Origin of the sequence: Chromobacterium sinusclupearum (genome assembly GCF_002902845.1) — a bacterium.
In the GTDB taxonomy this organism is placed as follows: Bacteria; Pseudomonadota; Gammaproteobacteria; order Burkholderiales; family Chromobacteriaceae; genus Chromobacterium; species Chromobacterium sinusclupearum.
The window spans coordinates 56454-139353 of the sequence record NZ_PPTF01000014.1 but is presented as its reverse complement, the minus strand read 5'-3'; the positions used below and the strand labels follow the sequence as shown (position 1 = coordinate 139353).

Below are 82900 nucleotides of genomic sequence, written 5' to 3'. Positions count from 1 at the left end.
GCTGTTTCGTTCGCTGCGTCAGCTGAGGAGGCGAACTATACGCCCGGGCCTCACCCTCGTCAACACCTTTTGCGAGAAAAATTGAAAGATTTTCGACAAAAGACAGCAAGTGACTGATATGTAACAAAACTATAATCTTGAGATGGGGATGAAAGGCTTGCACTGGCTGTTATTCCGCTACGCGTGGATAATCTGCATCCCCTCCAACTTTCTGCATGCAGTCCAAACGTGAGCCACAAAACCTGGATTTTCGACCTAGACGACACCCTGCATCACGCCAGCGGCGGCATCTTCGACCACATCAACAAGCTGATGACTGAATACATGATGCGTCACCTCGGCGTGGGCGAAGAGGAAGCGTGCGCGCTGCGCTCGCGTTATTGGGCGCAGTACGGCGCCACCATGCACGGCCTGACCACGCATCACGGCATTGACCCACAGCAATTCTTGATAGATACCCACCCGGTGGAGGTGCTGGCGCAGTGGCTGCAGTTTGAAGACCGCCTGGCGGAAAACCTGACCGCCCTGCCCGGCCGCAAGATCATTCTGTCGAATGGGCCGCAACACTATGTGGAAGGCATCCTGCAGCGGATGAAGATTCAGCATCACTTTGCATCCATCTATGGCGTGGATCAGCTGAACTATGTGCCCAAACCGCACCTCGGCGCGTTTCAGACGGTACTGGCGCGCGAGGGGCTGAACCCGGCGCATTGCATCATGGTGGAAGATTCGCTACCGAATCTGCTGACGGCCAAGGAGCTGGGCATGACGACGATCTGGGTCAGCCATGAACCGCGCAAGCCGGCCCATGTCGACCACCGCATCGAGAAGATCAGCCAGCTGCTGCGGCTGCATTTGAATTGAAGACATCTATATAAAGAAAAAGCCAGCTCCGATGAGCTGGCTTTTTTATATCCGCTTCCGCTTACTTCAGCTTGATCTCGGACCACACCTTGTTCAGCTCGCGGCGATCCTTGGAATTCAGATCGTGCAGCTGCTGCAGGCGCGGCAGGTCTGTCGCGGTCGGGAAGATCGCCGGGATCTTGGTCAGCTCGGTCTTGACGAACTTGCCGGCGGCGGCGTTCGGGTTGCCGTTGCCCATTTCATTGGTCAGACCGGCGGCGCTCTTGCCGTCCAGCATGAAGTTGATGAACTTGTAGGCCAGGTCCTTGCGCGGGGCATCTTTCAGCACCACGAAATTATCCAGCGACAAGGTATTGCCTTCCTTCTGCAGGCTGAAGTTCAGCGCGAAGTTGCGCTTGGCCTTCTTGGCATCCTGCTGAGCCTGGAACATATCGTTGGAGTAGCCGAAGGCGACATAGATATTGCCGACGGTCAGCTCCTTGATATAGGACTGGTTGTTGAAGGCGGCCCAGTACGGCTTGGCTTTCAGGATCACGTCGCGGGCGGCTTTCCAGTCGGCCGGATTGGTGGAATTGGCCGGCTTGCCCAAGTACATCAACGCGGCGGCGATCAGTTCGCGCTGCGAATCCAGCACGGTGATCTTGCCCTTGATCTTGGAAAGCAGCGCCGGATCGAAGATCAGCGCCCAAGTATTGACCTTATCCTGCAAGCCGAGCTGCTTCAGCTTGGTCTCGTTGTAGCCAATCAGCGTGGTGGTGAAGGCGTACGGCGCGGAGTACTTGTTGCCCTGATCGAAGAAGCTGTTCAGGTAACCCGGGTTCAGGTTCTTGAAGTTGGGCAGCTGCGCCTTGTCCAGCGGCTGCGCCTTGCCCTGCTTGATCAGCGCGTCAACGGCGAATCCGGTCGGCACCACGATGTCGTAGCCCTTGGCGCCGGCGGCCAGCTTGGCCAGCAGCTCCTCGTTGTCGCCGTAGTAGTCCTGCACCAGCTTGCACTTGCAGTAGGCCTCGAAGTTCTTGGCCGCGGTTTCGGACAGATAGTTGTTCCAGTTGTACAGATGCAGCTCATCGGCGGCGAATGCTTGGGTCGACGCTGCCAGCGCCAGCATTGCGAGAATCTTCTTCATATTGTTTCCTTTGTATGGCACAACATTGGTACTGCGAACATCAGGCGGCGCCTGCTCGGCGCCGCCCAGATCCGACAGGAACGAAGCGCGGACAGCGCCCCGCCCGATTCTTCAGCTATTGGCGCGCAGGGCGCTGGGCGACACTCTGGTCGCGATGACGATCAAAGCCAATGTCAGCAGCATCAGCAAGCTGGATACCGCGTTGACTTCCGGCGTGACCGCGATCTTGATCATCGAGTAGATCTCCAGCGGCAGCATGCTGGCGCCGGCGCCGGCGGTGAAGAAGGTGATCACGAAATCGTCGATGGACAAGGTAAACGCCATCAGCGCGCCGGCGATGATGCCCGGCTTGATCACCGGCAGCGTGATCAAACGGAAAGCCTGAAACGGCGTGGCGCCCAAATCGCGCGCCGCCTCCACCAGGCTGTCGTCCATGCCTTGCATCCGCGCCCGCACCACGATGGCGACGAAGCCGATGCAGAACGCGATGTGCGACAGCAGGATGGTGATGAAGCCCAGCTCCAGGATGCCGATCAGCTGGTTGACGATGACGAAGAAGATCACCAGCGACACGCCCATCAGCAATTCGGGGATCGCGATCGGCGTCAGCACCAGAAAGGGCAGCAGCTTCAGCTTGTAGCGATGCAGCGCGATGCCGGCCAGCGTGCCCAGAATGGTGGCGAAAAAGCTGGCGAGAATGCCGATGACCAGCGAGTTGGCGGCGGCGGTCAGCATCTTCTCGTTATGGAACAGCTTGTCGTACCACTTGAACGTGAAGCCTACCCATTCTGCATTCAGACGCGAATCGTTGAACGAGTACAGCACCACGATGATCAGCGGCAGGTACAGGAACAGATAGGTCAGGATGGCCGAAGCCCACAGCCACTTCGATTGTTTCTTAGCCACGCGCCTTCCCCTTTCTGGCCACCACGGCCCCCAGCACGGCGATCAGCAATACGCCGCCGGTCAGCATGATCGACAGCACCGAGCCAAACGGCCAGTCGCGGGTGTCGAGAATCTGCTGCTTGATCAGGTTGCCTATCATGATGGACTCGGTGCCGCCCAGGATGTCCGGAATCGCGAACATGCCCAGCGCCGGAATGAACACCAGCGCCGAACCGGCGAATACGCCGGGCAGGCTCAACGGCCAGGTCACGCGCCAGAAGCGCTGCCAGGCGTTGGCGCCCAGATCCTGCGCCGCGTCCAGCAGCGCCATGTCGTGTTTTTCCAGATTGGCGTACAGCGGCAGCACCATGAAGGGCAGATGCACGTACACCAGGCCGACGATCACGGCGAAGGAAGTGAACAGCAAGCGCACCGGCTCAAAGCCCAGCGCCACCAATACCGTGTTCAGCGCCTTGGTGAAAGCCGACTGCGGCCCCAGGATGATCATCCAGGCGTAGATGCGGATCAGGAAGTTGGACCAGAACGGCAGGATCACCAAGAGCAGCAGCAGGTCGCGGTACTTCTTGCCGGAGCGGGCGATCAGCCAGGCCAGCGGATAAGCCATCACCAGGCACACCACCGTGGTGATGGCGGCATAACCGGCCGACTTGATGAACAGCTCGACGTACAGCGGCTCTTCCACCAGACGGTGGAAGTTGTCCAGCGTCAGCTGCCACACGCGGTGGCCATCTTCGATCAGGTACAGCGGCGCCAGGCCGCCGTAATCGCCGGGCTGGCGAAACGCCGCCACCAGCATGATCAGCGACGGAATCAGGAAGAACAATACCAAGTACAGCAAGGGGGGCCAGGACAGCGCCCACTTGCCGAATCGATCGCGGATAGCCATGGCTTACTCCGTCAGGAAGCTGCCGGCGTCGAAGCGCCAGGCGATTTCGACGACATCGCCGTCATCGAAGAACTTGGCGACGCCAGGGATGTTGTTGGCCTGCATCGCCTCCACCCGCACACCGTCGGCCACCTCCACCACATAGAGGGTGACGTCGCCCAGGTACAGGCAATCGTGAACGCGGCCCTTGAAATGGACCTCATCCGGCGACGCGGCCAGTTCCTTGTCCAGCCTCACTTTTTCCGGCCGCAGCGCCAGCCAGCCCATCTGGCCTTCCTTCACGCCCGGCACCGCCTGGCATTTCACATCGCCGCAACCCTTGATGGCGACGGTCATCGCGTCGCCATGCAGCGCCTTGACCGTGCCGTCCAGCACATTGCACTGGCCGAGGAAGTCGGCGACGAAACGGTTCTTCGGATAGCTGTACAGCTTCTCCGGCACGTCCAGCTGCTCCACCTTGCCGTGGCTCATCACCGCGATGCGGTGGCTCAAGGCCAGCGCCTCGCCCTGATCGTGGGTGACGTAGACGAAAGTAATGCCGACTTCCTTCTGCAGATTGATCAGCTCGATCTGCATTTCCTCGCGCAGCTTGGCGTCCAGCGCCGACAGCGGCTCATCCAGCAGCAACAGACGCGGCCGGTCCACCAGGGCGCGGGCGATGGCCACGCGCTGGCGCTGGCCGCCGGACATTTCGTGCGGGTAGCGGTTGCCGAACTGGCTCAGGCGCACATCGGCCAACAACTTGTCCACCTGCGATTCGATCTTGGCCTTGTCCCATTTGGCCATTTTCAACGGAAAGGCGATGTTCTCGCGCACCGTCATATGGGGGAACAGCGCATAGCTCTGGAACACCGTGTGCACCGGACGCTTCTCCGGCACGACCTGCGACATGTCCTGGCCATCCAGCAGGATCTGGCCGGCGTCCGGCTGTTCGAAACCGGCCAGCATGCGCAGCAAGGTGGTCTTGCCGCAGCCGGAGGGTCCGAGCAGGGTGAAGAATTCGCCCGCCTCTACCGACAGGCTGACGTCGTTGACTGCCGTGTAGTCGCCGAAGCGCTTGACCACGTTTTTGATTTCAAGGAGAGCCATGAATCTTCCCCACCACGAAAAAGGGCGCCATTTTAACAAAAATCTCCCCGCCGGGGCGGGAGAAATCCCCAGTAAATTCAAGACCTCAGCGCATTTCCCCACCCTGGCAAACCAACATGACAAGCCAATGGGATAAGTTGCTCTTTTCAATGAAAAAAACTGGTAAAGATTATCCGTAACCGCGATGAATCCGTTGAAAAATCATCGCGCTGGATTGATGTTTTTTGACAACAATTTTGTCCAAAGCCGCCCTCGAAGCGACCGCATCCGGATGAAGTCTAACCAGTGTCGAGCCAAATGTCGCAAGGATCTCCAGCTTTTCGCCAGATATCGCCTCCAGCCCCTCATAGCGAGGGACAGCGTGCGAATCAGAAAATTCACCAGGGGAACGAATGACAGCGGGTGGCGCCTTGCAGCTAAGCGCCAGATGGCAAAAGAATGAAAAATGGCGAGGATCGCCGCTTGCAAAACAAAAAGGACGCCTCCCGGCGTCCTTCATCGTCCCGACTACTATCTATCAGAACTTGGTGCCGATACCGATACCGAACACCCACGGATCAACATGCAGGGTACCCAACTTGGCGCCGCCCAGTTGATCAGCGCTTACGTCCGTTTTCACCCACAGCTTCTTCACGTCCACGTTGAAGAACCAGTTCTTGTTGATGGCGATATCCGCGCCCGCTTGCAACGCCGGGCCGAAGCTATTCTTATCCACACTCAGATTGGTCACACCTGCGACGCTGAGACCGGAGTTGTAGAAGTTGGTGTAGTTCAAGCCTGCGCCTACATACGGACGGAAGGTGGCCTCCGGCGCGAAGTGGTATTGCAGGGTCAGCGTCGGCGGCAATACAGATACTTTACCAACATCACCAAACTTATTAGTTGTGATCTTGTGGCGCGAGGTGCCCAGGATCAGCTCCGCACCGATGTTGTTGGTGATCATGTAAGTGAAGTCCAGCTCGGGAACCGTAGCATTCTTGGCATCGACACTCAACCCGGGCACTGCACCCGAATTGTCCCAACTAGTAGCCGGATCAACATTGATCACGCGGAAGCGGGCCAGGATGTCGCCCTGAGCGGCAAATGCGCTGGCGGAAAGCATGCCGATCATGGCGGCAAGTGCGAGCTTCTTCATTTTATCTTCTCCAATGGTCAAGAAAATCAGGCCTGACGCTGGCCGCCTTTGCCAGTAAAATAGCCGGTCAACCGAGCGCGACGTCCGAAGCTAGATTATCCAAGCGCCCCTCCTCCAACTTTGCGCCAGATCATGAAACAGTCATGAAATATGCCGATCTGCGGGAATTCACCGCACAACTCCAGCAACAACAACAGCTCAAGCGCATTCATAAGCCGGTGTCCACCTATCTGGAAATGACCGAAATCGGCGACCGCGTGCTGAAGGCAGGCGGCCCGGCGCTGCTGTTCGAACAGCCGGTCAAGGACGGCCGCCGCTACGACTTCCCGGTGCTGGCCAATCTGTTCGGCACGCCCGAGCGCGTGGCCATGGGGATGGGCGCATCCGACACCATGCAGCTGCGGGAAATCGGCAAAACGCTGGCCTACCTGAAGGAGCCGGAGCCGCCCAAGGGCCTGAAAGACGCCTGGGACAAGCTGCCGCTATTGAAGCAGGTGCTGTCCATGGCCCCGAAGGAAGTGAAAAAAGCGCCGTGCCAGGAAATCGTCTGGGAGGGTGAAGCCGTCGATCTGGAAAAATTGCCGATCCAGCATTGCTGGCCCGGCGACGTGGCGCCGCTGATCACCTGGGGCCTCACCGTCACCCGCGGGCCGAACAAGAAGCGGCAGAATCTCGGCATCTACCGCCAGCAGGTGATAGGCAAGAACCGCGTCATCATGCGCTGGCTGGCGCACCGCGGCGGCGCGCTCGATTATCGCGAGTTCCGCCAGCAAAACCCGGATGCGCCCTATCCGGTGGCGGTGGTGCTGGGCTGCGATCCGGCGACGATACTCGGCGCGGTGACGCCGGTGCCGGATACGCTGTCCGAATACCAGTTTGCCGGTTTGCTGCGCGGCAGCCGCACAGAGCTGGTGAAATGCCTGGGATCAGACCTGCAAGTGCCGGCTCGGGCGGAAATCGTGCTGGAAGGCCATATTCATCCGGACGACATGGCGCTGGAAGGCCCGTATGGCGACCACACCGGCTACTACAACGAGCAGGACAGCTTCCCGGTGCTGACCATAGACCGCATCACGATGCGCGAAAATGCGATCTACCACAGCACCTACACCGGCAAGCCGCCGGACGAGCCCGCCATCCTGGGCGTGGCGCTGAACGAGGTGTTCGTGCCGATTCTGCAGAAGCAGTTTCCGGAAATCGTGGATTTCTATCTGCCGCCGGAAGGCTGCAGCTACCGCATGGCGGTGATCAGCATCAAGAAGCAATACCCCGGCCACGCCAAGCGGGTGATGATGGGTTGCTGGAGCTTCCTGCGCCAGTTCATGTACACCAAGTTCATCGTGGTGGTGGACGACGACGTGAATACCCGCGACTGGAAGGAAGTGATCTGGGCCATCACCACGCGCATGGACCCGGTGCGCGACACCACCCTGATCGAGAGCACGCCCATCGACTATCTGGACTTCGCCAGCCCGATCTCCGGCCTGGGCGGCAAGATGGGGCTGGACGCCACCAACAAGCTGCCGGGCGAGACCCACCGCGAATGGGGCACGCCCATCGTGATGGACCAGGCTGTCAAGCAGCGCGTAGACGCGATATGGAGCGAGCTGGGGCTGTAACGCCGCGCAGATGAAATCAAAGCCAGGCATCCGCCTGGCTTTTTTCATGGCTTGCTCTCAAGTCGGCAGCCGTGTCACCCTGGCCAGCCAGGCCACTGCCGGACCATCGACTCGCAGCGTGATGGCGTCCCGCTCCAACAACAGCAGGCAGCCGCCCGGCAGCGTCTGTCCTTCCGCTTGCCAGCGGCCTTGCTGCAGATACAGCAGGGCCAGGTCATCGGCACTCAGCGTCCAGGTCTCGTCCATTTCCCATGCCATGCGCTTCAGATCGCCCTGCCCCCAATCGCGCGCCAGCATCAAATTGCAGTCGCGCAGCGGCCCGCCAAGCAAACGGCACGCCACCCCAACCTCGCCTTCGAACGCCGCCACCTGGCCCAGTTGGTCCAATGTCAGCGAGCGGCCATCGGCCAAATTCAGCGCCATGCCCTCGCCCTCCAGCAAACCCAGCTGCCGGTCTACGCCAGGGAAATGCGAAAACGGCCCGCCCTGCGCCACCTCGGCGATGGAAAACCGCAAGGCGAACGCCTCGGGCCGCTGCGGATGCGGCAGGCGGAACAGCTGCAGCGTGCGGCCGCCGCCATTGGCCCACGGCATGGCTTGAAAATCGTCTATGGTGTAAATCTGCAATCTGGCCCCCTGCTGGTTGGGTCGCTACTATGGCATGATCTGTCCGAACCATCTTAACCGGAAGGTTCGTCAAAACCTGTTATGATCGCCCGATTTGAAGAATAAGGATTTACCATGGCTTCTATCCGCAACGCCAACTCCGCCCAACGCCTGAAACGTCTGAACGCCCGCCAACGCAAGAAAATGCGCGTGGGCGAATTCCGCGAGCTGGGTTTCCATCTGGTGGCCGAACTGCAAGAAGGCGTGGATGCCGACGCGCTGCTGGATGGCTGGCTGACCCGCGTGGATGAGGCCGGCATCAGCTTCGGCGGCCATTTCGACGGCAAGGGCAAGCTGGAAGGCGTAGCCTTCCCGGTGAGCGAGCGCAAGATCGACGATGCGCTGCGCGGCGAACTGATCGGCTGGCTGCAGGCTCGCGCCGAAGTGAAAACGCTGGAAGCCAGCGAACTGATCGACCTGTGGCACACCGCTTGAGCGGCATCCGCTACCCATGAACAAGCCGGCACATGCCGGCTTTTTTCTTGCCTCAGGGCTGCCATTCCGACTTATCCACATAAGCTAGCCGGAATCCAAACTTATCCACAACCGTCAGGATAACTGGCGAAATACCCGATAACCCACATATAGCCAAGTCTCGCGCGCCAGGAAGCGCGACCAGCTGGACACCGTGCGGAAACGGCTGGATTGCGTCGGCGCCGGATAGGCTCTCAGCCCCAAGTCGCTAGCCATCAGCACCGCGCGGCGCATATGCAGCGGGTCGCTGACCAGCAGATAGGAGCGGATGCCAAACTGGTGGCCCAGGTCTTTGGCATTGGACAGGTTCTGCCAGGTAGTGCGCGATTGATTCTCCACCAGCATGGCCGTCATCGGCACGCCCTGGCGCGCGGCAAACTCGCGGCCCACGTCCGCCTCGGCGGGATAACCCGGCTCCGGCGTGCCGCCGGTGAACACGATCCAGCGCACCTTGCCGCTCTGATACAACTTCACCGCGTGGTTGATCCGCTCGCGAAACACAGGGGACGGCTTATTGCCCCAGGCGGCGGCGCCGAGCACCAGCGCGGCGTCGGCGCCGGACGACTCTTCATCGTTGCCGTAATCGACGATGCTCCAGGCCACCCAGGCGAAGCCGAGCACCACCATCAGCACCGCCAGCAGGAAGCCTTTCATCATCAAGCGCAAATAAAGCATCGGCAATACAGGGGCAGGGGAAATATGATCGATTGTAACCCCAATTGAACGGCATGGTCAGCGCGAACAGGCGCTTACTGCTCAAGTTCCCAAATGGCGGCCTGCAAACTTTCCATACGGGTGGCCAAAGCCGCCTGCGCGTCCTGCAGCGCCTTGTTGTAGATCTCGCGCCCCAATTCCGCCGCCAGAAAGTCGAGCAGGAAGCGCGCCTCGAAGCCGCCGACCTCCACGCCAAGCTGCTCAGCCATATAGCGCTGCAAGCGCGGCGCCAACTGCTGCAATTGCGATTCGCCCAATTGGTAGGGATTGGCCAAGGCATTCTCCGGTCAAATCGGCGATTATCCGACAGCAAGGCCCATCTGACGAGGCGGCTCTCAACAGCGCGATAGTTCCCGCCCCATATCCACCACTCCGTCCTGGCACGCCTGCTGGCAGCGCGACAGACAACGCTGCCAGGCTAGATTGGCGTCTTCAGGCGACAGTAAATGCCCGCAGGCCTGGCGCCATAATTCAAAACGCGCCGGGCAGCTATCGTAATACAGCGAAATGCCATCGGCGCAACCGCGCCGCGAAATGCGCGCCAATTTGTCCGGCAGCGGCGCCGGACTCAAACAAACCCGTGTCCCGTGAAACAAGCTGGAACGCCAATATCGCTGCTGGCACTTGCCCTGCTCCAGCAGGCAGAACCAGAGCTTGAGCGGGAATTCCAGGCTCCACCACAGCAGATTGCGCATCTCCGACCTCCGCATTGTGCACTGCACAATAACCGTTATAACGCCCCCTGACACAGGACGCAAATTCGAGGGGGGTGTGACGCAAAAAAAAACCGGCGCACGAGGCGCCGGGAATCACGAGTCAAACAAAGGAGGAAAGCGTAAAACGGTTTACAGCGTCACCCAGCGCGGCTGGGTCAGGGTGTCAGGTTGCAGGATGTCGTCCAGCTGTTCGCGGGTCAGCAGGCCGTGCGCCAGCACCACGTCGGCCACGCTGCTGCCGTTGGCATGGGCCTCCGCGGCGACGCGGGTGGCGGCTTCGTAGCCGATCACCGGGTTCAGCGCCGTCACCAGGCCGATGGAGTTTTCCACGCTCTGGCGCAGACGCTCGCGGTTGGCGGTGATGCCCTTGACGCAGTGTTCGGTCAGCGTGTCGCAGGCGTTGGCCAGGTGGCCGGCGCTGCGGAACAGGCTATAGGCGATCACGGGCTCGAAGGCGTTCAGCTGCAGCTGGCCAGCCTCGGCCGCCATGGTGATGGTCATGTCGTTGCCGATGACTTCATACGCCACCTGGCTCACCACTTCCGGGATCACCGGATTCACCTTGCCCGGCATGATGGACGAACCAGCCTGGCGCGCCGGCAGATTGATCTCGCCGAAGCCGGCGCGCGGGCCGGACGACAGCAAGCGCAGGTCGTTGCAAGTCTTGGACAGCTTGACCGCCACGCGCTTGAGCACGCCGGACAGCTGCACGAAGGCGCCGCAGTCCTGGGTGGCTTCGATCAGGTTCGGCGCGGTGATCAGCTTGCAGCCCACCAGCTCGGACAAGTGCAGGCACACCAGCTTGGCGTAATCCGGGTGAGCGGTGATGCCGGTGCCGATGGCGGTGGCGCCGAGGTTGATCTCCAGCATCAGGGCGCTGGCTTCCTTCAGGCGCTGTTCGTCTTCGCCCAGCATCACGGCGTAGGTCTGGAATTCCTGGCCCAGGGTCATCGGCACCGCGTCCTGCAGCTGGGTGCGGCCCATCTTCAGGATGTCCTTGAACTCCTCGGCTTTGCCTTCGAACGCCTTGCGCAGCACTTCCATCCGCGACACCAGCTTCAGCACGCCCCAGAAGGCGGCCAGACGCAAGGCTGTCGGATACACGTCATTAGTGCTCTGGCACAGGTTGACGTGCTCGTTCGGGTGCAGGTGCTGGTACTCGCCCTTGGCGTGGCCCAGCAGCTCCAGCGCGCGGTTGGCGATGACCTCGTTGGCGTTCATATTGGTGGAGGTGCCCGCTCCGCCCTGGATCACATCGACCACGAACTGGTCATGCAGCTTGCCGGCGCGGATTTCCTCGCAAGCATCGATGATGGCCTGGGCCAGCTTGGGCTGCAGGATGCCGAGGTCGCGGTTGGCCTGGGCCGCGGCTTGCTTGATGCAGGCCAGCGCGCGGATTAGATCGCCGTAGCTGCCGATGGTCTGGCCGGTGATCGGGAAATTCTCGATGGCGCGCAGGGTGTGCACGCCCCAATAGGCGGCGGCCGGCACATCGCGGTTGCCAAGCAGGTCGTGTTCAAGGCGGGTGGTCATCTGCGTTCTCCTCAGGGCGGCCGTCATGCGCGGCCTGGAATGCCTCGCACTGTATGCCCGCCCGGCATACTTGGCCAATTCCGAATGCAGATGGGGTCATGCAGGAAATGCATAACCTTGCCCAAGCCTGATCCAGCCAGGCCTAGCGCAAGTAGAGGCTCACACTGTCGGATAGCGCGCGCTGAGATAATCCCACAACGCCTCCTGTTCCGGCTTGGGGCGGCGGTGGTCGCAATACAGCTGGACCTCCATTTCCACGCTCCATTCATCGCCGCCGGCCACCGTCAGCAGGCCGGCCGCGCACTCGGCCGCCACCGAGCTTTCCGGCAAGAAGGCCAGCCCGTGGCCGGCCAAGGCCATCTGCTTCAAGCCCTCGGCCATATCGGTCTCGTAGCGCAGGGACAGATGCGCCGGCTGCGGCCCGCTGACCAGCAGCAAATCGCTCATCAAGCGGAAATAGGCGTTGCTGGCGTAGCCCAAAAACGGCAGCGGCGCCTCCTGCCTCCCCGGCAGGGCATACACGGGCGCGCCGTCCGCCATGATGGAATACGGCCTCAAGCGCTCCACGCCGAGCCTGAGGCCGCCATAACGGGCGTCATGCAGCTCCACCGGCTGCTTGGGATGGTGGTAGCACATCAGGAAGTCGCTGCCGCCTTCGACAAAGGCCAGCACCGCGTCGTGCACATTGCTGGCCTGCAGGCGGCAAGACAGCTGGCCGAAACCGTCCTCGACCACGGTCAGCCACTTGGGAAAATACGAAAAGGACAAGGTGTGCGGCACCGCGAACTCCAGCGTGCCCTGCGGCAAGGGCTGCAGGCCGCGCAGCATGGTGCGGGTGGTGTTGAGCTGGGCCAACAGCGGCACCGCCTGCTGCTGCAGCAGCTTGCCGGCCGCGGTGAGCTTGGTCGGATAGGTGGTGCGGTCTATCAGGTCCGCGCCCAGCCAGCTCTCCAAGGCGCGGATGCGCCGGGAGAAAGCCGGCTGCGTCAGGTGGCGCAGTTCGGCGGAACGGGTGAAGCTGCCGGTATCGGCCAGCACCAGAAAGTCTTCCAGCCAGCGGGTTTCCATCGCTCAAGGTCCAGATTGCGGATGCCAGATGGTACACCGCCGGGGCACTTTGCGGCGCGCGCGCACTCTACCATGAGTCCCGCCGCCGCAATGTCACAAGCCATGCACCAAACGCAAACAACAATGCCATCAACATGGCAAAGGTCCGCATTTATTTTACAGATATGAGCGCGCTTACCGTTCCCCGCCCTTCGCCGCTGCCACGACGGCCGCTGGCCATCGCCGCAAGCCTGCTGTTGCATGCGCTGGCGCTGTTCGCCTTGAAAGCCGCGCAACAGCAGCCTGCTGCCGCGCCGCAGCCGCTGCGGGTCAATATGGTGCCCATCACCCTGCCCCCGCCTGACCCGCCATCGCGGACCGTTTCGGCCAAGCCGGCGCCCGCCGGGAGATCGCCACGTCCGGCCCATGCCGCAGCCGTTGAAATGGCCGCCCGGCCGGCGCGGCAGGGAAAAGCCACGGCCAGCGCCGCACGCGCGGAGCCACGCCTCACCATGGAGGGGCTGCGCCAGCAGATGCGGCAGCTGGAACCGGAAAACGCCAACGCCAAACCTCTGCGCGAAGATCCGGAAAAAGCCCGGCTGGCGCGCAATATCAATCGCGCCGAGCGCGCCGACTGCGCCAAGGCCTATGCCAACCTGGGTTTGCTCGCCGCGCCCATGCTGCTGAAAGACGCTTTCGATAAAGACAACGGCTGCAAGTGGTAGCTTGCAGCCGTTGATTTAGGGAGAGGGTGCGATCAGCCCTGCAGCGTCACCCAGTCCTGCGTCGCCTCCGCGGCCTGGAACTCATGCACCGCCTCCTGCATCAGGGCGAAGGCTTGCGGCGCGTCCAGCCACTGGCAAGCGTCCTGCAGACGCGCCAGCAAGGACGCCATTTCGGCTTCGGACAGATGGTATTCCTGAGCGCGCATGATGCGGGCGTGGTCGGTCGGCTGCACGTTGTCGCCAATGAGCAGTTCTTCGTACAGTTTCTCGCCCGGACGCAGGCCGGTGACGCGGATGGCGATATCGCCGTCCGGCTGGTTTTCGTCCTTCACCTCTAGGCCGGACAAGTGGATCATGCGCCGCGCCAGGTCGATGATCTTCACCGGCTCGCCCATGTCCAGCACAAACACGTCGCCGCCGTCGCCCATGGCGCCGGCCTGGATCACCAGCTGCGCCGCCTCGGGGATGGTCATGAAGTAGCGCGTGATGTCGGCGTGCGTCAGCGTGATCGGGCCGCCGGCCTTGATCTGGCGGCGGAACAGCGGCACCACGGAGCCGGAGCTGCCCAGCACGTTGCCGAAGCGCACCATCACGAAACGCGTGCGGCTGCCGCGGGCATGACGCGTTTGCAGCGTCAGCTCGGCCAGGCGCTTGGTGGCGCCCATCACATTGGTGGGACGCACAGCCTTGTCGGTGGAGATCAGCACGAAGGTATCGACGCCGCAGTCCTCCGCCGCGCGCGCCGTGGTGTCGGTGCCGAAGGCGTTGTTGACGATGCCGGCGATGGGATTGTGTTCCACCATCGGCACGTGCTTGTAGGCCGCGGCATGGTAGACCGTCTCCACCTTGAAGGCGCGCATCACCTGGGTCAAGCGCTGGTAATCCGTCACCGAGCCCAACAGCGGCGTGCGCGGAATCCGCGGCGCGATCTGCGCCAGCTCCTGATCGATGCTATACAAGGCGAACTCGGACAGCTCGAACAACACGATGCGCGACGGGCGGTTCTTGACGATCTGCCGCGCCAGCTCCGACCCGATGGAGCCGCCTGCGCCGGTCACCATCACCACCTTGTCGCGGATGTTGCGCGCCAGCAGCTCGGCCTTGGGCGGCACCGGATCGCGGCCCAGCAAGTCCTCGATCTCGACCTCCTTCAACTCCTCCACCCGCGCCTCGCCGGACACCAGATCGGCCATGCCGGGCAGTCGTTTGATCGGCACGCGCAGTTTTTCCAGCGATTCCAGTATCTCGCGCTGGCGGCCGCGGCCAACCGAGGGCATGGCCAACAGAATGCACTTGGCCTGGGTGTCCTTGACCAGGGCCGGCAGCTCGTCCGGCGCGTGCACCGCCACGCCGCGGTAGGTGCGGCGATGCAAATCCGGGTTGTCGTCGACGAAAGCCATAGGCCGGTATTCTCGTCCGGCCTGCAAGGCCAGCATCAGTTGCAGGCCTGCCTGGCCCGCGCCGTAGATGATCACCGGATCGCGCGGGGCCTCGGTGGCGTCGATGCGCCGCACCAGGCCGCGCAGCAGGAAGCGGCTGCCGCCGATATAAGCCATGGCGAACACCCAGAAGATGATCACCGAGGTGCGCGGCATGGCCCAGATGTGGAACATCTGGATCACGCCCTGCAGCACCAGTACGGACAAAGTCACGCCGCTGAACACGGTGTAGATGATCTTGTCGTCCAGATAGCGCAGCACGGCGCGGTACAGTCCGAGCTTGATGAAGATGGGAATCGCCCACAAGGGCGGCACGATGAAGACCCACAAATGCGCGTTGAGCTTAGGGTCCCAATAGCCGCCCAGGCGCAGGAACACAGCGCTCCACAAGGCGAGCGGCAAAAGCAGCGCGTCCATCAGCGCCAGCATCGCCATCTTGTTATGGCGGGAGAAGGCTAGCAGTTTTTCAAACATGGTCATTCTTTCGTATCCGGCAACCATTGGTACAGCACATCCGGACAACGCTCCTCGTTATCTTGGCCATCGCTCAGGCGCAACAGTGTAAAACCATGCGCCTCATAAAAACGACGCGCCCCGGCATTGGCCTGAAACACGAACAAGCGGCAGGCCTGTTTCGACGGCGACAATACCTGCCCCAGCAGGGCGCGGCCTATGCCGTTTCCCTGATGGCCAGGCGCGACATACAGCTGGTCAAGCCAGCGCATGCCATCTTGCATGGAGCAGGCGGCAAAGCCTGCGATCTGGCCATCACGCTCAGCCAGCCAGACCTGGCTGGTTTGCAACAACGCATCGGCAAACCAGCTGCGCACCGACGCCTCATCGTGCGCCAGCGGCGCATAAGGCATTTCCCGGCGACAGGCCAAATAGATGGCGGCCAGCGCATCCGCGTCGGCAAGCCGGCCCTCGCGGATAGACAGCGTCATCGAGTCACAATCTTCATCAGGGTGGCGACGATGATGCGGATATCCTCGAACAAGCTGTGCGTCTCGGCGTAGCGCACGTAATAGCTGAGCTTTTCCGGCAACACCTGTTCGATATAGGCGCGTTCCGGGTCGTCGGCGCGGCCCAGGATTTCGTTTTCATCGATCATGCGGATCGACGCCCAATCGGTGATGCCGGGGCGCACCGACAGCACGATGTCCTTCACATCCTCCGGATAGTGCGCCACGTATTTGGGCACCTCCGGACGCGGGCCGACCAGGCTCATGTCGCCGAACAGCACGTCGATCAATTGCGGCAGCTCGTCGAGCTTGGTCTTGCGCAGGATGCGGCCGGCGCCGGTGACGCGGCTGTCCGCGCCCACGGTCAGTTGGCCCTGCCTCTCGGTATCCACCTGCATGGTGCGGAATTTGTGGATTCGGAACAGCGTGCCGCCGCGCCCCACCCGCACTTGGCGGAAGAACACCGGCCCCGGCGAATCCAGCTTCACCCACAAGGCGACAGCCAGCAGCGGCAGCGCCAGCACCGCCAAGCCCAGGCTGGACGCCGCAATGTCGAACAGCCGCTTGATCAGCCGCGAGCCGTGGCGGCGCGGCCGGCAGCAAGGCGGCAACAGCTCGCCGCCCTCTTTTTCCAACCGCTGGCTCATGCGCCCAGAATCTCGCGCACGGCGGCGATGACGCGGGTTTGGTCATCGTCCGTCATCTTGGTGTACAGCGGCAGCGTCACTTCGGCCTCGAACGCCGCGTCGGCCACCGGGAACTGCTCGCGCGTCAGCTGGTAGCCGTCGCGCCATACCGGCTGGCGGTGCAGCGGGATGAAATGCACCGAGCAGCCGATGCCCTTCTCGGCCATCTTGGCAATGAAGTCGTCGCGCGAAATGCCGGCCTCCGGCTTGAGGCGCACCGGGTACAGGTGCCAGGCGTGGTTGCTGCCCTCGTCCTTGGCGCGCGCCGGCAGGATCAGCGGCAGGCCAGCCAGCTCGCGGTCGAAGCGCTGGGCCATGACTTCGCGCTTTTCGTAGAAGCCGCGGATTTTCTTCAGCTGATGGATGCCCATCGCCGCGGCGGTGTCCGGCATATTGTACTTGTAGCCCGGCGCGACCACTTCGTAGAACCAGGCCGGCGTCTTGGACACGTAGCGGTCGAAGGCGTCGCGGCTGATGCCGTGCAGGCGCATCACCTTGCAGCGGGCGATGATGTCCTTGTGCTTGGACACCACCATGCCGCCTTCGCCGGTGGTCATGGTCTTGTTGGCGTAGAAGCTGAACACGGTGACGTCTGAATCCAGCGTGCCCACCAGCTTGCCCTTGTAGTAAGTGGGCATGGCGTGGGCGGCGTCTTCCACCACTTTCAAGCCATGCTCGCGGGCGATGGCGATGATTTCGTCCATGTCGCAGGCCAGGCCGGCGAAGTGCACCGGCATGATGGCCTTAGTCTTGGGCGTGATCGCGGCGCGGATCGCATCCGGACGGATATTGAAGGTGGCGGCGTCCACGTCCACGCACACCGGGTGCGCGCCCAGGTAGCGCACCACTTCGGCGGTGGCGGTGAAGGTGTAGGACGGCACGATCACCTCGTCGCCTTCCTTGATGCCGATCGCCTCCAGCGCCAAATGCAAGCCGGCGGTGGCGGAATTCACCGCGATGGCCTCGACGCCGTCGCCCAGGAAGGCGGCGAAATCGGCTTCGAACTGCTTGGTCTTGGGCCCAGTCGTCACCCAGCCGGAACGCAGCGCGTCGACGACTTCGTTGATCTCTTCCTCGCCGATGTCCGGCAAGGCAAACGGCAAAAATTTCTGTTCGCTCATTTCCCAGTCTTTCGTCTTTGCGCGGCCTAGCATGGCCGCCGTCCATGTCCATCGCCGCGCGCCTCGCGCGCGGCCTGCAAAATCTTGCGTAGGGCGGAAGCCCCAAAGGGGTGTTCCGCCATTACCATTTATCTCTTGCAACGGCATCGGCGGAACGCCCGCTATGCGGGCTTCCGCCCTACGCCAAAATCACAGCTTCACCGCCGCCAGAAAGCGTCGCGCCAGCACCGCGTAATCGTGGTTGGCCAGCACATAGGTCTTGCCCGCCGCACCCATCGCCTCGCGCTCGGCCAGCGGCAGCACCGCCATGCGCTTGACCGCGTCTGCGATCACGGCCGGATCTTCCACGCCGATGCTGATGCCGGCGCCGGCATCGCGCACCATGTCATTGCCGGCTTCCACCGAGTGGATCACCGGCTTGCCCGCCATCATGTAGTCGAACAGCTTGTTCGGATTGATGCCGAAACGGTAGATAGGCAGCTTGCGCCAGCCTATGTACAGCGCGTCGCACTCGGCCAGGAAGGCCGGCACGCTGCGCTTGCCGATGGACGGCAGGAACAGCACATTGTTCAGCTTCAGCTCGGCGGCTCGGGCCACCAGGGCTGGTTTGTCCGGGCCGTCGCCGACCAAGACGAATGTCACCGGCGCGTCCTGCATCCGCGCCGCCGCTTCCAGCAGATAATCCAGCGCATTGGCCAGGCCGTGGCCGCCGGCGTAGCCGACGACGAAACGGCCATGGGCTTTCAGTTCGGCCAGCCTCATGCGGTGCTCCGCCGGCAAGGCTTGCGCCTCGCCCTGCCACTCCGTCACGTCCACGCCGTTGGGAATCACCGCGTATTTTTCCGGCGCCATGCCGCGCGCCATCATGTAGTCCTTGGCGCAGGGCAGCATGGACACTACTGTGTCCGCGCGCTTGTAGCCGAAGTCCTCGGCCCATTGCAGCAGGCGGATGAAGGGGTGCTTCGGCGACATGCCGCCCACTTCCACCGGCGTCAGCGGCCACAAGTCATGCACCTCGTACACCAGCCGCGCGCCGGTCTTGCCGGCAATCCACGCCGCCGGGATGGTGTCCAGCGGATAGGTGGACGAGGCGATCACCACGTCCGGCTTCCATTGCTTCAGATAGCGGCCGGACAGGCCCATCACCTTGCCGAGGAAGCTGAAAATGTTCAGCACCCGGCCCACGCCGTTGCCCTCGTAAGGACGCGTCTTGCACCAGGTGTAGCGGATGCCGTCGATGTCTTCGTCCAGATATTTTCCCGGCACTTGCGGGTGGGTCTGCCGCAGGTGGGACACATCGGCCGCCAGCATGTTCACTTCGTGCCCGGCCTTCACCCATTCCCGCGCCAGATAGTAGGGGCGGAATTCCATGCCGTGGCGCGGGCTGCCGGCGTAGTGGTTGATGTAGAGTATTTTCATTATTCGATATCGCCACGAAACCCACGAAAGACACGAAATACATTCGCAAGCTCGTTTAAAAATGACTTCCTTGTTTCGTGTTCTTTCGTGGATTTTGTGGCTAAAAATCAGGATGATAAGGACGCATACAGCGCCACCAGCTTGTCGGCTTCCGCCGCCCAGCTGTATTTGCTCAGCACCGCCCGCTTGCCGGATTCGCCCAGCTGGCGCATGCGGTCCTCATCGCCCAGCAGTTCGTTGATGGCGGTGGCGATGGCCGCGGCATCCTGCGGGTCGACCAGCACGCCGCAGCCGGCGTCGGCTACGATCTCGCGCCAAACCGGGAAGTCGCTGGCGATCACTGGCATGCCGGCGGCCATGTATTCGAATAACTTGATCGGCAGCGCGTCCACGTAATTGGGCGTGGGGAACAAGGTCACCAGGCCGATTTTGCTCTTGGCCAATACCTCGGCCACGCCCTGGCGGTCCAGCATGCCCAGATCGTTGACGCGCGCCCAGCCCGGCTGGGCCGTTAGCTTGGCCTTCAGATCGCTCTCGCTCCATGGGCCGGCCAGATTGAGCCGGGTGGAGGTGTCAGGCAAGGCGGCGACAATCGGCTCGATGCCGCGGATGCGGCTGATGCCGCCGATATAGCACACCTCGTTGCGGCGGCTTTCCCACGGCGTGTCGCGCACCAGCTCTTCCAGAATCGGGAAGTTGCAGACATCGAGCGCGTTGGCGCCCAGTTTCTCGAAGCGTTTGCGGATGTGCGGGGTGGAGGTGACGATGGCGTCGAAGCGGCGCGCCGCCCAGTCTTCCAGCGTCTCGAAGCCGCCGGACACCAGCGGGCGCACCGCGCCGGGTATCCAGTGCTTGGCCAGGATCTGCCGCGGCACGTCCTCATGCACGTCATACACCACCTTGATGCCGGCCTGTTTCAGCCGCACGCCGGCGGGAATCAGCTCGGGATCGTGGAAATGCACCACGTCAGGCCGCAGCTTCAGCGCGGCCTGGTAGACGCGCTTGACGGTGCCGGTCATGCGAGCGAAACGGCCGCCGGTCTTGGGGCCGACGTCGTGGATGCGCACGCCGTTGCGGATTTCCTCGCCCAGGCCATCGGCGACGATCAGCGTCACCTCATGGCCGGCCGCCGCCAGCGAGCTGCATTCTTTGACGAAGATGCGGATGTCGTGACGCGGGTGGGCGGAGGTCAGGTGGGCGATTTTCATTACAGTTTCAAACCTTTATTTGTTGCTTGGCCACCCCAAACAGACCAAACCCTTTGAGCCACGAACCACACGAACGCGTGCCAAACATTTTATTGAACCTGCGCCAATTCGGGTTCTGGATGCTGGCTAATGGTTTCGTGTCCTTTCGTGTCATTCGTGGCAAAAAATTAAATTAACTCTCGATACAACGCGGCAAAGCCGGCCATATTGGCCTGATGCAGCGCCTTGGCCGCCACCAGGCCGCGATTCATCTCGGCGATAGCCTGCAAGGCCGCGTCATCCTCGGCGCGGGCCATGGCGCGGCACAGCTCGGGGCCCAGACGGGCGACATCCTCAGCGATCGCGCCGTTGAGGCCGTCTATCGTCCATTCGCCATTGGCCGGCAGATTGGACAGCAGCGGGAAGCAGCCATGGCCCATCGCTTCCAGCAGGCTGATGCTGGTGGCGTCGGACCGCGGCACGCTGACGAAAACGCGCGATTCGGCATACAGCTTGCCCAGCGTCGCGCTATCGACAAAGCCGGTGAATTCCACGCGCTTGAGGCCCAGCGCCGCCGCCAGTTGTTTCAGGCCATCCGTTTCACTGCCGCTGGCGGCGACGACCAGATTCCAGTCGTGGAAGCGGCCGCTGCTTTCCACCTCGGCCCAGCCCTTGAGGATGGCGTCGATGCGGTATAGCGGCTTGTGCAGCCGGCAGGACAGTACTTGCTTCTGCTTGGCCGCGATGATCGGCGCCGGCGGCAAGGCGTCGATGCCGTAATTGAGCAGCGACATCCGGCAATCGCCGGCCAGTTCGCGGATTTTCGCCGCCATGTACAGCGAGTCCGAAGTGATGGCCGCCGCGGCTTGCAGATTGCCGCGCACCATGGCCCGCATCAGCCGGTTCTGGTCCGGCAGCAGCAGCACATCGGACCCCCAGGCAGTCAGCAGCATCGGGATGCTCGAGCCGCGCAGCGCGCGGCGCGCGTGCCAGGCCACGCTGTTGGCCTGGTGGACGTGGGCCACGTCTGGCTTCACCTTGGCGATCCAGGCCTTGAGCCGGCCGGCGGAAGACCAGGCCTTCAGGCTGAAGTCCACGCGCAGCACAGCTTTCAGATTGGCCGGCCGCTTATCCGCCGGCACCTCGCCGTTGCAGGCCAGATACAACTCGTCCACATGCGGCGCGATGCCGGACAGGAAGCGCCAGGTATGAATCGAGGCCGAACCCACCACCAGCAGGCGGGCGATGCGATCAGTCATTGGCCCAGGCCTCATACAGCGGATGCAAGTCTGGATGCTGCGCCAACCATTCTGCGTCGGTATCGCGGGTATCGCCGACCACCCGCGCCGGATTGCCGGCCAGGATGGCGAAATCGGGATAGTCGCCCGCCTGCACGAAGCTATAGGCCGACACGATGCTGCCCTTGCCCAAGACGACGCCAGGCATCAACACCGAATGCGGGCCGATGAAGCTGTATTTGCCGAGCTTGGTCGGCTTCTTCAGATAACCCGCATGATTGCCGCGGTCCAGGTATTCGCGGCCGTACAGCCGGATCGCCACATGGCTGGAGTGCGTCAGCAGGGACACATAGTTGGTGATCTGACAGCCCTCGCCTATGTACAGGCCGCCGGAGGAGTCGATCAGGTTGAAATGGCCGATATAGACATTGTCTTCGACCATCAGCTTGTCGATGTGCTCGATCCGCGTCATGTTGGAGACGCGGGTGCGCTTCAGGTACGCGCCGTCGCCGCGACGGAAGCCATACACCATGCGCGGCCGGATCCAGGCTGACAGCCGGAAACGGATGCGGCTGAATAATCCATGCCAATTCATCGTGCCGCCTTATAAAGCCAGGTGAAATAAGCAATGAAATAGCCGGCCATCACCACCGAGACCAGCTGGAAAGTCGCCACCGCATCCTGCCAGATATGGAAGCCCAACCATAGCGACCCCAGGAACAGCACGGCCTGCACCAGGGACAGGAAAAACGCGAAACGTTGCCGATTGATCACCGGCGGCACCATGCCCAGCGGCGAGGCGACGAAATGGAACAGGATGAACAGCGACATCGCCTCGGCGTAACGCCCGGCCTCGCTCCAGTTGGCGCCGAACACCAGCGAGAACAAGGGCTCGCCGAAAATCTGGATCACCAGGAAGGGAAACATCGCCATGCCGAACAAAGTCAGCATCATCTTGCGCAAAATGGGCCGCAGCGGCAGCCCTTGATTCCGCGCCTCCGCCAGTTCCTTGTAGGCCACTTGCGCCACCGCCTGGCCGATGAAGGCCGCCGGCAGCTTGAGCACCCGCATCATCAGGCCATACATGCCGACGGCGGAGGTGCCAGCCAGCACCGTCAACACCACCAGCGTGGCCGAATCCAACAAAGCCGTGCTCAGGGCATGCGGCGCGTTGATCTTGGGAAACTCGATATAGGCAAGCGCGGCGCTGCGCATGTCCTGGCGGTTGACGTCGCGGCGCCAGGCGAGCTTGGCCTTGAGATCGGCCCAAGCCTGCGCCAGCAGCGAACCCAGCTGGCCGGCCAACTGGCCCAGAATCAGCCCTCCGGCGCCGGCGCCCAGCCAACCGGCCAGCACCTGGGTGCCGGCCATGCCGAACGACTGCGCCATCCGGCCATTGGCATTGGCCTGATAGCGGCGATGGCGGTTGTTCCAGTTGGTCCAGGCCTGCATCAACCCGGCCAGCAGCACCGACAGCGGCAACAAGGCCAGCCACGACTGCAGCGCCGGCGCGCCCAGGTGGGCGGCGATATGCGAATGTCCGCCCAGCAGCACCACCAGCGCGATCAGCAGCGACAAAGCGCCGGCGCACAGGATGGACAAGCCCATCAGATTGCTGGCCCGCTTGTCGTCGGCCGGCAGCACGATGGCCATCTCATAGCGCGCGGTGGCCAGCACGGCCAGGGTCGACATCCAGGACACGTACACGGTCTGGATGCCGACCTCATGCGGGTTGTACAGGCGCGTGATCAGCGGCGACACCAATAGCGGCACCACCTGGGCCACGGCTGCGCCGGTGACCAGGGTGATGACGTGGCGGACAAAGCCGCTTTTCGGCACGCGCAGCGACGACAAGGTCAGCATGCTCCTCAGCCCAGCGCCTTCTTGACAGCGGCCACAATGGCGTCTTGCGCGTCTTCCGTCAGGAAGGGGTGCATCGGCAGGCTCATCACGCGCTTGCCTGCGGCTTCTGCATGCGGGAAGCTGCCTTCGGCCAGGCCCAGGTGGGCGAAGGCCGGTTGCAGGTGCAGCGGAATCGGGTAGTGCACAGCGGTCGGCACGCCCAGTTCCTTCAACTTGGCCTGAACATCGTCGCGATGATCGACCTCGATGGTGTACTGGGCGTAAACGTGGGTATTGCCCGGCTGGATCACCGGCACGCGGGCCACATCCTGCAGCAGCGCGCTGTAGCGGGCGCCGATGCGCTCGCGGGCGGCCACTTCATCCGGGAAGCTCGGCAGCTTGGCCAGCAGCACGGCGGCCTGAATGGTATCCAGGCGACCATTCAGGCCGATCACCGGATGATGGTAGCGGCGATCCTGGCCATGCACGCGGATTTCGCGGATCTTCTTGGCCAGCGCGTCGTCGCTGGTGAACACCGCGCCGCCGTCGCCATAGCAACCCAGCGGCTTGCTGGGGAAGAAGCTGGTGCAGCCTATGGTGGACAGATTGCCGGACTTCTTGCCGTGCTGGCTGGCGCCGAAGCTCTGCGCGCCGTCCTCGATCACCGGGATGCCATGCTTGGCGGCGATGGCGTTGATGGCGTCAAAGTCCGCGGCCTGGCCATACAGGCTGACCGGCATGATTGCGCGGGTAGCCGGCGTGATCGCCGCTTCCAGCAGCGCCGGGTCCAGGTTGTAGCTGACCGGGTCGATATCGACGAATACCGGCTTGGCGCCCAATAGCGCGATCATCTCGCCGGTGGCGATGAAGGTGAACGGGGTGGTGATCACTTCGTCGCCGGCGCCGATGCCCAATGCCATCATCGCGATCAGCAGCGCCTTGGTGCCGTCGCATACCCCAATGACGTGCTTGGCGCCGCAGTAGGCGGCCAGTTGCTCCTCCAGCTCTTTGACTTCAGGCCCCATGATGTACTGGCCATGGTCCAGCACCGTGTGGATGCGGGCGTCGATGTCGGCTTTCAGATGCTGGTATTGCGCTTTCAGATCAATGAACTGGATGGACATGCTTTAAACCTTCTTTTGCCACGAAATCCACGAAAATAAGCGCGGAACTTCCAAATTGCGCACCTGCGCGTCCGATCTACTATTTTTCGTGTCGTTTCGTGGGGTTCGTGGCTAAAAACTATCAAACCGGCGTGCAATGATTGCCGCCGACCTCGTAATGAATGCCGCAAGTCGGACACGGGTGGGTGCCGATATCGTTGGACAGCCGCTCGCCGCAGGCGCACATCCAGCCGATGCGCTTGGCGGGCGCGCCCACCATCAGCGCGTAGGCCGGCACATCCCGCGTCACCACCGCGCCCGCGCCGATGAAGGCGTACTCGCCGACGGTATGGCCGCAGACGATGGTGGCGTTGGCGCCAATCGACGCGCCTTTTTTCACCACGGTGCGGCGGTACTCGTTCTTGCGGTTGACGTGGCTGCGCGGATTGTTGACGTTGGTGAACACCATGGAAGGGCCGCAGAACACATCGTCCTCCAGCGTCACCGCGTCGTAGATCGACACGTTGTTCTGCACCTTGACGTTGTCGCCGATACGCACATCGTTGCCGACGAACACGTTCTGCCCAAACGAGCAGCCCTTGCCGATCTGCGCGCCACTGCAGATATGGACCCAGTGCCAGACACGGGTGCCTTCGCCTATGGTCGCGCCTTCGTCGACGATGGCGCTGGGGTGGATGGTGTAGTTCATTTCTAAAAACCCTTCATTGGCCACGAAAACCACAAAAAACACGAACGAAACTACAAAACTACACGAATGATTTCCGCTTTCGGGTATGCAAAATTCACCAGCAATCCAACCCGGATTCCGGTCGCCTTCAGGTAATTAAGCACCTGCGCCCGGTGAGCATCGCCAACTTTGGATTGCGCTTTCAACTCCAACAAAACGCGGTCCTCCACAATCAGATCGGCACAATACTCGCCAACCTCTTCGCCTTTGTAGCAGATCGTCAGAGGACATTGCGCCTGGACGGCCAAACCTTGCTTTTTCAACTCGGAGAACAAGGCCCGCTCGTATACCTTTTCCAGAAATCCATGCCCCAACTCACGGTAAACCTCAAACACACAACCTTGTATCCGATAACAAAGTTCCTGTTCGAGCATGCTTTCGTGTTCTTTCGTGGTTTTCGTGGCCAAACGATAATCAGTAATCCAGCGGCAGGCTGACGCGGCGGCCGTCGCGGGCGGACAGGTACATCGCGATCAGCAGCTCCAGCGACTTCAAGCCCTCGCGGCCGTCGGTTTCCGGCGTGGCTTCGCCGCGCATGGTCTTGATCACGTTGTCGTAGTACAGCGGGTGGCCGAAGCCATACACGCTGGTCGTCGCGTAGCTGGCATTCTTGATCTCGTCGTCCATGGCATGCGGCTCGGCGAATTCCCAGTGCTGGATTTCGTTGACGGCCACGCCGCCGACGCGCACCGAACCCTTTTCGCCCAGGATGGTGATGCTGCCTTCCAGATTCTTCGGGTAGGTCAGCATGGTGACGTTCATGCTGCCTAGCGCGCCGGAGCGCCACTTGACGCTGACGGTGCCGGTGTCTTCCACCTCGATGTTGCGCGCCAAGGTGGCGGTGTAGGCCTGCACGCTCTCCACCGGGCCGATCAGCCAATCCAACAGGTCGACATAGTGGCTGGCCTGGTTCATGAAGGCGCCGCCGTCGAACTCCCAGGTGCCGCGCCAGCCGGCCGCGTCGTAATACTCTTGCGGACGGGTCCAGAACACATTGACGTTGACCATGTAGATGCGGCCGAAGCGCTTTTCCGTCATCGCGCGCTTCAATAGCTGCAGCGTGTCGTTGCGGCGGTTCTGCTTGACCACGAACAGGTATTTCTTTGCCTTGTCCGCCGCCTTGACCATTTCCAGGCCATCTTCCCAGCGGGTGGCCATCGGCTTCTCGGTCATCACATGGAAGCCCGCCTCGGAACACTCGATGCTCTGCGTCGGATGCAGGCCGGACGGCGTGGTCAGGATGACGATGTCGGCGTTGGTTTGCGCCAGCATATCAGTCAGGCTGGCATGGCCGCGGGCGCCGGTGCGCTCGACGGCGGCTTTCAGCGCGGCCGGATCGATATCGCAAACATCCACCAGCTCGGCGCGGTCGGCGTGCTTTTCCAGCGCGCCGAAATGGTTGTTGGCGATGCGGCCGCAGCCCACCAGGGCGAAGCGGATCTTGCGGTCGGTGATCGGGGGAAGGTGCAGGGTTTGCATATTACGCGATACCTTTATGAGCCACGAAACCCACTGCAAAACACGAAAACCGCCCCGCTTCCGGGTTTGGCTTTCGTGGATTTCGTGGGTTTCGTGGCAAAAAAATCAAGCCTTGACGATATTGTCGGCCGGCTGCAGGTACTTGCCGCGGCTGTCCACCAGCAGCTGGGCCTTGGCCTTCAGCAGCTCGTAGTCGAACTTGTCGTGGTCGGTGGCCAGCAGCACGCAATCATAGCTGGCGATGGACTCGGCGGTCAGCGGCACGCTGGACAGCTCGAAGTGGTGCTCGCGCATCTTCGGGAACACCGGCACGTGCGGGTCGCTGTAGGACACTTCCGCGCCCAGATCGCGCAGTTTTTCCATCAGGAACACCGACGGGCTTTCGCGCATGTCGTCGACGTTCTTCTTGTAGGCGATGCCGAGCACCAGCACCTTGCTGCCGTTGATGGCCTTCTTGCGCAGGTTCAGCGCGGCCGCCACCTTGGACACCACATAGTCCGGCATATTGGAGTTCACTTCGCCGGCCAGCTCGATGAAGCGGGTGTTGACGCCGTATTCGCGCGCCTTCCAGGTCAGGTAGAACGGGTCGATCGGGATGCAGTGGCCGCCCAGGCCCGGGCCCGGATAGTAGGGCACGAAGCCGAACGGTTTGGTGGCCGCGGCGCGGATCACTTCGTGGATGTCGATGCCCATCTTGTCGGCGACGATCTTCATCTCGTTGACCAGGCCGATGTTGACCGCGCGGTGGATGTTCTCCAAGAGCTTGGTCATTTCCGCGGCGCGGGTGGACGACACCGGCACCACTTTGTCGATCACCGCGCCGTACAGCGCCACGCCGATTTCCTGGCAGGCTTCGGTCACGCCGCCGCATACCTTGGGAATGGTGCGGGTGGTGAAGTCCGGATTGCCCGGATCTTCGCGCTCCGGCGAGAACACCAGGAAGGCGTTTTCGCCGATCTTCAGGCCGCGCGACTCGATGCGCGGCAGCAGTTCTTCGTCGGTGGTGCCCGGATAGGTGGTGGACTCCAGCGAGACCAGATGGCCTTCGCGCAGGAAGGGCACCAGGCTGTCGATGGTATTCAGCACGAAGGACAGGTCCGGCTCGCGGTATTTGTTCAGCGGGGTCGGCACGCACAGGATCAGGGTGTCGGCTTCGCCGGCGCGGGAAAAGTCGGTGGTGGCTTCGAAACCGCGGGTCAGGGCGGTGGCGATGCTGTCGGCGGAAATGTGCTCGATATAGCTCTTGCCGGCCATCAAGGCATCGACCTTGCTCTGGTCGATGTCGAAGCCCAGCACCTTGTAGCCGACTTCGGCGAAACGCAGCATCAGCGGCAGGCCGACATAGCCCAGCCCCACGATGCCGATCACAGCGGATTTGTCCGCGATACGATTGAGCAGTTGCTGCTTGATCACGATGAATGTCCCAACAGGATGTAAAAGCTTGAGCGGCGGACGCCCGTCCACCGCCCGGTCATTCGGTACTGACTGTATTGTCCCGCCACGTCTGACCCGGGCCCGCAGCCCGAAACCGGCGCGCAACGCGCATGCAGCTTGGCATTATACGCCGCGCCGCGCCGGCTTTTGGGTAAGCAAACGTAACCGATCCGCCGATTTTGCGGCGGATTTGTCCTGGCTCAGATCAGCAGGTGGCCGGCGGTCTGCTGGTTGGTTTGCTTCAGCCGGTTGACGAATTCGCCAAACTCCAAGCCAAAGCGTCCTTCCAGCTCGTCAGCGCGTTTCTTCAGCGCCTCCCACTGCGTCAGCGTCGGGCTCTGGCGGAAAGCCATGACCGCGACGTTGCCGTGAGTGGCCGCAGGCAATTCGATCACCCGACCTTCAAAAACGTTCAACAGACGCTCGATGAAGCTGTGGTAGCGCTTGTCGCCGCTCCACCAATTGGTGACGAATACGCCCTTCGGGCTCAGCGCGCGCTTGCAGTCCTCGAAAAAGTCCTCCGTGGTCAGCGCGTCGACGATCTGCAGGCCGTCGAAGCCGTCCACCAGGATGGCGTCGGTGGAGCCGCGGAAGATCTTCACGTAGTCCGCGCCGTCGGCCTCGACGATCTCGAAGAAATCGCCCTCCTCCGGCAGCTGGAAAAACGCGCGCGCCACCGCGATCACCTGCGGATTGATGTCCACCGCCACGCTGACCGCGTCCGGCAGATATTCGTCGATGAAGCGGGCGAACGAGCCGCCGCCCAGGCCGATCTGCAGGATGTGCTGCGGGTTGTCGTTCCACAGTAGGAAACCCATCATCGCCCGGCTGTAGCTGAGCACCAGATCGGCCGGATCGTCCAGGTCCATCGAACTCTGGATGGTTTCCGAACCCAGGTGCAGCGAGCGGATATTGCCCTCTTCCGAGATTTCCACTTCCGGCATTTCCTCCACCGCGGCGCGCACGCGGCGGCGGAACGGATGCAAAGCCCTACGCGCCACAGCTGTCTTCCTTGGGACGGGAGTCCAGAATGCTGATGGTGCGCTTCTTCGGTGCCTCATCAACGTCATCCGCATCCGGCGCCGGATCGCGGAACTCTTCCTTGTCGAAGGCGGTGTCGCCATCGGCGAACGGCGCGTCGCCGGTCTTCAAACCGACAAAGTCGAACAGCGTCGGATCGGCCAGATGCGACGGGACGACGTTTTGCAGCGCGCGGAACATGCTCTCCACGCGGCCTGGGAAACGCTTGTCCCAGTCGTTGACCATTTCCTTCACCACCTGGCGCTGCAGATTGGGTTGCGAGCCGCACAGATTGCACGGAATGATCGGGAACGCTTTCCAATCGGCGTAGCGGATGATGTCCTTTTCGCGGCAATAGGCCAGCGGGCGGATCACCATGTGGCGGCCGTCGTCGGACACCAGCTTGGGCGGCATCGACTTCATCTTGCCGCCGTAGAACATGTTCAGGAACAGCGTATGCAGGATGTCGTCTCGATGGTGGCCCAGCGCGATCTTGGTGGCGCCCAACTCGTCGGCCACGCGGTACAGGATGCCGCGGCGCAGGCGCGAGCACAGGCTGCAGGTGGTCTTGCCTTCCGGCACTAGCCGCTTGACGATGGAGTAGGTGTCTTCCTCGACGATGCGGTACTCCACGCCGATGGACTCCAGATACTGCGGCAGCACATGCTCCGGGAAGCCCGGCTGCTTCTGGTCCAGATTGACCGCGACGATGGAGAAGTGGATAGGCGCGGACTTCTGCAAGCCCAGCAGGATGTCCAGCAAGGTATAGCTGTCCTTGCCGCCGGACAGGCAGACCATCACCCGGTCGCCTTCTTCGATCATATTGAAATCATTGATGGCGTCACCGACATGGTGACGCAGGCGCTTGGCCAGCTTGTTGCCTTCAAACGCGGCCTTCTTGGCTTTGTCGTCGAGCACGGCGTTCTGTTCGGACATCGGGATGCGGCTAAGAAATTGAAAAACAGGCGATTTTACCGTTTTCCGCCGCCAAAATCCATGGCGGCGAAAAACCGTTACAGCACGATGCTGCGTCCGCCATCCACCGCCAGGATCTGCCCGGTGACATAGCCGGCGTCCAGCAGCAGGAAAGCCACCGCGCGGGCGATGTCTTCCGGCACGCCGGTGCGTTGCAGCGGAATGGTGGCTTCTATCCTGGCGCGCGCCTCCGGGCTGAACGATGCCTCATCCTCCGGCCACAGATTGACGCCGGGCGCCACGCCGTTGACGCGCACCGCCGGCGCCAGCTCGATCGCCAGGCTGCGGATCAGCTGGGCATGGCCGGCCTTGGCCAGGTTGTACACCACATGGCGCGCCATCGGCCGGTCGACGTGGATGTCGGCGATGCCGACGATGGCGCCGCCGCGGCGCGTCAGTTCCGGCGCCAGTGCCTGGCTCAGGAACAAGGGCGCTTTCAGATTGCTGCCCATCAGGTCGTGCCAGGCCGCCTCGTCGATCTGGCCCACTTCGGTCGGAAAAAAACTGGACGCGTTGTTCACCAGCCCGTCCAAGCGGCCAAACGCCGCCACCGCCGCCTCGGCCAAAGCCGGCAGCGCCGCCGTGTCCAGCAAATCGGCCTGGACCAGCTTCGCGCTATCCGGACGGCTGGCGTTCAACTCCGCCACCAGCGCCTCGGCCGCGGCGCGAGAGCCGCGGTAATGCAGCACCAGCCGCAGGCCGCGGCCATGCAGCAAACGGGCGATGCCCGCCCCCACCCGCCGCGCGCCGCCGGTAATCAGGACCACACGCTCATCTTGTTGTTGCTCTGTTAGCATTGCTTCCTCATTTCGAATTGCCCCTTCACGGGGACGGCGCTTTGCACCACAATCGCGCCACATTGTAGCAGGACGAAAACCATGACCACCCTACCCGCCGCCAGCCCCGAGGCGCTGGCCGTCAGCCAGGCCCTGTGCGGCCGCATCCGCGAAGCGATAGCGCAAGCGGGCGGCTGGATACCGTTTTCGCATTATATGGAATTGGCGCTGTACGCGCCCGGCATGGGTTACTACGCCGCCGGCAGCCGCAAGCTCGGCGAAGCCGGCGACTTCATCACCGCGCCGGAACTGACGCCGCTGTTTGGCCAATGCCTCGCGCGCCAGCTGGCTGAACTGCTGCCGCAAACGGCCGGCGCGATCTACGAATTCGGCGCCGGCACCGGCAGGCTGGCGATAGACCTGCTGGCCGCGCTGGAAACGCTGGGCTGTTTGCCGCAGAAATACGTCATCCTGGACTTGTCGCCGGACTTGATAGACCGCCAGCGAGACAATATCCGCGCCGCGCTGCCGCACTTGGCGGATCGCGTCGAATGGGCCAGCCGGCTGCCGGACGCCATCGACGGCATCGTCATCGGCAACGAATTGCTGGACGCCATGCCCTGCGAAATGGTGTTCCGCGACGAAAACCGCCAGCTGCGCCAGCGCGGGGTGACGATACGCGACGGCGCCCTCTGCTACGAAGACCGCGACTTCGCCGATGCCCGCCTGGCTGAGCTGGCCGCGCAGCTGCTGCCGGACATCCCGCGCTACGAAACCGAAATCAGCCTGGCCAACCGCGGCTTCATCGCCACCGTGGCCGGCGCGCTGAAGCGCGGCGCCATGGTGATGATCGACTACGGCCATGCGGCGTCCGAGTACTATCACCCGGAACGCAGCATGGGCACGCTCTTGGGCCACTACCGCCACCACACGGTACAGGACCCGTTCTACCTGCCCGGCCTGATGGACCTGACCTGCCACGTCGACTTCACCGCCGTCGCGCAGAGCGGCATAGACGCGGGTCTGGACCTGATTGGCTACACCAGCCAGGCCCAGTTCCTGCTCAACTGCGGCCTGACCGATCTGCTGCAGCAATGGGACGCCAACGACGTCAAAACCTATCTGCCGGTGGCCAAGGCCGCGCAGCGGCTGCTGTCGCCGCAGGAAATGGGCGAAACCTTCAAGGCGATAGGCTTCGGCAAAGGCGTATCGATAGACTGGCTGGGCTTCACCCGCGGCGACCGCTGCTACACGCTGTGATTTTTTCGGAAGCGGACTTGACAGCCCATTAGTCGCTGCGTATAGTTCGCGTCTCGGTGCAAGCGCATCGAAAACGTGGCGAATTAGCTCAGTCGGTTAGAGCGACGGAATCATAATCCGCAGGTCCGGGGTTCGAGTCCCTGATTCGCCACCACAGTTTAGAGAAAACGCGCAAGCGGGTTCTCACGGCGAATTAGCTCAGTCGGTTAGAGCGACGGAATCATAATCCGCAGGTCCGGGGTTCGAGTCCCTGATTCGCCACCAATAACATCAAGGGGTTGCAAGATTTTTCTTGCAACCCCTTGATGCATTTGACGCCTTGCCCGCAAAAATCCATCCCGACGCCACTCTCGCCGTCCCTCGGATCATTCACTCCCCCATGCCGCTCCGCCAGCGCCGGCGAACGCCGGTTAATCAGAGCCCCCGGCATTTCCCAGACCGTTCGCTTTCTGGCGCACAGCCATCGGCTTCCGGAACAGCGCCGCGCCCCACAGCGCAAGCGGGTCGAAGTCATGCTCAGCATAATCGTTGTCTGCATAGGGGATCATCCCAAACCGGCCAAGTCTGAATGCCGCGGACCGGCATCCCGCTCAAGGCTGCGAAAAGCGAGCCTCGGCTTCGCTGTTCATTGCGCTAACAGGCTGTTTTGAAAAGGCTTAGCCGTGAGCGGGCTTGGCAGGAAGCTGCTCCCTACATCTGTAGCTCATCGGAAGATGCCCTAGGGAAACCGCCATGCCTCAGGCATGGCGAATGCGATGAATATTAAATTTTCTTAAAGAATTGAATATGGCGACGCGCATCGATCAATCGCGCGCGCGTCGTTAGCATCGTATTTCTAAATTTACATGGAAAGCGATGCGATGAATAAAATGAAAACGCTGTGCCTGGCGCTGATATCGGTGAATCTGGCAGGTGCCGCCATGGCTGACGTGATACCCAAGCCGGCAACCGAATTCACCCGGGAGGCCAACCGGAAAGTTCTGGCCGAGCTGCCGTTTGACGATACCCGCGACTTTGTCGACGCCAGCCGGGGATTCATCGCCCGCCCGGATTTCATGCAAATCAAAGACGACAAGGGCAATGTGGTGTGGGACATGGAGAGCTACAAGCGCTTCATCTCTAGCAACAAATCCGCGCCGGACACCGTCAACCCGAGCCTGTGGCGCAATGCCCAGTTGAACATGGAATACGGCCTGTACAAGGTCGCGGACCATATCTACCAGATACGCGGCTTCGACCTCTCCAACGCGACGTTCATCGAAGGCAAAACCGGCTGGATCGTATTCGACACGCTGCTGTCGCAGGAAACCGGCAAAGCCGCCCTGGACTTCATCAACAAGACGCTGGGCGAGCGCCCGGTCGTCGCCGTGGTGTACAGCCACCCGCACGCCGACCACTACGGCGGGGTGCGCGGCATGGTGAGCGAAGCTGACGTGCTGTCCGGCAAGGTGCCTATCATCGCCCCCGAACATTTTTCGGAGCACGCGATCAAGGAAAACGTCATCGCCGGCAATGCGATGAGCCGTCGCGCCGTCTATATGTACGGCGCGATGCTGGAACGCGGCGAGCGCGGCAGCATCAACGCGGGCCTGGGCCAGACCATCTCGTCCGGACAGGTGAGCCTGTTGCTGCCGACGCATGAGATCAAGCAGAGCATCGAGGAAATGGAGATCGACGGCGTGAAAATGGTATTCCAGTTGACGCCAGGAACCGAGGCCCCGGCAGAGATGAATACTTGGTTCCCCCAGTTCAAGGCCTTGTGGATGGCGGAAAATGTCACCAACACCATGCACAATCTGCTGACCTTGCGCGGGGCGGAAGTGCGCGACCCGATCAAATGGTCGGACGGGCTGAACACCACCATCGAGACCTGGGGAGACCAAGTGCAAGTCCGTTTCCAGAGCCACCACTGGCCGAGCTGGGGCAACGCCAATATCGTGGACGGTCTGAAGAAGCAGCGCGATTTGTACAAATACATTCACGACCAATCGGTGCGGATGCTGAACCAGGGGATGACGGGCGAGGAAATTTCGGAAACCATCCAGCTGCCGCCTTCCTTGAGCCACTACTGGCCCAATCGCGGTTACTACGGCACGCTGCGCCATAACAGCCGCGCTGTTTATCAGCGCTATATGGGCTGGTACGACGGCAACCCCTCCAGCCTGAACAACGAACCGCCGGAAATGGTCGCGCCCAAATACGTTCAATTCATGGGCGGCGAGGACGCGGTGCTGAAAAAAGCCGCCGAGTCCTATCAGAAAGGCGATTACCGCTGGGTGGCTGAGGTGCTGAAGCATGTCGTGTTCGCCAATCCGAAAAACCAGCCGGCCAAGGAGCTGCTGGCCGACGCCTACGAACAGCTGGGCTACCAGGCCGAATCCGGCCCGTGGCGCTCCATCTATCTGCAGGGCGCCAGCGAACTGCGCAAAGGCCTGCCTACCGGCTCGGCGACCAAATCCAGCTCGCCGGACACCATACGCGAAATGACACCGGACATGCTGTTCGACTATCTGGCGGTTCGCCTGTTGCCGCAAAAGGCCGAAGGCCGGACGCTATCGCTGAACGTTCACTTCCCCGACATTGGCATTCACCGCGGGCTGAATCTGGAAAACAGCGTGCTCAATCACAGCCGGAAGCTGAACCGCAAGGCGGATGCAGACATCACGCTGAGCAAAACGACGCTGAATGCGATTCTGCTGCGGGAGATGACGCTGGAAGAGGCCATTTCCCAACGCAAGATCCGCATCACGGGTAACCAGCAGGCCCTGCCGCAACTGATGTCCATGATGGATACATTCCAGTTCTGGTTCCCCATCGTCACGCCGTAAAACCCTGCTCGCCAGCGCCGTCCGTCAACCGGGCGGCGCATCTGTTCCTCGAATCCACTCTCAAAGCATCACGCTGACTTCAAGATGAAACGACTGCTATTTCTCGCCTTCTTGGGAGGCGCGCTGCCTGTTTGCAAGTGCGCGGCCGCGGGTTTGTACCTGTACGAGCTGGGCTCCGAAGACGTCGGGCTGGCCAATGCCGGCGCGGCGGCCCGCGCCCAGGACCCCAGCACCATCGCGAGCAATCCGGCAGGAATGACCGAACTGAGCGGCAGCCAGCTCAGCATCAATGGACAAGCGCTCTACGGCGATATCCCCTATGCGCTGGACAAAGACAGGCCGCGCGCGGAGGGCAGCCCCGGCAATGTGCTGGGCTGGTATCCCAGCGGCAGCATTTTCTATAGCCGGCAAATGGACGACAGGCTGGCGCTGGGCATAGGTTTGTACGGCAATTTCGGCATAGGTCTGGATTTCGGCGATTGGGCAGCCAGCGGCGCTATCCGGGAAAGCACCTTATTGGGTGTCACGCTGCAGCCCAGCGCGGCCTACAGACTCAATGAGCAGTGGTCGATAGGGGGCGGGATAGGCGTCAATTACGGCGTGTTTTCCTTCGAACGCGATGCCTGGCGCGGACAGGGCCGCCAGGCAGACCACGACTGGGCGCTGAGCGGCAAGCTGGGGGTGCTCTACAAGCCGGACGAACGGACGCGGGTCGGTTTGAACTACTCAAGCGAAACCCGCTTCCATTACCAGGCCGACGCGGCATTCGGAAACCTGTCTTTGCCGATAAACGCGCAGGTCAACGCGCCGAGTCAAGTGATGTTGAGCGGTTTCCGGCAGCTCTCGCCGCAACTGGCCATTCTCGGCAGCGCCGGTTGGCAGAATTGGAGCCGCTTCGGCGACAGCGAACTGGACATCGCCTCGGCCTCGGTTCCCAACGAGAGTAGGCTGCGCAATAGCTGGCATGCTTCGCTGGGCGCGCAATATCAATGGAAGCCCAAGCTGCGCCTGAATGCCGGCGTAGCTTTCGACAGCAGTTTCTATCGCGATCAAAGCAATACCGCGCTGACGATGCCGTCGGGGAAATCCTGGCGTTTCGGCCTGGGCGGGCAGTACCAAGCGACGTCATCGTCCAGCATCGGCCTATCGCTTGAGTATCTGACATCGGACAATGCCCAGGTATCAAACCCATTGTACAAAGGAAGCTATCCTCACCCTCAGCTATATTTCCTGAGCCTGCAGTACGTGCAGAGGCTATGACCTAGTCCGCTCGTGCCCTTGTCAAGCCGGTGGCCAAACCGCTTTCCCCTGTCAATGCCCACCTGAAACAGAAGGACATTGAAGCCTCATAAGGTAGATCGATGGCAACGCGAGCCCATGACCTGAACCTGCTGACTGTTTTCGACGCCGTGATGCAGCAAGGCAGCGTCGCCAAGGCGGCGGAAAAGCTGGAGCTGACCCCGGCTTCCGTTAGCCTCGCGCTGTCGCGGCTGCGCGACTCGCTGGGCAAACCGTTGTTTGTCAGGAAGGGCCGGGGCATTGCGCCCACGCTTTATGCGCACCAGCTGCACGCGTCCGTATGCGAGGAGCTGTACCGCATCGCCAACGCCTTGGGCATGGACGATGATTTCGACCCGGCTCGCAGCAAACGCCAGTTCGTTTTGGCCGGGCAAAGTTACTTCGATCAGATTTTTCTGGCCCACTGTTCCGCGTGGAGCCGGGAGGCGCCTGGCTTGCGCATCACCTTCCGGGCGGAAGAAGATAATTTCCACAAACCGATCGAGATGTTGTCCGAGCGGCAGGCCGACATTTATCTGGGCTCGCTGCCCATCAACCACCCTTCGATCCTGCAGCAATGCGTGGGAGAGGAAGAACTGGTCGTTGCCTGCTCGCGCAGCCACCCGAGAATTGGCGGCGGCCTGAGCCTGGATCAGTTCTTCATCGAGAATCACGCCACGCTGACCGAAGGGCGCTGCGGCAGTCTGTACCTGTATCAACTGTGCGATGCGCCGCTGCCCACGCGCAATGTGCGCTACCGCAGCGACTCCCTGCTGCATGTGATGGCGGCGGCGGCGCGAAGCGAGCTGTTATGCGTCACCACCGCCCGCCTGGCCAGATTATGGGAAGACACCCTGGCGCTACGCATTCTGCCGCTGCCATTCCCTCTGCGGCGCGTGCCCATTTATCTCAGCATCCACGGCAGCCAGGGAAATGATCAGGGCATTCAGTGGCTGACGGCGCAGTTGCGAAATATTTTCCTGGATAGCCCTCCGGCGATGGTGATGCGCTGACCGCCTGGCGCTTTGGCCGGAATGCAAACAGACGGATCCGAACACTTTTTGATTATGGAGAGACCGATGAGAGTCGCTGGCAGATATATGTTCCTGCTCGCAGCTGGCAGCTGCGCGCTGATGTCCCAGCCCGTCTGGGCCATGCCCCCCGGGATGGAGGAAAAAATAGCCGACGTGATGGTATGGGTTGTCGTGGTGGCCGTACCACTTGCCGCCCTGTATCTATTTTGGAAGGTACACGTACTGCCTGAAGTCTTCGCGGAAAAACACCACCACCCGCAAAAACGCGCCATCCAGGTACTGTGCCTGTTGTCGCTCGCTTTCGGTGGCTTGCTGTGGCCGCTCGCCTGGCTGTGGGCGTTCACCAAACCCACCTCCTACAAAGCGGCTTACGGCACGGACAAGCATGACGACTTTTTCCTCAAGCCTGATGGAGCCCATGGCGGACAACCACTGGACTTGGCGATTGTCGATGATGAAATCGTGCTGCTGCAGGAAAAGCTGCAGCAGCTGTCGAAAAAGCGCGCTCTGATTATGGCGTCGCAGGAGAAAATAGCAGGCGAGGCCAGTCGCGCCGAAGGAGGCGATCATGCTTGAAATGATCATCGGCGGATACTGCGCGCTGGTTTGGCTGGTATTCATCAAGCTCAAGTGGTTCCCATGGAACATCAAAACCCAGGTCGGCGCCGCCACCGGCGCGCTGGCGCTTGCGGCCACCATTATTTTCACGATCAACGTAGTCACCCCCTCCTCCAACGACGTGCGCGTCATCAACTACGTTTCGGAAATCGTCCCGCGCGTCGCCGGCACGGTTACGCGGGTGGCGGTGGAGGGCAATACGCTGGTTAAAAAGGGCGACGTGCTGCTGGAGATCGACGATACGCCCTACCGCTTGCGTGTCAGGGAGCTGGAAGCGAAGCTGGCGGATACCATCGCCTCCGCCAAAACCCTGAAACAGGATCTGGATAGCGCGAAAAGCAGCACCTTGGCGGCTCAGGCGCATCTGGACCTGATGAGCAAGCGTCTGCAGGAGGCCAAAACGCTGGCCAAGGCGGGCGCAGGCAATGAATACGATGTGGAGAACTTTCAAACCGAAACGAAGAAGGCCGAGTCCGCGCTGGCCTCGGCGAAAAGCGGCGAAGCAAAAGCGCAAATCCGGCTGGATGCCACGGTCGGTCCCGACTTGGCCAGCGTGGCGCAGATCAAAGCCCAATTGGATTCGGCCCGCTACGACTTGCGCTCCACCGTGATCCGGGCCCCCGCTGATGGCTACCCGATCAACGTCTCCGTGCGGCCCGGCAACTATCTGGTTCCCATGCCGTTCAAGCCTGCCTTGAGCTTTGTGGAACGCGAGCAACGCATTCTGGCGTTCTTCGCACAGAACGAACTGCGCTACATCCAGCCCGGCGACAAAGCCGAAATAGCCTTCCAGACGCTACCAGGCCAACTGGTGAAGGCCAAGGTGGACAGCATCGTCTGGGCCAATGGCCAGGGCCAGCTGCTGCAGTCCGGCCAGGTGCCCAATGCGCCGGTAGAAATGGCGCCCGCGCCTCTGGCGCAAAAGTACGCAGTCAAACTGACGCCCATTCAGCAAGAAGGGGAAGAACAAGCGGTCATCCCCATGGGCGCCAGGGGCGGAGCGGCCGTCTACACCGAAAAACTCGCGCCGCTGCACCTGCTGCGCATGGTGATGATCCGCGCGCAATCCCTGTTCAACTATCTTGTGCTGAAGCTGCACTGAGGAGATCGGGATGCCCAAGGCAACAATGCTACTACCCGGCCTCGTCGGCCTGGCGCTGATGGGGTGCGCCGTCTCTCCTCCGGAGCGTCAATCATTGACGCTAGAACACGCGCAGCTGCCCTCGCGCTGGAGCTCGCCGGCATCCGGGGAGTTCGACGCCGCCGTGCTCGGTTTTGCCATCGACGCCAAGCTGCGCGCGCTGATAGAAGAAGCCATTCGCTACAACGCGGACTTGAAGCAGGCTGCGGCCAGAACCGAGCAGGCGCAGGCCGCGCTCAAAGCGGCTGCCGGGGCCAAACTGCCGACCGTGGCGCTTGGCGGGCAAGTCGGCAACTCCACGCTGCCGACTTCCAGCATGAGCACTTCCGGCATCGGGTTGGTCACCACATGGGAGGCGGATCTTTGGGGACGGCTGTCCGCAGAGCAAAACGCGGCCCATTCCCGCTTCCAGGCATCGGCGCAGGATCTGCTCTATGCCCGGCAATCACTCGCGGCCAATGTGGTCCGCGGCTGGATCGCGCTCAAGGAAAATGCGCAGCAGCTGGAAATCGCCCGGCAGATGCTGGACATGTCGCAGCAGCAGCTGGCTTTGATCGAGGTAGGCCAGAAAGTGGGGCGCAACACGCGTCAGGATGTGGCATTGCATCAGGCCGCAATGGAGGCGCAACGCCAGCAGTTGCTGACCCTCGAACAAGCGCAATATCAGGCTCGCCGCGCGCTGGAGGTGCTGCTGGGCCGGTATCCGTCAGGAGAGCTGGCCACGCTCGGCCCCTTGCCTGCTGCGTCGGACGCCCTCCCGGCCGGCATCCCATCTGAAATGCTGAGCCGCCGTCCGGACGTTTTGGCTTCCGAACAGCGTTTTGCCGCAGCTTTCTATGGCGTGGAGGCAGCCAAGCGCGCGCGGCTGCCTTCGCTCAAACTGACGGGAGGGGTGGCTTACATAGAGGACTCGGCAGTTCTGCTCAAGTCCGGCATAGACAACCCGCTTTGGGCGGTTACCGGCCAGTTGTTGGCTCCGATATTCACCGGGGGACAGCTGGCGGCCCAGGTAGAGGCGCAGAACGGAAAGCAACGCGAGGCGCTGGCCGCCTACAACCGGGCCGCGCTGAACGCGCTGGCCGAAGTGGAAAACAGCTTGACTGGCGAACGAATGCTGAAGCAACGCGAGCGCGCGCTGCAAACTCAAGCCGACTCGCTGGCGCGCTCGGTACAGTACGCGTCGCTGCAAAAACAGGTAGGCAGGATAGACAATTACCAGTTGTTGCAGCAGAAGCTGAGCCTTGCGGCGGTCCAAGCCAGCCTGCTTCGCTTGCAGAGCACCCGCTTGGACAACCGCGTATCGCTGCACTTGGCGTTAGGGGGACAATTCCTAATCTGAGTCTCCTGCGGACATTGGCGGGCAAGGGGAGCGATGCCAAAGCGCTTGGCGCTTCACTCTGGAAACGCCCGCCGCAACAAGGCGGCCACATCCATCCGTCGGGCGTCCAGCGCCCCCAGCACCGGTCCCCAGCAGGCATCGGCGATGCGGCTGACGATGAAGCCGTCGGCCACCTGCTGCGGCGCATAGGCGCGCAACAGGCAGCCTTGAACCGTCAGAACCAGGGACTGGGCCAAGCGCCGTCCCTGGATTTCCAGCTCCTCCGCCGGCCAGGCCGACAAATCGCGCAAATCCGCCAGCGCCGTGCGCAAGTCCGCATCGTCCCCCGCCAGCATCCGCAACTCGCTGAGCAAACGCTGCCACCCCTCCGGCTCGCGATGGATGGACTTCAACATGTCCAGGCACATCACATTGCCGGAACCTTCCCAGATCGAGTTGACCGGCGCTTCGCGGTACAGCCGCGCCATCGGCCCGGCATCGACATAGCCGTTGCCGCCGAAGACCTCCATCGCCTCGCCGCAAACCTCGACCGCGCGCTTGCATACCCAGAACTTGGCGGCCGGCAACACAATCCGCTTCCACGCCGCCTCATCGCGCTCGAAGGCCTGGGCCAGCCGCGCCGCCAGCCACAAGGCCGCCTCGCTTTCCAGCGCCAGCTCCGTCAGCACCGCGCGCATCAAGGGCTGCTCCGCCAGCCGCCTGCCGAAAGCCATTCGCTGGCGGGCATAGGCCAGCGCCTGCACCACGCCCTGCCGCATCAAGGCGGCGCTGCCGATGACGCAATTGAGCCGGGTATAAGTGGCCATCTCGATGATGGTGGGAATGCCGCGGCCTGCCTCGCCGATCAGCACGCCCCAGGCGTCTTGGAACTCGACTTCGCTGCTGGAATTGCTGCGGTTGCCCACTTTGTCCTTCAGCCGCTGCACCGCCACCGCGTTGCGGCTGCCGTCCGGCCGCCAGCGCGGCACGTAGAAGCAGGACGGCGCGCCATCCGGCGTCTTGGCCACCACCAGATGGGCGTCGCTCATCGGCGCGGAAAAAAACCACTTGTGTCCGCGCAGCAGATATTCGCCGCCGCGCCCGCCCAGCCCGACCGGCGAGGCCTGGGTGGCATTGGCGCGCACATCGGAACCGCCCTGCTTTTCGGTCATGCCCATGCCTATCCAGGCGGAAGCCTTGTCCTCCAGCGGCACGTCGCGGCTGTCGTGGCCATAGCTGAACAGCTTGCTGCCGAGCTGCGACCACAACACCGGCTCCCGCTGCAGCAGCGGTATGGCGGCCTCGGTCATGGTGGCAGGGCACAACGATCCGGCCTCGACTTGGCCATGCAGATAAAAACCCGCCAGGAAGGCCGCCCAGCGGCCGTTCCGCTCGCTATCGAATGGCAGGGACACCAGCCCCTGGCTGCGATACAACGCCAGCAGCTCATGCCAGGCCGGGTGAAAGTCGACCCGGTCGATGCGCCGTCCTCGGCTGTCGAACGCGGCGAGCTGCGGCGGAAAATGGTTGGCCAGTTCTGCCTGCTCAAACGTCTCCGCCCGGCCCAGCTGGTCGCCATACCCCACCAGCCACGGCTCGGCCCAGCCGCCGCCTGTGCGCGCCAGCACCTCGCGCAGGGCGTTGTCGGTGACAAAAAGGTTGTAGTCGCGTAACTCGTCGTATTGATTGCTTACCTGATGGGTCTGCCAACTCATGCGCCGCTCCAAAGGAAAGCGCCGCCGGCGGCGGCGCCCAAATGAACGTGTTGCCTGATGGTTTCAGCATAGTGGATGCGGCTGAGCGGCACAGCCGGCCCAAAGCCCATCAGCGCAGCGGCAGGTACACGTCGGTCAACAGCAAATGCTCAGGCGTGTCGCTGGCCAGGTTCAGATAATGGAAATACACAGGAAAATCGCGCGGCGTCTCGCCGCTGGCCGGCAGCCACGAACGGTACAGATACCACACGCTTTCGCCCAACTGATGGTGCGATCCCTGGTGGCGCACCACCGCGCAGCGGCCGCCGGGAATCTGCTTGGTGACCACGCCCTGCGGGTTGCTTGGCACCGGCGCCGCGACGCTGCCGCAAATGTCAAAACGGAATCGCTCCGGTTCGACGGTTTCCGGGTTGTCGTAGGCGATGCCGTAGGTCTGGCTGCTGGCAATCGGCGACAGGCCGCTCGCCTTGCGCCACTCGATGAAGCGCAGCGCGCTGTCGTTGACCCGCTCCGGCGGTCCCTGGTGCTCCAGCGCGGCGACCATGACAGGCGCGACGGTAACGATTTTGACTTCCATTTCTTCCATCCTCTCACTGACGGGGGGCGTCATCCGCGCATGCCAGCCGGCCCAATCGGGACGGCGACGGAATTCGCTGGGCGATTGCCCCAGCGCCTGCCTGAAGGCGCGCGAAAATGACTCGGGATTGTCGAAACCGCAGTCCAGGGCGATCGCCGTGATGGCGCGCTGCGGCTGAAACGCCAGCCAGTACGATGCCCGGCGCAAGCGTTGCAAGGAGATATAGCGCGCCACGCTCACGCCCAGATACGCCGAGAACTGACGGTGAAAATGGAAGGGCGAAAAATGGGCCACCCGGCTCAACTGTTCCACGCTGAGCGGCTGGTCGAGGTGTCGTTCGATGTAGTTCAACACCGTGCCGAAGCGCCGCGCGTAGCGGTCCGTCTTGTCCATGTCCGTCCTCCATGGCCGCCACTATGCCGCAGCGCGCAGCGGGCTTCTTGACCTGGCTTGCTGTGTTGGCCTTGCCGGCGCAGGCGGGATGTCACACGCCCAACCGCCCCTCGCGCTGCAAACGCGCCGCCAGCTGCAGGAAGGCCCGCGCCGCCGGCGTGGCTTCGCTCTCGCTCAACACCGCCAGCCCGACGCGGCGCTTCACCGGCGGCGACAAAGGCCGGCTGACATAACCGGCCGGATACGGTACCTTGGGCAGCGCCATTTCGGCCACCAGCGTCACCGCCTCGCCGCTGGCGACGATTTCCAGCGTGCTCAGCAGTTGGGCGCAACGGTAACGGATATTCGGCCGCAGACGGGCCGCCTGGAACAGATGGCTGACCAGCTCGGCGGAGCCGGCCTCAGTCAGCACGAAGGGATCGCCGCATAGCTCGGCCAGCGTCACTGCGGGCCTTTCCGCCAAAGCATGATGGGCCGGCAGCACCGCCACCATCTGGTCCTCCAGCAGCACGCAAGTATCGAACCGTGGCTCGGGCAGCACCACGAAGCCGACGTCGATCCGCCGGTCCTGCAGCCATTGCAGCACCAGACGGTCCGGCCCCTCGTCGATATGAATTTCTATGCCGGGATACTGCGCGCGGTAGTGGGCCAGAATGGCCGGCAGCAGCCGCATCGACGAGGTGGGGCCAAACGAGCCGATGCGCAGCGTGCCCTGGCGCATGCCGCGCGCGTCGGCGGCTTCCTGCCGCACCGTCTCCGCCAGACCCAGCATGCCGCGCATCCGCGGTAACAGCTGGCGGCCGATGTCGCTCAACTCCACCCGGCCCTGCCGGCGCTGCAACAACTCGACATCGAGCTCGCGCTCCAGCTGGCGGATGGCGTGCGACACCGCCGATTGCGAGATGCGCAGCCGCGCCGCAGCGGCGGTGAAACCCTGCAGCTCGGCCACTAGCGAGAAAATCTGCAGCTGGGTCAGCGTCATGGTTGCGCCCCAGGTCATGAGTAAAAGCTCATTTTACCATGACTCGCATTCGGCATAAAAATATGCAATTACAAGCAGAACAATCACCACTACCAGCATGCCGGCGGCCCCGCCCGCCCGGACACGGCCATGCCGTCATGCCCGTCACGGAGCCGGACACCATGAATGCATCCTCTTTCGCCGCCACCGACGGCGTTTCGACGCTGTGGCCCGAGATCAACGGCCACTTCCTGTCGCTGCGGGGCATCCCGGACAGCCTGCAGCCGCAAGAGCGCGGCCAGGCCGTCTACCGCCAGATTCTGGTCGGTTTCGACGCCATCACCTCCTGCGAACTGAAGGATCTGTACAAGTTCACCCTCTGTCTGCAGCAGCTGGACAAAGACGAAATCCAGCGCCCGGAGCTGCGGCAACTGGTGGCGGCTTTCCAGGCGTGGGTCTGCTTTGATTACACCGCGGCGCGCCGGCAGTTCCGCCAGCATCTGCGGCAATACCCCACCGACGTGGTCGCGCTGTTCTGCGCCCACATGTTCGACTTCTGCACCAGCCAGACGCCGGAACTGATGCCAGACCTGGCGCTGTTCGATGAACATATCGACGCCAGCCATCCGCTGTATTCGTACTATCTGGGCATCAAAGCCTTCGTCCATGTCGAGGCCGGGCAGCCGCAGCCGGCGCTGAAGCTGGGACTGGAATCGCTGCGCCACTGTCCTGACAACATCTACGGCATCCACGCGGTGGCACACGCGCTGCATGAGCGCGAATGCTGGCAGGAACTGTGCATTTTCCTGGAACAATGCCGCGCGCAGTGGATAGACAATGCCGGCATGCGCATGCACGTCTACTGGCATCTGGCCATCGCCTACGAAAAGAGCGAGCAGGCCGAACGCTCGGTCGAAACCTTTCATGAGATGTACGCGCTGAAGGACAGCCTGTTCGCCAAGCAGGACCTGGACGCCGTCGCCTTCCTGTGGCGATACCGGCTGCGCCACCCGGAGGACCGCCGTTTCGACAGCGAATGGCGCAAGCTGGCAGGCCTGTGGAGCGGCAGCATCGGCTCGTCGATGTCCTACTTCCACCGTCTGCACGCCGCGCTGGCCTTCGCCGCCAGCGAGCAGCCGTTTCTGATCGAAAAACTGATCGCAGAGAGCGACGGTTTCGGCCTGGACGCGGCCACCCATCAGACTGGCATCGCCGTGCTGCAGGCCATCCTGGACTTCGCTCATGGCCGCTACGACGACTGTCAGCGGCGGCTGCGCGATCAGCAATCCCGCTGGGACGTGCTGGGCGGCAGCCGCGCCCAGCGCGAGCTGCTGCCGCTGACGCTGCAGGCCTGCGAACAACGCCGCGCCGCCGCCCGCGCCACGGATGCCGCCCTCCATGCCTGACCGCCACGCCTCGCCCCGCCTCTATCTGCAACTGGCCCTGGTCTCGGTGATCTGGGGCGGCACCTTCATCGCCGGCCGTCTGCTGGCCGGCAGCATGCCGCCGCTGTTGGCCGCCAGCCTGCGCTTCGGCATCGCCAGCCTGACGCTGCTGGCCTTCCTGGCCGCCACGCGCACGCCGCTGGTCCGACCGGACAGCCGACAGGCGCTGCGGCTGCTGCTGTTGGGCTTCTTCGGCATCTTCGGCTACAACCTGTGCTTCTTCTACGGCCTGCAACACGTCAGCGCCGCCCGCGCCTCGCTGATCGTCGCGCTGAATCCGGCGATGATCGCGCTGGCGTCGTTCATCCTGCTGAAAGAAGCGCTGCCGCCGGTCAAACTCTCTGGCGTGGCGCTATGCCTGGCCGGCGCCGGGCTGGTCATCATCGGCAAGAACGGCAACGCGCTGGCCGGCGGCTGGGCCGGCGATCTGCTGATCCTGGGCTGCGTGGCCAGCTGGGTGGTGTACAGCGTCGGCTCGCGCGGCCTATCGCGCAGCCTTGGGCCCTTGCAGACCGTCACCTGGTCCATCCTGCTCGGCACCGCCATGCTGTGGGCGGCCACCTGGGCGCAGGGCGCCGCCGATGTGGCCGCCATCGCCCGGCTGACGCCGGCGCAGTGGGCCGGGCTGCTGTATCTAGGCGCGCTCGGTTCCGCGCTGGCCTATATCTGGTACTACGACGGCATCAAGCAGATAGGCCCCACCCGCTCCGGCGCCTTCATCGCCCTCAATCCGCTGACGGCGGTGCTGCTGGGCGCGGCGCTGCTGGGCGAGCGGTTGACGCCCGCCATGGCGGCCGGCGGCGCGCTGGCCATCGCCGGCATCGTGCTGTGCAATCTCGCCATCGGCCCAGCCTGGCGCAAACCGGCTCAGCCGCTGCCCTCGCGCTCAAGCTAAGTCGTTTGTCAGCCCGCCGCCGCGGGCGGATAATCGCCGTCCGTTTGACGAGGATGCAAACCATGGACGAAATGAAGGTGCGCCTGTCCAAGCGCATGGTGGAACTGGGACTATGCTCGCGGCGCGAGGCCGACGCCTGCATCGAGCAAGGGTTGGTCAAGGTGGACGGTGCCGTCGTCACCACGCTGGGCGCGCGCGTGCTGCCGGAACAGCAGATCACGCTGGCCGGCCAGCCGCAAGCGCTGGCGACGTTGCCGGTCACCCTGCTGCTGAACCGCCCAGCCGGCGACATCGAGCCGCCGGCGCAGCGAGTGGGGCCGGACAGCCGCTCGCCGCAAGATGTCTCCGAGCAAGTCTGGCTGTCGCGCCACCGCCAGCACCTGATAAGCATCGGCGCCGTCGATGAGCTGTGCCACGGCTTGGTTGTCCTGACCCAGGACAAGAAGCTGCCGCGCCGCCTGGCCGAATGCGAAATGGAATTCCTGCTGCAAGTGGAACGCGCACCCGCCGCGGAGGAGTTGAAAGCGCGCGTCGCGGCCATCCGCCTGGACGGCAAGCCCTTGCGCCAGTGCAAGATCAGCCGCCAAAGCGACCATCAACTGCGCTGCGTCGTCTACTCTCCGGGCGCCGGCTTCTTCGATGAAATCAGCCGCCAGCTTGGCGTCCGCCTGCAAGGCGCGCGCTGCATCCGCATCGGCCGCCTCGCCTTGTCCGGCCTGCAGCCGGGAGAATGGCGCTACCTGCAGCCCTTCGAGCGCTTTTAGTTCGCAAGCCGCTCCGATGCGGTCGCGACGGCCTGCATGACGCCGGATTAATATAAGCAAATTTATCGGAACTAGCCTTCTGATATACCGTCTTTATATTATTCAGTCTTTCACGCGGAACTTTGCCCATGCATCACGACACCCCCCTGATCACCACCATCGTCGGCGGCCTGGTGTTTGCCTTCGCGCTTGGCGCCTTGGCCTTACGCCTGCGTCTGCCGCCGCTGGTGGGATATCTCACGGCCGGCATTCTGGTCGGCCCGTTCACGCCCGGCTTCCAGGCCGATACCGTGCTGGCCCCGGAACTGGCGGAACTGGGGGTCATTCTGCTGATGTTCGGCGTGGGCCAGCACTTCTCGATCAAGGATCTGCTGGCGGTCAAGGCCATCGCCGTGCCCGGCGCGCTGGCGCAGATTGCCTTCGCTACGCTGCTGGGCATGGGACTGTCGCACTTCCTGGGCTGGTCGCCGGGCGAAGGCCTGGTATTCGGCCTGGCGCTGTCCGTGGCCAGCACCGTGGTCTTGCTGCGCTCGCTGGAGGAAAACGGCTGGCTGGAGAGCGAGGATGGCAAGATCGCCGTCGGCTGGCTGGTGGTGGAAGACCTGGTGATGGTGATCACCCTGGTGCTGCTACCCGCCTTCGCCGGCATGCTGAACGGCGGCCAGATCGCGCTGTCCTGGTCGCAGCTGGGCTGGACGCTGGCCATCACCATGGCCAAGGTGGCGGCTTTCGTCGCGCTGATGCTGCTGGTGGGACGCCGCTTCATTCCGTGGATGCTGGAGCAGATCGTCCATACCGGCAACCGCGAGCTGTTCCGTCTCGGCGTGCTGGCCACCGCTCTGGGCGTGGCCTATGGCGCCACCCAGCTGTTCCAGATTTCCTTCGCGCTGGGCGCCTTCTTCGCCGGCATGGTGATGGCCGAATCGCCGTTCAGCCATCGCGCCGCCGAGGAGTCGCTGCCGCTGCGCGAGGCTTTCGCCGTGCTGTTCTTCGTCTCGGTCGGCATGCTGCTGGACCCGGAGGTGTTGCTGAAAGATACCGCCGTGCTGCTGGCCACGGTCTTCATCATCGTCATCGGCAAGTCGGCGATGGCCTACGGCATCGTGCGCCTGTTCCGCCGCAGCCACCACACCAGCCTGCGCATCGCCGCCAGCCTGTCGCAGATCGGCGAATTCTCGTTCATTCTGGCCGGCCTGGGCATCTCGCTCGGCTTGCTCAGCGCGCGGGGCCAGGCGCTGATTCTGGCCGGCGCCATTGTTTCCATCCTGCTCAACCCGATGATGTTCGCGCTGGCGGAGCGCTATGCCGCCAGATCGACGGCCAAAGCCTGAACACTCAAAAAAACAATTGAACGGCGCAGCCGCCAGCTATGGTAGAATCGCGCGCAACATGTTCAATTTGCTATGAAAAAACTCATCGCCGCCTTCTGCCTGCTGTGCCTGGTCCTGCCGGTTTCGGCAGGCCGCCTGCTGCCCGACAACCTGGTGGTCGGCACGCTGGGCACCATGGACGAAACCGGCATTGATTTCGTCCGCGGCGACCGCACGCTGCTGCAGCGGCTGGGCGCGCTGATCGCGGCGGAATCCAGCCATTTTGCGCTGGCGCCGGGCGTGCGCATCCTCGATGACCACAACCGCTTCCTGCTGAGCGGGCAATTGAACCACCTGAACGGCCGCACCGTCGGTGTGACCTTCGATCAGCAAGGCAACATCAACCGCATCTGGGTGCTGGGCGATGAGGAAATCGAGGCGCAGAAACAGCGCCAGGCCCAGACCTCTCCCTGAAACCGAATACAGCTGGAAACCCGAGTAGCAATGAAGAAGGTATACATCAAGACCTTCGGCTGCCAGATGAACGAGTACGATTCCGACAAGATGGCGGACGTGCTGGGCAGCGCCGAAGGCATGGTCAAGACGGACAATCCGGAAGAAGCCGACGTCATCCTGTTCAACACCTGTAGCGTGCGCGAAAAGGCGCAGGAAAAGGTGTTTTCCGACCTGGGCCGCATCCGCCCGCTGAAGGAGGCCAACCCCAACCTGATCATCGGCGTGGGCGGCTGCGTGGCCAGCCAGGAAGGCGAAGCCATCGTCAAGCGCGCGCCGTACGTGGACGTGGTGTTCGGCCCGCAGACGCTGCACCGGCTGCCGGACCTGATCCAAAGCCGCCAGCAAAGCGGCCGCTCCCAGGTGGACATCTCCTTCCCGGAAATCGAGAAGTTCGACCACATCCCGCCGGCCAAGGTGGATGGCGGCGCGGCTTTCGTCTCCATCATGGAAGGTTGTTCCAAATACTGCTCGTTCTGCGTGGTGCCGTACACCCGCGGCGAGGAAGTGTCGCGCCCGTTCGAGGACGTGCTGACCGAAATCGCCGGCCTGGCCGCCCAGGGCGTCAAGGAAATCACCCTCCTGGGCCAGAACGTCAACGCCTATCGCGGCATGATGAGCGACGGCGAGATCGCCGACTTCGCCCTGCTCTTGGAATACGTGCATGAAGTGCCGGGCGTGGAGCGCATCCGCTTCACCACTAGCCACCCGCGCGAGTTCTCCCAGCGCATCATCGATTGCTACGCCAAGCTGCCCAAGCTGGTCTCCCACCTGCACCTGCCGGTGCAGAGCGGCTCCGACCGCGTGCTGATGGCGATGAAGCGCGGCTACACCGGCCTGGAATACAAGTCCATCATCCGCAAGCTGCGCGCCATCCGGCCGGACCTGTGCCTGAGCTCCGACTTCATCGTCGGCTTCCCTGGCGAAACCGAGGCGGACTTCGAACAGACGCTGAAACTGGTGCGCGATTGCGAGTTCGACTTCAGCTTCGTCTTCATCTACAGCCCGCGCCCCGGCACGCCGGCGGCCAACCTGCCGGACGACACGCCACATGCAGAGAAGGTGCGCCGTCTGGAAGCGCTGAACGAGGTCATCGAGGCCAAGGGCTTCGCCATCAACCAGTCCATGGTCGGCACCGTGCAGCGCGTGCTGGTGGAAAATGTATCGAAGCGGGATGCCTCCATGCTGGCGGCGCGCACCGCGAACAACCGCGTGGTCAACTTCGCCGGCCACCCGCGCCTGCTGGGCCAGATGATAGACGTCAAGATCACCGCCGCCTTCCCGCATTCGCTGGCCGGCGAGGTGGTGACCAGCGAAAGCGCCTGACCGTGCGCCGGCTCGGCTTGCTAGGCAACGCAGATTGCGTGGCGTATGCTGGGCCGGTTTCCCGCACGGAGGATGAAGCATGTTCATCGTTTCGCTGACCTATACCGCCCCCTTGTCCGACGTGGACGCCCTGCTTCCGGCCCATGCGGCTTGGCTGCAGCAAGCTTACGCCGACGGCCTGTTCCTGGCCTCCGGCCGCAAAGTGCCGCGCGACGGCGGCGTGATCCTGGCGCGCGGCGAACGCGCCGCGCTGGAAGCCCGCTTGGCGCAGGACCCGTTCGCCAAGGGCGGCGTGGCGCGTTACGACATCATCGAGTTTGCGCCGAGCATGGTCGCCCCCGGCCTGGAAAGCCTGCAGCAAGCATGAAGGCGAGCGGCATCAAGGCCCTGTTGCTGGACCTGGACGACACCCTGTTCGACGACAGCCATGCCACCACGCAGGCCTTTGCCTCCTTCATCGCGCCGCACGCCGCCCGCTTCGCCGAATCCGAAACCGAGCTGCTGCGCCGCTGGCGCGCCTGCGTCGATCGCCACTGGCGGCGTTTCGAAAGCGGCGAGCTGACGATAAAACAGCAGCGCCATGAACGGCTGCGCGATTTTCTCGGCCTGCCGCAGCTGGCGGAAGACGAAGCCGCGCGGCTGTTTCAGCCTTACATGGACGCCTATCGCCGCCATCGTCGGCTCACGCCCGGCGCCGCGGCCTTTCTCGACGCCACCCGCCACCTGACGCGCATCATCGTCAGCAACGGCAGCGCGGAACAGCAGCGAGCCAAACTGCGGCACCTGGGCATCGCTCATCACTTCCGTCATGTCGTCACGGTGGACGAGGCCGGCGCGGCCAAGCCCGACCCGCGTTTTTTCCGGTATGCGCTGGCGCTGGAAAACCTGGCGCCGGCCGCTTGCCTGATGGTGGGCGACGATCCGGTACGCGACATCGCCCCGGCGCGACAGCTGGGCATGGCGGCCCGCCATGTCTCACACGGCCGCCACGCCATCGTTTTTGAACAGTTAAGCCAACAATTGCACAACGCATGAGCACGAGCGAATCCCTGAGCTTCAACCCGGTGGACAACGACAGGCTGGCCCGCCTTTCCGGCCCGCTGGACGAAAACCTGAAACAGATCGAAACCGGACTGGATGTGATCATCCAGCGCCGCGGCGAAGCCTTCCGCGTGCAGGGCCCGGCCGCCAAGCAGGCGGTGGAAGCGCTAACCCGCCTCTATCTGCAGGCCGCGGAGCAGGACATCTCCATCCACGATGTCCAGCTGTCATTGGTGGAGCTGCGCCAGCAGCCCTCCAGCGCCGAGCAGGAGGAATCGCCGGTGCTGGCGACGCGCCGCGGCGACCTGCGCGGCCGCACGCCAAACCAGGCGCGCTACATCAAGGCCATCCAGCAGCACGATGTCACCTTCGGCATCGGCCCGGCCGGCACCGGCAAGACCTATCTGGCCGTCGCCTGCGCGGTGGACGCGATGGAGCGCGACGCGGTCAAGCGCATCGTGCTGGTGCGCCCGGCGGTGGAAGCCGGCGAAAAGCTGGGCTTCCTGCCCGGCGATCTGGCGCAGAAGGTGGACCCGTATCTGCGGCCGCTATACGACGCGCTGTACGACCTGATGGGTTTCGACCGCGTCACCCGGCTGTTCGAGAAAAACCTGATCGAGATCGCGCCGCTGGCCTATATGCGCGGCCGCACGCTGAATCACGCCTTCATCATCCTGGACGAGGCGCAGAACACCACGCCTGAGCAGATGAAGATGTTCCTGACCCGCATCGGCTTCGGCTCCAAGGCGGTGATCACCGGCGACGTGACCCAGATCGACCTGGCGCGCCATCAAAAGAGCGGCCTGGTCGAAGTGGAGCGCATCCTCGGCCAGGTGCGCGGCATCCATTTCCATCATTTCACCAGCCACGACGTGGTGCGCCATCCCCTGGTGCAGAAAATCGTCGATGCCTACGATCAATACCAAAGCAAGCAAGATGAAAAAAGCTAAACGCAACCCGCTGCTGGCCCGTCTGGCGGCGCGGCTGGAGCTGACTCTGGACGTGCGCAGCGACGCCGTCCAGCTGCCGGAGCCGGCGCTGATCCGCCGCGCCTGCCAGGCCGCCCTGCAGCGCGACGTCAAACACGCCCAGGTCAGCATCGTCATCGTCGACGCCGCTGAAGGCCGTCAGCTCAACAAGGACTACCGCGGCAAGGATTATGCGACCAACGTCCTGTCCTTCGCGCTGAACGAGGGCGAAACGGTGGCAGGCCTGCCCTTGTTCGGCGACTTGGTGCTGTGCGCGCCGGTCGTCGAAAAAGAAGCCGCCGAGCAAAACAAGGACCTGATGGCGCATTATGCCCACCTCTTGGTGCACGGCATGTTGCACCTGCAAGGCTTCGATCACGAGGCGGACGACGAGGCCGAAGTGATGGAAGCGCTTGAAACCGTCATCGTTAAACAGCTAGGATATCCCGATCCCTACCACGAGGAGCACCTCTAAGAAATGGAAGACCCCAGTAAACCGCGACCCAGTTGGCTTGAACGCCTGTCCACCATGCTCATGCGCGAGCCGGAGGACCGCGAGGATCTGATCGAGCTGCTGCACAACGCTTTCGAACGCAACCTCCTGGATGCCGAAGCCCTCGGCATGATCGAGGGGGTGCTCGAAGTCAGCGAACTGACTGTCCGGGACGTGATGATCCCGCGCAGCCAGATGCACGTGCTCAACATCGACGATCCGATCTCGCGTTTTTTGCCGACTGTGATCGACAGCGGCCACTCGCGCTTCCCGGTGATAGGCGAAAGCAAGGATGATGTGCAAGGCATCCTGCTGGCCAAGGAATTGCTGCGTTACTTCCATGCGCCCGCCACCTTCAATCTGAAGAATGTGCTGCGCCCGGCCGTGTTTGTGCCGGAATCCAAGCCGCTGAACGTGCTGCTGCGCGACTTCCGCGCCACCCACAACCACATGGCGGTGGTGGTGGACGAATACGGCGGCGTCTGCGGCCTGGTCACCATCGAGGACGTGATCGAACAGATCGTCGGCGACATCGAAGACGAATACGATATCGACGACGAGGAAGACGACATCGTCCCGGTGCGCGGCAACGAGCGCTACCGCGTCAAGGCGCTGACCGAGATCGAAGACTTCAACCATTACTTCGGCACCGAATATTCCGATGACGACGTCGACACCGTCGGCGGCCTAGTCATCTCGCTGACCGGCCACCTGCCCAAGCGCGGCGAGAAGATCGAGGCCGCCGGCCTGCGCTTCACCGTGCTGCGCGCCGACAGCCGCCGCCTGGACACGCTGCTGGTGGAGCGCATCCAGGCCTCTGTCGGCATGTCGGAATAAGGCCTATGCTGAAAGCGGCTGGCTTCGGCCAGCCGCCTCCCCACTACTGCACACGATACGCTAGCCGATGAGAATCCTGTTCCTGCTGCTGGCCGCCGCGCTAGCCGGCGCCCTGACCCTGTTCGCCTTCGCCCCCTATCGGATGTTCTGGCTGATGCCGTTGTGCCTGGCCGCGCTGATCGAGCTGCTGCAGCGCGAACCGCGCCGCGCCTTCTGGATAGGCTATGTCTGGAGCTTCTCCGCCTATGCCAGCAATTTCAAATGGATCTACGACAGCCTGCATGACGTGGCCGGCCTGCCGGCCTGGATTGCCGCGCCGCTGGTGCTGCTGTTGCCGGCCTATCTGGGACTGTACCCCGGCTTGGCATCGTGGATTGCCTGCCGCATCGACTCGCGCCCCTCGGTACGCTGGCTGATCGCCTTTCCCGCAGCCTGGGAACTGGGCGAGTGGCTGCGCAGCTGGGTGATGACCGGTTTCCCCTGGGCCGCCGCCGGCTACTCCCAGATCACGGAAAGCCCGCTGTCCGGCTACGCGCCTATCGGCGGCATCCATCTGGTCAATTATCTGGTGGCGCTGTCGGCCGGCGGGTTGGTCATGCTGGCGCGAGGCGGCATGCGCCAGCGGCTGGCCATACTGCTGGCCGCCGCGCTGGTATGGAGCAGCGGCTTCTGGCTGCGCGACCGGGAGTGGACCACCCCGGACGGCAAGCCCATCACCGTGGCGTTGGCCCAAGGCAATATCGCGCAAGAGATGAAGTGGTCGCCGGAGAATCTGGAGCAATCGCTGCTGACCTACTACCGCCAAGTGGCGAAAACCCGCGCCGACCTGATGATCCTGCCGGAAACCGCGCTGCCCTTGTTTCTGGACGATCTGCCGTCCGGCTATCTGACCATGATGCGCGGCGAGGCCAAGCGTTCCGGCATGGCGCTGGCCAGCGGCGTGCCGCGCCGCACCAATGACGGCCGCGGCTACCTGAATGCCGTGGTGGCGCTGAGCGACCCGAAGATGCCCTACTACGCCAAGGACCATCTGGTGCCGTTCGGCGAGTTCGTGCCGCTGCCGGGCTTGATCGGCTGGATCTACCAGCATATGGACATGCCGCTTTCCGGCTTCAGCCGCGGCGGCGCCAACCAGCCGCCGCTGGAGCTGGCCGGGCACAAGGTGGCGTTCAACGTCTGCTATGAGGACAGTTTCGGCGAAGAGCTGATCGGCCCCGCCTCCAAGGCCGGCATGTTGGCCAACGTCAGCAACCTGGCCTGGTTCGGCAAGAGCGAGGCCATGAGCCAGCACCTGCAGCTGTCGCAGGCGCGTTCGCTGGAAACCGGCCGTTACATGCTGCGCGCCACCAATAACGGCATGACGGCCATCATCCGGCCGGACGGCGAGATTTCCGCCATCGCCGCGCCGTTCACCACCCAGGTGCTGACCGGCTTCGCCGAGAGCCGCCAGGGGCTGACGCCGTATATGCAAGTTGGCAATCTGCCGGTGGTGGCCGGCTGCGGCGCCTTGCTGCTGCTGGCGCTCGCCCTGGGCTGGCGCCGGCGCGGCCGCTATTGAGCCAGGGCATGAAAACATAAAGCGGCGGCGCGTCCCTCAACGCGCCGCCGCTTTTTCCATGACACGCTCCCCATCCGGGGAAGCGGCTGCCTTACTTATCGACGCTGAAGCGCGATACCAGCTGACGCAGATTGGCCGCCAATTGGTGCATATTGTGGATGGCCTGCGAAGCCGCATTCGACGCCGCGGCATTGCTGGTGGCGCTCTGCGCGATTTTTTCCACATGCTCGGCGATATGCTGGCTGGCCACGCTCTGCTCCTGCAGCGCGAAGGCGATGTCTCCCACCACATCGATCACCCCATTGGCGCTGTCCTGAATCCGCGCGATCTCCGCCCCGGCCTGTTCGGCCAGACCCAAACCGGACTTCACCCGCGCCACCGCCTCCTCCATGCTGTGGCGGGAATGCTCGGCACCCTGCTGCACATCCTGGATCATGGCGGCGATCTCCTGCGTCGCCTGCGCCGTACGCTCGGACAACTTGCGCACCTCGTCCGCCACCACGGCGAAGCCGCGCCCCATTTCTCCGGCGCGCGCCGCCTCGATCGCCGCGTTCAGCGCCAGCAGATTGGTCTGATCGGCGATGTCGCGAATCACCTGCATGATGCTGGAAATGGTCTGCGTCTTGCCGGCCAGGCTGGTGATGATGCCGGAAGTCTGATCGACCGCGTCGTTGATACGGCGCATCTCATCCACCGCCTCCGCGATCACCGCGCCGCCGCTCTTGGACAATGTGCCGGACTCTTTGGCCAGATCGCGCGCGTCCTGCGAGCGGTCGGAAATATGATTGACGCTGACCGTCAGTTGCTCAATCGACGCCGCCATCGCCGTGGCGGCCGAGCTTTGCTGCTCTGAACCGCGCCCGACGGCCTCCGCCTCGCTGGTCACTTCCTTGCTGACCAGGGACAGCTGATGGGCGCCATCCACGATGTCGCGCACCAGCCGTTGCAACTCCTGCTGCATGGTGCTGACCGCGGCCATCAGGCTGCTGCTGTCGCCGGCGCGGACCACAACCGGCTCTGACAAGCGGCCGGCCGCGATGCGCTTGACCACCGCCACCGTATCTTGCGGATCGCCGCCCAGCTGCCCCAGGACATTGCGCAGAATCATGCCGCCCAAACTCAGCAACAGCAGCAGCGCCAGCAGCATCAAGCCGCCCAGCCACAACAGCTCATGCCGGAACGCGGCCTCGACGTCATCCAGATAGATGCCGGAGCCGACGATCCAATGCCAACGCGGCGTGGTCGTCACATAGGACAGCTTGGGCTGCGGCGTAGAAAAGCCCGGCTTGCTCCACACATACTCGCCGAATCCGCCGCCGCCGGGCGACGAGATCGCGTTTTGAAACAGCGTCTTCAGCTCGACGCCATTCGGGTCTTTCACCCCCGCCAGATTCTTTCCGATCAATTCCGGCTTGGCGCCATGCGCGACATAGGTCCAGTCGGCATCATAGGCAAAGAAATAGTCTGACTTGTCGTAATGCATCGAACTGAGCACTTTGGACACCGTGCGCTTGGCATCGGCCTCGCTGATCTTGCCGCTGTCCACCAGCTGCTCGTAGGCGCTCACCAGGGAAACCGCGCTTTCCACCAAGTTGCGCACCTTATCCTGCCGGTCCTGCATCATGCTATGCCGCTGGTTGAACACGCTGATCACACCCAGCACACAGACCACCAACACCGCAATCAGCATCAACCCCTGCAGACGGACCTTCAGGCTCAATCCCGTCGCTTTTTCCATCGCCCGCTCCTTCCCACCCACCTGCCGCTTATTGTTCTATCCACAGCCAGGCTACGCGCAGCCTGGACACCGCGCCCCCGCGCGGCACCGTCCCCTGGTGTAAAAAAGCCCGGATAATCCGGGCTTTCCGCCGTCAGTCGCGGCGCTGGCTCATACGTGGAAACTCGAGAACAGCTGCCGCATATTGTTGGCCGACTGCGTCAGGCTGGACAGCGTGTCGCGCACCGTCTGCAAAGCGTCGTCGCTGTCCACGATGCGGCCGTTGATCTGCTCGGTGCTCTGCGCGATCAGGGTGGTGGCCTTGTGCTGCTCGCTGGTGGACAAGGTGATTTCGTTCATCTTGGCCATGACTTCCTGCATCGCCTGCTGGATCTGCTCGATGCGCTCCACCGCGCTCTGCGTCAGCTCCACGCCGCCATCCACCGAGTTGACGGTGCGCTGCATATTGTTCACCGCTTGGCTGGTTTCCTCGCGTATGGTGCCGACCATGCCGGAGATTTCCACCGTCGCCTGGCCGGTGCGCTCGGCCAGCTTGCGCACCTCGTCGGCCACCACGGCGAAGCCGCGGCCCATCTCGCCGGCGCGGGCGGCCTCGATCGCCGCGTTCAGCGCCAGCAGATTGGTCTGGTCGGCAATGTCCTTGATCACATTGGTGATGCCGCTGATTTGCTGAGAGCGCTGGTCCAGAGAAACCAGCATGCTGGACAGGCCCTTGACCGCATCCACCGTGCTGTTCATCTCATTGGAGATGCGCAGCATACCGCTGGCGCTCTCGCTGGAGACATCGCCGGTGTGATTGACCAGCGTGTCCGCTTCGCGCGCCGCATCAGCGATATGCGAGATGCTGACGGTGATCTCCTCCAGCGTGGCGGCGTTGGAGCTTGACACGTCGGCGATCTGGCGCGAGTCGTGCGCCACCTTGTCCACCGTGTGGGTGACGCTTTCGACGCCGTTGGTCACGCGCTCGGCCTCTTCCTTCACCGCCAGGAACATCTTCTGCAGCTGATCGATGAAGCGGTTGAAGGCGGTGGCGGTTTCGGCGATTTCGTCCTGACCGCTAACCTGGATGCGGCGAGTCAGGTCGCCCTCGCCCTGGGAAATTTCCAGCATCGCGCCGCGCAGTCGGCCCAAGCCGGACAGCATCTTGCTCAGTATCACGCTGGCCACGACCGCCAGGATGGCGACGCACACCGCGCCCAGGCCGATGATGGTCAACAGCAGAGTGCGCAAAGGATTGGTCACGACCGACTCATCAGTCACCACGCCCAGCAGCCAGTTGGTGCCTTCCACCGGCTGGACTTCCACCAACTTGTTCTCGCCGCCGATCTGCACCGGCACCATGCCGTTGCTCGCCGCCAACTGCGTCAAGCGCTCGCCGGTCAGCTCAGGTACTTTTTCGGTCAGCGGTTTCAGCGTCAGGCTGCCGTCCGGGTGGGCGATCACTTTGCCGGTCTTGTCGACCAGGAAGGCATAGCCGTTGCCGCGCAATTTCACCGACAACACGGTCTTCACCAGGTCGTCGATGAAGATGTCGCCGCCCACCACCGCCTTCAAGCCGCTGCCGTCTTTGACCGGGGAGACGAAGGTGACCACCAGTTTTTTGGTGTCGAAGTCCACATAGGGATCGGATACGCCGGGATTGCCGCTGGCCGCCGCCTGCTGATACCACGGCCGCGCCACCGGGTCATAACCCTGCGGCTGCGGCTTCATGTCCGAACGTATCATCACGTGCTGCGCGGTGCCGATATAGGTCATGTCGAAGCCGCCAGCCTGGCTCAGCCGCGCCAGCGTTTGCCGAGGATCCTGATCAGCCACCAGCGGGTTGGCCGCGATCACCACGCCCACCTTGCTCTTGTACCAGCTGGCCACCAAGCCGGCATAGCCCTTCGAGGTGCCATCCAGCTCATTCTCCACGCCTTGGATGATTTCATTGCGCATCTGGCCGTAAACCAGGATCGTGATCACAACGCCCAGCACCACCAGCAGCAGGGCAATAAAAGCAATCAGCTTGACTCGCAAAGAGCGCATACCACTTCCTCCAGATCCCCAATCGCTTGCGAAGCCATCACAGCTTGGAACTTCGCCGTGTCTGGCACCATCTATCATGTCTTTACCTACTCAGGTTTAGCCCGTAATCGCGCAAAGCTCAACGGATAAACCGTAACACAACCATCTTTCCTCGCAGCTTGGCGCCATTTAGTGTCCGTACCGGCCTGCCAAGCACTTCCGCAGAAATCGTCCGACAATCTGCCGCGCCCCCAATGTAAATTGCCGGTGAAATATATGCAATGGTTCTCTTACAAACCTACCGCAACAAACCATGTGTTTTAGTTAAAGATTTTGTCATAGCCATTTTCTGCCACTTGCAGTCCCCGCAACTACCCATCCGCCTGATGAGCTGATAGCATCGCAGCAAATCGATGGAGCCACGCCATGCAACTGACATCCCTGTTTGTCCACCCGCTTAAATCGACACGCGGCATCGCCACCACCCGCGCCTACGCCGGCAAACTGGGCCTGCTGCATGACCGTGAATGGCTGATCGTCAGCCCCGATGGGAAACAGATCACCGCCCGCACCCATCCGCACCTGCTCAGGTTGAAAGTCGAGCTACTGCCGGGCGGCATCCTGCTGCACTATCCGGACAAGCCGCCGATTTTCGCCATGGCCACCGTCTACACCCACCCCCATCCCGCGCAGGTATGGAAGGACAGCTTCGCTGCCTGCCACGGCGATGCCCGCGTCGATGCTTGGCTGTCCGACATTGTCGGCGCCGACTGCCGCTTGCTCTGGCTGGGCGCCGAATCCCAGCGCCCCTACCTGGATGACTCGGACAAAATGAGCTTTGCCGACGGCCACCCGTATCTGTTGGTCAACCAAGCCTCGCTCGATGCGCTCAACCGCGAGCTGCAGCACCCCGTCAGCCTGCGTCATTTTCGGCCCAATCTGGTCGTCGATGGCGACTACCCGTGGATCGAGGACGAATGGCAACGCATCCGCATCGGCGAAGTCGAATTTGAAATCACCGGGCCGTGCACGCGCTGCGTGTTGACCACGGTCGATCCGCAAAGCGGTGAAAAGGATCCCGGCGGCGAACCGCTGCAGACGCTGGTGCGCACGCGCCGGCGGGAAGAGGGCGTCTGCTTTGGCGTCAATCTGCGCGCCTGCAATGAGGGCATCCTGACCTTAGGCGATTCCGTCGAAATCCTCAGCGAGCGTTACAGCTTCTAGACTGCCGGCCCACGCCATGATTAAAATCTGTCGATGAATCTGCAAGCGCTTATTGAAGATATCCGGCAGCAAGTGCTGCCTTTCTACGATCAAGGCCAGGTAGCCGACTACATCCCTGCCCTGGCCTCGGTCGCTCCGCACCAGTTCGGCTTCGCCATCCATACGCTGGATGGCCAGCAATTCGCCTGCGGCGACGCCGACACGCCGTTTTCCATGCAAAGCATCAGCAAGGCCTTCATGCTGGCGCTGACGCTGCAAGTCGACGGGGAGACGCTGTGGCGCCATGTCGGCAAGGAACCGTCCGGCAATCCCTTCAACTCGCTGGTGCAGCTGGAATACGAGCACGGCATCCCGCGCAATCCCTTCATCAATGCCGGCGCCCTGGTCGTGACCGATCGCGCCATGGGCCACTTCGGCGATGCCCATCGCCATCTGCTGCATTGGCTGCGCCAGGAAACCGGCAACCCCAAGCTGGATGCCGATCCTGTCATTGCCGCATCGGAGCGCGAGCACGGCGACCGCAATGCGGCATTGGCCCACTTCATGAAAAGTTACGGCAATATCGATCACGCGGTGCAGACCGTGTTGGCGCAATACTTCGATAGCTGCAGCATCGCGCTGACTTGCCGCGAGCTGGCACGCGCCGGGCTATTTCTCGCCAACCATGGCGTGTCGCCACTGACCGGTGAACGATACCTGAGCCGCAGCCAGGCCAAACAGGTGAATGCCGTCATGTTGACCTGCGGCACCTACGATGCCGCTGGCGAATTTGCTTATCGCGTTGGCTTGCCGGTCAAGAGCGGCGTAGGAGGGGGCTTGCTGGCGGTGATCCCAGGCAAGATGAGCATTGCGGTATGGAGCCCGCAACTGGACAGCCGCGGCAATTCGGTGCTGGGTTTGGAAGCGCTGGACCGCTTCACGACGCGAACGGGCTTATCGATTTTCTAGATTGGCGCGGCGCATACAGGCATGAAAAAAGCCAGCTCAAGCGAGCTGGCTTTTTTCTGCAACTTCGTCGATTACTCAGCGGAGTTGTCTTCAACGGCAACGGCATCTTCCGGACGGTCCACCAGCTCTACCAGAGCCATCGGGGCGTTGTCGCCCTTGCGGAAACCGTACTTCAGGATACGCACGTAACCACCGTTGCGGGTAGCGTAGCGCGCGCCGAGCACGTCAAAGAGTTTAACCACGATTTCGCGGTCACGGGTGCGGTCAAACGCCAGACGACGGTTGGCGAGAGACGGCTTCTTGCCGAGCGTGATGAGCGGCTCGGCCACACGACGCAGTTCCTTGGCCTTCGGCAGCGTGGTCACGATAACTTCGTGCTTCAGCAGCGAGTTGGCCATGTTGCGCAGCATCGCCAGACGATGGCTGGTCGTGCGGTTCAGTTTACGATTACTGTAACGATGACGCATTGTTAATGTCCTTTAGTCTCAAACTTACGGCTTTTCCAGACCAGCCGGAGGCCAGTTCTCGAGCTTCATGCCGAGAGTCAGGCCCTTGGAAGCGAGAACTTCTTTGATCTCGTTCAGCGACTTGCGGCCGAGGTTCGGTGTCTTCAGAAGCTCGGTTTCGGTACGCTGGATCAGATCGCCGATGTAATAAATGTTCTCTGCTTTCAGGCAGTTGGCCGAACGGACCGTCAGTTCAAGATCGTCTACCGGACGCAGCAGGATCGGATCGATCGGCGGCGCCTTTTCAACGACTTCTTCAACCGCTGTGCCTTGGAGATCAGCAAAGATCGACAGCTGATCCATCAGGATGCGGGCTGCGTTGCGCACAGCCTGCTCCGGCTCGATGACGCCGTTGGTCTCGATGTCGAGAACCAGGCGGTCGAGGTCGGTACGCTGTTCCACACGGGCGCTTTCCACAGCAAAGCTCACGCGGCGAACCGGCGAGAAGGAAGCGTCCAGTTGGATGGTACCGATGGAACGGTTGTCGTCATGGCTGGTGCGGACGGACACCGGCTGATAGCCGCGGCCCTTCTCCACCTTGACCTCCATGTCGATCTTGCCGCCAGCGGAGATGTGACAAATCACGTGTTCCGGATTGATCACTTCCACGTCGTGCGGCAGCTCGATATCGCTAGCCAAGACAGCGCCCTCGCCTTCCTTTTTCAAGGTCAGCACGACACTGTCGCGACCATGCAGCTTAAGCACTACGCCCTTGAGGTTGAGGAGGATGTCAACGACATCCTCCCGCACGCCATCAAGTGCGGAATACTCATGCAAAACGCCAGCGATAGTCACTTCGGTCGGAGCATAGCCCGGCATCGACGACAGCAGAATACGGCGCAGCGAATTGCCCAGGGTATGGGCGTAGCCGCGCTCGAACGGCTCCATCGACACGCGAGCGTGGGTGGCGGAAACCGGCTGTACGTCAATCAGACGAGGTTTCAGAAATTCCGAAGCGCTGTTTTGCATAGTCATTCCCTAAGAGCTAGCGATTACTTGGAGTAGAATTCCACAACGAGTTGTTCGTTGATATCGCTAGACAGTTCGGAACGTTCCGGAGCGGATTTGAAGACGCCTTCCATTTTCTTGGAGTCAACGGACACCCAAGTCGGGAAGCCGCCTTGCTCAGCCAGAGCCAGGCCTTCGACGATACGAGCCTGCTTCTTGGCCTTTTCGCGGACGGACACTACGTCACCGGCTTTAACCTGGTAGGACGGAATGTTCACAACCTGGCCGTTCACAACGATAGCCTTGTGGCTGACCAGCTGGCGCGCTTCGGCGCGAGTGGAGCCAAAGCCCATGCGATATACAACATTGTCCAGGCGGGACTCAAGCAGCTTCAGCAGGTTTTCACCCGTGGAGCCCTTGCGGCGAACAGCTTCCGCAAAGTAGTTGCGGAACTGACGCTCGAGTACGCCGTAGATGCGGCGGATTTTCTGCTTTTCACGCAGCTGAACGCCGTAGTCGGACAGGCGGCCGCGACGGGCGCCATGCTGACCAGGAGCGGTGTCCAGTTTGCATTTGGAATCCAGTGCACGACGCGCGCTCTTCAGGAAAAGGTCGGTGCCTTCACGACGAGCGAGCTTACACTTCGGGCCAATATAACGTGCCATGTTCTCACACTCTCCGAATTAAATACGACGTTTTTTGGGCGGACGGCAACCGTTGTGCGGTACCGGCGTCACGTCGGAGATGCTGGTGATCTTGAAGCCCAGCGAGTTGAGTGCGCGAACAGCGGATTCACGACCCGGGCCCGGGCCTTTAATACGAACTTCGAGGTTCTTCACACCGTATTCTTGGGCAACTTTACCAGCGTGCTCTGCAGCTACCTGAGCGGCAAAGGGTGTACTCTTGCGCGAGCCCTTAAAACCAGCGCCGCCAGAGGTAGCCCAAGACAGTGCATTGCCTTGACGGTCGGTGATAGTGATGATGGTGTTGTTGAACGAAGCGTGCACGTGCACGATACCTTCGCTAACAGACTTGCGCACTTTTTTACGTACACGGACAGCTGTGTTTGCTTTAGCCATTCTCTGTGTTCCTTAAAATTACTTCTTGCCGGCGATCGCCTTACGCGGTCCCTTACGGGTACGCGCGTTAGTGCGAGTGCGCTGACCGCGGCACGGCAAGCCGCGACGATGGCGGAAGCCGCGATAGCAGCCCATGTCCATCAGACGCTTGATGCTCATGGTGATTTCGCGACGCAGGTCACCTTCAACGGTGAACTTAGCCACTTGATCACGCAGAGTTTCCATTTCAGCTTCAGTCAGATCCTTCACCTTGGTGGAGGGATTCACGCCAGCAGCAGCACAAATTTGCTGCGCGCGAGTCTGACCGATGCCGAAAATTGCCTGCAGGCCGATAACGGCATGCGCATGATTGGGGATATTTACCCCTGCAATACGGGCCATACTCTTTCCTTAAGCCTTAAGACCTTGAAAAGTTTGCGATTGTATCACGCAAATCCAGGTCTAACAAATGTTAGCCTTGCTTTTGCTTGTGACGCGGGTCCGTGCAGATCACGCGAACCACGCGATTGCGACGAATAATTTTGCAATTACGGCAAATCTTCTTTACAGAAGGCTGTACTCGCATGTTCAGATCCTTTCAAATCCTAAAAGAGCGAATGCGTTACTTCGCGCGGAACACAATTCGGGCGCGGGACAGATCGTATGGAGTCAACTCCACAGTCACCTTGTCACCTGGCAGGATGCGGATGTAGTGCATCCGCATCTTCCCAGAGATATGCCCGAGTACCACGTGTCCATTTTCGAGCTTGATCTTGAAAGTTGCGCTAGGCAAATTTTCCAAGATCTCGCCTTGCATCTGGATAGTGTCTTCCTTAGCCATATAACCCAGTGTGAACTCGTGTGTCAGCGGGTAAGGGCATTGCCTTTGAAGTTAGCCTTCTTCAGCAAGCTCTCGTATTGATGCGACAACACATAGGACTGCACCTGCGCCATGAAGTCCATCGTCACCACCACCATGATCAGCAGCGATGTACCGCCGAAGTAGAACGGTACGTTCCACTTCAGGATCAGGAATTCCGGCATCAGGCAGACCAGCGTGATGTAGATCGCACCGATCAGTGTCAGCCGCAGGATGATCTTCTCAATGTAACGAGAAGTCTGCTCACCTGGACGGATGCCCGGGATGAACGCCCCGCTCTTCTTCAGGTTGTCAGCCGTTTCCTTCGGGCTGAAAACCAGCGCCGTGTAGAAATAGCAGAAGAAGATGATCGCCGCCGCGTACAGCAGCACATAGATCGGCTGACCCGGATGCAGCTTGTCAGCCACGCCCTTCAACCAAGACATGTGCTCGCCCTGGCCAAACCAGCCGATAACGGTGGCAGGGAACAGGATGATGCTGGAGGCGAAGATCGGAGGAATCACCCCCGCCATGTTGAGCTTGAGCGGCAAATGCGTGCTCTGGCCCTGCATGACGCGGTTGCCCACCTGACGCTTGGCATAGTTCACCAGAACTTTGCGCTGGCCACGCTCGGCGTAGACCACCACGAAAGTCACCAGGATCACTGCGACAAACAGCAAGATGGCAAACGGAATGGGCAAAGAGCCCTGACTGGTCAGAGTCAGGGTTTTACCAATGGCAGCCGGAACACCTGAAGCGATACCCGCGCAGATGATCAACGAGATACCGTTGCCGATACCCCGCTCGGTGATCTGTTCACCCAACCACATCAAGAACATGGTACCGGTAACCAGACACACTACGGATGTCAGATAAAACTCCCACTGAGCAGTCATCACCAGGTTTGGCTGCTTGTACAACATCACCGCGATGCCGAAACTTTGGAAAGTCGCCAGCGCCACAGTGGCATAACGCGTGTACTGGGTTATCTTGCGACGTCCCGCATCGCCTTCCTTCTTCAGCTGTTTCAGCGTCGGAATCACTTCCGCCGCCAACTGCAGAATGATGGAAGCCGAGATATACGGCGTGATGCCCAAGGCAAACACGGTAAACCTCGAGAGGGCACCGCCCGAGAACATGTTGAACATGTCGAGCAGGCCCGTCTGCGATGTGTGGAACAACTTCGCTAGCTCGGCAGGATTGACGCCCGGAACCGGAATGTGGGCACCGATACGGAAAACGATCAGCGCGCCAATCAGGAACCAGATGCGACGTTTCAGATCACCAAACTTATTGGCATTTGCCACTAGAGAAGTATTCGCCACAGATAAATGCCTTATTCAATACTGCCGCCGGCAGCTTCGATGGCAGCGCGGGCACCGGCGGTAGCGCCGATACCACGCAGTTTCACTGCGCGCTCAATCTTGCCGGACAGAACCACTTTGGCCACCAGGGCTTGAGCGGATACCAGACCAGCTTGCTTGAGAGACAGCAGATCGATTTCGTTAACCGGCAGCAGGTTCAGTTCGGACAGGCGAACCTCAGCAACCTTGCGAGCGGTCAGCGACTTGAAGCCACGCTTCGGCAGGCGACGTTGCAGCGGCATTTGACCGCCTTCGAAGCCTACCTTGTGGAAACCACCGGCACGGCTCTTCTGACCCTTGTGGCCGCGGCCGCAAGTTTTGCCCAGGCCGCTGCCAATGCCACGGCCGACACGGCGCTTGGCATGCTTGGCGCCGACGCCCGGTTGTACGGTGTTCAGCAGCATCTCTTAGCCCTCGAATTTGAGCAGGTAGCTGATCTTGTTGATCATGCCACGGTTTTCAGGGGTATCGAGCACTTCAACGGTCTGGCGGATCTTGCGCAGACCCAGACCACGGGCGCAGGCCTTGTGAGACTCCAGGCGACCGATCAGGCTCTTTACCAGAGTGACCTTTACAGTCTTGGCGTTACTCATGACCCACCCCCAGGATGTCCTCGACGCTCAGGCCACGCTTGGCAGCGATTTGCGCCGGGGTGTTGATGTTGCTCAGGCCATTCAGGGTTGCACGCACCACGTTGTACGGGTTGGTGGAACCATGAATCTTGGCCGAAACATTGTGAACACCCATTGCATCAAAGATCGCGCGCATCGGGCCGCCAGCCTTCACGCCGGTACCTTCTTTGGCCGGCTGGATGAAGACGGTGGTGGCACCGTGCTTGCCGATAACGGTGTGTTGCAGCGTACCGTTCTTCAGCGGGATCTTAACCATGTTGTGGCGGGCTTGTTCCATTGCCTTTTGTACGGCAACCGGAACTTCCTTGGAACGGCCCTTACCCATGCCGATACCGCCGTCGCCATCACCAACCACGGTCAGGGCGGAGAAAGCCATGATACGGCCGCCCTTAACCACTTTGGTGACGCGGTTGACGCTGATCATTTTCTCGACCAGACCGTCGCCGCGATCTTCCATTTCGTGCTTAGCCATTCTTCACTCCGAATTAGAATACGAGGCCGTGTTCGCGAGCGGCGTCAGCCAGGGCCTTCATGCGACCGTGGTATTTGAAACCGGAGCGGTCGAAGGCCACGTTCACGATGCCAGCGGCTTTTGCCTTTTCGGCAATGCGCTTGCCGATCACGGCCGCAGCTGCCACGTTGCCGCCATTGGCGAGCTCAGCGCGGACTTCTGCTTCCAGCGAAGAAGCGCTGGCCAGTACCTTGCTGCCGGTCTCGTCAATGATCTGGGCATAAATGTGGCTATTGGTGCGATGCACAGAGAGGCGCACCATCTTGAGCTCCGCAATCCGTGCACGGGTTTTACGTGCGCGGCGGAGTCGAGCTTGTTTCTTGTCCATGTCAGTGCCTCAGTTACTTCTTCTTGGTTTCTTTCAGAACCACAACCTCGTCGGCATAACGAACGCCCTTGCCCTTGTAGGGCTCCGGCGAGCGGTAAGCGCGGATCTCGGCTGCGACCTGACCAACGAGCTGCTTGTTAGCGCCCTTGACCAGAATCTCGGTCTGAGTCGGAGTCTCAACCTTGATGCCTTCGGGCATCTTGTGAGCCACCGGGTGCGAGAAACCCAGAGACAGGTTCAGGGTATCGCCTTGGGCTTGGGCACGATAGCCCACGCCGACCAGCTGCAGCTTCTTCTCGAAGCCCTTCGATACGCCGTTCACCATGTTGTTCAGCAGGGCACGCAGGGTGCCGGACATGGCACGTGCGAACTTGCTGTCGTTCTTGGCAGCGAAAGTCAGCTGGTTGTTGTCCAGCTTCACTTCCACGTCGTTGCACAGAGCGGTGCTCAGGGAGCCCAAGGCGCCCTTAACAGTCACTTCTGCAGCGCCGAACTTCACTTCGACGCCGGCCGGGATGGCTACCGGATTCTTAGCTACGCGAGACATTTGACCCCCTTACGCCACGACGCAGAGCAGTTCGCCGCCGATACCGGCTGCGCGTGCCTTGCGATCGGTCATCACGCCCTTGGAGGTGGACAGAATCGCCACGCCCAGACCATTCATGACCTTCGGGATTTCGGTGGAGCCCTTGTACACGCGCAGGCCAGGACGGGATACGCGCTCGATGCGCTCGATCACCGGACGGCCAGCGTAGTACTTGAGCTGGATATCAAGAACAGGCTTCTTCTCTTCGCCGGCAACGGCGAAGTCTTCGATGTAGCCTTCTTCCTTCAGCACCTGCGCCAGCGCAACCTTCAGCTTCGAGCAAGGCATGGAAACCTTGACCTTGGAAGCGGTTTGGCCGTTGCGGATGCGGGTCAACATATCGGAAATAGGATCGTGCATGCTCATTCTATGTGTCTCCTATTACCAGCTGGCCTTCACAACACCCGGAATCTCGCCCTTCATGGCGATCTCACGCAGTTTGTTGCGACCCAGGCCGAATTTACGGAACACACCACGCGGACGACCGGTCACGGCGCAGCGACGACGCTGGCGAACCGGAGAAGCGTTGCGCGGCAGTTGCTGCAGTTGCAGGCGGGCGGCGAAACGCTCTTCTTCCGAGAGGTTCTGGTTGTTGATGGTGGCGATCAGGGCTTCACGCTTGGCAGCAAACTTATTGGCCAGCTTGACGCGCTTTTCTTCACGGTTAATCAGTGCAAGTCGTGCCATGTGCTTAACCCTTGAACGGGAACTTGAACGCGGCCAGCAGAGCGCGGGCCTCTTCGTCAGTCTTCGCCGTGGTGGTGATAGTGATGTTCATACCACGCAGAGCATCGATCTTGTCGTACTCGATTTCCGGGAAGATGATCTGTTCTTTAACGCCCATGTTGTAGTTGCCACGGCCATCAAAGGACTTGGCAGATACACCACGGAAGTCGCGAACGCGCGGCAAAGCGATGGTTACCAGGCGGTCCAAGAACTCGTACATGCGTTCGCGACGCAGAGTTACCTTGCAACCTACCGGGTAGTTGTCGCGAATCTTGAAGCCTGCGATGGACTTGCGAGCGGTGGTGACAACCGGCTTCTGGCCGGCGATCTTTTCCAGGTCGCCCACGGCGAATTCCATTACCTTCTTATCGGCAACGGCTTCGCCCACGCCCATGTTCACGGTGATCTTCTCGATACGCGGAACTTGCATGATCGACTTGTAGCCGAACTGTTTCATCAGTTCTGGCACTACGCTGTCTTTGTAGAAATCGTAGAGACGTGCCATGTTAGCTCCTTAGGCGCCGATAACTTCGCCGCTGGACTTGAACACGCGCACCTTGCGGCCGTCTTCAAGAACCTTGAAGCCTACGCGGTCAGCCTTTTGGCTTGCCGGATTGAAAATCGCGACGTTGGAAGCATCGATGGGCATGGTCTTCTCGACGATGCCGCCAGCTACGCCACGTACCGGGTTCGGCTTCTGGTGTTTCTTGGCGACATTCACGCCTTCAACTACCAGCTTGGTTTCCAGAACACGCAGGACGGTACCGCGCTTGCCTTTGTCTTTACCGGTGATTACTACGACTTCATCACCTTTACGAATTTTGCGCATGTGACCTCCTTACAGCACTTCAGGAGCCAGCGATACGATCTTCATGAAGCGTTCGGTACGCAGTTCACGCGTAACGGGCCCGAAGATACGTGTGCCGATCGGCTCAAGCTTGTTGTTGAGCAGTACGGCAGCATTGCTGTCAAACTTGATCAAAGAGCCATCCGGACGGCGCACGCCTTTGGCAGTGCGTACCACGACCGCGTTGTATACGTCGCCTTTTTTGACGCGACCACGCGGAGCGGCATCCTTGATGCTCACCTTGATGATGTCACCTACGCTAGCATAGCGACGCTTGGAGCCACCCAGCACCTTGATGCACATAACGTGACGCGCACCAGTGTTGTCAGCGACCTCAAGCATGGTCTGCATTTGGATCATTTGAGATTACCTTTCTAATCCAACTTTATCCGTCACTTTCCACTGCCGTTAGCTTGGGCGCGATGCCAGGCTCGAACAGCGGAAACGCCACAGATCATTCTGTGGCGTATCAAACGGCCAGTTTTGGACCCCGTAAGGGCGGAACTCCTGCACGAAGAGTGCAGGAGATGGCCATTATACAGAGGACCGAGGTCCTCTGCAAGCTTTATACCTGGCGAGATTTCTCAACCAGGCCAGTTACCACCCACGATTTGGTCTTCGAGAGCGGGCGGGACTCGCTGATTACTACGATGTCGCCAGCCTTGAACTCGTTGTTTTCGTCGTGTGCGTGGAACTTCTTGGAGCGACGGATGATCTTGCCGTAGATCGGGTGCTTTACTTTGCGCTCGACCAGTACGGTCACGGTCTTATCCATCTTGTCGCTGACCACAACGCCGGTCAGCGTACGTACCACTTTGGTTTCGCTCATCTTAAACTGCCTTTTCTTTCAGAACGGTACGAACACGAGCGATGTCGCGACGCACTTTCTTCAGTTCAGAGGTCTTGGCGAGTTGCTGAGTAGCGTGCTGCATGCGCAGCGCAAACTGGGCCTTCAGCAGGCTCAGCAGTTCCGCCTTCAGCTCTTCAACAGTTTTGGCTTTCAGTTCGGACGCTTTCATTACTGACCTACCTGTTTGGTTACGAACACAGTGGCGATCGGCAACTTAGCTGCGGCCAGACGGAAAGCTTCGCGAGCGAGTTCCTCGGATACGCCATCCATTTCGTACAGCATCTTGCCAGGCTGAATCTCAGCCACGTAGTACTCCGGAGAGCCCTTACCCCCGCCCATACGGACTTCGGCCGGCTTGGAGGTGATCGGTTTGTCCGGGAAGATACGGATCCAGATGCGGCCACCACGCTTGATGTGACGAGTCATCGCACGACGCGCAGCTTCGATCTGACGCGCGGTCAGACGACCACGACCAACAGCCTTCAGACCGAAATCACCAAAGCTCACCTTATTGCCACGAGTGGCGATACCGGTGTTACGGCCTTTGTGCTGTTTGCGGTACTTGAGTCTAGTTGGCTGCAGCATTGCGGGCACCCTTTCTCATTTTCTTCTCGGGAGCTGCCGGCGTAGCCACAACTTGGCCCGGCTTCAGCTCGCCTTTGTATACCCATACCTTGATGCCGATGATACCGTAGGTAGTCTTGGCTTCGGAGGTAGCGTAATCCACGTCAGCGCGCAGGGTATGCAGCGGAACGCGGCCTTCGCGGTACCATTCGCTACGCGCGATGTCGATACCGTTCAGACGACCGGACGACATGATCTTGATGCCTTCGGCACCCAGACGCATGGCGTTTTGCATGGCGCGCTTCATGGCGCGACGGAACATAACACGCTTTTCCAGCTGGGAAGCGATGCCGTCGGCGATGATTTGCGCGTCCAGTTCCGGCTTGCGAACTTCTTCGATGTTCACGTGAACCGGCACGCCCAGGCGCTTTTGCAGTTCTTGCTTCAGAACTTCAATGTCTTCGCCCTTCTTGCCAATCACCACGCCCGGACGGGCGCTGTGAATGGTGATGCGGGCGGACTTGGCCGGACGCTCGATGGTTACGCGGCCAACCGAAGCGTGACCCAGACGCTTCTTCAGGAATTCGCGAACTTCGATATCCTGCTTCAGCATTTCCGGGAAGTTCTGCGAAGACGCGAACCACTTGGAAGACCAGTTTTTGTTAACGGCAAGACGGAATCCCGTCGGATGAATCTTCTGACCCATTTCTTACCCCTTAATTGCCAACGGTCAACGAGATGTGGCAGGTCTGCTTTTCGATGCGATTGCCACGACCCTTAGCACGGGCAGTGAAACGCTTCAGACTAGCGCCCTTGTCAACAAAGATGCTGGTGACACGCAGGGTGTCGATGTCAGCGCCTTCGTTGTGTTCGGCGTTAGCGATTGCAGATTCCAGCACTTTCTTGATGATTACCGCGCCCTTCTTCGGGGAGAAGGCCAGGATATTCAGCGCCTGATCAACGGGCTTGCCGCGGACCAGATCGGCCACCAGACGACACTTTTGTGCCGACAGGCGAACACTTTTCAGATTTGCAGATACTCTCATCGCTTCACCTTACTTCTTCTTCGCCTTCTTATCGGCAGCATGGCCTTTGAAGGTGCGAGTCAGCGAGAATTCACCCAGTTTGTGGCCGACCATGTTTTCAGAAACATAGACGGGAACGTGAGTGCGACCGTTGTGTACAGCGATGGTCAAACCAATGAAGTCCGGCAGGATGGTCGAACGACGGGACCAGGTCTTGATCGGACGCTTGTCGCTGGTTGCCCGTACCGCATCCACCTTCTTCAGGAGATGCAGGTCAACGAACGGGCCTTTTTTCTGCGAACGTGCCATTGTCAATTACCCTTTGTTGGAATAGCGACGGCGTACGATCATGTTGTCGGTACGCTTGTTGCGACGGGTACGGAAGCCCTTAGCCGGAGTGCCCCATGGGCTCACCGGTACGCGGCCTTCGCCAGTGCGGCCTTCACCACCACCATGCGGGTGATCGATCGGGTTCATCGCCGTACCGCGAACGGTCGGACGGATGCCGCGCCAACGAGTAGCACCGGCCTTGCCCAGCTTGCGCAGGGAGTGCTCTTCGTTACCCACTTCGCCAACGGTCGCACGGCAATCGACGTGCACCAGGCGGATCTCGCCAGAGCGCAGACGCAGTTGAGCGTACACGCCTTCACGAGCCAGCAGCATTGCAGAAGCGCCAGCGGAGCGAACCATCTGAGCGCCCTTGCCGGGTTGCATTTCCACGCAGTGGATAGTGGTACCCACCGGGATGTTGCGGATCGGCAGAGCGTTACCGGCCTTGATCGGAGCCTCGGAACCGGACAGCAGAACCGCGCCAACCTTCACGCCACGCGGGGCGATGATGTAGCGGCGTTCGCCATCGGCGTAGCACAACAGAGCGATGTGGGCAGTGCGGTTCGGATCGTATTCGATGCGTTCCACTTTTGCCGGGATGCCATCCTTGTTGCGACGGAAGTCGATCAGACGGTAGTGCTTCTTGTGGCCACCACCGCGATGACGCGTGGTGATGTGACCATTGTGATTGCGACCACCGGTGGAGTTTTTCTTCTCAACCAGGGCAGCGTGCGGAGCACCCTTGTGCAGGTCAGGGTTTACCACCTTGACGACAGCACGGCGACCCGCGGAAGTCGGTTTTACCTTAACGATAGGCATGCTCTATCTCCTTACTCCGCCGCGGCCGGGGTAGCGGTCAGGTCGATTTCTTGACCTTCAACCAGGCTAACGTAGGCCTTTTTCCAGTCACTGCGACGACCGATGCTACGGCCGAAACGCTTAACCTTGCCCTTGACGTTCACAGTGGAAACGCCTTCAACTTTTACGTTGAACAGCATTTCAACAGCGGCCTTGATTTCCGGCTTGGTTGCGTCTTTAGCAACACGGAACGCCATTTGCTGGTTCTTCTCAGCAATCATGGTGCTCTTTTCGGAAACGATCGGAGCAAGGATTACTTGCAACAGACGTTCTTGGTTCATGCCCACTGCTCCTCCAGTTGCTTCACGGCGTCGCGGGTGATCACGGTCTTCTTGAAGCGCAGCAGGCTGTACGGGTCAGCTTGTTGAGCTTCGATAACCAGCACGTTCGGCAGGTTACGCGAAGACAGATACAGGTTTTCGTTCAGCTCGCCAGTGATGAACAGAGCTTGCTCCAGACCCATCGGCTGCACAGTGCCCACGAATTCCTTGGTCTTCGGGCTGGCTACATTCAGCTCGTCCACGATGATCAGACGCTCGTCACGCACCAGCTGCGACAGGATAGCTGCCATACCAGCACGGAACATCTTGCGGTTGATCTTCTGGGTGAAGTTCTCGTCCGGCTTGTTCGGGAAGGCGCGGCCACCACCACGACGGTTCGGGGTGGAAGTCATACCTGCACGAGCGTTACCAGTGCCCTTCTGACGGAACGGCTTCTTGGTCGAGTGCTTCACTTCGGCACGAGTCAGCTGGGCACGGTTGCCGCTACGGGCGTTCGCCAGGAACGCGGTAACAACTTGGTGTACCAGAGCTTCGTTGTAGTCGCGGCCGAACAGGGAGTCGGACACTTGCAGGCTACCAACAGCCTTGCCTTGGGTATTGATTACATTCAATTCCATCACGCACCCGCTTTCACGCTAGGACGCACGACTACGTCGCCGTTCTTGGCACCCGGGACTGCGCCCTTAACCAGGATCAGCTGACGCTCGGCGTCGATACGAACGATCTCGAGGCACTGAACCGTGCTCTTGACGTTACCGTACTGACCGGCCATGCGCTTGCCCGGGAATACACGACCCGGATCCTGAGCTTGACCAATGGAACCCGGCGTATTGTGCGAACGCGAGTTACCGTGGGAAGCACGGTTGGAAGAGAAGTTGTGACGCTTGATCACACCGGAGAAGCCCTTACCCTTGGAGGTACCGGTCACATCAACCAGTTGACCAACGGAGAAGGTTTCAACAGCGACAGCATCGCCCAGCTTCAGGTTGGAGACAGCTTCGGCGGACAGAGCGAACTCTACCAGAACCTCACCTGCTTCAACGCCAGCCTTGGCGAAGTGGCCGGCTGCAGCCTTGTTTACACGATTGGCCTTCTTGGAGCCAAAAGTGACCTGAACGGCATTGTAGCCGTCAGTTTCTGCAGTTTTGATTTGCGTGACGCGGTTAGCGGACATGTCCAGCACAGTTACCGGGATGGTTGCGCCATCTTCGGCAAAAATGCGGGTCATGCCGACTTTGCGACCGACAAGACCTAAACTCATGTTTATTTCCTTTTTCAGGCGCCGATTGCGATTGACCGGCATAAAAAACACGACATAAAAAACAAAAACGGACTCGCCTAAATGGCGAGTCCGCTAATGTATCACAGAAAATTCAAGAATCGCAAGCACTTAGCTTGCAAACCCTTGAACTTAAGCGATTACTGCAGCTTGATTTCCACATCCACACCGGCCGGCAGGTCGAGCTTCATCAGAGCATCAACAGTCTTGTCGGTCGGGTCTACGATGTCCATCAGACGCAGGTGAGTGCGGATTTCCAGCTGGTCGCGGGAAGTCTTGTTCACGTGCGGGGAGCGCAGAACGTTGAAACGCTCGATCTTGGTCGGCAGCGGAACCGGGCCCTTGACTACGGCGCCGGTACGCTTAGCGGTTTCAACGATTTCCTGAGCGGAACGATCGATCAGGTTGTAATCGAACGCCTTCAGGCGGATGCGGATCTTTTGGCTAGACATGAAAAATCTCCGCTTCCGTTACTTGAGGATCTTGGCAACCACGCCGGCGCCGACGGTACGGCCGCCTTCGCGGATAGCGAAGCGCAGACCTTCTTCCATGGCGATCGGTGCGATCAGTTCAACGGAGATTTCCACGTTGTCGCCCGGCATTACCATTTCCACGCCTTCAGCCAGCTTGATCGCGCCGGTCACGTCGGTCGTACGGAAGTAGAACTGCGGACGGTAGTTCGCGAAGAACGGGGTGTGACGGCCACCTTCGTCCTTGGACAGCACGTACACGGAAGCTTGGAACTCGGTGTGCGGGGTGATGGAACCCGGCTTGGCCAGAACCTGGCCGCGCTCAACGTCTTCACGCTTGGTGCCGCGCAGCAGCACGCCCACGTTGTCGCCAGCTTGACCTTGGTCCAGCAGCTTGCGGAACATTTCCACGCCGGTGCAGGTGGTCTTCACGGTAGCCTTCAGGCCCACGATTTCCAGTTCTTCACCAACCTTCACGATACCGCGCTCAACGCGACCGGTCACCACAGTGCCACGACCGGAGATCGAGAACACGTCTTCGATCGGCAGCAGGAACGGCTTGTCGATGGCGCGTTCCGGAGTCGGGATGTAGGAGTCCAGAGCAGCAGCCAGACGGAAGATGGACGGTTCGCCCATTTCGGATTGGTCGCCTTCCAGCGCCAGACGAGCGGAGCCGATCACGATCGGGGTGTCGTCGCCCGGGAAGTCGTAGGAAGACAGCAGATCGCGCACTTCCATTTCCACCAGTTCCAGCAGCTCAGCGTCGTCAACCAGGTCAGCCTTGTTCAGGTAAACGATGATGTACGGCACACCAACCTGACGGGACAGCAGGATGTGTTCGCGGGTTTGCGGCATCGGACCATCAGCGGCCGAGCAAACCAGGATCGCGCCGTCCATCTGGGCAGCACCGGTAATCATGTTCTTAACGTAGTCAGCGTGACCCGGGCAGTCTACGTGAGCGTAGTGGCGCGCTTCGGTTTCGTATTCAACGTGCGCGGTATTGATGGTAATACCACGAGCCTTCTCTTCCGGCGCGCTGTCGATCTGGGAGTAATCCTTAGCTTCGCCACCGAACTTCTTGGACAGAATGGTGGTGATAGCGGCGGTCAGGGTGGTCTTACCGTGGTCAACGTGACCGATGGTGCCGACGTTTACGTGCGGTTTGGTCCGCTCAAACTTTTCTTTTGCCATTTTGCAAAAATCCTTAATTAAAGAACATTAGATCGGGACTGGCCGGACAAATCGAGATGCCGGCCAGCCTCAGCGCGCATTACTTCTTGGCGGCCATTACGGCTTCAGCAACGTGCTTCGGAGCCTCGGAGTAGTGCTTGAACTCCATGGAGTAAGTAGCACGGCCTTGGGTCGCGGAACGCAGGTCGGTGGAGTAACCGAACATCTCGGCCAGCGGTACTTCGGCCTTGATCTTCTTGCCACCCAAACCGTCATCGTCCATGCCTTGAACCATGCCGCGGCGACGGTTCAGGTCACCCATCACGTCACCCATGTACTCTTCCGGAGTTTCCACTTCCACGGCCATCATCGGCTCGAGGATGCACGGACCGGCGCGGCGCATGGCTTCCTTGAATGCCAGCGAGCCTGCCAGTTCGAACGCGATCTGCGAGGAGTCGACGTCGTGGTAGGAACCGAAGGTCAGACGCACAGTCACGTCCACCACCGGGAAGCCGGCAAGGATACCGCTACCCAGAGTGTTCTGGATACCCTTGTCGACGGACGGAATGAATTCACGCGGAATCACGCCACCCTTGATCTCGTCGAAGAACTTGTAGCCCTGGCCTTCGCCGGACGGTTCCAACGTGATCACGGCATGACCGTACTGACCCTTACCACCAGACTGCTTAACGTGCTTACCTTCAACATCGGTAACCGTCTTGGTGATGGTTTCGCGGTAGGCCACTTGCGGGGCGCCGACGTTGGCTTCCACGCCGAATTCGCGCTTCATGCGGTCAACCAGAATTTCCAGGTGCAGTTCGCCCATACCGGAAATGATGGTCTGGCCGGATTCTTCGTCGGTACGCACGCGGAACGACGGGTCTTCCTTGGCCAGGCGGTTCAGGGCCACACCCATCTTTTCCTGGTCAGCCTTGGTCTTCGGCTCAACGGCTACGTGAATCACCGGATCCGGGAACTCCATGCGCTCCAGGATGATTTCGGCGTCAACGGCGCACAGGGTTTCACCGGTGGTGACTTCCTTCAGGCCGATGGCGGCGGCGATGTCGCCGGCGCGCACTTCGTCGATTTCCTTACGGTCGTTGGCGTGCATCTGCACGATACGGCCGATACGCTCTTTCTTGCCCTTGACCGAGTTCAGCACGGTGTCGCCGGACTTCACCACGCCGGAGTAGACGCGGAAGAAGGTCAGCTGGCCCACGTACGGGTCGTTCATCAGCTTGAACGCCAGAGCCGAGAACGGCTCTTCGTCGGAAGCGTGACGCTCGGCTTCCACGCCGTCGGTTTCGCCCTTGATCGCCGGAACTTCAACCGGCGACGGCAGCAGCTCAATCACGGCGTCCAGCATGCGCTGAACACCCTTGTTCTTGAACGCGGAACCGCACAGCATCGGCTGGATTTCGCACTTCAGGGTACGCTCGCGCAGACCGGCGATGATTTCTTCCTCGGTCAGCGCTTCGCCGCCCAGGTACTTGTCCATCATCTCGTCGCTGACTTCGGCAGCGGCTTCGACCATCTTCTCGCGCCATTCTTCGGCAACGGCAACCAGGTCGGCCGGGATTTCGCCATATTCGAACTTCATGCCTTGAGAGGCTTCGTCCCAAATGATGGCTTTCATCTTCAGCAGGTCAACCACGCCGCTGAAACCGTCTTCAGCGCCGATCGGCACAACGATAGGCACCGGATTGCCGCGCAGACGGGTTTTCACCTGTTCTACGGCACGGAAGAAGTTGGCGCCTTGACGGTCCATCTTGTTCACGAAGGCAATACGCGGAACCTTGTACTTGTTAGCCTGACGCCATACGGTTTCAGACTGCGGCTGCACGCCGCCCACAGCGCAGTACACCATCACGGCGCCGTCCAGAACGCGCATGGAACGCTCCACCTCAATGGTGAAGTCCACGTGTCCCGGGGTGTCGATGATGTTGAAACGGTGCTCGGGGAATTGCATCCCCATGCCCTTCCAGAACGTGGTGGTGGCGGCGGAGGTGATGGTGATGCCACGCTCCTGCTCTTGCTCCATCCAGTCCATGGTAGCGGCGCCGTCGTGAACCTCGCCGATCTTGTGGTTCACACCGGTGTAAAACAGAATACGCTCGGTAGTAGTCGTCTTACCGGCGTCAATGTGAGCGGAGATACCGATATTACGGTAGCGCTCGATGGGGGTTTTCCGTGCCACGGTTTACACCTTAAAAAGTGAACTAGCTTAGAAACGGAAGTGCGAGAAGGCCTTGTTGGCTTCTGCCATGCGGTGCACTTCGTCACGCTTCTTCATCGCGCCGCCACGGCCTTCAGCCGCGTCGATCAGCTCACCAGCCAGGCGCAGGTCCATGGACTTTTCGCCGCGCTTGCGCGCAGCGTCACGCAGCCAGCGCATGGCCAGGGCCATACGACGGGACGGACGGACTTCAACAGGAACTTGATAGTTTGCACCACCTACGCGGCGGCTCTTCACTTCCACCACCGGCTTGGCGTTGGACAGTGCGGTGTTGAACACTTCGATAGCGTTCTTGCCGGTTTTCTTTTCGATCTGTTCCAGCGCGCCGTAGATGATGCGTTCTGCAACAGACTTCTTGCCGTCGATCATCACGACGTTCATGAATTTGGAGAGATCCTGGGAACCGAACTTCGGATCCGGCAGAATTTCACGCTTGGGGACTTCTCTGCGACGTGGCATGTTACTTCCTTAATTATTCAGTTGAGCTCTACTTGCTCATGACTACCCAACGGAGCAGTCACTTACTAGACGACCCTGAGTGTTGATCAGGCCGCCTTGAGTACGTCCCAATTACTTAGGACGCTTGGCGCCGTACTTGGAGCGAGCTTGCTTACGGTCTTTCACGCCAGCGGTATCCAGGGAACCGCGCACGGTGTGGTAACGCACACCCGGCAAGTCCTTGACACGACCGCCGCGGATCAGCACCACGGAGTGTTCCTGCAGGTTGTGGCCTTCACCGCCGATGTACGAAATGACTTCGAAACCGTTGGTCAGACGAACCTTGCACACTTTACGCAGAGCCGAGTTCGGCTTCTTCGGAGTGGTGGTGTAAACACGGGTGCACACGCCACGCTTCTGCGGGCAGGCTTCCAGCGCAGGCACCTTGCTCTTCGCCGTGATGGCGACGCGGCCCTTGCGAACGAGTTGGTTAATGGTTGGCATTACTATCAGTTCCTAGTTGAAGCTTCCCGGAAGCAACACGCCTCCAGAAAGGACGGAGGATTATATTTTAGTCAACGGCTTACCGTCAAATAAAAAACGCCGCCCCAGCAACGTTAACCGTTGATGGAGCAGCGTTTTTTCAACACTTGGCCGCGAGGCCCAGCTTAGTCGTCGCTTTCCAGCGCGGCCGGAGCCGGATCGAACAGCTGCGAATCGCCAGCGTCCAGGCCCAGGTGTTGACGGCGACGGGTGCGGTGGTAGGCGAGACCGGTGCCGGCCGGAATCAGACGGCCGACGATCACGTTTTCCTTCAGACCGCGCAGGTCGTCCTTCTTGCCCATGATGGCCGCTTCGGTCAGCACGCGCGTGGTTTCCTGGAAGGAAGCCGCGGAGATGAACGAGTCGGTGGACAGCGAAGCCTTGGTGATACCCAGCAGCACGTTTTCGTACTGCGCCGGCTCCTTGCCTTCCGCCATCATCTTGTCGTTCATTTCCAGCACGTCGGCGCGCTCCACCTGCTCGCCCTGGATGAATTCGGTGTCGCCGCTGTCGGAGATGACCACGCGACGCAGCATCTGGCGAATGATCACCTCGATGTGCTTGTCGTTGATCTTCACGCCCTGCAGACGATACACCTCCTGCACTTCCTGAACGATGTAGCGGGCCAGCGCCTCGATACCCTGCAGACGCAGGATGTCATGCGGATCGACCGGACCGTCGACGATGGATTCGCCGCGGTTCACTACCTGGCCGTCGTGGACCAGCACGTGCTTGTCCTTCGGGATCAGGTTTTCGTAGCCGCTGCCTTCCAGATCGGTGATGATCAGGCGCTGCTTGCCCTTGGTGTCCTTACCGAACGATACGGTACCGGTCACTTCGGCCAGCATGCCGGCATCCTTCGGCGAACGGGCTTCGAACAGCTCGGCCACGCGCGGCAGACCACCGGTAATGTCGCGGGTCTTGGACGATTCCTGCGGGATACGGGCCAGCACTTCGCCCTTGCCCACATCCTGACCGTCGCGCACGGTGATGATGGCGCCGACCTGGAAGGTGATCGATACCGACGCATCGGAACCGGCCAGCTTCACTTCGTTGCCGCTGTCGTCGAGCAGCTTCACCAACGGACGCAGCATCTTCGACTGGGCGCCAGCGCGGCGTTTCGGGTCGATGACCACCAGCGTGGACAGGCCGGTCACTTCGTCGGTCTGCTTGGCTACGGTCACGCCTTCTTCGACGTTCTCGAACTTCACGCGGCCAGCGTACTCGGTGATGATCGGACGGGTGTGCGGGTCCCAGGTGGCCAGCACGGTGCCTGCCTTGATCTGTAGACCGTCGGTCACCATCAGGGTCGCGCCGTACGGCACCTTGTGACGCTCGCGCTCACGGCCCATATCGTCGTGGATCACCACTTCGCCGGAGCGGGTGATGACGATCAGCTCGCCCTTGGTATTCGCCACGTAGCGCATCTGGCTGGAGAAGCGCACGGTACCGTTGGACTTGCCTTCCACCTGGCTGGCGGCTGCGTTTCGAGACGCGGCACCACCGATGTGGAAGGTACGCATGGTCAGCTGGGTACCCGGCTCACCAATCGACTGCGCAGCGATCACGCCCACGGCTTCGCCGGCGTTGACCTGCTTGCCGCGCGCCAGATCGCGACCATAGCACTTGGCGCACAGGCCGTAGCGCGTGTCGCAAGTGATGGCGGTGCGGACCTTGACTTCGTCGATGCCCAGGCTGTCGATCAGATCGACCATCTGCTCGTCCAGCAGCGTAGCGGCTTCGATCACGGTTTCGCCGGTGGACGGATCCACCACGTCAACCGCGGTCACGCGGCCGAGGATACGGTCGCGCAGCGCTTCGATCACGTCGCCGCCCTGCAGCACGGCCTTCATGGTGAAGCCGTTGGTGGTGCCGCAATCGTCCTCGATCACCACCAGATCCTGGGTCACGTCGACCAGACGACGCGTCAGGTAACCGGAGTTCGCGGTCTTCAAGGCCGTATCCGCCAGACCCTTACGCGCACCGTGGGTGGAGATAAAGTACTGCAATACGGTCAGGCCTTCGCGGAAGTTCGCGGTAATCGGCGTTTCGATAATCGAACCGTCCGGCTTGGCCATCAGACCCCGCATGCCGGCCAGCTGCTTGATCTGGGCTGCGGAACCCCGCGCGCCCGAGTCGGCCATCATGTAAATGGAGTTGAAGGATTCCTGATCGACTTCCTTGCCGTCGCGGTCCAGCACCTTCTGCTTGGACAGCTCGTCCATCATCGCCTTGGCGATCTTGTCGCCGGTGCGGCCCCAGATGTCCACTACCTTGTTGTAGCGTTCGCCCTGGGTCACCAGACCTTGACGGTACTGTTCCTCGATCTCCTTGACTTCCTTGTTGGCCTCGCCCAGCAGGTCAACTTTCTTGGCCGGGATCTGCATGTCGTCCACGCAGATGGAGATGCCGCCGCGGGTGGAGTAGGCGAAACCGGTGTACATCAGCTGGTCGGCGAAGATCACCGTGTCGCGGATGCCGCAACGACGGAACGAAACGTTGATCAGTTTCGAGATTTCTTTCTTCTTCAGCGCCTTGTTGATGTGCTCGAACGGCAGGCCCTTAGGCAGGATGTCGGACAGGATGGCGCGGCCCACGGTGGTGTCGTAACGCTTGATCACCGGTTGGAATTCGCCCTGCTCGTCCTTTTCCCATTCCTTCAGACGGACGGTGATGCGGGTAGCCAGCTCGACCTGACGGGTTTCGTAGGCGCGATGCACTTCCTTGGTGTCCGCAAACACCATGCCCTCGCCCTTGCCATTCACCTTGTCGCGGGTCATGTAGTACAGACCCAACACGATATCCTGCGACGGCACGATGATAGGCTCGCCGTTGGCCGGGGACAGCACGTTGTTGGTGGCCAGCATCAGGGTGCGGGCTTCCATCTGCGCTTCCAGCGACAGCGGGACGTGGACGGCCATTTGGTCGCCGTCGAAGTCGGCGTTGAACGCCGCGCAAACCAGCGGGTGCAGCTGGATGGCCTTGCCTTCGATCAGCACCGGCTCGAACGCCTGGATGCCCAGGCGGTGCAGCGTCGGCGCGCGGTTCAGCAGCACCGGATGCTCGCGGATCACGTCTTCCAGGATGTCCCAGACTTCCGGCACTTCCTGTTCGACCAGCTTCTTGGCCGCCTTGATGGTGGACGCCAGGCCCATCACTTCCAGCTTGTGGAAGATGAACGGCTTGAACAGTTCCAGCGCCATCTTCTTCGGCAGGCCGCACTGATGCAGACGCAGGGTCGGGCCCACGGTAATCACGGAACGACCGGAGTAGTCCACGCGCTTACCCAGCAGGTTCTGACGGAAACGACCGCCCTTACCCTTGATCATGTCGGCCAGCGACTTCAGCGGACGCTTGTTGGCGCCGGTCATG

94 protein-coding genes and 2 tRNA genes (1 of these 96 running past the window's edge) are annotated in these 82900 nt (G+C 61.4%); 28 read left to right on the top strand and 68 right to left on the bottom strand.

The features are described from left to right. Positions 1 to 228: 228 nt before the first annotated feature. Entirely contained in the window at positions 229 to 864 is a 636-nt protein-coding gene (locus C2134_RS03810; RefSeq protein ID WP_071109303.1) for a pyrimidine 5'-nucleotidase, read from the top strand. Between the two features lie 61 nt (positions 865 to 925). Here C2134_RS03810 and C2134_RS03805 read toward each other — a convergent pair whose 3' ends face one another. The 4 genes from C2134_RS03805 to C2134_RS03790 form a co-directional block, all read right to left on the bottom strand. Beyond that, entirely contained in the window at positions 926 to 1990 is a 1065-nt protein-coding gene (locus C2134_RS03805; RefSeq protein WP_103317634.1) for an ABC transporter substrate-binding protein, read from the bottom strand. Between the two features lie 111 nt (positions 1991 to 2101). Beyond that, positions 2102 to 2896, bottom strand: coding sequence for an ABC transporter permease (locus C2134_RS03800; RefSeq protein ID WP_233196344.1), 795 nt, complete (start codon positions 2894 to 2896; stop codon positions 2102 to 2104). Further along, on the bottom strand, positions 2889 to 3782 hold the full coding sequence (locus C2134_RS03795) for an ABC transporter permease (RefSeq protein WP_199153963.1): 894 nt from the start codon (positions 3780 to 3782) through the stop codon (positions 2889 to 2891). Before C2134_RS03795 ends, C2134_RS03800 begins: the two co-directional genes overlap by 8 nt. A 3-nt stretch (positions 3783 to 3785) precedes the next feature. Then, entirely contained in the window at positions 3786 to 4871 is a 1086-nt protein-coding gene (locus C2134_RS03790) for an ABC transporter ATP-binding protein (RefSeq protein ID WP_103317632.1), read from the bottom strand. Between C2134_RS03790 and C2134_RS21460 the strand changes: the two genes are divergently transcribed. Continuing rightward, complete coding sequence (locus C2134_RS21460; RefSeq protein ID WP_158248687.1) at positions 4870 to 5007, top strand: hypothetical protein; 138 nt, start codon at positions 4870 to 4872, stop codon at positions 5005 to 5007. The genes C2134_RS03790 and C2134_RS21460 overlap by 2 nt on opposite strands. A 33-nt stretch (positions 5008 to 5040) precedes the next feature. Here C2134_RS21460 and C2134_RS21130 read toward each other — a convergent pair whose 3' ends face one another. Continuing rightward, on the bottom strand, positions 5041 to 5370 hold the full coding sequence (locus C2134_RS21130) for a hypothetical protein (protein ID WP_146042089.1): 330 nt from the start codon (positions 5368 to 5370) through the stop codon (positions 5041 to 5043). Between the two features lie 18 nt (positions 5371 to 5388). Further along, a complete protein-coding gene (locus C2134_RS03780; RefSeq protein WP_103317627.1) occupies positions 5389 to 6006 on the bottom strand; it encodes an OmpW/AlkL family protein in 618 nt (205 codons plus the stop codon). Between the two features lie 143 nt (positions 6007 to 6149). On the opposite strand from C2134_RS03780, the gene ubiD reads away from it, so the two are divergent. Beyond that, on the top strand, positions 6150 to 7625 hold the full coding sequence (ubiD, locus tag C2134_RS03775; RefSeq protein ID WP_103317625.1) for a 4-hydroxy-3-polyprenylbenzoate decarboxylase: 1476 nt from the start codon (positions 6150 to 6152) through the stop codon (positions 7623 to 7625). A 57-nt stretch (positions 7626 to 7682) separates the two neighbouring features. Here the strand turns inward: ubiD and C2134_RS03770 are convergent, their stop codons facing one another. Beyond that, positions 7683 to 8252 carry a HutD/Ves family protein gene (locus C2134_RS03770; protein WP_103317622.1) on the bottom strand — a complete coding sequence of 190 codons (570 nt, stop codon included), beginning with the start codon at positions 8250 to 8252 and terminating at the stop codon, positions 7683 to 7685. Between the two features lie 114 nt (positions 8253 to 8366). On the opposite strand from C2134_RS03770, the gene C2134_RS03765 reads away from it, so the two are divergent. Then, a complete protein-coding gene (locus tag C2134_RS03765; RefSeq protein WP_103317620.1) occupies positions 8367 to 8726 on the top strand; it encodes a 50S ribosome-binding protein YggL in 360 nt (119 codons plus the stop codon). 114 nt (positions 8727 to 8840) lie between these two features. Here C2134_RS03765 and C2134_RS03760 read toward each other — a convergent pair whose 3' ends face one another. From C2134_RS03760 to C2134_RS03740, 5 genes are all read right to left on the bottom strand, one after another. Beyond that, positions 8841 to 9440: a YdcF family protein gene (locus C2134_RS03760; protein ID WP_043624158.1), complete on the bottom strand. Its 600-nt coding sequence runs from the start codon at positions 9438 to 9440 to the stop codon at positions 8841 to 8843. Positions 9441 to 9514: 74 nt separating this feature from the next. After that, positions 9515 to 9754, bottom strand: a complete 240-nt coding sequence (locus tag C2134_RS03755; RefSeq protein WP_103317617.1) for a DUF2164 family protein — start codon at positions 9752 to 9754, stop codon at positions 9515 to 9517. 60 nt (positions 9755 to 9814) lie between these two features. After that, the gene (locus C2134_RS03750; RefSeq protein WP_103317615.1) at positions 9815 to 10174 is read right to left on the bottom strand and encodes a hypothetical protein; all 360 of its coding nucleotides are present in this window, start codon (positions 10172 to 10174) and stop codon (positions 9815 to 9817) included. 150 nt (positions 10175 to 10324) lie between these two features. Then, complete coding sequence (gene aspA / locus C2134_RS03745; RefSeq protein ID WP_103317613.1) at positions 10325 to 11728, bottom strand: aspartate ammonia-lyase; 1404 nt, start codon at positions 11726 to 11728, stop codon at positions 10325 to 10327. Between the two features lie 159 nt (positions 11729 to 11887). Then, positions 11888 to 12796: a LysR family transcriptional regulator gene (locus tag C2134_RS03740; protein ID WP_103317611.1), complete on the bottom strand. Its 909-nt coding sequence runs from the start codon at positions 12794 to 12796 to the stop codon at positions 11888 to 11890. A 164-nt stretch (positions 12797 to 12960) separates the two neighbouring features. Here C2134_RS03740 and C2134_RS03735 point away from each other — a divergent pair, with 164 nt between their 5' ends. Beyond that, positions 12961 to 13500 (top strand): hypothetical protein, encoded by a 540-nt coding sequence (locus C2134_RS03735; RefSeq protein WP_103317609.1) that lies wholly within the window; start codon positions 12961 to 12963, stop codon positions 13498 to 13500. Positions 13501 to 13532: 32 nt separating this feature from the next. Here the strand turns inward: C2134_RS03735 and C2134_RS03730 are convergent, their stop codons facing one another. The 17 genes from C2134_RS03730 to C2134_RS03650 all read right to left on the bottom strand — a co-directional run bounded on the left by C2134_RS03730 (position 13533) and on the right by C2134_RS03650 (position 30950). Then, positions 13533 to 15413 carry a polysaccharide biosynthesis protein gene (locus C2134_RS03730; RefSeq protein WP_103317651.1) on the bottom strand — a complete coding sequence of 627 codons (1881 nt, stop codon included), beginning with the start codon at positions 15411 to 15413 and terminating at the stop codon, positions 13533 to 13535. 2 nt (positions 15414 to 15415) lie between these two features. Then, a complete protein-coding gene (locus C2134_RS03725; protein WP_103317607.1) occupies positions 15416 to 15883 on the bottom strand; it encodes a GNAT family N-acetyltransferase in 468 nt (155 codons plus the stop codon). Then, a complete protein-coding gene (locus tag C2134_RS03720) occupies positions 15880 to 16548 on the bottom strand; it encodes a sugar transferase (RefSeq protein WP_304529166.1) in 669 nt (222 codons plus the stop codon). The genes C2134_RS03725 and C2134_RS03720 overlap by 4 nt, the downstream gene beginning before the upstream one ends. Next, positions 16545 to 17708, bottom strand: coding sequence for a DegT/DnrJ/EryC1/StrS family aminotransferase (locus C2134_RS03715; protein WP_103317606.1), 1164 nt, complete (start codon positions 17706 to 17708; stop codon positions 16545 to 16547). The genes C2134_RS03720 and C2134_RS03715 overlap by 4 nt, the downstream gene beginning before the upstream one ends. A 189-nt stretch (positions 17709 to 17897) precedes the next feature. Then, positions 17898 to 19127 (bottom strand): glycosyltransferase family 4 protein, encoded by a 1230-nt coding sequence (locus tag C2134_RS03710; protein WP_103317604.1) that lies wholly within the window; start codon positions 19125 to 19127, stop codon positions 17898 to 17900. A gap of 107 nt (positions 19128 to 19234) precedes the next feature. Beyond that, complete coding sequence (locus C2134_RS03705) at positions 19235 to 20335, bottom strand: glycosyltransferase family 4 protein (RefSeq protein ID WP_103317602.1); 1101 nt, start codon at positions 20333 to 20335, stop codon at positions 19235 to 19237. A gap of 167 nt (positions 20336 to 20502) precedes the next feature. Continuing rightward, a complete protein-coding gene (locus C2134_RS03700) occupies positions 20503 to 21573 on the bottom strand; it encodes a glycosyltransferase (protein WP_103317600.1) in 1071 nt (356 codons plus the stop codon). Beyond that, positions 21566 to 22147, bottom strand: a complete 582-nt coding sequence (locus C2134_RS03695; protein WP_103317599.1) for an acyltransferase — start codon at positions 22145 to 22147, stop codon at positions 21566 to 21568. Before C2134_RS03695 ends, C2134_RS03700 begins: the two co-directional genes overlap by 8 nt. Beyond that, positions 22144 to 23415, bottom strand: coding sequence for a lipopolysaccharide biosynthesis protein (locus C2134_RS03690; protein ID WP_103317597.1), 1272 nt, complete (start codon positions 23413 to 23415; stop codon positions 22144 to 22146). Before C2134_RS03690 ends, C2134_RS03695 begins: the two co-directional genes overlap by 4 nt. 5 nt (positions 23416 to 23420) lie before the next feature. Beyond that, the gene (locus C2134_RS03685; protein WP_103317596.1) at positions 23421 to 24518 is read right to left on the bottom strand and encodes a DegT/DnrJ/EryC1/StrS family aminotransferase; all 1098 of its coding nucleotides are present in this window, start codon (positions 24516 to 24518) and stop codon (positions 23421 to 23423) included. Between the two features lie 121 nt (positions 24519 to 24639). Continuing rightward, entirely contained in the window at positions 24640 to 25206 is a 567-nt protein-coding gene (locus C2134_RS03680) for an acyltransferase (protein WP_103317594.1), read from the bottom strand. A 50-nt stretch (positions 25207 to 25256) separates the two neighbouring features. Then, positions 25257 to 25619: a GxxExxY protein gene (locus C2134_RS03675; RefSeq protein ID WP_043628184.1), complete on the bottom strand. Its 363-nt coding sequence runs from the start codon at positions 25617 to 25619 to the stop codon at positions 25257 to 25259. 40 nt (positions 25620 to 25659) lie between these two features. After that, on the bottom strand, positions 25660 to 26724 hold the full coding sequence (locus C2134_RS03670; protein ID WP_103317592.1) for a Gfo/Idh/MocA family protein: 1065 nt from the start codon (positions 26722 to 26724) through the stop codon (positions 25660 to 25662). Positions 26725 to 26829: 105 nt separating this feature from the next. After that, positions 26830 to 28134: a nucleotide sugar dehydrogenase gene (locus tag C2134_RS03665; protein WP_103317647.1), complete on the bottom strand. Its 1305-nt coding sequence runs from the start codon at positions 28132 to 28134 to the stop codon at positions 26830 to 26832. Positions 28135 to 28358: 224 nt separating this feature from the next. Further along, positions 28359 to 29159: a polyamine aminopropyltransferase gene (locus C2134_RS03660; protein ID WP_103317590.1), complete on the bottom strand. Its 801-nt coding sequence runs from the start codon at positions 29157 to 29159 to the stop codon at positions 28359 to 28361. Then, positions 29149 to 30114 (bottom strand): tRNA 2-thiocytidine(32) synthetase TtcA, encoded by a 966-nt coding sequence (gene ttcA / locus C2134_RS03655; protein ID WP_103317589.1) that lies wholly within the window; start codon positions 30112 to 30114, stop codon positions 29149 to 29151. The genes C2134_RS03660 and ttcA overlap by 11 nt, the downstream gene beginning before the upstream one ends. Before the next feature lie 77 nt (positions 30115 to 30191). After that, on the bottom strand, positions 30192 to 30950 hold the full coding sequence (locus C2134_RS03650; protein WP_103317587.1) for a pteridine reductase: 759 nt from the start codon (positions 30948 to 30950) through the stop codon (positions 30192 to 30194). A gap of 81 nt (positions 30951 to 31031) precedes the next feature. Between C2134_RS03650 and C2134_RS03645 the strand changes: the two genes are divergently transcribed. From C2134_RS03645 to C2134_RS03605, 9 genes are all read left to right on the top strand, one after another. Then, positions 31032 to 32189, top strand: coding sequence for a class I SAM-dependent methyltransferase (locus C2134_RS03645; RefSeq protein ID WP_103317586.1), 1158 nt, complete (start codon positions 31032 to 31034; stop codon positions 32187 to 32189). Positions 32190 to 32266: 77 nt separating this feature from the next. Next, a tRNA-Met gene (locus tag C2134_RS03640) sits at positions 32267 to 32343 on the top strand. Between the two features lie 33 nt (positions 32344 to 32376). Continuing rightward, a tRNA-Met gene (locus tag C2134_RS03635) sits at positions 32377 to 32453 on the top strand. 596 nt (positions 32454 to 33049) lie between these two features. Beyond that, positions 33050 to 35017: an alkyl/aryl-sulfatase gene (locus tag C2134_RS03630; RefSeq protein WP_199179868.1), complete on the top strand. Its 1968-nt coding sequence runs from the start codon at positions 33050 to 33052 to the stop codon at positions 35015 to 35017. 84 nt (positions 35018 to 35101) lie between these two features. Further along, complete coding sequence (locus C2134_RS03625) at positions 35102 to 36277, top strand: OmpP1/FadL family transporter (protein WP_103317584.1); 1176 nt, start codon at positions 35102 to 35104, stop codon at positions 36275 to 36277. Positions 36278 to 36378: 101 nt separating this feature from the next. Then, complete coding sequence (locus C2134_RS03620; protein ID WP_103317583.1) at positions 36379 to 37308, top strand: LysR substrate-binding domain-containing protein; 930 nt, start codon at positions 36379 to 36381, stop codon at positions 37306 to 37308. 66 nt (positions 37309 to 37374) lie between these two features. Further along, complete coding sequence (locus C2134_RS03615; protein ID WP_199153941.1) at positions 37375 to 37905, top strand: DUF3302 domain-containing protein; 531 nt, start codon at positions 37375 to 37377, stop codon at positions 37903 to 37905. Then, the gene (locus tag C2134_RS03610) at positions 37898 to 39049 is read left to right on the top strand and encodes an HlyD family secretion protein (protein ID WP_043641298.1); all 1152 of its coding nucleotides are present in this window, start codon (positions 37898 to 37900) and stop codon (positions 39047 to 39049) included. The genes C2134_RS03615 and C2134_RS03610 overlap by 8 nt, the downstream gene beginning before the upstream one ends. A 10-nt stretch (positions 39050 to 39059) precedes the next feature. Then, positions 39060 to 40427 (top strand): efflux transporter outer membrane subunit, encoded by a 1368-nt coding sequence (locus tag C2134_RS03605; protein ID WP_103317581.1) that lies wholly within the window; start codon positions 39060 to 39062, stop codon positions 40425 to 40427. A gap of 53 nt (positions 40428 to 40480) precedes the next feature. On the opposite strand, the gene C2134_RS03600 is transcribed toward C2134_RS03605, so the two are convergent. The 3 genes from C2134_RS03600 to C2134_RS03590 form a co-directional block, all read right to left on the bottom strand. Then, the gene (locus C2134_RS03600; RefSeq protein WP_103317579.1) at positions 40481 to 42121 is read right to left on the bottom strand and encodes an acyl-CoA dehydrogenase family protein; all 1641 of its coding nucleotides are present in this window, start codon (positions 42119 to 42121) and stop codon (positions 40481 to 40483) included. A gap of 109 nt (positions 42122 to 42230) precedes the next feature. After that, complete coding sequence (locus tag C2134_RS03595; RefSeq protein ID WP_103317578.1) at positions 42231 to 43091, bottom strand: AraC family transcriptional regulator; 861 nt, start codon at positions 43089 to 43091, stop codon at positions 42231 to 42233. A 91-nt stretch (positions 43092 to 43182) separates the two neighbouring features. Beyond that, the gene (locus tag C2134_RS03590) at positions 43183 to 44073 is read right to left on the bottom strand and encodes a LysR family transcriptional regulator (protein WP_103317641.1); all 891 of its coding nucleotides are present in this window, start codon (positions 44071 to 44073) and stop codon (positions 43183 to 43185) included. A gap of 161 nt (positions 44074 to 44234) precedes the next feature. On the opposite strand from C2134_RS03590, the gene C2134_RS03585 reads away from it, so the two are divergent. The 12 genes from C2134_RS03585 (at position 44235) to lnt (ending at position 55202) form a co-directional block, all read left to right on the top strand. Continuing rightward, positions 44235 to 45458, top strand: a complete 1224-nt coding sequence (locus C2134_RS03585; RefSeq protein WP_233196343.1) for a tetratricopeptide repeat protein — start codon at positions 44235 to 44237, stop codon at positions 45456 to 45458. After that, positions 45451 to 46392, top strand: coding sequence for a DMT family transporter (locus C2134_RS03580; protein WP_199179867.1), 942 nt, complete (start codon positions 45451 to 45453; stop codon positions 46390 to 46392). Before C2134_RS03585 ends, C2134_RS03580 begins: the two co-directional genes overlap by 8 nt. A gap of 62 nt (positions 46393 to 46454) precedes the next feature. Beyond that, positions 46455 to 47156: a S4 domain-containing protein gene (locus tag C2134_RS03575; RefSeq protein WP_158248686.1), complete on the top strand. Its 702-nt coding sequence runs from the start codon at positions 46455 to 46457 to the stop codon at positions 47154 to 47156. A 128-nt stretch (positions 47157 to 47284) separates the two neighbouring features. After that, positions 47285 to 48487, top strand: a complete 1203-nt coding sequence (locus C2134_RS03570; RefSeq protein WP_103317571.1) for a cation:proton antiporter domain-containing protein — start codon at positions 47285 to 47287, stop codon at positions 48485 to 48487. 72 nt (positions 48488 to 48559) lie between these two features. Continuing rightward, positions 48560 to 48940 carry a hypothetical protein gene (locus C2134_RS03565; protein ID WP_103317570.1) on the top strand — a complete coding sequence of 127 codons (381 nt, stop codon included), beginning with the start codon at positions 48560 to 48562 and terminating at the stop codon, positions 48938 to 48940. Between the two features lie 30 nt (positions 48941 to 48970). Continuing rightward, the gene (gene miaB / locus C2134_RS03560) at positions 48971 to 50305 is read left to right on the top strand and encodes a tRNA (N6-isopentenyl adenosine(37)-C2)-methylthiotransferase MiaB (RefSeq protein WP_103317569.1); all 1335 of its coding nucleotides are present in this window, start codon (positions 48971 to 48973) and stop codon (positions 50303 to 50305) included. 79 nt (positions 50306 to 50384) lie between these two features. Next, positions 50385 to 50672 carry a YciI family protein gene (locus C2134_RS03555; protein ID WP_103317567.1) on the top strand — a complete coding sequence of 96 codons (288 nt, stop codon included), beginning with the start codon at positions 50385 to 50387 and terminating at the stop codon, positions 50670 to 50672. Further along, positions 50669 to 51340, top strand: coding sequence for an HAD family hydrolase (locus C2134_RS03550; protein ID WP_103317566.1), 672 nt, complete (start codon positions 50669 to 50671; stop codon positions 51338 to 51340). The genes C2134_RS03555 and C2134_RS03550 overlap by 4 nt, the downstream gene beginning before the upstream one ends. Further along, entirely contained in the window at positions 51337 to 52296 is a 960-nt protein-coding gene (locus C2134_RS03545; RefSeq protein WP_103317564.1) for a PhoH family protein, read from the top strand. The genes C2134_RS03550 and C2134_RS03545 overlap by 4 nt, the downstream gene beginning before the upstream one ends. Further along, complete coding sequence (ybeY, locus tag C2134_RS03540; RefSeq protein ID WP_103317562.1) at positions 52283 to 52789, top strand: rRNA maturation RNase YbeY; 507 nt, start codon at positions 52283 to 52285, stop codon at positions 52787 to 52789. The genes C2134_RS03545 and ybeY overlap by 14 nt, the downstream gene beginning before the upstream one ends. Before the next feature lie 3 nt (positions 52790 to 52792). After that, a complete protein-coding gene (locus C2134_RS03535) occupies positions 52793 to 53644 on the top strand; it encodes a CorC family transporter (protein WP_103317560.1) in 852 nt (283 codons plus the stop codon). Positions 53645 to 53711: 67 nt separating this feature from the next. Next, positions 53712 to 55202 carry an apolipoprotein N-acyltransferase gene (gene lnt / locus C2134_RS03530; protein WP_103317558.1) on the top strand — a complete coding sequence of 497 codons (1491 nt, stop codon included), beginning with the start codon at positions 53712 to 53714 and terminating at the stop codon, positions 55200 to 55202. A gap of 91 nt (positions 55203 to 55293) precedes the next feature. Here the strand turns inward: lnt and C2134_RS03525 are convergent, their stop codons facing one another. After that, entirely contained in the window at positions 55294 to 56940 is a 1647-nt protein-coding gene (locus C2134_RS03525) for a methyl-accepting chemotaxis protein (protein ID WP_103317557.1), read from the bottom strand. 150 nt (positions 56941 to 57090) lie between these two features. Beyond that, the gene (locus tag C2134_RS03520; RefSeq protein ID WP_103317555.1) at positions 57091 to 58968 is read right to left on the bottom strand and encodes a methyl-accepting chemotaxis protein; all 1878 of its coding nucleotides are present in this window, start codon (positions 58966 to 58968) and stop codon (positions 57091 to 57093) included. A 405-nt stretch (positions 58969 to 59373) separates the two neighbouring features. Between C2134_RS03520 and C2134_RS03515 the strand changes: the two genes are divergently transcribed. Then, positions 59374 to 60171: an MOSC domain-containing protein gene (locus C2134_RS03515; RefSeq protein WP_103317553.1), complete on the top strand. Its 798-nt coding sequence runs from the start codon at positions 59374 to 59376 to the stop codon at positions 60169 to 60171. 33 nt (positions 60172 to 60204) lie between these two features. Beyond that, positions 60205 to 61119 (top strand): glutaminase, encoded by a 915-nt coding sequence (locus C2134_RS03510; RefSeq protein WP_103317551.1) that lies wholly within the window; start codon positions 60205 to 60207, stop codon positions 61117 to 61119. A 71-nt stretch (positions 61120 to 61190) separates the two neighbouring features. On the opposite strand, the gene rplQ is transcribed toward C2134_RS03510, so the two are convergent. From rplQ to rpoC, 34 genes are all read right to left on the bottom strand, one after another. Then, positions 61191 to 61586 carry a 50S ribosomal protein L17 gene (gene rplQ / locus C2134_RS03505; protein ID WP_011137706.1) on the bottom strand — a complete coding sequence of 132 codons (396 nt, stop codon included), beginning with the start codon at positions 61584 to 61586 and terminating at the stop codon, positions 61191 to 61193. A gap of 24 nt (positions 61587 to 61610) precedes the next feature. After that, the gene (locus C2134_RS03500) at positions 61611 to 62594 is read right to left on the bottom strand and encodes a DNA-directed RNA polymerase subunit alpha (protein ID WP_043627098.1); all 984 of its coding nucleotides are present in this window, start codon (positions 62592 to 62594) and stop codon (positions 61611 to 61613) included. Positions 62595 to 62617: 23 nt separating this feature from the next. Then, the gene (rpsD, locus tag C2134_RS03495) at positions 62618 to 63238 is read right to left on the bottom strand and encodes a 30S ribosomal protein S4 (RefSeq protein WP_043627100.1); all 621 of its coding nucleotides are present in this window, start codon (positions 63236 to 63238) and stop codon (positions 62618 to 62620) included. An 18-nt stretch (positions 63239 to 63256) separates the two neighbouring features. Continuing rightward, the gene (gene rpsK, locus C2134_RS03490; RefSeq protein ID WP_011137709.1) at positions 63257 to 63652 is read right to left on the bottom strand and encodes a 30S ribosomal protein S11; all 396 of its coding nucleotides are present in this window, start codon (positions 63650 to 63652) and stop codon (positions 63257 to 63259) included. 18 nt (positions 63653 to 63670) lie between these two features. After that, entirely contained in the window at positions 63671 to 64033 is a 363-nt protein-coding gene (gene rpsM / locus C2134_RS03485) for a 30S ribosomal protein S13 (protein WP_043627102.1), read from the bottom strand. Positions 64034 to 64103: 70 nt separating this feature from the next. Further along, on the bottom strand, positions 64104 to 64217 hold the full coding sequence (rpmJ, locus tag C2134_RS03480) for a 50S ribosomal protein L36 (RefSeq protein ID WP_011137711.1): 114 nt from the start codon (positions 64215 to 64217) through the stop codon (positions 64104 to 64106). A gap of 36 nt (positions 64218 to 64253) precedes the next feature. Then, complete coding sequence (gene infA, locus C2134_RS03475; protein ID WP_031296780.1) at positions 64254 to 64472, bottom strand: translation initiation factor IF-1; 219 nt, start codon at positions 64470 to 64472, stop codon at positions 64254 to 64256. Between the two features lie 23 nt (positions 64473 to 64495). Further along, positions 64496 to 65815 (bottom strand): preprotein translocase subunit SecY, encoded by a 1320-nt coding sequence (gene secY, locus C2134_RS03470; RefSeq protein ID WP_043627105.1) that lies wholly within the window; start codon positions 65813 to 65815, stop codon positions 64496 to 64498. 11 nt (positions 65816 to 65826) lie between these two features. After that, positions 65827 to 66258: a 50S ribosomal protein L15 gene (gene rplO, locus C2134_RS03465; protein WP_043627107.1), complete on the bottom strand. Its 432-nt coding sequence runs from the start codon at positions 66256 to 66258 to the stop codon at positions 65827 to 65829. Between the two features lie 3 nt (positions 66259 to 66261). Then, the gene (gene rpmD, locus C2134_RS03460) at positions 66262 to 66447 is read right to left on the bottom strand and encodes a 50S ribosomal protein L30 (RefSeq protein ID WP_043627110.1); all 186 of its coding nucleotides are present in this window, start codon (positions 66445 to 66447) and stop codon (positions 66262 to 66264) included. Next, the gene (gene rpsE / locus C2134_RS03455) at positions 66440 to 66958 is read right to left on the bottom strand and encodes a 30S ribosomal protein S5 (RefSeq protein WP_071109264.1); all 519 of its coding nucleotides are present in this window, start codon (positions 66956 to 66958) and stop codon (positions 66440 to 66442) included. Before rpsE ends, rpmD begins: the two co-directional genes overlap by 8 nt. Positions 66959 to 66971: 13 nt before the next feature. Next, positions 66972 to 67325: a 50S ribosomal protein L18 gene (gene rplR, locus C2134_RS03450; protein ID WP_043627115.1), complete on the bottom strand. Its 354-nt coding sequence runs from the start codon at positions 67323 to 67325 to the stop codon at positions 66972 to 66974. A 13-nt stretch (positions 67326 to 67338) separates the two neighbouring features. Then, complete coding sequence (rplF, locus tag C2134_RS03445) at positions 67339 to 67872, bottom strand: 50S ribosomal protein L6 (RefSeq protein WP_103317550.1); 534 nt, start codon at positions 67870 to 67872, stop codon at positions 67339 to 67341. Between the two features lie 9 nt (positions 67873 to 67881). Then, positions 67882 to 68277 carry a 30S ribosomal protein S8 gene (rpsH, locus tag C2134_RS03440; RefSeq protein WP_043627120.1) on the bottom strand — a complete coding sequence of 132 codons (396 nt, stop codon included), beginning with the start codon at positions 68275 to 68277 and terminating at the stop codon, positions 67882 to 67884. A 15-nt stretch (positions 68278 to 68292) separates the two neighbouring features. Further along, a complete protein-coding gene (gene rpsN, locus C2134_RS03435) occupies positions 68293 to 68598 on the bottom strand; it encodes a 30S ribosomal protein S14 (protein ID WP_043627122.1) in 306 nt (101 codons plus the stop codon). A 4-nt stretch (positions 68599 to 68602) separates the two neighbouring features. Continuing rightward, the gene (gene rplE, locus C2134_RS03430) at positions 68603 to 69142 is read right to left on the bottom strand and encodes a 50S ribosomal protein L5 (protein ID WP_043627125.1); all 540 of its coding nucleotides are present in this window, start codon (positions 69140 to 69142) and stop codon (positions 68603 to 68605) included. A gap of 9 nt (positions 69143 to 69151) precedes the next feature. Next, positions 69152 to 69466 (bottom strand): 50S ribosomal protein L24, encoded by a 315-nt coding sequence (gene rplX, locus C2134_RS03425; RefSeq protein WP_011137722.1) that lies wholly within the window; start codon positions 69464 to 69466, stop codon positions 69152 to 69154. Positions 69467 to 69475: 9 nt separating this feature from the next. Continuing rightward, positions 69476 to 69844: a 50S ribosomal protein L14 gene (gene rplN, locus C2134_RS03420; protein ID WP_043579386.1), complete on the bottom strand. Its 369-nt coding sequence runs from the start codon at positions 69842 to 69844 to the stop codon at positions 69476 to 69478. Positions 69845 to 70049: 205 nt separating this feature from the next. Then, positions 70050 to 70313, bottom strand: a complete 264-nt coding sequence (gene rpsQ, locus C2134_RS03415) for a 30S ribosomal protein S17 (protein WP_043627127.1) — start codon at positions 70311 to 70313, stop codon at positions 70050 to 70052. Between the two features lies 1 nt (position 70314). After that, on the bottom strand, positions 70315 to 70503 hold the full coding sequence (gene rpmC, locus C2134_RS03410) for a 50S ribosomal protein L29 (protein WP_043627129.1): 189 nt from the start codon (positions 70501 to 70503) through the stop codon (positions 70315 to 70317). After that, positions 70503 to 70919 carry a 50S ribosomal protein L16 gene (gene rplP / locus C2134_RS03405; protein WP_043627131.1) on the bottom strand — a complete coding sequence of 139 codons (417 nt, stop codon included), beginning with the start codon at positions 70917 to 70919 and terminating at the stop codon, positions 70503 to 70505. The genes rpmC and rplP overlap by 1 nt, the downstream gene beginning before the upstream one ends. After that, positions 70903 to 71604, bottom strand: a complete 702-nt coding sequence (rpsC, locus tag C2134_RS03400; RefSeq protein ID WP_103317548.1) for a 30S ribosomal protein S3 — start codon at positions 71602 to 71604, stop codon at positions 70903 to 70905. The genes rplP and rpsC overlap by 17 nt, the downstream gene beginning before the upstream one ends. A gap of 10 nt (positions 71605 to 71614) precedes the next feature. After that, on the bottom strand, positions 71615 to 71944 hold the full coding sequence (gene rplV, locus C2134_RS03395) for a 50S ribosomal protein L22 (protein ID WP_043627133.1): 330 nt from the start codon (positions 71942 to 71944) through the stop codon (positions 71615 to 71617). Positions 71945 to 71953: 9 nt separating this feature from the next. Next, complete coding sequence (gene rpsS, locus C2134_RS03390) at positions 71954 to 72232, bottom strand: 30S ribosomal protein S19 (protein ID WP_011137729.1); 279 nt, start codon at positions 72230 to 72232, stop codon at positions 71954 to 71956. A 6-nt stretch (positions 72233 to 72238) separates the two neighbouring features. Continuing rightward, positions 72239 to 73072 carry a 50S ribosomal protein L2 gene (gene rplB / locus C2134_RS03385; RefSeq protein WP_011137730.1) on the bottom strand — a complete coding sequence of 278 codons (834 nt, stop codon included), beginning with the start codon at positions 73070 to 73072 and terminating at the stop codon, positions 72239 to 72241. 11 nt (positions 73073 to 73083) lie between these two features. Beyond that, on the bottom strand, positions 73084 to 73392 hold the full coding sequence (gene rplW / locus C2134_RS03380) for a 50S ribosomal protein L23 (protein ID WP_019100830.1): 309 nt from the start codon (positions 73390 to 73392) through the stop codon (positions 73084 to 73086). Then, the gene (gene rplD / locus C2134_RS03375) at positions 73389 to 74009 is read right to left on the bottom strand and encodes a 50S ribosomal protein L4 (protein ID WP_071109263.1); all 621 of its coding nucleotides are present in this window, start codon (positions 74007 to 74009) and stop codon (positions 73389 to 73391) included. The genes rplW and rplD overlap by 4 nt, the downstream gene beginning before the upstream one ends. Next, complete coding sequence (rplC, locus tag C2134_RS03370; RefSeq protein WP_043627140.1) at positions 74009 to 74653, bottom strand: 50S ribosomal protein L3; 645 nt, start codon at positions 74651 to 74653, stop codon at positions 74009 to 74011. The genes rplD and rplC overlap by 1 nt, the downstream gene beginning before the upstream one ends. A 158-nt stretch (positions 74654 to 74811) precedes the next feature. Beyond that, positions 74812 to 75123 carry a 30S ribosomal protein S10 gene (rpsJ, locus tag C2134_RS03365; protein ID WP_011137734.1) on the bottom strand — a complete coding sequence of 104 codons (312 nt, stop codon included), beginning with the start codon at positions 75121 to 75123 and terminating at the stop codon, positions 74812 to 74814. Positions 75124 to 75141: 18 nt separating this feature from the next. Then, positions 75142 to 76332 (bottom strand): elongation factor Tu, encoded by a 1191-nt coding sequence (gene tuf, locus C2134_RS03360; RefSeq protein WP_103317546.1) that lies wholly within the window; start codon positions 76330 to 76332, stop codon positions 75142 to 75144. A gap of 79 nt (positions 76333 to 76411) precedes the next feature. Continuing rightward, positions 76412 to 78508 (bottom strand): elongation factor G, encoded by a 2097-nt coding sequence (gene fusA / locus C2134_RS03355; protein WP_103317545.1) that lies wholly within the window; start codon positions 78506 to 78508, stop codon positions 76412 to 76414. Positions 78509 to 78535: 27 nt separating this feature from the next. Then, a complete protein-coding gene (rpsG, locus tag C2134_RS03350; protein ID WP_011137737.1) occupies positions 78536 to 79006 on the bottom strand; it encodes a 30S ribosomal protein S7 in 471 nt (156 codons plus the stop codon). A 111-nt stretch (positions 79007 to 79117) separates the two neighbouring features. Then, complete coding sequence (rpsL, locus tag C2134_RS03345; RefSeq protein ID WP_011137738.1) at positions 79118 to 79489, bottom strand: 30S ribosomal protein S12; 372 nt, start codon at positions 79487 to 79489, stop codon at positions 79118 to 79120. A 164-nt stretch (positions 79490 to 79653) separates the two neighbouring features. Then, on the bottom strand, positions 79654 to 82900 hold the 3' portion of the coding sequence (gene rpoC, locus C2134_RS03340; protein WP_103317543.1) for a DNA-directed RNA polymerase subunit beta'. 944 nt of this gene lie beyond the right edge of the window; the window shows 3247 of its 4191 coding nt (coding positions 945-4191); the start codon falls outside the window, past its right edge; it ends in the stop codon at positions 79654 to 79656.

Bases quoted from the DNA above. Each gene is read 5' to 3' on its own strand.
- rpmC (WP_043627129.1), bottom strand. From the start codon at position 70,503: ATGAAAGCGTCCGAACTGAAAGCCAAAACTGTTGAAGAGCTGAAGGCG.
- C2134_RS21460 (WP_158248687.1), top strand. From the start codon at position 4,870: ATGAATCTTCCCCACCACGAAAAAGGGCGCCATTTTAACAAAAATCTC.
- C2134_RS03620 (WP_103317583.1), top strand. From the start codon at position 36,379: ATGGCAACGCGAGCCCATGACCTGAACCTGCTGACTGTTTTCGACGCC.
- aspA (WP_103317613.1), bottom strand. From the start codon at position 11,728: ATGACCACCCGCCTTGAACACGACCTGCTTGGCAACCGCGATGTGCCG.
- infA (WP_031296780.1), bottom strand. From the start codon at position 64,472: ATGGCTAAGGAAGACACTATCCAGATGCAAGGCGAGATCTTGGAAAAT.
- rplR (WP_043627115.1), bottom strand. From the start codon at position 67,325: ATGGACAAGAAACAAGCTCGACTCCGCCGCGCACGTAAAACCCGTGCA.
- C2134_RS03500 (WP_043627098.1), bottom strand. From the start codon at position 62,594: ATGCAAAACAGCGCTTCGGAATTTCTGAAACCTCGTCTGATTGACGTA.
- C2134_RS03520 (WP_103317555.1), bottom strand. From the start codon at position 58,968: ATGCGCTCTTTGCGAGTCAAGCTGATTGCTTTTATTGCCCTGCTGCTG.
- ttcA (WP_103317589.1), bottom strand. From the start codon at position 30,114: ATGTCCGAACAGAACGCCGTGCTCGACGACAAAGCCAAGAAGGCCGCG.
- C2134_RS03590 (WP_103317641.1), bottom strand. From the start codon at position 44,073: ATGACGCTGACCCAGCTGCAGATTTTCTCGCTAGTGGCCGAGCTGCAG.
- C2134_RS03735 (WP_103317609.1), top strand. From the start codon at position 12,961: ATGAGCGCGCTTACCGTTCCCCGCCCTTCGCCGCTGCCACGACGGCCG.
- C2134_RS03730 (WP_103317651.1), bottom strand. From the start codon at position 15,413: ATGTTTGAAAAACTGCTAGCCTTCTCCCGCCATAACAAGATGGCGATG.
- C2134_RS03715 (WP_103317606.1), bottom strand. From the start codon at position 17,708: ATGAGCGAACAGAAATTTTTGCCGTTTGCCTTGCCGGACATCGGCGAG.
- C2134_RS03605 (WP_103317581.1), top strand. From the start codon at position 39,060: ATGCCCAAGGCAACAATGCTACTACCCGGCCTCGTCGGCCTGGCGCTG.
- C2134_RS03740 (WP_103317611.1), bottom strand. From the start codon at position 12,796: ATGGAAACCCGCTGGCTGGAAGACTTTCTGGTGCTGGCCGATACCGGC.
- miaB (WP_103317569.1), top strand. From the start codon at position 48,971: ATGAAGAAGGTATACATCAAGACCTTCGGCTGCCAGATGAACGAGTAC.
- rpmD (WP_043627110.1), bottom strand. From the start codon at position 66,447: ATGAGTAACGCCAAGACTGTAAAGGTCACTCTGGTAAAGAGCCTGATC.
- C2134_RS03700 (WP_103317600.1), bottom strand. From the start codon at position 21,573: ATGACTGATCGCATCGCCCGCCTGCTGGTGGTGGGTTCGGCCTCGATT.
- rplQ (WP_011137706.1), bottom strand. From the start codon at position 61,586: ATGCGTCATCGTTACAGTAATCGTAAACTGAACCGCACGACCAGCCAT.
- rpsN (WP_043627122.1), bottom strand. From the start codon at position 68,598: ATGGCACGACTTGCACTGATTAACCGTGAAGAAAAGCGCGTCAAGCTG.
- C2134_RS03670 (WP_103317592.1), bottom strand. From the start codon at position 26,724: ATGCAAACCCTGCACCTTCCCCCGATCACCGACCGCAAGATCCGCTTC.
- rpsS (WP_011137729.1), bottom strand. From the start codon at position 72,232: ATGGCACGTTCGCAGAAAAAAGGCCCGTTCGTTGACCTGCATCTCCTG.
- C2134_RS03680 (WP_103317594.1), bottom strand. From the start codon at position 25,206: ATGAACTACACCATCCACCCCAGCGCCATCGTCGACGAAGGCGCGACC.
- C2134_RS03585 (WP_233196343.1), top strand. From the start codon at position 44,235: ATGAATGCATCCTCTTTCGCCGCCACCGACGGCGTTTCGACGCTGTGG.
- C2134_RS03550 (WP_103317566.1), top strand. From the start codon at position 50,669: ATGAAGGCGAGCGGCATCAAGGCCCTGTTGCTGGACCTGGACGACACC.
- rplO (WP_043627107.1), bottom strand. From the start codon at position 66,258: ATGCTGCTGAACACCGTACAACCGGGCGTCGGCGCCAAGCATGCCAAG.
- rpsG (WP_011137737.1), bottom strand. From the start codon at position 79,006: ATGCCACGTCGCAGAGAAGTCCCCAAGCGTGAAATTCTGCCGGATCCG.
- rplP (WP_043627131.1), bottom strand. From the start codon at position 70,919: ATGCTGCAGCCAACTAGACTCAAGTACCGCAAACAGCACAAAGGCCGT.
- rplN (WP_043579386.1), bottom strand. From the start codon at position 69,844: ATGATCCAAATGCAGACCATGCTTGAGGTCGCTGACAACACTGGTGCG.
- tuf (WP_103317546.1), bottom strand. From the start codon at position 76,332: ATGGCAAAAGAAAAGTTTGAGCGGACCAAACCGCACGTAAACGTCGGC.
- C2134_RS03630 (WP_199179868.1), top strand. From the start codon at position 33,050: ATGAATAAAATGAAAACGCTGTGCCTGGCGCTGATATCGGTGAATCTG.
- rpsH (WP_043627120.1), bottom strand. From the start codon at position 68,277: ATGAGCATGCACGATCCTATTTCCGATATGTTGACCCGCATCCGCAAC.
- C2134_RS03765 (WP_103317620.1), top strand. From the start codon at position 8,367: ATGGCTTCTATCCGCAACGCCAACTCCGCCCAACGCCTGAAACGTCTG.
- C2134_RS03610 (WP_043641298.1), top strand. From the start codon at position 37,898: ATGCTTGAAATGATCATCGGCGGATACTGCGCGCTGGTTTGGCTGGTA.
- C2134_RS03650 (WP_103317587.1), bottom strand. From the start codon at position 30,950: ATGCTAACAGAGCAACAACAAGATGAGCGTGTGGTCCTGATTACCGGC.
- C2134_RS03750 (WP_103317615.1), bottom strand. From the start codon at position 10,174: ATGCGCAATCTGCTGTGGTGGAGCCTGGAATTCCCGCTCAAGCTCTGG.
- C2134_RS03625 (WP_103317584.1), top strand. From the start codon at position 35,102: ATGAAACGACTGCTATTTCTCGCCTTCTTGGGAGGCGCGCTGCCTGTT.
- C2134_RS03545 (WP_103317564.1), top strand. From the start codon at position 51,337: ATGAGCACGAGCGAATCCCTGAGCTTCAACCCGGTGGACAACGACAGG.
- C2134_RS03555 (WP_103317567.1), top strand. From the start codon at position 50,385: ATGTTCATCGTTTCGCTGACCTATACCGCCCCCTTGTCCGACGTGGAC.
- rpsE (WP_071109264.1), bottom strand. From the start codon at position 66,958: ATGGCTAAGCACGAAATGGAAGATCGCGGCGACGGTCTGGTCGAGAAA.
- C2134_RS03685 (WP_103317596.1), bottom strand. From the start codon at position 24,518: ATGTCCATCCAGTTCATTGATCTGAAAGCGCAATACCAGCATCTGAAA.
- ybeY (WP_103317562.1), top strand. From the start codon at position 52,283: ATGAAAAAAGCTAAACGCAACCCGCTGCTGGCCCGTCTGGCGGCGCGG.
- rplX (WP_011137722.1), bottom strand. From the start codon at position 69,466: ATGCGCAAAATTCGTAAAGGTGATGAAGTCGTAGTAATCACCGGTAAA.
- rpsJ (WP_011137734.1), bottom strand. From the start codon at position 75,123: ATGTCTAGCCAAAAGATCCGCATCCGCCTGAAGGCGTTCGATTACAAC.
- C2134_RS03725 (WP_103317607.1), bottom strand. From the start codon at position 15,883: ATGACGCTGTCTATCCGCGAGGGCCGGCTTGCCGACGCGGATGCGCTG.
- rpsQ (WP_043627127.1), bottom strand. From the start codon at position 70,313: ATGAGCGAAACCAAAGTGGTACGTACGCTGACCGGCGTTGTGGTCAGC.
- rplV (WP_043627133.1), bottom strand. From the start codon at position 71,944: ATGAGAGTATCTGCAAATCTGAAAAGTGTTCGCCTGTCGGCACAAAAG.
- C2134_RS03760 (WP_043624158.1), bottom strand. From the start codon at position 9,440: ATGCTTTATTTGCGCTTGATGATGAAAGGCTTCCTGCTGGCGGTGCTG.
- C2134_RS03690 (WP_103317597.1), bottom strand. From the start codon at position 23,415: ATGCTGACCTTGTCGTCGCTGCGCGTGCCGAAAAGCGGCTTTGTCCGC.
- C2134_RS03565 (WP_103317570.1), top strand. From the start codon at position 48,560: ATGAAAAAACTCATCGCCGCCTTCTGCCTGCTGTGCCTGGTCCTGCCG.
- lnt (WP_103317558.1), top strand. From the start codon at position 53,712: ATGAGAATCCTGTTCCTGCTGCTGGCCGCCGCGCTAGCCGGCGCCCTG.
- C2134_RS03805 (WP_103317634.1), bottom strand. From the start codon at position 1,990: ATGAAGAAGATTCTCGCAATGCTGGCGCTGGCAGCGTCGACCCAAGCA.
- rplF (WP_103317550.1), bottom strand. From the start codon at position 67,872: ATGTCTCGCGTAGCTAAGAATCCGGTAGCCATCCCGGCCGGCGTCGAA.
- rplW (WP_019100830.1), bottom strand. From the start codon at position 73,392: ATGAACCAAGAACGTCTGTTGCAAGTAATCCTTGCTCCGATCGTTTCC.
- C2134_RS03570 (WP_103317571.1), top strand. From the start codon at position 47,285: ATGCATCACGACACCCCCCTGATCACCACCATCGTCGGCGGCCTGGTG.
- rpsD (WP_043627100.1), bottom strand. From the start codon at position 63,238: ATGGCACGTTATATTGGCCCGAAGTGTAAGCTCGCTCGTCGTGAAGGC.
- C2134_RS03720 (WP_304529166.1), bottom strand. From the start codon at position 16,548: ATGAGCCAGCGGTTGGAAAAAGAGGGCGGCGAGCTGTTGCCGCCTTGC.
- C2134_RS03675 (WP_043628184.1), bottom strand. From the start codon at position 25,619: ATGCTCGAACAGGAACTTTGTTATCGGATACAAGGTTGTGTGTTTGAG.
- C2134_RS03780 (WP_103317627.1), bottom strand. From the start codon at position 6,006: ATGAAGAAGCTCGCACTTGCCGCCATGATCGGCATGCTTTCCGCCAGC.
- rplE (WP_043627125.1), bottom strand. From the start codon at position 69,142: ATGGCACGTCTCTACGATTTCTACAAAGACAGCGTAGTGCCAGAACTG.
- C2134_RS03595 (WP_103317578.1), bottom strand. From the start codon at position 43,091: ATGGACAAGACGGACCGCTACGCGCGGCGCTTCGGCACGGTGTTGAAC.
- C2134_RS03705 (WP_103317602.1), bottom strand. From the start codon at position 20,335: ATGAAAATCGCCCACCTGACCTCCGCCCACCCGCGTCACGACATCCGC.
- C2134_RS03795 (WP_199153963.1), bottom strand. From the start codon at position 3,782: ATGGCTATCCGCGATCGATTCGGCAAGTGGGCGCTGTCCTGGCCCCCC.
- C2134_RS03575 (WP_158248686.1), top strand. From the start codon at position 46,455: ATGGACGAAATGAAGGTGCGCCTGTCCAAGCGCATGGTGGAACTGGGA.
- C2134_RS03600 (WP_103317579.1), bottom strand. From the start codon at position 42,121: ATGAGTTGGCAGACCCATCAGGTAAGCAATCAATACGACGAGTTACGC.
- rplC (WP_043627140.1), bottom strand. From the start codon at position 74,653: ATGAGTTTAGGTCTTGTCGGTCGCAAAGTCGGCATGACCCGCATTTTT.
- C2134_RS03710 (WP_103317604.1), bottom strand. From the start codon at position 19,127: ATGAAAATACTCTACATCAACCACTACGCCGGCAGCCCGCGCCACGGC.
- rpmJ (WP_011137711.1), bottom strand. From the start codon at position 64,217: ATGCGAGTACAGCCTTCTGTAAAGAAGATTTGCCGTAATTGCAAAATT.
- rpsK (WP_011137709.1), bottom strand. From the start codon at position 63,652: ATGGCTAAAGCAAACACAGCTGTCCGTGTACGTAAAAAAGTGCGCAAG.
- rplB (WP_011137730.1), bottom strand. From the start codon at position 73,072: ATGCCTATCGTTAAGGTAAAACCGACTTCCGCGGGTCGCCGTGCTGTC.
- C2134_RS03580 (WP_199179867.1), top strand. From the start codon at position 45,451: ATGCCTGACCGCCACGCCTCGCCCCGCCTCTATCTGCAACTGGCCCTG.
- ubiD (WP_103317625.1), top strand. From the start codon at position 6,150: ATGAAATATGCCGATCTGCGGGAATTCACCGCACAACTCCAGCAACAA.
- C2134_RS03515 (WP_103317553.1), top strand. From the start codon at position 59,374: ATGCAACTGACATCCCTGTTTGTCCACCCGCTTAAATCGACACGCGGC.
- C2134_RS03695 (WP_103317599.1), bottom strand. From the start codon at position 22,147: ATGAATTGGCATGGATTATTCAGCCGCATCCGTTTCCGGCTGTCAGCC.
- C2134_RS03525 (WP_103317557.1), bottom strand. From the start codon at position 56,940: ATGGAAAAAGCGACGGGATTGAGCCTGAAGGTCCGTCTGCAGGGGTTG.
- rplD (WP_071109263.1), bottom strand. From the start codon at position 74,009: ATGGAATTGAATGTAATCAATACCCAAGGCAAGGCTGTTGGTAGCCTG.
- rpsL (WP_011137738.1), bottom strand. From the start codon at position 79,489: ATGCCAACCATTAACCAACTCGTTCGCAAGGGCCGCGTCGCCATCACG.
- C2134_RS21130 (WP_146042089.1), bottom strand. From the start codon at position 5,370: ATGAAGGACGCCGGGAGGCGTCCTTTTTGTTTTGCAAGCGGCGATCCT.
- C2134_RS03535 (WP_103317560.1), top strand. From the start codon at position 52,793: ATGGAAGACCCCAGTAAACCGCGACCCAGTTGGCTTGAACGCCTGTCC.
- rpsC (WP_103317548.1), bottom strand. From the start codon at position 71,604: ATGGGTCAGAAGATTCATCCGACGGGATTCCGTCTTGCCGTTAACAAA.
- C2134_RS03615 (WP_199153941.1), top strand. From the start codon at position 37,375: ATGAGAGTCGCTGGCAGATATATGTTCCTGCTCGCAGCTGGCAGCTGC.
- C2134_RS03510 (WP_103317551.1), top strand. From the start codon at position 60,205: ATGAATCTGCAAGCGCTTATTGAAGATATCCGGCAGCAAGTGCTGCCT.
- rpsM (WP_043627102.1), bottom strand. From the start codon at position 64,033: ATGGCCCGTATTGCAGGGGTAAATATCCCCAATCATGCGCATGCCGTT.
- C2134_RS03645 (WP_103317586.1), top strand. From the start codon at position 31,032: ATGACCACCCTACCCGCCGCCAGCCCCGAGGCGCTGGCCGTCAGCCAG.
- C2134_RS03790 (WP_103317632.1), bottom strand. From the start codon at position 4,871: ATGGCTCTCCTTGAAATCAAAAACGTGGTCAAGCGCTTCGGCGACTAC.